The organism is Bifidobacterium pseudolongum subsp. globosum (genome assembly GCF_000741295.1).
GTDB lineage: Bacteria > Actinomycetota > Actinomycetes > Actinomycetales > Bifidobacteriaceae > Bifidobacterium > Bifidobacterium globosum.
Genome location: NZ_JGZG01000005.1, coordinates 173,015 through 288,357, shown reverse-complemented (window position 1 = coordinate 288,357; position 115,343 = coordinate 173,015). Strand labels below are relative to the sequence as shown.

Genomic DNA, 115,343 nt, shown 5'->3' with positions numbered 1-115,343 from the left:
ACCGGTCATCATGCCGGCCACATGCAGCGGCTGGTCAGGCAGGCCGGCGTCAAGCGCGGCAAGCTGTTCGGGCGTGGGGCGCACGCCGCCGGGCAGCGCCGGGATCGCAGGCGCGTCCGGCGAGGCGAGATACACGTGGCCGAGCTCGTAGCAGGCCACGTTGTCAAGACCGCGGCGGATGTTGCGCTGCACCGTCTGTGCCAGCGTAAGCAGGATCTGACGGCGCAGATACGGACGGTCGTCGGCGAGCGGGTTGACGATCTCCACGCTCACCGGCTCCACCGCATCGGGATCGATCATGAACGCCTTGTAGTCGGCAGGCCCCACAAACGGGTAGCTCAGTGTTTCCACCATGCCGTACTCGGCGAGCTCGTCGGCCACCTGGCGCTTGTGCAGCTGGTCGGAGGTGAGGCCCACATGGCCTTCCACCGGCGCGTGCGGCACATGCACGGGGATCTTGTCGTAGCCGTAGATGCGCGCGACCTCTTCGACCAGGTCGCATGGCTCGTTCAGGTCCGGGCGCCACGACGGCGGCACGACGGAGAATTCACCGTTGCCGCCACCAGCGGCGGTGCAGCCGATGTCGGTCAGGATCGCGCTGATGTCGTTGAGGTCCAAATCAAGGCCCGCGATGCGCTTGACCTCGCTCGCCTTGAACACGATCGGCTGGCGGCGCTTGGTGTTGTTCACGTCGCGCGGCGATTGCGAGGCGGTCGCCGACCCGTAGGCCTCGAGCAGGTCGCACGCCATCTGCGCGGCGGCCGGCTGGATCTGGTCGTCCACACCGCGTTCAAAACGGCGCGCGGCTTCCGAGGGGATCTTGTGGCGGCGCGAGGAGCGTGCCACGGAGATGGGGTCGAAGTGCGCGGCTTCGAGCAGGATGTTCGTCGTCTCGCTCGTGACCTCGCCGTATTCACCGCCCATGACGCCGGCGATGCCAAGGATGCGCGACCCCTGCTCGCCGTTGGGTGAATCGGTGATGAGCAGGTCCTCGGGGTCGAGGTCGTGGTCCTTGCCGTCGAGCGTGGTGAGCGTTTCGCCAGCGCGCGCACGGCGCACGACGATCGGCCCTTCGATCTTGTCGAGGTCGTAGGCGTGCATCGGCTGGCCCAGATCGAGCATGACGTAGTTCGTCACGTCGACCGGCAGCGTCAGCGAACGCATGCCGGCGCGCGTCAGGCGGCGGCGCATCCAGTTCGGCGTTTTGCTTGTGGCGTCGTAGCCATGTACGGCGCGCGTGTAGAACCGGTCGCAGCCGACGACGCCGTGGATCGGGTTCTCGTCGTCGATGATCACGTCGATGTCATGCGTCGTGTCCGCGGCCTGTTCTTCGATCTGTGGCACATGCGCATTGAGTTCGCCGACCGGGTCGGTGAACTCGGCGCCGGTGGAATTGTGGAATTCGCGCGCGATGCCGCGGTAGGAGAACGCATAACCACGGTCCGGCGTCACATTGATCTCGAGGATCGGCTGGTCGAGGTGCAGCAGGTGCATCGCGTCGTCGCCCGGTTTGAGCGCCTCGTATTCCTCGGGGGTGAAGCCGTAGTCACGCAGCAGGATGATGCCGTCGTGGCTGTCGCCGAGGCCGAGCTCACGCTCCGAGGCGCACATGCCGTCGGAGATGTGGCCGTAGGTCTTGCGCGGTTCGATGCGGAAGTCGCCGGGCAGCACGGCGCCGGGCAGGGTGACGACGACCTTCTCGCCGGCCTTCATGTTCGGCGCGCCGCAGATGATGCCGCGCGGCACCTTGTTACCTTGATCATCGACGCTGTTGTATTCGTCGCCCACGTCCACATGGCACCAGTTGATGACCTTGCCGTTCTTCTGCGGTTCGGGCGTGGCGTCAACGACATAGCCCACCACGATCGGGCCGGTGACCTGCGACTGGTGGATCTCCTCCTCTTCGAGGCCGACGCGCACGAGGTCCTTCGCGAGCTGCTCGTACGTGAGCCCCTTGGGCACCTCCACGTGGTCGCGCAGCCAATCAATATCTACCATGGGCATCTCGAATCACTCCCCCATCACAAACTGTTCGCTGAATCGCACGTCGCCTTCGACCAGGTCGTGCATGTCGTTGATATCGTGGCGCAGCAGCAGCGTGCGCTCGACGCCCACGCCGAACGCGAAGCCGGTGTACACATCCGGGTCGATGCCGGCGGAACGCAGCACATTCGGGTTGACCATGCCGCAGCCGCCCCATTCGATCCAACCGGGGCCGCCCTTCTTGTCGGGGAACCACAGGTCGAGTTCGGCGCTCGGCTCGGTGAACGGGAAGTAGCTGGGGCGCAGGCGGCTCTTGGCCTCGGGGCCGAACATGGCCACGGCGAGCTTGTCGAGCACGCCCTTAAGGTCGGCCATCGTCAGGCCCTTGTCCACGGCGAGCGCCTCGACCTGATGGAAGACCGGCGTGTGGGTCGCGTCGAGCTCGTCGGTGCGGAACACACGGCCGGGGCACGCGATGTACAGCGGCACACCATGGGCGATGAGCCCGCGGACCTGGTCCGATGAGGTCTGCGTGCGCAGCACCATGTTGGAGCCCACGAACCCGGCTGCGTCCTTGGCCTGGTTGCCCTTGACATAGAACGTGTCCTGCATCTGACGTGCCGGGTGGTCGGGGCCGAAGTTCAGCGCGTCGAAGTCGAACCATTCGGTTTCCACCTCGGGGCCGTCGGAGATCTGCCAGCCCATGCCGACGAAGAAGTCCTCGACGTCTTCCATGAGCTTGGGCAGCGGGTGGCGCGCGCCGAGCGGATTGCGGCGCACCGGCAGCGTCATGTCCACGGTTTCGGCGGCCAGTTCGCGGGCTTCCTCCTGGGCCTTCACCTCGGCTTCCTTCGTGCCGTAGGCGCGGCCGAAGTCGGCGCGCAGCTTGCCCATGAGCTTGCCGGCCTCTTTCTTCTGGTCCTTGTCGAGCGAGCCGATGGCCTTGCTGGCCATCGTCATTGCGGACTGGGCGCCGGCGTATTGCGTCTTGATCGCCTTGAGCTCCTCCATGCTGGAGGCCTGTGCTATTGCGGCGATGCCTTCGGCAACCGCTTTGGCCACCGCATCGGCATCAAATTGTGTGCCTTGTGCCACGAGATACCTTTCCGTCACATGCATCGGAGACGCGAAAACGCGTCATTCCAACGTTTTACCGACTTCACATTCTTTCAATACGACTCGACATAGCCAAGGTCATGAGCATCACCGCGGCGCTTGTGCCGAGGTTGAGCGATTCGGCCTTGCCATAGATCGGGATCGAGGTGATGATGTCCGCCCGTTCGAGCAGGCCGGGCTCAAGACCGCGCGCCTCGTTGCCGAACAGCACGGCGATCGAGCCGTCGAGCGCGTCGCCTTCGCGCACCACGTCGGGCAGGCTTTCCGGCGGCCGGCCTTCCGTGCCGTAGACGTCGGCGGCCATGACGGTGGTGGCATGGTTGGCGCAGAACGCGAAAAACCCATCCTCGTCCATCGTGAGCACCGGCAGGTGGAACAGCGATCCGGTCGTGGCGCGGATGACCTTCGGATTGAACACGTCCACGCATGAGCCGACCATGACCACGGCGTCGCAGCCTGCGGCGTCGGCGCTGCGGATGACGGTGCCCGCGTTGCCGGGGTCGCGCACCTGCCAGAACGCCGCGATGAACGGATGCGGTGTGGACGGCACCTGGGTGAGCTGCGCACGGCACGCCTCAAGGTCGCCCACGGCCGCCACGCCTTGCGCGTCACGGCTGATATGCGCCACCACATCGGCCGTGGCCTTGTGCACGTAGATGCCCTCCCCCATGGCCAATCCCGCGAGCGAGGCGACGGTGGGGTTGACGAATCCGGCGTCGGGTTCGGTGCCGTCCACGGCCACATAGAGGTCGCGCACCGCGCCAGGCTGCCAGGTGAGTACCTCGCGCACCGCCTGAGGGCCTTCGATCAGGAACCTTCCGCTGCGTTCACGGTGTTTGCGGGAGGCAAGGTCGGCGGTGCGGCGTACACGTTCCGCTTTCACATTGGTCATCACAGTTGCATCAATCGGCATACGCCCACCCTACCGCCAGCGCGAGGCAACCGCACATCACCCCGCCATCCACCCGTTTTCAGAGAACTCCCAGCAAGCGTTCAGCGTGCGGCCACTGAGTACCGAGCCGAATCGCAGCGGCGTCAAAGCGCAATCACACCAACGCTGATTACGCTGCGGACATATGCCCTGCGCCGCGCCATGCACCGGCCGGCCGCAGGCCCTTCCCTACCCATCGATTGATTCGCAAAGGAACCGACCATGTTCATAGTCAGGAACGCACTGCACAATGTGGTGTGCAACAAAGGCCGCAACGCGCTGATGATTATCATCGTCGCCATCATCACCGCGGCCGCGACCGTGGCGCTCGCGATCGTGCAGGCGGCGGAACGCGCACGCACATCGGCCTTGGACGACACCACGATCAGCGCGCAGATCTCGATCGACCGCGGCGTGATGATCGGCAAGACGCGCGACGCACAGTCCGGAGGCGCGGACATGCAGGCCATGCGCGAGTCGATGGCCAGCAAGCAGCTCACCCTCGACGACTATCAGAAATACGACAAATCGGAGTACGGCGTCGCATCGTCGTATTACACCGAGACGGCTTCGGCAGCAGCCGTGGACGGCGGCGTCGAACCGGTGGATTCCAACGGCACCATGACCGGCCAAGAGAGCCAGTCCACCACGGAGCAGAACCAGTCCGGAGAGCAGCCCCAGTCCCCCGGCGACGACCGCGCGGGCGGCATGCCGGACGCCGGCGGCGGCAAAGGCGGCATGATGATGACGACGGGGGACTTCTCGCTTGTCGGGTTTTCGTCGGACGAGGCGATCGCGAACGCCCCCAACGGATCGTTCACGATGGATTCGGGCCAGGTGTTCGGCTACGGCACCGACGATGACGGCGATGTGATCATCTCGAAGACACTCGCCGACGCCAACGACCTGGCCGTGGGAGACACGTTCAAGGTCGCCGACATCACCGACGATACCAAGACCTACACGTTCACCATCGTCGGCATCTACAGCAACACCACCGAGAACACGATGCCGATGGGAGGCCCCATGGCCTCCACCGCGAGCGACCCCGCGAACGCGATCTATACGTCGGTGTCCACGCTCGATGCGCTGGGCCTGACCAGTGGCAAGACGATCGAGATCACCGATGCACGCGGCAACACCCGCGAGACGCAGGCGGCGCAATTGAGCTACACCTATGTCTTCGACGGCAAGGCGCAATACGACCGGTTCGTCGCCGACGTCAAGGCGAATGGCCTGGGCGATGAATACACCGTCTCGTCCGCCGACGTGGAGCAGTACGAGGCGAGCCTCGTGCCGTTGAACAACCTGGCCAAATTCGCGAAGACGCTGCTCATCGTCGTGCTGTGCGTCGGCGCTATCGTGCTCGTCGTGCTCACTATCTTCAACATCCGCGAACGCAAATACGAGATCGGCGTGCTCACCGCGATCGGCGTGAAGAAGGCGAAGGTGGCCGCGCAGTTCGCCATCGAACTGCTCGCCGTGACCGCCATCGGCCTGGCGCTTGGCGTCGGCGTCGGCGCCGCCGTCTCGGTCCCCGTGTCGAACTCGCTGCTCACGTCGCAGGTCGAGGCGCAGGCCACGCAGCAGCAACAGCAGCGTGCGCAGTTTGGCCGTGACATGCAGCCGCCGAGCGGCGTCGGGCAGGATGGCGCAACCACAGGCGAAGGAAGCCTGTCGGAGGCGCCGAAGGACGACAACGGTGCCCCGCAGCAGTGGGGACATGCCACGCAGATGGTCTCCAAGGTCAACGCCACAGTGAACTGGGCCACAATCGGCTGGATGCTGCTCATCGGCATCGGCCTGACCCTGCTCGCCTCGCTTGTGGCCGCCGTGTTCGTGATGCGTTACGAACCCCTGCAGATTCTGGCCGACCGCTCCTGAGCGCACACCACCCACACCCACCATCACGAGTAAGGATTGTCACCATGGCACAACCATCTTCCGCACCATCATCGAACACATCCGCAACCGCCACCCCGATCCTCGCGTTGGACGACGTGAGCTACGCCTACGCCAAGGGCGGACCCGACGTCATCAGCCATATCAGCCACGACTTCGCCGCAGGGCAGGTCACCTCGATCGTCGGACCTTCGGGCGCGGGCAAGACCACCCTGCTCTCGCTCATCAGCGGTTTGACGACGCCGACCGGCGGCGCCGTGCTCTTCGAAGGACGCGACCTGGCGTCGATCGACCGCTACCGGTACCGCAGCCGTGACATCGGCGTGATCTTCCAAAGCTACAACCTGCTGCCCGGATTGACCGTGCTGGAGAACATCATGCTCACGATGGACGCCTCGGGCAAACGGTTCGACCGGCCCAAACGCGAGATCGCGCTCGACCTGCTCAAGCAGGTGCATCTGCCCGAGCGGTATGCGGACGAGCGCATCCTGCACCTGTCGGGCGGCGAACAGCAGCGCGTGGCGATCGCCCGCGCGCTGAGCGACGACCCGCGGGTGATCATCGCCGACGAGCCGACCGGCAACCTTGACCCGGCCACGCAGGACGATATCATGCGCATCTTCCTCGACCTTGCGCACCAGCAGGGCCGTTGCGTGATCATCGTGACGCACAGCCCGCAGATCGCCGAGATGTCCGACGCGGTGCTGCGGCTGGCCCCGGCGCAACGGTAGGTCAGTTGCCGAAGAACGAGAATGTGCCTGCGCATAGGGCGGCCGTGAGCGCGGCCACCGGAATAAGCAGGCAGACCACGAGGAACCAGCGGTCGCGCGCGCGTACGACACTGACGCGCGCGTGGCTGCGCGGTTCGTCGGAGCCGAACCCGCGCGCCTGCATGGCCACGGCGAGCGTGGTGGAACGGCGTATCGACAGCACGAGCAGCGCGAAGGCCTGCGGGAAGAACGACTTGAATTTGCTGTCGTCGCCCAGTCCGCGCGACCGGCGCGACGCGGTGAGTGCGGCCCAGTCGTCCTGCAGCACGGAGAACAGACGCATGCCGGCGAGCCCGCCGTACACGAACCGGTCGGGCAGGTGCAGCAGCTGGCTGAACCCGTCCGCCAGATCGGTCGCGTCGATGCCGAGCACGGCGATGATCGCAGGAATGCCGATCGCGAGGATGCGCAACGCCGTGGCGAGCGCCAGTTCGGCGGAACGGTCGGTGATGGTGATCCACCCCCAGTGCCACCATGTGCCGCCTCCTGATTTGCCGTACAGCAGCACCGCCAAGGCGGATCCGGGCGCGCCGATGAAGATCGGCCACGTGGAGCGCACGATGCGCCACGGCGTGAACCCGATGGCCATGAGGATGAGCACCTCGAGCCCGAGCGCCACGCTCGCGGAGACCCAGTCGAGGCTCAGCAGCAGCGGCAGCGACGCCAGGAACGCGCCGCCCAACCGGTAGACGGGGTTGATCGAGGCGAGCAGGGGTGACCTGCTCGCCGGTTTGATCGTGTCTTCGCGCTCGTTGACCGCGCTGACCTCGATGTCAGTGGAGTGCGCGGCGGGCGCGGACTGCGGAGCCGCAACCCATTCACCGTGTGCGTCGTGCGGCACGAGTTCGACGACGCGCGCGCCGAGCGCGGTGACGAGCTCGCGGTCGTGCGTGACGACGATGATGCTGACGCCGTCGGAGCGCAGGGAGTGGATGAGGCGCACGATCTGCATCCATGTGCGCCGGTCCTGCCCGAAGGTCGGCTCGTCGAGGATCAGCACGCGCGGTGCGGCGGCGAGCGCGGCGGCCACGGTCAGGCGCCGCTTCTCACCGCCGGACAGTGTGTAGGGGTTCATCTGCGCGTATTGGTCGAGGTGGAACCGGCGCAGCAGTGCCATGCCGTGCTCGCGGGCGGTGGACTCGTCCACGCCGGTGCGTGTGGGGCCGAGCATGACTTCGCCGAGCACGCTCGAGCAGGCGAACTGGTGTTCGGGGTTCTGGAAGACGTAGGAGATCCGTGAGGCGAGCTGGCGTGACGTCCAGTCGACCGGCCACAGGTGCTGTGCGTCGGGGGCGAGCGCCGCGCCGGCGACGACGCGTCCGGTGACGGGTTCGAGGAGCCCGGCGAGGGTGAGCGACAGCGTGGATTTGCCGGCACCGTTCGCACCGACGAGCGCGGTGATCTGCCCGGGGCGGAATGCGAGGTCGATGTGCTCGGCGATGGCGTTGCCGCCCCGGCCTATCGCCAGGTCGTCGGTCGTAAGCACGGGTTCGCCTGTGCCGTCGGCCGGTTCGTATGCGGGCTCGTCCTCGGTGCGGATGCGCGTGATCTCGTCTTCGGCGCGGCGGAAGCGTTCGGGCACCCAGATGCCGAGCTGCGCGAAGTCGAGTGTGGGGTCGGTGAACACCGCTTCGGGTGTGCCGTCGGCCACGACCACGGTGTTGCGGAACGTGCTGCGGTCGATCTCCTCTTCGAACCCGCGCTGCTCCACTTGGCGCGCGTCGTGTTCGGTTTCCAATCCGAGCACGACGACGCGGTCGATCATGTCGACCCACCGGTCGGCGCGGTGCTCGACGAGCATCATCGTCGCACCGGTTCGCGTCAGCACATCACCCACGGCGCCGACGATCTGCGCCACGCCGTCGGGGTCGAGGTTGGCGGTCGGCTCGTCGAGCAGCAGCACGCGCGGTTGCATCGCGAGCGCGCCGGCCAAGGCGAGCCGCTGCATCTGGCCGCCGCTCAGGTGCATGACCGAGCGGTCGAGCTGCAGGCCGCCCATGCCCACCGCGTCGAGTGCGGCGTCGACGCGCGGCCAGATCTGCTCGCGTGGCACGTCGAGGTTTTCCGGACCGAACGCCACATTGTCTCCGAGACGCTGGAAGATGGCCTGCGCCTCCGGATCCTGCAGCACGAGTCCCACGGCGCCGCGCGCGGCATGTGTTTCGACGCCGCCGATGAGGATCTCGCCTTCGGTGACGCCGCCGTCCGCGTCTTCGACCTGCACGCCGGTGTCTTGCGCCGCGGTCTGTGCGGCGGATTCGTCGCCGAGCAGGCCGGCCACGCCTTCGAGGATCGTGGATTTGCCGATGCCGGAAGCGCCCAGCAGCAGGACGCGCTCGCCGGCATTGATCGTGAGGTTGAGCTTGCGCACGGCGAAATGGTTGCGCGAGGCATGCCGGTAGCCCCAGTCGCGGAACTGTATCGAAGCGGCATGTGGCGTGGGTGCTGGAGTGGTCATGGGTGCTGCGTGTTCCTTTGCGGTGGTGGATATGCCGATGCCCCGGCGCGTTTGGCCGGGGCATCGGAGTTGGTTCAGCGGGTGCGGTTGCGCACCATGCGGCCGGAGGCGAAGTTGTCGAGCGCGCCGGTCTTGGCGATGCCGATGTAGAGGTACCACATGGCGATGCCAGCGAAGACGAGTCCCGAAAGCACGGTCGTGATCAGGTAGACGATGCCGTAGGAACCATTGAGGTCGATGGCCTGCAGATGGGTGAAGAACGAGTACGCCCAGCATCCCAAGCCGCTGAGTGCACCGGAGAACATCATGACCGGCAGGTTCCATTTGCGGTATGCGAACACGGCGAATGCGATTTCCGCGCACAGGCCCTGCACGAACGCGATCAGGAACGTTTCGACCCCACCCCACATGTTGCCCATGAGCGCCTCAAGCACGCCGGCGACGACTTCCGCATAGAGCGCAGCCCCCGGTTTGCGCACGATGACGGCGGCCAAAGGCCCGGCGAACAGCCACAGGCCGTTGAAGATGCCCGCGAGCCCGGGCACCACGGCTTCGAGCACGGACCACGGTGCGGCGCTGAAGAACGCCACGGCCCAGTAGATGAGGGCTGAGGCGACACCGATGACCGAAGCCACGGCGATGTCGACCACACGCCATTTCAAAACGGGTTTTGCTTCCACAACCGAAGCAGACATAATGAGTGCCTTTCTCTTTCCTGTCCATATGGACGCCGGTGGGCGCCCATGGCGATAAGGCACGGGAAATTCGACGTCCGTGCGCCGGCATTGTCCGGATTCACGTTCAATCGGTCGAGGCTGGGCCTCTCTCAGCCGATGCGCCATGCGCATCAGCCCCCGTGTCGAGTACCGAGTCTAAGGCAGGCCGGGGACCGGCGTCACAACCCGGGCCATATGTCCGGTTCACCGGCGTTTGAAGAGGCGGAACAATTGCGACTGCCGCACGCACAGGCCACTGGCGAGCGCTGCAAGCACCACGGCGCACAGCAACGCCAGTGGGGTACGGCATGCGGTCGCGATGACCAACGCGGTGTCCCCGACGGCCATGCGCACACCGTAGGCGGCGATGAGCGCGCATGAGCCCGCCGTGGCCAATCCGGCCCATACGAGCGTCTCCACGCATATGCCGAGCAATTGCGCCGGCTTTGACTCCCCCGAATGCAGCGCCGCGGCGTATTCGAGCCTGCGCATGCGCACGGCGATCACACCGATGGCAAGGCCCAGAAGCGCCGCGAGGAACGGGATCCAACGGGTGGTGCGCGCCATGTAGGTGGCGTAGGGGTCGTAGTGCGCGTCGAAACCCTTGTTGAGCGCGACCACACCGGCCTGGTTCTGCCCATTGCCCACACGCAGCGTGGAGTACAGCAGGTTGCTCGCCGGTTCCGAACGCGGCCATTGGCGTATCCAGCATTCGTTGTAGTCGCCTAGGACGGCGGCGCGTGGCACAAGGAACGCGTAGGCGAAACGGGTGTCACGCCCATCGTTGGGCCATGGGTAGACGCCCGCCACGGTGGCGTTGCCATGGTCCGTGGCCAACGTTGAGCCGACCGTAAGCCCGAAGTCACGCGCCACGTCGGTCGACACCCAGATCCCCGACGTGTCGATCGGCGAGGCGACGGCGCCGTTCGACGCGATGAGCGACAGCATGCCTTGTGTGACCTCGAATGATTGCAGGGCGTTGTTCGGTGTGGACAACGGCGTGATCTCCTCACCGGTGCGCACGGCGCCCGATTGCGCGATGGGAACGCCTGACGATTGGGCGAGCCGGTCGCATGCACCACCGTCCACGGTGCCGCCGACCACCGTATCCACGTCGGCCATGGCCTGCACACGTGCCATGGCCTCATGTTCCATCGCCACCACCGTATAGGCTTCGTATCCCCCGAGCAGCATGCCACCAAGCAGCACGGCGACGAACAACGCCAATGCGTGCGCGTTGCCGGCGCCCACATTGCGCATCGCCTCGGAGAGTATCGACCTGAGTCTCATGTTCCCTCCCCTTTCATCCATTGGGCGCGTAGTGTGCAAGATCGACCACATGGTCGCAGGCGTCCCTGGTGTCAGGATCATGGGTGGCCACCAGCACAATCATGCCTTGGTTGGCGAGGTTGCCCAGCACGTGGCTCACCGAATGCGCGGTCCGTGTGTCCAGTTGGGCCGTTGGCTCGTCCACAAGCAGCATGTCGGGTCGTGAGCACACGGCCCTCGCCAGCATGAGCCGTTGCGCCTCACCTCCGGACAGCTCACTGAACCGCCGGCCGGTCGCATGGTCAAGATCGAACAGCCCCATCGCCTCCAAGGCCTGTGGCTCCGCTTCCTCACGGCTGAACCCCTTGGCGAGCAGCGGGAACACCACGTGGTCCAACGCGCTCCGTTGCGCCACACCCACCGGGTTCTGGAACACCCAGCCGGTCCGGGCGATGCCAATGCGCTCCACACTGCCCGCATAGGGCTTTTCCCAACCGGCCAGGATCGACAGCAGTGTGGACTTCCCACATCCGGACGGCCCGCAGACCGCCACCGTCATCCCGGGGTCCACGGTCATGTCAAGATGTTCGAACAGCAGGTCGGTTCCGGGGAACCGGTGGGCCAGATCATGCACTACCAACCGCATGGCCGATCACCCGCACCGCAATGTGGCCAGCGTGGGGCCGATTAGCACATCATGCACGTCCTTGGCATCCAAATGTTCAGGCTGCACAAGCGACGCGCCCAATTCGCTCGTGATGATGCGCACCGGTACCGTCTTGGGCGATCGCGCCGTGCCCGTGGCAATGCATGCCGAGGTCCCATCGGTGCCGAACACGGCGCCGGCGGGCACCCGCAGTGTTTGTATGGCCTGGTTCAGCGTGAGCTGGGCGTCCATGCCCGCGGCCCGTTCCTCCGGCGTCTTGCCTTGGTAGCCTTCGGTGGCGGCGATCTGTGCGAGCAGACCGGCATCGGTGATCTCCGTGGAGCCTGCGGGCAGTGGCGCCGCAACGCCGAACACCGTCAGTGTGCGTTCCTTGTCGGAAGGGGAACCGTTGCGGATCGCGAGCTTCACCAATCCGCCCGGCACCATCCCCAATGCGGCTCCCGCCTGCACATTGCTGCCTTGGACCGCCGTCCAGTCCCGTACGTTCACCACATCCTCGGGAATCCACATGGTGTCCGAAAGACGCATGTCCATGTCTTCTGGCGCAACGCCGTCCGAGTTGCCCACATCCACCATGAGCTGCCGCCACCCGTTGCCGGTGTTCCAGTTGTATTCCGCGGATTGCGGCACGCTGTCATACCCCAATCTGCCGAGCTCGTCGTTCAACGAGCGGACGTCCTCTCCCCTGTCTCCCACCTTGAGGTCGCGGTACAGGGGCGTCGCCGTGTGCAGCGCCACGATGTTCCGGTCGTTGACCTGATAGGCGCGTGTGCCGGAACGCAGCTCGCCGTTCGCCCAGTTCTCGGTCACGGTGCCGCTGGCGTTGCCTAGCAAGTCGCGGTTGCCGGAGACCGTGGGCACCACGTTCACCTGTTGCGTGCCGGAGTACTCCTGCACGCTGGCCGGCGCGGATTCCACCACGCTTGGGGCGCTCAACACCGAGGGCGCGCGGTCCGGCAACCACAATGCGCACGCCCCACCGTGAGTGCGGCCACGGTGGCCGCCGTGAGTAACACCCACGTCAGTACAGGGGCGGCCCTGCGTGTGCCGTTCCGTTGCTGTTTCCCCGTCATGTCCCCTCCCGGCTTTGATGGTATGCCACAGTGCATATCCAGTCTCGCGTATGCCTCCCTCGGGCGCAACCGGCATGCGCGCCGTGTGTATGCCCAATACCATCCCAGCATAGGGAACCGCACGGGATTCCCCATGCCACGGGCGTTGTTGTCGTCTTTAGATGACAGTAAGGAATCACTCGCGTGCCTTGTATGCCAAGAAGCTCCACGCACAATCCGCGTACACGGTTCACGCATTGCGCATGGGACCTATATGACATCCACCCGATTGTGAGAGCTGATATGCCGTTGAAACCACCTTCTCCATTGGTATGATGGGGCATATTCAGAAGGGGGAATAATGCACTATCGGGGAAAACATATCAGAATCGGGATCGTGGACAACGATGCCCTCGTCTTGGGGGCCTTGCAGTATGTGATGCGTACCTGTCTGCCGCAGAGCGAGGTCATCTGGGAAGAGACCGACGGGAACAGGGCAGTCTCCCTCTGCTCGACGCCAGCCACCACACCGGACGCGCTCATCGTTGACGCCTCCTTGGAAGGCATGACCGGAAGCGAAGTCTGCCGGTGCATCCGTGCCAACGATGCCGAAATCGTACTCGTGGGAGTGACTTCGTTCATCCTCGCCCGCTTCCATGACGCAATGCTGGACGGTGGGGCGCAATGCCTGCTGCCCAAGGACAAACCGCAGACCATCTGCCAAGCCGCCATAGCGCTCTGTGAAGGCCGAATACCCCGCGACGCGCGTTTCTCCACGGAAAGCGCAGCCGAAGCCCACCGGCGCCTCAGCAAGGAACAGCAGGTGAATCCAATTCGTACGGTCATGCTGTCACCGCGCGAAGAGGAAGTCATGACATGGATCGATCTGGGCAAGACATCACTCTGGATCGTCAAACGGCTCAACACCTCCGAATCCACCATCAAAACCTATGCACAGCGCATCTATACAAAACTGGGCGTGCACACAAAGGTCGAGGCGATCATCGCATGGCGCAACAGACGGAGCGAATAAGGATGTGTAGTCTTTTGCCGACTACACCGCATGGTTTGCCACATGTCTTCCCAGAAACCACATGTCTTCCCAGAAACGGGTACAGTGAGATGTCCAGACTGTGTTCGACGAAGAAGTCACCATTTGAGGGGGCATCATGAGAAGCATTCACAAGGTACTGTCAATAATCACAATCATCGCTTCCGTTGTCAGTCTGTCGTCTTGTTCAAAGAGCGAAGCCGAATCCAACAATGCCATGACAGGAGTTGATACCGGAAAATTTGCAAGCGGAATGACCGACCTTATCGATTCGTTGCTTGATGATGACCAATACGATGAGTCACAGAAAGAAGTCCTACGTGCTGCGTTGCAGCACGATGGGGAGATTCCGTATGCTTCCTACAGCGCGGCATGGGAGTCCTATAGGCAATGCTTGGTAGATAAGGGGTACACCAAGCCACCGCAGAACCTCATCAACGGCATCTACTTCGCACCAGCATATGTTTCAAGCGAAGGTCTGACGGAAGAGCAAAACCGCAAACTGAATGATGACATCAACGCATGTCGAGACGCGCGGGTCGCCGCCATCGATTTAGTGTACCGGACGAAACTCGGTAACCCTGAGTTCTATGGTGATCCCGAGGTGGCTTTGGTCGATTGCCTGCACCGCAAGAACCTGGTGCCGCAGAACTACATGATCGACCAATACCGGAAGGAGTCCGACCTGTATATGAATGATACGAGCGAACACGCATTCGACCGGTTCAGCTTCGACATCAACGACAGCGACACGCTCACCTGCATGGCCACAACCGCACCGACACTTCTCCAACCCCGGTTGGAGATATGGAAACCACTAGGCTGACAGGGCGGCCTATTCAGCCTCCTGCAGCGGAATGAACGCCCGTGTACGCCATTGGACCCCATCCGCTGACCCAACCAGTGTGCCACCGAGTTCACGGATCACGGTGGTGAGGGACTGCAACCCACTGCCGCCATATTCCACCACTTGGCCCTCAGCGGCGATGGTGTTGCGCGCATCCATGCGGATGCCGTCTGCACTGATGGCGATGGCCACCTCATATGGCTGTGCGGAATCGGCGTGTTTGAAGATGTTCGTGTAGATTTCATGCACCACCATCAAGGCGACCGACGAGGTCTGGAGGACGCGCGTTGTGGCCGCGTGCTCATCGATGCGCACCTCAGTATGCCCTTGGACGCCGTTGTCGCGCAGGTATTGTTCGTCTTCGTCAATTTCCGCACGCAGGTCCCGTGTGAACGCATCGAACTGAAGTTCCTCGCTTTCGCCGCTGTCGTGCAATTGGCGGATCAGTGTGCGCATGTCCAGCTGGGCGGCGCTGCTGTATTCCAGGATCCGCCGCCAGGCATCCGCATCCTCGCCATCAGCAGTGTGTTGGCACTGGGCGATCATCGAGATGGCGGAGAGTTTCTGCGACAAGGTGTCGTGGATGTGCGCGGCGAGCATCTGGTCGCGGCGCAGGATGCGCAGTTCGGATTGCACACGCAACAACTGGCGATACTTGCGGTTGCGTTCGCTGTTCCACCGGAAGAAGCGTCCGAGAACGGCGATGAGCGTGTAACCGGCGCAAAATGCCAACACCGTTTGCGCAGGCATGAACTCAGGGCGCAGCACACCTTCGAGGATGGTGTAGCAGATCATGGCCACATACACGGCGATGGCGCCACGGTTGCTCAGTTTATAGCTCAGGATGAGCAACGCCATGAGCAGCATGTACGACGTGAACACCCCATACCCGGCAATGGCGTATTCACCTATGCCATTGAACACGAGGATGGCGAGCGCGGCCTGGACGGGGAACCAGTAGCATACGACCGCCAGGGCCTGCACGATGACGAGGGCGGTGATGATTGCGGCGCCGTTGGCTTTGTCAAAGCTCCATATCTCGAATTGCAGCATACACGAGAACATCGCGATGACCAGGAAAAGATAGGGATGCTGGATGTGGTTCAAAACATCGATGAGTTTCTGTTTCATGGTCTGCCACCTAGAATATATCGTTGCCTTCTCATGGTAGGGGGGGGGAAAGAATCCCTCCCAATCTACAGGAAGGGCTCTCCCCCTACCTCGGTCGAGCCAGAGGCGGCGCCTAGCACAACCCGAACTTATGAGCCCAATCGGGACAATATTCCACCATGGACGGATTGCCGCCCTCTCCCAGTTCCACTGAACGCATGTCGGCCGGAGCGGCCGGTGCGACGGCGGTGGTCGCCACAAGCGCGATGGTCACAATGAATGATGAGATGCCCATGATGCATGTCCTCCTGTACTCACATGGTTATTGGATGCATCATCCCATCTTAGCGGTGGTTGAGTTTGTCGAGCAGGAGCGCCTCCGCCACCACGTCGTTGCGCAGGCCGGACACACTCACGGACTCGTTGGGACTGTGCGCGTTGGACTGGGGGTCTTCGGGGCCCGTCACGAGCACTTGCGCATGGGGGAAGATGCGCTGCAGTTCGGGGATGAACGGGATGGAGCCACCTTCGCCCTTGTTCACCGGATCGACGCCAAAGGCCTCACGCAGCGCCTCCTCGGCGTCACGGGTGGCCTCGCACTGCGGGTCCATGGCCCAGCCCATGCCCTCGTCGAGCGGCGTGACATGGACCTCGGCGCCGAAAGGCGCATGCGATTCAAGGAACGTCACCATTGCCTGCATCGCGGCGTGCGGCTCCTGAGTGGGGGCCACGCGCAGGCTGATGCGGAACCGTGTTTCGGGGCTGATCACATTGAACGACCCGTCCACGGGGTGCGCGTCGAAGCCGATGACCGTGGCACTCGGCTTGGTCCACAGGCGTGAGGCGAGCGAGCCGGTGCCTGCGAGCCGGTACGAATCGACCACACCGCTGTCGGCGCGCATGTCCACTTCCTCGATATCGCGGTCCAGACCGCCGATTGGTTCCCCACCGTCCAGACCGGGGATGGCGAGTTCGCCATGCTTGTTGTACATCGAGGCGATGAGCATCGCGGCGAGCGTGTTGGCGTCGAGCACCGGGCCGCCGTACTGGCCCGAGTGCACCGGATGGTCCAGCACCTTCACGTGCACATCGCATGTGGCATTGCCGCGCAGGCTCGTGGTCAGCGACGGCACGTCCGGGGCCCAGTTGCCTGAATCGGCCACGATGATCACATCGGCTGCGAACTCGTCACGGTGCTCCTGGATGAACGGGATGAAGCTGGGGCTGCCCATCTCCTCCTCGCCTTCGATGAACACCTTGATGTTCACACCCAGATCGTCGCCCAGCGCTTTGAGGGCGCCGTAGTGGATGGCGATGCCACCGGCGTCATCGCACGCCCCGCGGCCGTAGAGGCGGTCACCCACCTGCGTGCCGGTGAAGGGGTCCGTGTCCCATTCGCCCGCATCGGGCACCGGCTGCACGTCATGATGCGCGTACAGCAGCACGGTCGGCGCCTCGGGATCGACGGCGAGCGCCCCGATGACCTCCCACGCGCCGGGCTGCCCATCCGCGCCCGTGGCCTGGACCGCCCGCGCGTCCACGCCCACCTCCTGCAGCAGCGACGCCACGTACTCGGCGGAACGCCGCATATGGTCACCGGCGATGCCCTGCGAGGAAATGGCCTTCAGTGCGATGCGGTGCTTCACCACGTCGAGGATGCCATTCCAATCGGCGTCCACACGGTTGCGTATTTCTTTTGCGGTCAGGATCATGCCTTGGTTCCTCCCTGTATCAGGACGGTCTCGAATCTGTGTCCGTGAGCCATTGTAATGACTTGGGGCGCGTCTACGGATTCCCGTACGCTTGCGAACCATGGCAGTGTTGAAGCAAGACAAGGATTCCGCTTCCGAACAGAAGGTTGAAGCGCAGAGCGAACAGGCGGGCAAGGGCCGCCCCACCCCTAAGCGCAAAGAGGCCCAGGCTCAGAAACTCCGCCCGCTCGTGCCCAAAGACAGCAAGGAGCAGCGCAAGCGCGCCAAGGCCCGCATCCGCGAGCGCGAGAACATCGAATACGAAGCCATGCGCACCGGCGACCTGCAGCACATGCCCAAGGCCGAGCGCCTGCCGTGGCGCGTCTATACGCGCGATTACATCGATGCGCGTTTCAACATCGGCGAGTTCTTCATTCCGGTCGCGCTCGTCATCCTGATCGCGTCGGTGATCCTCACCGCCGTCTACCCCAACCCGGTCGTCACACTGATCCTGATGACGGTTCTGTATGTGTACCTGTTCGCGATCGTCATCGACGTGGTGGTGATGTGGCGCAAACTCAAGAAGCTCCTGATCGCCAAGTACGGCGAACAGTCCGTAGCCAAAGGCATGCGCACCGGTTCCTATGCGTGGAGCCGCGCGATCCAGCTGCGCCGCTGGCGTCTTCCCAAACCGCGCTACAAGAAGCGCGGGCACTGGCCGAAGTAAAGCCTGTGCACCCATTCGCTTCAGGGCGGTCCGATCGTGTGCGATCGGACCGCCCTTTCTTGAACCCTGTACCGCGACTACAATCAGGGGCAGCCGGCCGTTTTTCGGGTCCGGGTCGACCCCACAAAGGAGCACGATGGCACAACAGTTCGATATCGCAATCATCGGCGCAGGCCCGGGCGGGTACGCCACTGCATTGAGGGCGGCGCAACTGGGCAAGAGCGTCGTCATGGTCGAGCGTGACGCCACGCTCGGCGGCACATGCCTCAACCGCGGCTGCATCCCCTCGAAGGCGCTCATCACCGCCACGCGCACATTGGACACGATGCGCCACGGCACGCAGATGGGCATCGTGACCTCGTTGGAGGAGATCGACTTCGGCCAGTTGCGCGACTACCGCGAACACACCGTGGCCACGATGACGCAGGGCCTGCGCGGCCTGGTCGCGTTCCGCAAGATCACCGTCTACCAAGGCGAGGCATCGCTCGACGCGGACCGCACCGTGCATGTCGACCCCTCGGACGACAACGCGCATGTGAGGCGGTATGCGGAGGACGGCGGTTTCGAAGACGTCGACGAGCACATGGAGATCCAGGCCACCGACGTCGTAATCGCCACCGGCTCCTCCCCCCGCCCCCTGCCCGGCACGCCGTTCAGCGCCGCGGTCATCGATTCGACGCACGCACTCGAACTCAACACGTTCCCGCACAGCGCCGCGATCATCGGATCGGGGGCCGTCGCGCTCGAATTCGCGTCGATGTGGCGTTCGGCGGGCTGCGACGTCACGCTGTTCATCCGCCACGGCAACGTGCTCTCGCACAGCGACCGCCGCGCCGCGCTCGCTCTGAACCGCGAACTCAAGCGGCTCGGCATCACGATCGTCGCGAACGCGCAGGTCACGCATGTGGACACCGGCGAGAACCTGGGCGCGGTCGTGCACTACACCACGGCCGACGGCGGCGAGCAGACGTTCGCCTCCGAGCTCGCGCTCGTCGCGATCGGCCGCACGCCGAACACGCAGGCGCCGTGGTTCGCGAGCAGCGGGCTGCAGGTGGACGACGACGGCATGATTCCCACCGACGCGTATGGGCGCACCAATCTCGACCATGTGTGGGCAGTGGGCGATGTGACGCGCGGGCAACTGCTCGCGCACCGCGCCTTTGCCCAAGGATTGGTGATTGCGGAATCGATCGGCGGCCTCGACCCGCAGCCGGTCGACGAGCATACGGTGCCGAGCGTGATCTTCTCCACGCCGGAATTCGCGACGGTCGGCCTGACGCTGCGTGAGGCGCAGGCGGACGAGCGGTACGCCGACGTACACGAGACGATATTCCCGGTCATGGCGAACGCGCGCATGGTCATGAGCGGCATGGGCAGCTCGTTCTCCATCGTCACCGGCGCATTGCGCGACGGCGACGGCACGCAGACCGTGCTGGGCGTGCACGTCGTGACGCCCGACGCGAGCGACCTGATCGCCGAGGCGCAGCAGATCGTGGCGAACCACATCCCGCTGCACGAGGCCGCCAACGCGATCCACCCGCACCCCACGTTCAGCGAGATGATCGGCGAGACGCTGCTCAAAGCGGACGGACGCCCCCTGCATACGCGCTGAACCGCACCACCGCACCTTGCGGCGGGCACGTCAACTGATACAGTATGTTCGTCGTGACATCACAGTAGAGCACATAGAGAGGCAGCCCATGGCATCGAAGGAAGCACAGCCGGCGCAGAAGAAGCGCGGCATGTTCAGCCAGTTGAAGCAGATCTTCGCGTTCACCTACAAAGAAGACAAGGCGTTGCCGTGGCTGTGCGGCGGCGCGTTCATCGCGCCGGTCATCCTGTGCGTGGTGCTGGGCCTTGTGTTCCATTGGGGTTGGTTCGCGTGGATCACATCCATCATCCTCGCGCTCATGATCGGCCTGCTGCTGTTCACGATCGTGCTGACGCGCCGCGCCGACGCGGTGGGATTCAAGCAACTCGAAGGACATCCTGGCGCCGCGATCAGCGTGCTTGGCAACATGAAGCGCGCCGGATTCGATTTTCCGCAGGAACCGGTGTGGGTCGATCCCCGTTCCAAGGACGCCGTGTGGCGCGGCACCGGCTACCAAGGCATCTATCTGGTCGGTGAAGGCGAGTACGGCCGTGTCATGCGTGCCATGGACCGTCTCGAGAAGCAGATCAAGGGCGTGACTGCCGGCTCGGACATCCCGGTCTACCGCATCTGCGTCGGCACCGGCCCCAAGCAGGTGCGCCTCAAGGACCTGCGCCAGACCATCATCAAGAAGCGCACGTACATCCCCAGCACGCACAAGAACGCGCTCATGCGCAAACTGCGCCCGCGCACACGGTTCATGATGAGCAAGGACCAGCTGACCACGCTCAACGAACGCCTGCACACCCTGCAGCGCAAGAACGGCATGGGCATCCCCAAGGGCATGGACCCGATGCGCACGCAGAAGGTCAGCCGCCGTGCCATGCGCGGCCGCTGACAGACGCGCCCCAAGCATCCACGAGGCCCCGATCCCCCACCGGATCGGGGCCTCGTCCATATTGCGCAACGGGCACGCACACCATCCAAACAGACGGACCAATACTGAAGAAACCTTGCAATACCAAGGTTTTGCGGCATTCATGCGACCATATCTAGGCAGACGAAACATATTCGTAACCCAACCTTCGAGTGGGCGAAACTCGCGGCCCTATGCTGAGTACTCGTAACCAACTTACGAAAGGAGCGGTCCCGTGACCACACTCGAAACCAAGGCAGACGCCGAGGCCCTCATCAACAAGGAAGGCATCGAATATGTCTCCGTTCGCTTCACTGATCTGATTGGTGTTCAGCAGCACTTCACGGTCCCTGCCAGCGAATTCCTCAAGGACGCGTTCGACGAGGGCATGCCGTTCGACGGCTCCTCCATCGAGGGCTTCCAGGCGATCAACGAATCCGACATGAAGCTCGTCCCGGATATCGAAACAGCGTTCGTGGACCCGTTCCGCAAGCACAAGACGCTCGACGTGGCGTTCTCCATCGTCGACCCGCTGACCGATGAGCCGTATTCGCGCGACCCGCGCCAGGTGGCGGCCAAGGCCGAATCCTACCTCAAGTCCACCGGCATCGCCGACACCGCGTCGTTCGCCCCTGAAGCCGAGTTCTTCATCTTCGACAAGGTGCGCTTCGGCAACGACATGCGCGGCTCCTTCTACGAGATCGATTCGATCGAGGCCCCGTGGAACTCCGGCCTGGACGTCGAAGCCGACGGCACCCCGAACATCGGCTTCAAGAACCGTGTCAAGCGCGGCTACTTCCCGGTCCCGCCGATGGACCACACGCAGGACCTGCGCGACGACATGGTCGCCAACCTGCAGAAGGTCGGCCTGATCCTCGAGCGCGCCCACCACGAGGTCGGCGGCGCAGGCCAGCAGGAGATCAACTACCGCTTCAACTCGCTGCAGCACGCCGGCGATGACCTGATGAAGTACAAGTACGTGATCCACGAGACCGCCGCGCTCGCCGGCAAGGCCGCAACGTTCATGCCCAAGCCGCTCGCGGGCGACAACGGCACCGGCATGCACTGCCACCAGTCGCTGTGGAAGGACGGCAAGCCGCTGTTCTACGATGAGAAGAACTACGGTGGCCTGTCCGATCTGGCCCGCTGGTACATCGGCGGCCTGATCAAGCACTCCTCCGCCGTGCTCGCGTTCACCAACCCGTCGCTCAACTCGTACCACCGTCTGGTCCCGGGCTTCGAAGCGCCGGTCAACCTCGTCTACTCGGCCCGCAACCGTTCCGCCGCGATCCGCATCCCGCTCGCCGGTACCTCGCCGGCCGCCAAGCGCATCGAGTTCCGCGCCCCCGATCCGTCGTGCAACCCGTTCCTGGCGTTCTCCGCACAGCTCATGGCGGGCCTCGACGGCATCCTCAACCACATCGAGCCGCCGGAGCCGGTCGACAAGGACCTCTATGAGCTTCCTCCGGAGGAGCATGCCGGCATCAAGCAGGTGCCGAGCTCGCTCGCCGAGGCAATGGACGCCCTCGAGGAGGACCACGACTTCCTGACCGCCGGCGACGTGTTCACCGACGACCTGATCGAGACGTGGGTCGACCTCAAGCGCGGTGAGATCGACCAGGCCCGCCTGCAGCCGACGCCGCTCGAGTACGAGCTCTACTTCCACATCTGACGGCCGCATAGGGCGGAACATAGCCGGCAGTAGGGCTTTCGCGGTATCCAGAATAGCCCACTGCACCTATGCTGCACCTATGGTGTTCTGAAGAACCCCACTTCGTCCACAATCGGGCGCGAGTGGGGTTTTCCTTTAGGCGCGCCACGCTGGCAACATGTCAAGCCATTCGTCCAAATCCCGCCGTCGGATGCGCATCGTCGTGCTGCCCGCCAGGCACGCCTTCAGCAGTCCGTTGCGCACGTTGGCCCGGATGATTTTGGCGGGAACGCCCGTAAGAGCCTCCACTTCATCCACACCCAGCAGCGGGCGGTTTTCGATGGGCACGTAGGGCTTTTCCTTCGGTCTGGCCGTAGTGCCCTCGGATTCAAGTGTCTTCTTCGATTCCGTCATAGCAGCGGCTATGCGTCGCGAGGATTCAACGGCGTTGCGGCTCCGGCGCATCCGGCTGGATCGCTGCGACCCCGCTCCGCCGGCCGGAAGTCCTTCAGGGAGTCCGACCGGCGACGGGAATCCCCGCCTTCAAGCGGGAGAGGATGTCAAGCTAGGAGATGGCCGTTCACCACGATGTTCTGACCGGCCAGAATGCCCGGTGCAGGCGATCGGCACCCCCGTGAACGTGCGAAGGCGCTGAGGGCTTCGATGACGGAGCTGGCCAAGGAAGTGCGGTTGGCTGCCTCCTACGGAGAACTGAGCGAGACCCTGCAGCAGAGGATCGAAGTCGTTATGAGATTCTTCCTGGCGCTTGGCGAGGGGGTTGATACGCCAGCGGAGGAAGAGCCGCGAATGAAGGTGCCCCCGGCTGTGCCAGAGGCACCTGAAGCCCGCGTCAACGACGACGTGAGCATTTCCGGGATGGGGCGCGGGAGAGGCTACGACCAGACGGTCAGGGCCTTGTCGGCAAGCCACTCCGCGCGCTCGTCGATGTCCTCTTCGCCCCATGATTCCTTCTCCAGGACGCCATCCATGGTGGCGAGGCCGGCGGCGCAGAGCGCCAGACCGTCCTTATATCCTTTCCCTTGCTTCTTGACGACCCACTCGGCATCGCGGATGGAGGCGTTGAGCGAATGAGTGATGATGGCGAGGTTGCCGAACGTGAGGAGCTTCCTGTCCCTTCGCGTAGCAGCCTCGTCATCAAGGGCTCCCCACTTGTTGCGCCACTTTTTAGGCATCATATGCTCGAGGGTGTACTGGTTGAATCCGAGAAGCGCGGTGCTGCTCATGCTCGGTCTGATGGCGCTTTCCAGCAGATAGAGGACGCCTTTGGACTGGAGGTTGTACAGGCACGACTCGCCGAACGCGGCGCGCACCTCGGGGTCGCTCGGCATATAGGTGGTCGCCTCCGCGTCGGCGGCAAGCGCGGTCCTCAGCGCGGCGGCGTCCTTTGCCTCGTTTAGGATCAGCGAGGTGAACAGCCTGTTGTAGTTCTTGGTGGTCGCCCTGACCAGCATTCGGCGGACGATGTAGCTCTCGAGCGTGGCGAAGATCTTCGCCTGCTCATCCGACGATTCCACGTTCTTGCGGACGTACAATACGTATGGGATGAGCGTCGAATTCTTAAGACCGAATATCAGCACGTTCATGCGCTCGGCGGACGGCGCGGAGGAGACGTTCCTGTCGCAACAGGTGGGGTCGAACGTGGACTCGAACACCTCGGCGTAGGCCTTCATGGCACCCAGCACCTCATCTTTGCTCCCATCGCAGTACCTGGCGATGAAGTCTTTGTAGGACTGGAAGAGGTTGGACGTGCGCGAATAGAAGAGCTTGTCCTCGGTCGTGACGCCGCGCTCCTTGTTCTGAACCAGGATCTGGAGGAACGCGTCGAAGAACAGATCGACGAGCGTGCGCTTGATGCGCCCGGTAACGACCTCCTGCTCCCAATATTCCCTCTTCTCCGCCGTGGGCTCGAAGACATCTTCCCAGCACTCCTTGAACGCCTGCTCGTTCTCGTGGTTGAAGAAGTAGTTCTTGAGGAGCTCCGCCGTCGTCAGGCGCACCCCGAGCGAGTTGATGGTGTCGAATATCTGCTGCTCGTCTTCGCCCTCGGTGAGATCGATGCAAACGAACTGAACGTTCGACTTGATCGCGTTCCTGTCGACCTGTTCCGAGTCGATGTTTTTGAGGAAGTAGTTGTAGGCGCCAATGATGGCCGACGAGCCGTCAATCGGCTCGCTGCCCTTGGCATCAACGACCTTCTTGAAATCGTCTCTATCGTATCTACCGTGGCTCAGAGCGACGTCGCCGGTCTCAAGGATGAAGTCCCGCTCGAACAGCTTGCCGGCGCCGATTTTCGCGCAAAGCGCCTTGAAGAAGATAATCATGGTGGTGAGGCGCTGCTGTCCGTCGATGACGGTGCGCACCTCGGATACCTCCGACCAGGTATTGCCGGAAGACTCCTGCTTCAGGATGATGGAGCCCAGGAAGTAGGGCCGCTTCGAGGCGGTGACGAACTCCATGTCGCCGAGGAAGCGCTCCCACTGCTCTTCTCCCCAGACGTACGCCCTTTGGTAGAAGGGTATTTCGAGCAGGCGCGATCCGTTGAACACGCCGCTTATCGTTGCTTTTCCTGCATCCATCCTTAAAGCCCTATCTATCCTTCGCAGTTATCACTTATGAGCCAATATCGTCAATGCGCCATTCGGCCTCTTAGTATTCCAGGCTCTTGGCATCTTCTCCCAGCAGGCGCTCGAAGATGATGCGCAGGTCCTCGTCATCGAGGTGGCCGCCCTCGAGGCAGCCGCGGTCGATGGCGTCGAGCATCGTCTGCTCCTTCTCCTTCAAGCGATTGTAGATCACCGCGTCGAGGGATAGCTCCCTGCCGTCGCGCATGAACTTCTCGCGCATGAAGTAGTAGCGCGTCTTCTGATTGTCGGGCAGGCCAAGGCGGTGTATGCGGTCTTTCGACTGCAGCAGGTGCACCAGGTTATAGCTGTACTCGAAATACACCGCGTCGTGGCAGACGCTGTGCAGGGAGACCGACTCGGCAAGCGTCTGCGGGTTGGTCACGAGCACCCTGAAGCGCCCCGCGCGGAAGTCGTTCAGAATCTCGCGCCTCTCTTCCTGTGGCGTGGCGCCGTAGATCGCCTCTGCCGGAATCCCCATGGCGGCGAGGTCGCGGCGGAGGTTGGCGATGCTGCGGACGAAGATGCACCATACTATGACGGGGCGGCCTTCGGCGACGATGCGCTCCACGAGCCGCTCGCACGCCACGAGCTTCGAGCTCGGGCGGCTTCGCTCGATGGCCTCGTAGAACGTCTGAGAGAAGTCGACGTAGTCGATATCCGAGTAGTCGTCGCCGACCTGGTCGAGCACGTACTCGAGGTCGCCTGGGTCCACGGCTGAGCAAAGCATCTCGGGATCGCTCTCGAGCTGCAGGGTGCGTATGATCCTCGCGAGCGCGTTGGGGCAAGACGCGTACAGGACGCGCAGCAGCGTGTCCTCGTCGGGCGTCGCTTCGATCTCTACAATCTCGTCGGGCTCCGGGCGCGGCACGCCGAGCTCGTCCTTGTTCGTTCGGCAGAAGAAGGGTGCCAGGCTGTCGTTGAGGCTTGCCTGGAGGTCTGCATCGGGCGCGCGGAGCTCGCCCGGTTCGTAGCCGAAGAACGTGTCATAGTCATCGGGGTACAGGATGTGCAGCAGGTTGTAGATGTCCTGGTAGGTGTTCGGGATGGGCGTTCCCGTAAGGGCGATCACGAACTTAGCGCCGTCGGCCGCCTCGAGCGCGGCTTCCGCGCGCCTGCCGCCGATGGCCTTCACCCGGTGCACCTCGTCGAAGACGAGCAGGGTCTGGTCGGGGATGATGGCGTGCAGCTCCCGCACGTAGCCCGAGAGCGACTCGTAGTTGAACGTGAACAGGTTGCATGCGCCGCTGTCGAGCGACAGCGCGTTTCGCCTGCGCTCGGTCGACATTGCCGCTATGGCGGGGTCTCCCAGCGAGAAGCAGCTCAAAGGCAGCTTCTCGCCGAAGGTGGCAACCCATTCCTTCTCCCACGATTCGAAGCCGTTCTTGGGGCAAATCACCACGATGCGGCGCGCGAACCCCAAGTGGCGCAGGTAGGCGAACACGCCGAGTACCGTCGCGGTCTTGCCGGCTCCGGGCACCGAGAAGTCCGCTGCGCGCCCAACCGTCGCCATGAAGAAGGCGTCGAGCATCTGCCGGTCGCGCAGGGGGCGCACCATCGATGCGTTCACCACGTCGCGGAACTCCCGGAAGCGCGGCCCCAGCTGGGGGTCGTCGGCGATGCCCTCGGCGGTCTGCGACTTGATGGCCAAGCCCACCTCGGAGCGCTCGCGGATGTAGGTCTCGCCAGCGTTCACGAAGGCGTCGAAGCTTGGGTCCACCGCGATCTCGACGCCGTGGCCGTCGGCCTCCATGATCGCCTCTAGCATGTCCTGGCACTCGCGCAAGCCCATGCCGCCATCGAGCAGGATGCGGTCGCGGTCGGTGCCGTCGACGGCGCTCGCCGGGTAGTACAGCCAGGCGCGCCATGCCGCCGAGGTCATGAACGTGGCGACGTCTTGCCCTTCGATGCGCAGGTACATGCCGGGGCGCGCCTCGTCGTAGCAGACGACGACCCTAGGCGCGCTCATCGATCTCACCGATCAGCTCTTCCACCTTGTCGGCGACGGCCACGAGGTTGCGGCGCACCCTCTCGAGCTCGTCGTGCCCCAGCACGTCGAGCATCTCGGGAAGGATCTTCTCGAGCTCGGAGAGGCAGTCGGCGGATTTCTTGGCGGGCGTGTCCATGAGCTTGACGCGTCGCACGGTTTCCCTTGCACGGTCACCGGCACGCTGGAAGCCGTTGACGAGATTGGCGTCCGAGCGCAGCTCGCTCACCTTCTCGCGCGTGAGGGCGTCGGGACCCATCTTCTCGAGGAGTTCGGACATGGCCTGCAGTTCGGCGGCCTTGAAGTCGGCCTCTGCGTTCGTGCCTGCCACGCTGCCGAAGTCTCTCACGTATCGGGTGATGTCGCCTTCGGGCTGCACCACCATGTTGGCGAACATAAGCTGTTTGACGAGCTGCTTGTCGCGCCTGCTGTCGTACTTCTTCAACACGCGGCTGAACTCGCCCAAGGGGCCGTCGACTTTGAGGGCGCGGGCGAGGTGGTATTGCTCGGGAGCCTGACAGAATTCGAGGAACTCCTCCATGTACTGGGCGCGGTCGACGAGCTTTCTCACCTCGGCTTCGGTCATGCCCGTCGCGTTGCCGTATTCCGCAGGGGTGATGAGGTGGTTCTTCACCACGTCGCGGTATACACCGACGAGTCGGTCGACGGGGTCGTACGCCACCTTCTCCTCTTCGCCGATCTGGATGGCGAGCTCGAGCAGCTTGATGCGCTTAGGGTCGCTGCCGGTGGCGTCGTCGAGAATGGCGGCCTCGAACCAGCCCGCTTCGTTGTTCGCCCTCGCAAGGCGGCGGACGCAGGTCAGGCGTCGATTGCCGTCAATGACGCGTCCGTCATTGAGCACGATGCCCGGCCTAAGTTGGCCGCGAAGCGCTATGCTCTTCTCGGTCTTCCTGAGCGCTCCGGGGTTGCTCTCGACGATGAAGTCCTCGATGACGCCGTTGTACTCGTCGCGTCCGAGGGCGAGCAGGTCCGCGCCCTGCGCGGAGTTGTACTCGCTCACCCAAGTGGCGATGCGGTCGTTCTGGTCGTTGTAGAACAGAAGGTCGCACTTGATACGGTAGATGTCGAAGTCGCGCGTCACGTTGTCGATGGAGTGCTTCTCCTTGCGACCCGTCGGCAGGACGTTGCCGGTCGCGATCCCTTCCTCAAGCAAGCTCATTTCGTGCCTCCTTCTTCCATGCCTCCATGGATGAGTAGTATGCGTCCCCGATGTCGTCGTAGTAGACGTCGGAGTTGTAAATGGTCGTCGTCAGGAGCGGTGCCGAGCACGTGATGCCCAGATCGTTCGCGAGCAGCCTCGGCAGGTCGTCGCGCTCGATCCCCTCGTTCTGGGAGACGATCCACTCGATGAGGTCGGCTGCGGAAAGCCGCCCTTCGCCTCCGGCGACGAACACCTTGGTTCCGGCGAGCGTACAGCTGCGCAGGAGCCCGCCCGCGTCGAGCAACCCCTCGTAGAAGTCGTCGGGCATGTCCAGCCCGTACAGCGGATGCGATACGGCACCGCCCGCGCGCAGGCTCGCCACAGTGAAGGGCTCGCCCTCGGGCGCGTCCACGCTCACCGCAGGCGCGTACGACTCGATGTCCGCCATGCGCGCGCCCAGCACGTCGTGCAGCCGCGCGAACGAGATATAGCTGTCGCCCTCGTAGAGAAGCACGCGGTGGTCCGAAAGCGCCTGGCGCAGCACGTGGCGGAAGGAGGGATGCTGCCACACGGCGTTCTCGAAGCCGGCGTCGCCCTTCGCGAAGGACGGATGCTCGGCCAGCAGCCGCGTGAAGTGGTCGCTCGGGATGCTCCCTTCTCGGAAGAGCAGGCCGTGGTCCATGTAGTAGCCCGCGCCCTCGATGCCGCGGTCGAGCATTTCAGGGCGCTCGTCGGGAAACTCGAAGGCAAAGCGCCTGCGAACGAGCTCCGCGTCGCAGATGCGGCCGGCAAGCTCCCGGGCGAGGAAGCTTTCGAGGGTGGGTGCCTCGCGCTCGGCGCCGCGCGTCTCGGGCGCGTCCGCACGGGAGGCCTGGGCGTCCGCCGGGCATTCAACGACCTCTACGCCGAGCCACTCCGAGAAGCTCACGTCCGCGGGCTCGGCGAATAGGTCGAGCCATATCGCGGCGATGCCCGCGCTGAAGCCGTATTCGCGCTCATATGCTTTCGCTACGACGTTCCTGGGCTCGTCCGCATGGCACTCGGCGAAGGCACGCACCTGGCGGCGGCGGTCGACCTTGCCGAACCCGACGGAGAGGTGGTCGCCCAGGGTGACGCCCTCGTCCGCGTTCCAGAAGACCTGCTTCAGCTCATCGTAGAGAGCGGCGGGTGTGGCGATTCCCGCGCGCCTCAGCTCGTTGCGCGAGGCGCGGAAGACTAGGCGGGCGCACAGCTCGGTGCCGTCGCTCCGCACAGCATCCGCCGCCTCGCGCGCCGCCTGCGCGCGCTCGTCCTGCCGGCTGTCGACTACTTCCGCCACGCGCTACGCCTCGCCCAGCTTGGGCCCGAAGACGCGCTCGACGTAGGCGTCCAGCGTATCCTCCTTGGCAAGCTCCGCGGAGTCCGCAAGCTCGAAGTTCGAGTCGCATCCCTGGCCGACCTCGTCGTGGAAACCCAGGATGAAGTGGGTGGCGATCTCGTAGATGATCTTGGTGGGCGCGATGCCGAACACCTGGCGCTCCAGGATGTGGTCCAGCCGCTCGCGGTCGTCCGGGAAGGCGGCCTTCATGCCCTCGCTTCGGTACAGGCGCTTGATGATCTCGGTGATGTAGAGACCCGACTTCATGTACAGGTCGGCGAAGGTGTGGCTCGGGTCGTCGAAGCAGCCCGGGTTCTCCTTCTCGAAGAGGTCCACCATCTCGACCACGACGTTGCGCGGCGTGAAAATCTGGTTGGTCTTCTGAGGCGGCACGTAGTCGAAGATGTCCTCCACCTGGGACTCGTCGAAGTAGTTGGCCAGGCGCTCGCGCAGCTTGACGAACTCGCTCACGGAGTCGTTGAACACCACCTCGTCGAAGAGGTGCCCGACGAAGTGCTTAACCTCGCCGGTCTCGGCGTCGATGTAGTCACCGCCATCGCGCAGGAAGCGGAACTCGTCCACGGTGATGCTCGTGACGTCCAGGAAGACGTCGGCGGGAATCACCGTGTCGAAGTTCGCGAGTGTCGTGCCCTCTTCGCCATATGCCATGAGGAACGACGGGATGGTGCGAGAGAAGCCACGCAGGTGGGCACGCACCTTGTCCTCGATGCCCTGCTTCTCTTCCTCCTTCTTGGCGGTCTCCACCTCGCGCACCACGGTCTCGCCGGCGCTCTGCACGAGCTCCTCGCGGGAGTCCTCGAGCTTCTGGGCGAGCGCCTGGAACGCCTCGGCCTTCTGCTCGTCATGCCGTTGGTTCACCTCGGCGCGCTCGGTCTCGCTTGTCGCCGCCTTGAGCTCGTCCTTGCGCGACTGCTCGATGCGGCGCGCCTGAATCTGGTAGTCGCCGACCTGGCGGTTGAGCTGGATGTCGGCGTCGGCCTGGACCTTGCGTTCGATCTGCTGCTGCTGGCGCGGCTTGAGCTCGCTGCCGTAGCTCTCCTTGGCGGCCTGCACCAAAGGAGCGGTCACGCTCTGCTTGAAGGCCTCCTTGAGGTTGTAGAGCATCGCCCGGTCGTCGTCATTGGCCTCGTGCGCCTTCGCGATGTCGTCCACATGGTTTGAGAATTCGACGGCGATGTCGCCGTAGACCTTCGGCCCGAAGATGTCCGCCGCCTTGCCGACGACTTGCTTGTCAGGAATCTCCACCTCGCCCTTGTCGTTGATGGAGAGCTCGTCGGCCGTGCCTTCGTCGATCGCGACCTTGTTCTTCTCGGCGTTTTGCGCCTTGCCCTGCTCGTAGGGGTCGAAGCGCTGGATGATCTCCACGACCTCTGTCGGCGCGTGGAAGACACTCGCGATGTTCTGGAACAGGAAGTTGCTCATGAAGCCGCGCTTGACCACCTCGCGGGCGTGGATGCGCCTCGGCACGCTGAGCACCTGCTCGGCATCGAGCTCGACCATCTGGCCCTCATCGTCCTCGCCATAGACGGGGAAGAAGTTCAGCAGCTGGCGGATGTGGCGCTCGCGCGTCTCCACGTCTCCGCCGCCGCGCGCGGTCTCTCCGTACAGGTCGTTGGCAAACTGCTCGAAGATGGTGAGCGTGCGCGCCGGGTCGAAGTCGAAGACGTAGGCGTTCTCCTTGCGCGCGTAGTTGCCGCCGCCCAAGTCGAACAGGCACGGGTTCTGGCTGCGGAAGGCCGCCTGCATGTACAGCGCGGGGCTCGCCATGTTCGAGAGCATGAGCACGGCGGTCCACTCCGGCACGGTCACGCCCGTGGTGAGCTGACCGACCGAAAGGGTGATGGTCCTGTCGTGGTCCTTGATCGCGCGGCGCACCTTGTCGAGCGACTTCTCGTTCTCGTCGTCGGCGTCGATCTTGCCGTCGCCAGCAGCGAGTACCACCTCGTAATCCTTAAAGACGGGGTGCGCCTGCAGCTTCTTGGCGAGGGCGCGGGCGGAGTCGACGCGGTTGAGCATCCAGAACGTGTGGCGCAGCTCGTCGCGCAGTTCGGGCGTCGAGAACGGGAACTTCTCCTGCGTGGTGAGCGCGTCGAGGAACTTGTCCACGTCGGCGTCATGCACGAAGCCGCCGTTCTGCTTGGTCGAGAAGAACTCGTTGAGGTCGAAGGCGAACTCGGTCTGCTCACCGTCGATCTCCATGCCGCCGCGGGCCTCCTGCTCGACGATGTCGCTCATCTGGTAGGTGAGCAGGTTGAGCTTGGGGAGGTTGGCGTAGGGGTTCGGCTGCTCGGAGTCGGCGGGCCAGTCGCGTTTGGCCTGCTGCTCGTCGGCGTAAGTCCAGTTGTAGATGGCGTCGTCGGCGAACTTCTCGTTTGCGATGGCCTTGAAGGGCGTGCCGGAGAGGTGCAACGTGAAGCGGCGCTTGATGTGGTCGAACGCCACGTCGGTCTTGAAGGTGTCCACGCCCTCGTGTGCCTCGTCGATGATGAGCACGTCCCAGGTGAGGTCGGCAACCTCGTCGAGCTTCCGGTACACGCCGCCGAAGTGGATGGAGCCTTTGAGGTCCTGAAGGCTCACGAACTCGATGAACCCCTTGGGGCCCTCCGGGTCGTTGTGGATGGCGCGAAGGTACTCCTCGCGGCTGAGGCAGTAGGGCTTGCCGGCCAGTGCGTCCACGCCGCTGATGAAGCGGTAGCCGCCCTCCACTCCGACGAACTTCACGTAGTCGTCGTACCAGGAGTTGGCGATGGCGGGGCGGTTGGTGACGATGAGCACCTTCTGCGCGCCGATGCTGCGGCACAGGTCGTAGGCGGTGAGCGTCTTGCCAAAGCGAGGCTTAGCGTTCCACAGGAATTCGCCGCCGCTCGCGCCGTCCTCGTCCCAATGGGCGCGGGCGAAGGCGCCCGTCTGTTCCACGGCGCGCTGCTGCTCGGCGCGCAGGGTGTAGGAGGCGGCGCCGGGCGCATCCAGCACGCCGTCGGTGTCGCGGAACCGGTAGAACTGCTGGTGCGACTCCTCGCCGCTGATCTTGAACCATTCCGTCTTTGGTTCGCGCTTGACGCCCTGCTTCTCGAGGTAGGCGTGGAAGTCCGTGTCGTGGAACGTGCCCGCGCGGTGCTCCCACGTGGCGTTGCCGCTCCACTCCAGGTGCCACTGAACGTCGGCGGTGTGCGTCTGCTGCTTGATGCGCTCGCGCACGTCCTGTTCGGTGTAGCCGATCTTGGTCCAACCGTTATGGCGGGCGATCTCGGGTGTGGTGTAGGCGTAGATCTGCGGAACCGCGGGAGCGGTGGACTTGATGATTTTGGAGATGTCGATGCCCGCCATGGCTAGTCCATCTCCTTCACATGGGATTCGATGAACGTGATTTCCTCATCGTTAAGACCGTATTTCGCATAGAGCTGACGGTCGATGTCGGCCACGGACTGCGACCAGTCAATGTCGGAGGCGGAAGTGAAGTCCTGTAGGGGGACATACTTCCATTTTGAAGCGGGATTATCTTGCGTAATCTTCAAGATTCCGAGCATAGCTCGAGCGAACTTCGATTTTATGTATTTGAGAAGAGCCGAGGCTTCCGCTTCGGAGTCGAAACTGCCAATGCTCATGAAGGACTGCGTATGCCCTATTAAGGGCTGCCCTATTAAGGGCGTGGAAAGCACTTCTCCAAGCGCTCCCGAGCCATTAGCCTTTGGAACGATTACTTTCCACTTGTCAAGGTTGGGATGCGGAGCGATATATCTGGCAGAAATGAACTTGTAAGCTCTTCCGCCGCGACCTCTGCCAAAGATTCTGATGTAACTATCTCCGTCGCCAGGCATCTCGTCAAAGAAAACTACATTGTTAAGGTTGTCGAGAACGTTTGTCTTAAGGTCATAGTCGTGGTTCTTGCTCAATAGACCATGGTCGTCGTCAACATAACGAATCTCGGGATGGTCTTCGTGCATGGCTTCAGTGAAGTGGTAGCTATCGGCCGCGAAGATGATATCGCCGAGGGGTTGGATGCCATGTTTTACAACCTTCTCTTTGATGGTGCGAAGCTCATCGAAATGCGTGAACACTTCTATTGCACCGAAATCCCGATCGGCATCTCGATAGGTAACGGCAACACCGCCCTTGATGTCGGTATTCGGAAAAACGCTTGATGCATCTGCTTTATAGCCCATCACTTTGAAATGGGAGTCGTTGAGCATCTTCCTGTTCCAGGCTTTTGGGGTTGAGCCAGCATCAAATAGGAATCTAGCGGGAGTAATAAGCTCAACTTTATTGGAAACCTTGAACGCTGAGTCCATGAACTCGTGGTAAATGGGCCGTGCGTAGGTCTTATTGCCGGAATCTGATTCAGGAACTGAAAGCTGGTAGGGTGGATTGCCGATTACCGCATAGAACTTCTTTCCCATATTCGCTGCCTTGCCTTTCAATGTGGCGAACTCGAAGGGCTCGCCGTTCTGCCAGTCGTATATCACGCAGAGGGGAACTGTTTCCCTTGGCTCCTCTTCCTTGGTTTCTTCGGTTGTCTTGTCGGGGAATACGTCGTCGAACAGGTCGAAAAGCGACGGTTGTATCGGTTCCGGCTCGGGCTCCTCGAACGTCCCCAGGGTCGACTCCACCTCTGCGCCCATCTTGTTGGTGGGCACGGCGTCGGTGAAGCCGTTCATCTGCCAGAAGTTCCAGGAGACGATCCACGCCGCCTGCTCGAGCTCTCCCTGCTCGGGGTCCGATCCCCAGCGGTCGCGGAGATGCTCGGCAAACGTCTCGAGCACGTTAATGCGCGCAATGAGGAGATTGTCGCCCTGATACTCAAAGCCATATGTCGCACGCAGCGCATCGAGGGCTCGACGTACCCACTCCTTGCGAGTTTTGGTCTTCTCGGTCACCACACGCAGTTTGCGATCGAGGAAACCAACGCGCTCGGAAACGGACAGTTCGTCTCCTGTAACAGCATCGTAGCGAGAGCACACGAAAGGTGCCTCGCCGCACGTGATTTCGAGCCGCGGTGCCTCAACATAGGCATGCCAACCGTGCCCCTTCGACCTAGGAAACGCAATCGGCTCGTTAGTGGATACCCACGTCTTGGCGCCACCATCCGCAACGATCTCGGTGTTGAAGACATCGCGCCGGCTGAACCATGCCTCGTCCAAGTCGTTGTTCATCTGGTTGCACAGCCATGACGGGGTGAACACCTCGGCGCGGCTCTTGGTGCGCTGGGATTGCTTCTCCTGCTCCTTGGCGATACGCGGCTTGATGACGCCGGAGTTCATGCCCGTGATCTTCTCGACGGTTATCTCGTCATCGCCCATGTAGCCGTCGCCCAGGGCCTCGTATTCGTTGTCGGCCCATATGATGTTGCGCCCCGTCGTGCGGTCGCGCAGCAACGTCTTGAGAATGAAAGTCGGGTATCGTCGGTCGAAGGATTCTATGAAGCCTTCGACCGAGATGTCGTGGATTGGCTCGGTCACGGGCTATCGTCCCTTCTTCGCGAGCTCTTCGATCATGCGCGTGCGCACGAAGGCGGAGAAGCTCATGCCCCGCAGGGCCGCCTCCTCCTTGGCCGCGTCACGCAGGGTGTCGGGAATGCGCAGGGTCACGGAGACTTGGTCGCCGTCCACCAGGAAGCTTCTGATCTCGGTCTCGTCGGGGTTGCCCTTGATGAGCTCCTTGTAGCTGTCAGGCATCTGCGCTCCCATCGCTCGAAATGCAATACAAATGCGTCTGCAGCATTATAACGCGGCGGCACGGAGCGCCCTGGGAATAGGGGGCATCGGCCGTTCGGGCTCAATGCGAAGATGTCCCTTTGGGTCCGCCGCAAGATGGCGATGCGGTTCCTGTACGCGATGAACTTCCTGCACAAGCGCGGCGTGTGCCACCGCGACCTCAGCTACGGGAACGTGCTCATACACACATATGATGATGGCGCGTTCGCAGTCAAGGTCTCCGACTTCGGGCTTGCCAAGGAGAGGGGCTCGGACCTCACGAGCACGGGCTCGTCGATGAAAGGCTCCATAATAGATCCGGCCCTGAAATCGTTCAGGGATTTCAAGCCGGTCAACGACATATATTCGATTGGTTTCATTCTCAACTACATCCTCACTGGCAAGGAGAACCTTGTCACCGATGGATCGCGGCTGGGTTCCATCATCCAGAAATGCTCGGCCACCAACTCCGCGGACCGGTATCAGACGGTGTGGGACATCATCGAGGATATGAGAAAGGCGGAATGTCCTGTCGGATGAAAACGGGCCCCGGCGGAAGGAAGTGATAAAAAATCCGCCGGGGTTTTTCGACTTGCCGGGCCGCGCATGCGGTCAGGGCCGTCGGCCCCGGCGGGAGGGTTATAGACCCCGCCAAGGGCTTGGGACCATTATCAGGCGCGACGGCGGATGAACAGGCGCTTGTAGAGGTTCTTGCCGCCAACGGTCGGTGCCATATCCGTATCCTCTGGCCATTCCTTGGGGCGTCCGTAGTTGTATGAGCAACCCACCAGCTCGAACTGTTCGGGATTGTATTTGTCCATGAACGTGATGGGCACACCCATGACGCCCCAATAGTCCTCGGGAATGTCCTTGACCTTCGATACCTCGATGGCGTCATAGTTGTCATAATGCGGGTACTTCGACGGGTCGTCGGCGTAGCGGCGGTAAAGGATGAGGTCCTCGTGGCGCTTGTCGATGTCCAGGTTGGTGTACCAGGCGATGGCGGGGACTTTGCTTATCTTCCGCCCGTACTTATCGCGTTCGCCGGTTTTCGATTCGTATTCCTCGGGCATGGCGAACTCCATGGCCTTGTTGAAGGAGAAACCTGGCCAGAGTCTGCCATCCCGGATCAGCGGGAAGATTTCCTTTTAGGTGATGGCATTGATGTTGCCCATGATGACGAATTTCTTGCCATGTTCCACGAGCGTCGCCACATACTCGCGGAACAGGCTGAACGGCGGATTGGTCACGACGATGTCGGCCTCGTCGAGCAGCTCCAGGCATTCCTTGGACCTGAAGTCGCCCGCGCCGTATGTTCCGTCGCCGTGCAGCTCCGTCAGTTCGTTCTCCCCGGAGTCCAGCAGGTTTCTGATGTCGTCCATGTCCAACCCGCCATCGCCGGTGGTGTCGCGGAACACGTTGACGACGGCCTTGTACGCCCTGCGGTGTCGTCCCGTATTCTCGTCCACGTCATCGTCGAACAGGGATGGCTGGTACTCGCCGCCGGCGATGGGGGAGCCCGAGTAGCAGGTGGCGATGAGCTTCTTCAGCCCGAGGGGGTTGAAGTTCAATGACGCCCTCCAATACGGCGTCCTCCAGAGCCTTGTGCAGGGTGCGCCACGCGCTGCCCGCGGTGCCGGAGCTTTTGCCCTGCTCCTCCATGACGTAGCGTTCCATGCGGCGGAAGTGCGCGGGCTTGAGCTCGTCGAGCCTGACGGCGCCGATGGCGGGCTTGACGTTGCGTTCGATGACGGACGCGTACGTGCCCCAGGTGCGGGGTTTGAGGTGGGGTTTGCAGATGTCGTTCAGCCAGTGGTCGCACCATTCGGCCACGGTGGGCGGCTTCGTGTAGCCGAGCCGTCCGACGCGCTGGAGCTCGGCTATCTTTTCGTTGAGCCTGCGCTCCGCCTCGGCCCTGGTGGCGCCGAACGCGGTGGCGCGCCGGCGGTTCCCGGTCGCGGGGTCGGGCGGGAGCTCGCGGAACGCCTTGACGCGTCCGCGCTCCATGGTGAATCCTCCGGAGCCCTGCACGCGCCTGCGTTCGGGCGTGGGGTCCAGCCGTTTCGTCAGCTGGCGTATGATGGTTCTGGTGGATTCGGCGGTGAGCACAATCGGCGGGGTCTGGTTGGTGGAGTCGATGAGCGTCAGCGTGTATCGCGGCATGTTCGTCTTCCGGTTCATGCCCCGTGGCTATGCGCGCACGCGCTGCACCTAATACTGCACCTAGTTGGCAGGTCCATGTCATCGCATGTCACGAAAAAGGGCGGCTGATAATTGCCGCGAAAGACCGCAAAAGCGTTGTCCCGCAACGCTTTTGCGGCTATATTACGCAGTTTCGGCGCGTCAAGCGGAAGACGGTATCCTCGGCTTCCACATCTGATCCGCATCCGATTCGTTCGGATACAGATGCACGGTTGACACAAAAAACAGTGGGGAGCCACCCGGTTCCCCACTGTTTTTTGTGCCCCAACACGTCAGTCGATGACTAGGTTGACCAGATGCAGGACCGACCCAGCGAACTCATGTTCCTCGCCATCACACAGCAGCACATGCCCGTTGCAGAATGCCCCGTCACCGGCTGCACAGCGACCCATCGCAACGCACGCGCCATTACTTTGGCAAGTGTACGCGCATCCGCTTCGCCTGATGCGAACTCGCAATCCGCGCAACCGCGCCCATCTGGCGCGTCATGCGTTTATGCAATACAGTGGGCTGTTGTTCCCCGCGGGGCACCGCTTCGACCACACAGAAAGGCATGGCATGGACGACCGGACAGCACTCATTGAAACCGCGGTGATGGACCGTCTGGGCCATGTCATCGACCCGGAGCTGGGCCGCTCGGTCACCGATCTGGGCATGATCGCCGGCGTGCGGGCGCAGCAGTCCGGTCCAGGCGCCTACGATGTGATGGTCGATGTGGAGCTCACCGTGCCCGGTTGTCCGCTGTCCGCGCAGATCAGCGCGCAGATCGAAGAAGCGGTCGCCTCCTACCCCGACACCGACCTGACCGCGCACATCACCGTCGGCTCAATGGACGAAGGCAAGTTGCAGGCGCTCGTCTCCGATCTCAAGGCGCAGCGCCGTGAAAACCCGTTCAACAAACCCGGCACGAAGACGCGCATTTTCGCGGTCGCCTCCGGCAAGGGTGGCGTGGGCAAATCGTCGATCAGCGCGAATCTTGCCGCCACATTCGCCGCGCTCGGTTACGACACGGCCGCGATCGACGCCGACATCTACGGCTTCTCACTGCCGCGCCTGTTCGGCACACACAGCCAGCCGACGAATCTCAACGGCATACTCATGCCGGTCACCGCGTGGGGGGTCAAGCTCATGTCGATCGGCATGTTCGCTGGCTCCGACCGCGCGATCCTGTGGCGCGGGCCCCGTCTGCAGCGCTCGCTCGAGCAGTTCCTCGCCGACGTGTGGTGGGGCGAGCCGGATGTGCTGATCCTCGATCTAGCCCCCGGCACCGGCGATATGGCGATTTCGGTGGCGCAGGCGCTGCCGAACGCCGAACTCGTCGTCGTCACGACCCCGCAGCCGTCCGCTTCCGACATCGCCGTGCGGTCCGGGCTCGTCGCCCTGCAGGTGCCGATGCATGTGCGCGGGGTGGTTGAGAACATGAGCTATTTCGACCACGCCGGCGAGCGCCTCGCATTGTTCGGCGTGGGCGGCGGTGAGCGCGTGAGCGCGCAGTTGACCCGCGCGCTCGGTTACGATGTGCCGCTGCTGGCGCAATTGCCGCTCGACCCGGAGGTGCGCGAGACCGGCGAGGGCGGCCGCCCCGCCGTGCTCAACGCCGATGGTTCGCTGCGTGACGACGCGTTCGGCCGCACCTTCGCCGATCTGGCGCGCACGCTCATGCGCCGTGGTCAGGCGGCCGCCACGAACGGTTCGACCATGCGCGCATAGTCGTCGTATCGTTCATCCGCGAAGCATAGGGCGATATCGCGCACCCGCGCTGGATTGCGGGCCGGGAGCCGGTCGAGGATGATGGAGAACGCGTCGGCGCGGTTGCGCCGGTGGTAGTGGTGCAGCGACGTGCGGTACGAGGGACTCACCTCGTCCACTTGGGAGTACAGTTCCTGCGTCTCGCCGACGATCCGCAGCGGCAGCTGGGCCAATCCTTCGTCGCGCACCACGCGCACATGGTCTTCCAGCAGGTCGAGGCTGACGGCGTGTTGGTTTTGGCAGTGCGTTTCGAAGAACCGTGCGGCACGGAAGCCCTCCGTGCAACCGAGCAGCGAACAGGCCATGTCGAACAGATACACCGGGTTCTCCCACAGGTCCATGCCCGTCGGCTCGTCGTACAGCAGCACCTGCGTCAGGAGCTCCGTGTGGGTGGGCATGTCGTCGTACTGCAGACGCTGGTAGGCGTCGATGAGCCGTTCGGCGTCGTACACGTACCGTACATCGGAGTCGGACGGTTGCATGCCACGGCTGGTGTGGAGTTCCTGCGCGATCTGCTGGCGGCGCGTCGACGCGCGGTATGCGGCGTCGGCCTGGCTGCGCAGACGCTGCAGGTAGTCGTCGATCGGCGATGTGCCTGGTGCCGCCGGGCCGGGACATGCGTCGGCGCCATCAATGCACACAGTCTCGCCGTGCGTGAAGCATTCGCCGTCGTCGATGAGCATCAGCGCGCTTTCGTGGCACATCATGAACTGGCGGGCGGCACGCACCGTCGTCTGCCCCGGCGTGCCCCAGCGCAGCAGTGTCGTGGCGCACAGCCATTGGTTCTGCCGGGCGTAGGCCATATGGTCCTCATAACATTTGCGCCCGTCGTTCGACCGGTAGGGACGGCGGGAGCGCAGCGTTTTGCGCAACGCCTTCCTGCGGCGCACACGCAACGCCATCGGTAGGCCGTCGAGTGTGCGGTTCGCGCACATGGCCATGATGCCGTCGACGACGATGCGCATGAGCCAGCATTGCCAGCCGCGGTCCTCGGTCTCACTGACGATGGCATCGAGGAATCCGCGGCATTGCTCCACGATCGCCGGCTCGCCGGTCACAATCGCCAAGTGCAGTGTGTCGGGCCATGCCGTGCCACCGAACAGGCGTTCGGCGAGCGGCGTCAGCTCGGCGTCGGTGTAGCCAAAATCGTCGGTCAGGGTGAACGGCGTATGGTGATGTTCGCTGACGAGCGTCTCGAACCGGCATTGCACTGCGCGCACGTCACGCAGAAAACCGTGGGTGTTGAACAGGATGGGTGGGTGTGTGGCGAATGCGCTGGGCATGGTGTTCCTTTCCACTGCGGGCCGGGCACGCCGGGTGGCGCCCCGTGAGCAGCTTGGCACACCACGCGCAGGTGGGCAATCGTTGGAGCGAACAATGTGGATAAGTGGATGACACGCCGCTATCCACATTGTTCCACACCGCAGGCGGACGGCAGTGTGTCCGGCTTGTGCTCAGTCCTTGGCCACGCCTTGCACCGTGCCGGTCTCCAGCAGTTCGTTGAACTGGCGTTCGTCGATCATCGGCACGCCGAGCGCCTCCGCCTTCGCGGCCTTGGACCCCGGATTGGCGCCCACGACGACCCAGTCGGTCTTGCCGCTCACCGTGCCCGATGCCTTGCCGCCGCGCTCCACGATCGCCTCTTTGGCGGAATCACGCGAATACCCTTCCAATGACCCGGTCACCACGACCGTGGTGCCGGCGAGCGTCTGCGGCAGGTCGCTGTGCTCGGCTTCCATGCGCACGCCCGCCTGACGCCACGCCTCAAGCACACGACCGCGGAAGTCCCCGGGCTCACGCGCCTTGGTGAACCAGTCGACGACCGATTCGGCGATCTCGACGCCGATGCCGCTGATCTGCGTGAGGTCCTCGACGCTCGCGTGCGCCACGGCGTCGAGCGTACCGAACCGTTGGGCGATCAGGCGCGCTGTGGGTGGCCCCAGCCGGCGGATCGACAACGCCACGAGTACACGGTCGAGGTCGGTGTGCTTCGCCTTGTCGATTTCGGCGAGCATCTTGCGTGTGTTCTCCGCCGGTCCCACATAGACGGCGCGCCCATTGCGCTCCTGCATGCCCACGACCACGGCGTCGCTCGGCACCGGCTTGTCCTTGCCCTGTTTGACCGGGTTCGTCCAGAACGCCGGCACCTGATGCCACAGGCCCGACCCGCCGATGCGCCGGCGTGTCCTATGCGTCTTGCCCTCCTCGTCCACATGCTCGCGCACCTCGATGATCGGCGCCTCGCGCCACACCTGCACGTCTTTGAGGTCGTGCGCCGTCAGCGCGAACACACCCGCTTCGCTCGACAGCACCGGCTGCTGCGGTTCAGGAAGCCCCAGCCCTTCGGGCGCCACATACGGCTCCGGCTCGTCGCCGGGCGCCACAACGAGTTCACGGATGCCGGGGGCGTATGCCTCGACGGAATCCGGCCGGTCCTCTTCCGGGTTCGTGAGCGCCACCGCGCTCGCCTCCCCCAGATGCTCGATGTCGAACGCCTTGCGTGAGGCGAGGTTGATGATGCGTTCGGTGAGCTGCGCCGGGCAGGATTCGGCGTTCGGGCAGCGCAGGTCCTTGTCGCCCTCCTTCATCGGGCGCAGCAGTGTGCCGCACGACGGGCAATGCGTGGGCATCACGAACTCACGCAGTTCGGCTTCGCGCCCCTTGCGCCGCGCCGTCACCGGCCCCACGAGCTCCGGGATCACATCGCCGGCCTTGCGCACCACCACCGTGTCACCGATGAGGATGCCTTTGCGCTTGACCTCGTAGGCGTTGTGCAATGTGGTGCGCGAGACGGTCGAACCGGCCACATACACCGGTTTCAGGATCGCCACAGGCGTCACACGGCCGGTGCGGCCCACCTGCACGATGATGTTGAGCAGTTCGGTGTTCACCTCCTCCGGCGGATATTTGTAGGCGATCGCCCACCGTGGCGCGCGCGATGTGGCGCCCAGACGGCGCTGCAACGCCAGATCGTCCACCTTCACCACAATGCCGTCGAGGGCGTGCTCGATGTCGTAGCGGTGCTGCTCGTAATACTCGATCATCTCGATGATCTCGTCGAAGTTCGTCACCTCGCGCGTATGCGGCGAGACGGGGATGCCCCACCGTTCATAGAGCGCATACGCCTCCGATTGGTCGTGCACCTCGTCGGCCACGTCCACCGGCCTGCCTTCGCCCCACTGCAATTCGCCGATGCCGTGCGCGTAGAAGCTCAGGTGCCGGCTCGCGGTGATGCGCGGGTCCTTCTGGCGCAACGATCCGGCGGCCGCGTTGCGCGGGTTGGCGAACGGCGGTTTGCCTTCGTCCTCGTTGCGCGCGTTGAGCGCCCTGAAGTCGTCCCAGCGCATGAACACCTCGCCGCGGATCTCCACGAGTTCGGGAATGTCGCCTTCCGGTCCGTGCAGCGTGGCGGGAATCGACTGGAACGTGCGCACGTTCATCGTGATGTCCTCGCCCGTCACGCCGTCGCCGCGCGTCAGGCCCTGCACGAGCACGCCGTTGCGGTAGATGAGGTTGAGCGCCAAGCCATCGATCTTGATCTCGCACGTCATCGGCAGCGGCTTGCCCTCCGGCCAATCCAGATCGCGCAACACGCTGTTGTACCATGCGCGCAGCTCGTCGTATGAGAACACGTCGTCGAGGCTCATCATGCGCGACGGGTGCCGCACCGACGCGAACTCGTTCGAGAACGTGCCGCCCACACGGTGCGTCGGCGACTGTGGTGTGTCGAGCTGCGGGAACGCGGATTCCAGCCGCTGCAGGCAGCGCAGGCGCGCGTCGTACGCCGCATCGGACGATACCGGGGCGTCGTCCACGTAATACGCCATCTGGTCGGTCTCGACCCATGCGGCGAGCCGCGCCCACAGGCGTGCCGCCTGCTCGGCGGTCAGCCGTTGCACGTCGAGATCGTCAAGGTCCATCGCGTCGTTGTCGTTGTACCGCAGCGCGTCGATCCACGCGTCGGAGCCGATGCCCGCGCGTGTGTCAACGGCATGGTCGCGCTCGCTCATGTCTTCACCTTTCGTCTGTGTGCGCCGAGGTCCGGCCACTCCCATTATGCATTGAGCGAGCGCAGGAATTGCAGCTGCACCGCGTCAATGCCCTGTTCGCCCATGCGCGCCGCCGCCACCGCGAGCGTGCGTGCGGGCACGAACATGCCCCGATCCACCCCCACACGCGCCGCGCGCAGCATGATCGGCGCGACTTCAGTGCCCGGCCATACGGGAATGTCGTGCTCGGCGAGCGTGCGCTGCGCCTGCGCCATGGCAGTGGGGATGGGAATGTTCTGCGATGTGGCGCGCCCGCGCACTTCGCTGAGTTCCTCGCCGAGCGAAGGCACCTGGTTGGGCGCGACCGCGTCGCTCATCATGTAAGCGGCCACGGCCACGGCGAACTCGTCGCGCATCCATGCGGCCTGGGCAAGGCGGTAGTATGCGTAGCCCGCGTCCGCGCGGTCGATTGAGACGCGCAATGCGTTCAGGCACGCGGCGCGCACTGAATCCCAATCCTCCTCGCGGGCGAGCTGTACGGCGAGCTTGAGGTGCGAAAGCGCGTATGACGGCGCGTATGCCACAAGCCGGTTCAGGTGGGGCAGCGCCTCCTTGGCCCCTTTGAGCTGCGCGAGCGCGTCGGCGAGTTCCATGTGCGCGTAGAAGAGGTTGTCGGGAATGAGCACCGTGCGTTCGTCACGGATCGCGAACAAGTGGTTGTAGATCACCCGGTCGGCATACGAGTTGAAGTAGCGCGGCACTCCGTCACCCGCAGCGAACTGCTCGTCGAGCGCCGCCACCACGGATTCGATGTGCTCGACGGCCTGGTCCACCTGCCCGGAGAACAACAGGTCACGCGCCTTGACGCGTGCGTCGTCGAGCCGGGCGACGGCTTCGAACACCGGGTCTGGGGTGTCGCGTCCGTCGATCAGCGCCGCGGTGATCTCGGGCGCCGCATCGGTCAGTTCCGGGTCACCGATGCGGTCGATGAGCCGCATCGCCTGCTGTGCCTTGTCCACCGACGGCATCGCGTCATCGGCGGCCAGTTCGTGGAAGCGCGCGACCGCGTATGCGAGCAGGTCGTCACGTTGGATCGCCAGCCCGAAGGTGTCGGTGGCGCCCATGGCGCGCGCTTCGGCCGGTGTGAGCGCATGGTCCTGCGATTCCGGCGCCATCTGGGCGTTGCGCGGTTCGAACCGCGCGTCGTGAATCGTCAGGTCGGTGGGCGTCGGCGCGAGCCCGTGCTCGGCGTCGATTGTCATGGCCGCATGGAACATGGCGAAGGTCTCGTCCGGGTGCTCCAACCCGTCGTTGCGCAGCCGCCGCAGGAACGCCTCACGCGTGAACGTGACGGTGGCCAGCGTGGTGAGGGTCGGGCCGGTGCGCAGCCGTTCGAGCTGCTCGTCGATCGCAGTGCCGGCGGCATGGCCGCCCTGCCCGCCGTCCTGGCCGTCGCGCTCGTCGAACGCGAACGTCACTTCGTCGATACCGCCGCCGCGCATCAGCTGTTCGAATTCGTCGTCGGCCGGCGCACCTTGCGGTTCAGGCCCGTTCGCCGTGCCGATCGCCATCGGGTTGCCGTGCTGGTCGCCGTCTTTGGGGCTCGCCTTGCCGCCGGCGAAGTCGAGCGGGCGGTCATGCCATTGTTCAAAGGTGCTCAACGCGTCGCTCATCATCGCCTTGATCGCGCTGTCCTGCTCCTTGATCGCCTCTTCGAGCCCAATCGAATCGATGATGACGCTCACTTCACGGATGCGCGGGCTCGCGCCAAACGCGAGCGCCGCCAGCATCAATCCCACGCGCAGGTTGTAGCGTGCGCTGAGCTGCGCCCGTGCGGCGTCATCGAGATCGATCCAGTCGTGGGTGGCCGCGATGTATTCGCTCGCCGGCATGAGCGCGGGACCGGCCGCGGTGAAGGCGATGGCCAGCCTGCCGGCTTCGAGGTCGTCGCGGAAGTCGGTGTCGAACCGGTAGGGCAGGCGCAGGCGGCGCAGCAGTGAGGCAAGCGTCTGGCGCAACACCCATTCGCCGTGCGGCTGGTCCGCCTGCGGCGCCGGGTTGGCCCGTGCAATGCGCTGTGCCGTGTCCGCGGCGATGGCGACGAGACGGTTGACTTCGCCGAACGCCGGCCTGTGCAGCACGTCGATTGGTTCGGTGCGCGGGAACGCGCTGAGCGCCGGATTGGTCAACAGGGCCTGGTCGATGAGGGCGGCCTGGGCTTGCGAGACGGTGTCTTCGGTGGGTTCGATGCCGTGGCTCGCGTTGGTTTCGAGCCACGAGCTGACTTGGGCGAAGCGGTTGAGGTTGCCTTCGATGCGCATCGAGGTGAGGGCCGCATCGAATGGCAGCGATGTGTCCCATGTCAGGAAGTAGTTGCCGGAGAGCTCGGAGGTGATCAGGTGCATCGGCTCGGCGCCGTGGTCCGGTTGCAAGGCGGGCAGGTCGCCCAATGCGCCTATTTCGCGCATGAGCATGACGGCGTGGTCCTCAAGCCCGGATGTGCGCAGGCCGTGGGCGCGCGCTTCGGCGGCGTCGCGCGCGCTGTCGCGGATTGCGCTCAACGGCGCCTGCTGTTCGAGCCTGCGGAAGATGTTGCCCGACCCGAAGCCGAGCAGCAGTCCGCGCATCTTGGGCAGCAGATAGGCCGCGAAGAACGCGACCGTCACCGCGTCGCGGTATTCGAGCCCCACACGCAGTTCGTCGGGCAGGGTCACGCGCAATTGTTCGAGCGTGTAGCGGCGGCCTGCCTCGATCCACGAGGCGAGCCACCGGTTGACCCCGTTCGCTTCGGCGCACACCACGCCGCCGTGGCCCACACGGATCGTGCGCCCGCCCGTTGCGGCGGTGTGCCCCACGCGCGGGCCGTCGGGAATCGTCCATTCGCCTTCCTTGAACAGGAAGAACTCCGGTTCGCGCCCGTGCAGGTCCGGGTTCGGCTCATCGGTCGCATAGACGCGCCCGCGGTCGTCGGCGAGCGCGATCTGCATGAACCGGCGTGATGACAGGAAGAATCCGATGGCGAAGACGCGCGCGCCGGGCAGCTGCACCCAGCCGGGGCGGATCGGCCCGGGCACGTCCGGGAATCCGGTGAACGCGTGGTGGCGCGTCCACGGGGCGAGCACAACCGGCTCCCCCACGCCCGACCCGGCCCAACCGTGCGCAAGCCACTGCCGCGCCGACGGGGTGACGCCGCGGGGGTGCGCGTGTGGGGTGTGCGGGGAGCGATCAGACGTGTGAACCATGCTCTCTAATGTACAACGCGCTGTTACATGTGTTGTATTTGTGTGTGTGCAGACACGACACATGAATCCTTTCTTGATGGATTTCCTGTTTCATCCTGTCCGCGTTCGCGTTCCGGCTTGTTTCATCCGTCCGCTACTGGCGTGGGTGTGACAGTCCGCAGGCGTTACTTCCCGACTAACCATCGGTAGATTGGGTTATATGAGTTGATATTCGGTCGCGTCGCGCAGATTCAGCGCGGCGTTGACGTCCCTGTCATGACGTGAGCCACACATGGGGCATCTCCATACGCGCATGTTCAACGTCAGACCAGTGTTCTTCCATCCGCATTCGTGGCAGAGCCGGCTGGACGGATACCAGCGGTCCACTTGTCGCAGTTCGATGTTGTGCCTGTGGCAGGTGTGTTCGACCAGCTCAAGGAACGTCGCCAGAGCCTGCTTGTGCAGGGCGGGCGCGAGGTGACGGTTCTTCATCATGCCTTTCACGTTCAGGTGTTCGATGGTCAGCGAGCTTGGCTGTCGCCTCGCCAACTCGTCGCACACCCGACGCATGCGTTCGGTTCTGATGTTCGCCAACCGTTGTTCGACGCAACGTTTGCGCAACAGAATCTTACGGTAATTATGCCATCCGTGCTCCTTGTCCTTGCCTTGGTTCGCGCGCCGTGAGCGTGCGAGTGAGCGTTCGAGGCGCCGTTTGCGCCGTTCCAGTTTGCGTATGCGTCCGCTCGTGTCGGCGTTGTCGAACACGGTGCCGTCCGACAGGATCGCGAGGTTCTTCAATCCCACGTCCATGCCCAACGGTTCTCCGGTAGCAGGCGCGGGCAGTGGGTTGTCCATGTCGTACAGGCAGCTGACGTAGCAGCGGCCGTTCACAATGCCCACGGTCGCGCTTTTCGGTGTCCGCCCCGTGGGGATATAGCCTTTTTCCTTGAGTCGCACCCAGCCAAGCTTAGGCAGACGAATGCGATGACGCTGCACATGGATGGAACCGATCACGTAATACGAATCCCGGTTGCCCCGCCGCTTGTACCTCGGATAGCCGCCCTGATGGTTGAAGAACCGTCTGAACGCTTTCTCGGCGTTCATGATGGCATGTTTGACGGCTTTGCTGGGCGCGGCGGTGAACCAGTCGGGCCGAGTGGAGTTGTTCAACGCCTTGGAGAACGAATACCCCGTCAGAAACAGTCCATTCTCCCTGTAATACGCTTGGGCGCAGTCGAGATACCAGTTGTACGCGAACCGGGCCACGCCGCAGTACTGTCGTATGAGGCTAGCCTGCGCTCGGGTCGGGTCGAGTTCCGTACGGTAGGCTTTCATCCTCCCTCACATCCTTCGCGTAACGTCGCAGACCGTGGATGCGACCGGAGAACACGTGGATGATGCTCACCAGATCCTGCACCAGTTCTTCCTGCGGGGACAATTGTTCGTTGTTGACGACCGTGACGGTCACGCCGCGACGGTTCAGGTAATGCTCGAACCAGTCGTAGCCGAACCGGGTGAGCCGGTCCTTGTGGGCGATGATGACATGTTCGAGGTCATCGGAGTACATGATGCGGTTGAAGTTCTTGCGTTTGAAGTTCATGCCCGAACCAATGTCGGACCACACCTCATCCACGATAAGACCGCGCGCGTTCGCCCATTGGCGCAGGAACCGTTCCTGATTGTCCAGATCGCCGCGCCGACCCCGGGAAGACACGCGCGTGTAGATGACGGTTCGTTTGCCTCTTGTCGTTTCAGGTTCGGGCGGCAATCCCATGACGGATAGGTATTGGTCGTGTGTGTAGTAGCGTCGGTTCGTTACCGTTCTATGCGCGGCGAGCACGCCCGTCCGGTCCCAGCGTTGCAGGGTGCTGGTGGCTTTCCCGTGAGACGGGCAAACTCGCCTAACGTGTATGTGCGCATGGAATCCATACCAAACGCGATACCACATTCACATATGAATGAGCACTAACAAGCATGTATCAGTTAGCCACAAAAAAGCTCCATGCCGATGGTGCCGATAGAATAATGCACGTGACTTCACCGCTGCCCCGCCGCGCGCGTCTGCTCCGCCTGACGCGCCGCGTACTCATCGCCGTATGCCTCGTCGTGTTCGTGGAATGTGCGTGGTTCAACCTGCCCTACGTGCTGTCGATCGGCGCGAGCGGCGATTCTGTCTCCGCGCATAATGAGCTCGGCCCTGGACTGCAGCGCACCGCCGAGGGGATGCTCAAGGTGACCGACCCGACCACGGCGTGGCTGCGCACGCAATCGGACGGCTCGTCGGAGTATTGGCGCGTGGACCCGACGCCTATGCGGGGGATCGACGCGGCGCTCGCCGGGCCGTGGTCCGATGACGTCGTCACGACCGTACACATGCGCCTCGAGGCGCATGGCGTGAGCGGTCCCGAACAATCAGTGAGCCCATACGCTCCACGCTCGCTGTATATCCGCGACGACGCGACGGGCACGACCACAATCTGGGTCGAAGAGACCCGGGGTGCGCTCGTACCGATTGAGAACGTGCGCGCCAACGTGCGCGTGCCGTTCGAATTCGATTGGGCGCGCGTGGGCACGATGGTCGCCGTGGCGCTTGTGGTGATAGCGTTCCTGCCCGGCTCATGGCTGTGGCGCACCCGGCTGGACACGGCGAGCAAGCGGCAGCGGTGGCTCTTCGCGCTTGCGCTCGCCCCCTTGGCCTTCTATACGGTCTGGCATGTGGTGTGGGGCATCCGGTTTGCCGCGCCGTTGCGGTTCCATACCGACGGCGGCTACACCTACGACTTTGACCAGTATGGGCATGTCGCCGATGCGCTGTTGCATGGCCGGCTGTGGCTCGACCTGCCGGTGCCGCAGGAGTTGGCACAGGCAGCTAACCCGTACGACGTGGCCCAACGCGACCGTTTGTTCGACAAGGGCGTCTCGCCGGTCTACTGGGATTACGCGTTCCGCGACGGCCACTGGTACTCGTATTTCGGTGTGCTGCCGTCGCTGCTGCTGTTCGCGCCGTTCCGTGTGGTTTCGTCGTGGTTCGTGCCCGGCGGCATGATGCTGCCCGCACGCTGCGCCGAACTGCTGCTCATGTTCGGCATGGCGGTGTGTTCGTGCCTGTTGGTGATTCGCGTGCTCAAGCACATCGTCGGCGCCGTGCCGCTCGCCACTGTGGTGCTTGCCTGTGTGGCGTATCTGATCGGCGCAACCGCACCGTACCTGTGGTTCCGCACCAATTTCTATTCGATTCCATTCGCGGCCTCGCTGCTGCTGGCGGCATGGGGATTGTGGTTGTGGCTGGGTGCCGAACGCAGCGACGGCACGCTCTCGTGGCCGCACGTGGCTGCGGGCGCCGCATGCATCGCCGCCACGCTGGGGTGCCGGCCCACATTCGCGCTCACCGCGGTGCTGGCGTTCCCGTTGTTCTGGCGTCATCTGTACGTATGGTTCCATGCCCGTGACTGGCGCGGATTGGGGGCTTGGTGCGCGTGGATGCTCGTACCGGCCGCCGTGGTGGTGGTTCCGGTCCTGGCATACAACCAGTTGCGGTTCGGCTCGCTGTTCGATTTCGGCAACGCCTACCAGATCACCGTGGCCGACATGACGAGCTTCCGCACGCCATGGCGCAATGTACCGGGCACCATCCTGTACTACCTGTTCCTGCCGTTGCGCCCGACCGGCACGTTCCCCTTCCTCGAGATATCCCCCACCCCGTTGCCCGCATGGTCGTTCACCGAACCGTCCATCGGCGGCCTGTGCGTGCTCATGCCGCTCGCCGCGCTTGCGTTCGCGGTGCCGTTCCTGCGGCGGCGTCTGGGAGCATTGTGGCCCACGTTGGTCACGATGCTCGCCTTGGCTGTTGTGCTGCTGGTGTTCGATTCCATTGTGGGTGGATTCGGATGGCGCTACATGGCCGATTTTGGGTGGTTGTTCATGCTGTGCGCGCTGCCGGTGGCGGCACGAGCCATGCAGGGCAGGCGGTGGGTGCGCGCGATCGTGGCGCTCGTGGTGGCCTATGCCGTGGTGGTGTGGGCGCTCTCGTGCTTTGTGGTGGGGCGCGACGACATGCTTGTGGTCAACGAGCCGGGGCTCTACCATGCAGTGCGCTCGTGGTTCACGCTGCTGCCGTAGGCATGCCTACAATGGGCACTTATGAACTTCCTTTCGACCCTGCTGCATCGCGATACGCCCCACGCGCCCAGCCATGTGGGCATCACGCTCGCCGATGCGTCATACCATTACGCGGACGGCACCGTGGGACTGGCACCCACGAGCTGCACATTCGCCCCCGGTGAAGGCAATGTGGCCATCATCGGACTCAACGGCGCCGGCAAAAGCACCCTCGTCAGGCTGTTGGGCGCCGCGGCCATTCCCACAGGCGGATCGATCACCTTCGATCTGGACGGCACGGACCGCGAACCCACGCACCGTGCGGGCCGCCGCAGGATCGAGGCGGCCGTGGGGCTTGTGGACCTTGCGCATGTCGAATCGCATTTCCGGCGTGCCTCAAGTGTGGAGGCCGCGCTGCTCGAATACCTCAAACGCCATGGCGTGTCGCTCGATGAGCGCATCGCACGCGTGGGCGCACTGCTCGAACGCTTCGACCTGCTTGAGGTCAGGCATGTGCCGTACGAGGAACTGGATGGCGAACGCCTGCACCTGCTCGCGATGGCTGTGGCGAGCGCCACATCCCCCGCACTCCTTGTGGCCGACGAGCCCACGCAGGGCTTGGATGAGATCAGTTCTGCGCATGTGGCGCGCCGACTGCTCAGCTGCGGCACACCGGTCATCTTCTCGACGCACGACGTGGGGTTGACCACGCACGAACCGTATGGCATCACCCGTACGATCGTCATGGACGAGACGCATCTCGTGTTCGACGGCGAACCGCAACGTGCCGCCTCGTTCTACACGCAGCTCATCCGCAGCAAATATCAGTCGCTCACGTCGAGCGCACGTGCCACCGCGCCGAGCACAAGCCGTACATTCGACGCGAACCGCTCCGGTTCGGCGAGCAGCGAGAGCGCGAGGTAGCCGTTCGACGGCATGTCGAAGAAATACCCGGGCTGCCCACTCGCGCCGGCATGCTCCATCAACGACAGCACGAGCTCGTTCTCATCAATCACGCTCGGGAACCGCAGCAGCACGTTCCAGCCGCCTTCGGCGCGCAGCACATCGACCACGCCGAGCGTGTCGGCGCGCAGGAGTTCATGCAGGCGGCGCAGATTGCCCTGCGTGCGTGCGCGCACCCGCTGCAGTTGGTCGGGCGCCGTGGCGAGCATCGGCGGCACAGCGCGTGCCACAAGTTCGCTCATCGGCAGGAAGTCGTCGGCGATCACGTCGAGCCGCCGCGTGGCCTCGCGCACATCGTCACCGGGGCCGGACACGCGAATCCACCCGACTTTGGCGTGCGGTGCGGCCAGAGTCTTGGAGAAGCCGTCGAGTGCGAAAGTCAGCACGCCGCGTTCGCCGGAGAACCTGCGGTTGCCCTCGAACGGTTCGAGGGCGTAGTCGAAGAAGACCTCGTCGGCGATGATCGCCACGTCGTACGCACGGCACAAGGTGACGAGCTGTTCGCGTTCGCCTGGCTTGACGTACGAACCGGTGGGGTTGTTCGGGTTGATCACAATGAGCGCGCGGATGCGGTGACCGGTGTCGTCACGCAGCAACTGCTCGATCTGCGCGGTGTCGATCGTCCATGATCCGTCGAACCGCAGCTGGTAGAACTGCGGCTCCACGCATTCGAGGCGCGCGATCGATTCGATGAGCGGATAGCCGGGCTTCGGCGCGAGTACGGCGTCGCCTGCGTCGCACAGCAGTTTCATGAGCCACGCGTAGGCCTGCGACGTCGAGCTGAGCAGATAGAGGTCGGCCGCGCTCACGCCGCCCAGATATGCGGCGAGCGCCTCGCGCGCATACCGCTGTCCGCGCGGTTCCGCCGCATACAGTTCGGGCAGCAGGTCGGGCGCCAACCCATGGTGGGTGGGGTTCGAATCATTGAGCGCGATGGGTGTGGCGCCACGCGCGCGCATCGCACGCTCCGCGAGGGCGATCGGATTGGGTTCGCTGATGTCGACTCGGTGGGAAAAACGCATGGGTGTGATTGTACGCCAGGCATGGCGAGGGGGCGTTGCGCGGCAATGCGCGCAACGCCCCCTCGTTCTTTCAGCTTCGATCCGGCCGGCCGCGATCAGTCGTGCCGCTGCACGCTCGCGTAATAGGCGGCGCCGATGATGCCCGCCTCATTGTGCAGTGTGGCCGCCACTATCGGGGTCTTGATGTCGATGTACGGCAGGAACTTTTCGGACACACGGCTCACGCCGCCGCCGACCACGAACAGCTCCGGGCTGAAGTAGAGCTCCATGAGGCTGTAGTACTTGGTCAGGCGCTTGGCCCACTTCTTGTAGCCCATGTCGAGCTTCTCACGCACCGACGAGGCCGCGTACTTCTCGGCGTCGCCCTTGCCCTTCGGCAGCTGGATGTGGCCGAGTTCGGTGTTCGGGATCAGCACGCCGTCGTAGATGAGCGCAGTGCCGATGCCGGTGCCGAGCGTGGTGGCGATGACAAGGCCCTCCTGGCCCTTGGCGGCACCGAACTGCTGTTCGGCGAGGCCTGCGGCGTCGGCGTCGTTCACCACGGTCACCGGGCGTCCGCACGCCTCGGAGAAGACCTCGGTCACGTCCACGCCGATCCACGACTGGTCAAGGTTGGCCATGAAGTCGAGCTTCTTGCCCGGGTGGATCGGGGCAGGGAACGCGATGCCGACCGGCACATCATCGGGCACTTCGAAATGCTCGAGCTGCTGGCGCACGATGTCTCCCACGGCCTTGGGGGTGGAATGCTCCGGGGTGAGGATCTTCAGGCGCGGCTGCGCGAACTCGCCCTTCTCCAGATTGACCGGGGCGGCCTTGATGCCGGATCCCCCGATGTCTACGCCGAATGCCTGTGCGGTCTCAATCATCGCAACCTCTCCTGTTGTTTGTGCGCGTCACAACGGCACGTCTTCAAGCCGTCATTCACATCATATATTAGTTCAATGGTTAAATATTGCACCTCAGTGCGAGTGTTCACATAATGGACGCATTTTTCTGGAAACGATTGTTCCCACTCGTACTGCCGTGTAGCACACTCCATGATAGCCCCGGATTGATGTCGTTTGCCACAGACGGCCACCATCGAAACGTCCGTTTATCGTGTGGATGGCGTATAGATGGTGCTGCTAAGTTTCAGGGAAGGTGCAATTCCTTACTGGCGGTAGCGCCATACGCCCCAGGGCGGATCAAGGCGGAGCCCGCAACCCGCATGCAGCGGTGGATCTGGTCGGAGTCCAGAGCCAACGGTCATAGTCCGGATGGAAGAAACAGGAGAACCCCTATGGGCAAGTCCACTATATCCTCATCCACCACTCGCGGCCGCCGTCCAGACGACGCGCACACGACCGGAGCCGGCGACCAAGGCCGCTGGTCCACCAAGCGCATCGCCATGTATGCGCTGTTCGTGGCGCTCGCGATGGCCGTCAGCTTCCTTGAGTTCCCGCTCATGCCGGCAGCCCCGTGGCTCAAATACGACCCGTCGGGCATTGTCTGCCTTGTGGCCGGCTTCGCGTACGGCCCCTCCGCGGCCGCGATCGTGAGCGTGCTCGGATTCCTGCCGCACATCTTCACCAATCCGTGGGGCTCGATCATGGCGATCGGCGTTGCGTTGGCGCTTTCGGTGCCAGCCGCGCTGATCTACCGGCGCCACACCTCGCGCAAGGGCGCCCTCGCGGGCATCGTGGTGGGCGCGCTGTGCGCGATCGTGGCCGCGGTCATCGGCAACCTGTTCATCACGCCGCTCTATGCGCACATGTCGATGGCCGCGGTGGCCAAGATGATCGTGCCGATCCTGCTGCCGTTCAACCTGATCAAGTTCATACTGCACGGCGTCATCACCTTCCTCATCTACAAGCCGATCTCGAATCTGCTCAACCGATGACGGACGATGTAGTCGCAGGCGCGCCGATCGAACTCGACGGCGTGCGGTTCAGCTACGACGACGGCGCCACCTGGGTACTCGACGGCGTGTATTTGCGCGTCGGGCCCGGTGAGCGCATCGCGCTCGTGGGCCCCAACGGCGCGGGCAAATCCACGCTCGCGCACCTGATCGCCGGGTTGGCCGCCCCCGACCACGGCACGGTGAGGCTGATGGGCCACACCGTGTTCGATGACGCGCATGGCGCCGACGCCGGCGCATACCGCAAGGCGCGCCGCTCGATCGGCGTCGTATTCCAGAACCCCGAAGACCAGATTGTGACCACGACCGTGGCCGCGGATGTGGCGTTCGGCCCGGAGAACCTCAACGTGGCGCCGGCGCTGATCGGCGACCGTGTGCACAATGCGCTCAGCGCGGTGGGCATGGACGGCCTGCGCGACGCCGACCCCACCGCCATGAGCGGCGGCCAACAGCAGCGTGTCGCGATCGCCGGCATGCTCGCCATGGACAGCCGCGTGCTCGTGCTCGACGAACCGACGGCGATGCTCGACCCGCAGGCGCGCGCCGACGTGCTCGCGATCATCGAACGCGTGCACCAACGCGGCACCGCGATCGTGATGGTCACGCACCACCCCGATGAAGTGGCCCACGCCGACCGTGTCCTCGCCGTCGAGCACGGCGTGGTGCGCGACGTGACCGCGCGGTATGCGCACGCGCACGGCGTACCAAGCCAAGTGCACAGCCCCGGCGCCGCGTTGCCCGACCTGCCGCGCGTGGGGCGCGCCGCGCACGACCCGGCGGTCGTGTTCGACCATGTCTCGTTCGCCTACGCCGACGGCGCGCCGGTGATCGACGACCTGACCGTGGGCATCGAACGCGGTTCCACTGTGGCGCTCGTCGGCCCCAACGGGTCGGGCAAAACGACGTTCGCGCGTCTGCTGTGCGCACTGATCGACCCCGACGAAGGCACCATATGCGTCGAGGCCTTGCGTTGGCACCATGCCAAACGGCGCCAACGCAAGGCGTTGCGCCGCTCGCTTGGCCTGATCATGCAACGCCCCGAACGGCAGCTGTTCGCCGCCACCGTGCGCGAGGACGTGGCCTATGGACCACACAACCAGGGGCTCGATGAGGCCGCCGTGCGCGAGCGCGTGCAGGAGGCGCTCGACCTCGTCGGCATCGCCGACCTCGCCGACAGGGACCCGTTCTCGCTCAGCGGGGGCCAGCAGCGGCTCGCCGCGATCGCTGGCGTACTCGCCTGCCGCCCGCGTGTGCTCGTCATGGACGAGCCAACGGCGTCGCTCGACGAGGCGGCCGTGGAGCGTGTGCACGCCATCATGCGCACCTTGCACAGCCAAGGCGTCACGATTCTGCTCATCACGCACGACATGCGCGCCGCGCAACAGCTCGCCGACGCGATGCTCGTGTTCGGCGAGCGCACGACGGTGCGCCAGAAGGCGCCCGAACCCCGCATTGCGCCGTCGAATGCGCGCTATTCTGCCATCTCCCGGCTCGACCCGCGCGCGAAGGTCATCGGATTCCTCGTACTGATGTTCTCCGCGTTCACCATGACGTCGTGGACGCAGTTGGCAGTGGGGTGCGCGGCGACCTTGGCGATCGCGGCCGCGAGCAGGCTCGGCGTGCATGTGCTGTGGCGCTCGACGCGCATGTTCGCGGTCGTGCTGTTGATCATGGGCCTGTTCAACATGCTCGTAGTGCGCAGCGGCACACCACTGCTGCATATCGGCGCTTGGGCGTTGACGACGGGGGGCCTCGCCGTCGCCGCGCTCTACACCATCCGCTTCATGCTCGTGATCGTGCTCGGCGCGGTCATCATGCTCACCACCACGCCCACCGCGCTCACCGACGCATTCGAATCGATGATGTCGGTGTTCCGCAAGGTCCTGCACGTGCAGGAGATCGCGCTTGTCATGTCGCTCGCCCTGCGGTTCCTGCCGACGATCGCCGACGAAACGGTGTCGATCCGCGACGCGCAAGCGGCCCGCGGCGGATCGATCGAGACAGGCTCGCCCACCCAACGGGTGCGTGCCATGTGCGCGATCATCGTGCCGATCTTCGCGGGGGTGATCCGCCACGCAGACAACCTCGCACTCGCACTCGACGCCCGTTGCTATCAGGAGGGCGAGCCGCGTTCCCATTGGCATGCGTTGCGCATGCATGCGCGCGACTGGTGGTTCCTCGCAGGGGTGGCCGTTGTGCTATGTGCGCTCGCACTCAGCGCAGTGTTCACAATATGAGCCGAAGTGGCGCCACATTGGCACAATACGACATATTGATATATAGCGACCATCGGATTGCGCGATGACACAATCACCGGGCGGTCCGTTGAGAGAAGACGGGTTCAACGTCAACGGTTTGTACCAAGCTCTCGCATGGGTCCCACAAGGACGCGACCATGGCAGGGCGCGAACCGCCGAGTCGTGACTGAATGTGCATCCGGCCAACTGCCGGGTGCACATTTCTTTGTTCCGCCACCGCCCCGCGCTTGTTCTCGCAGAGCACGACGCCCACGGCACGCGGCGGCGCTCGATTACGATGGAGGGCAGTGACGGCCTTCGCCGTCTTTCCCTGCATGAATCGAGGAATCATGGCACAAGAGAACCATTGCATCGCGCTCAACAACGACGTGATGATCCCGCAGATAGGCTTCGGCGTGTTCCAGGTCGAGGACGGCCCACAGACCGTGGACGCCGTACGCACCGCCCTCGAGGACGGGTATCGCCATATCGACACGGCGAGCGTATACGGCAACGAGGCTTCGGTGGGCAAGGCCATCGCCGAAAGCGATGTGGACCGTGCCGACCTGTTCGTCACCACGAAACTGTGGAACGACGACATTCGCAAGCGCCGCACCAAGGACGCGTTCCAGGAGAGCCTCGACCGGCTCGGGCTGGACTATGTGGACCTGTATCTGATCCACTGGCCGGCCGAAGGTTGGCAGGAGGCATGGGCCGCCATGCAGGAGCTCTATGCGCAAGGACGCATGCGCGCGATTGGCGTGAGCAACTTCGAGCGCAACCACCTGACCGAACTGCTCGAGCAAACCGACGTGTTGCCCGCGGTGGACCAGGTCGAGTCCTCCCCCACATTCCCCAATCAGGACCTCATCGACTTCTGCCATGGCAAGGACATCGCCGTCGAGGCATGGAGCCCGCTCGGCGGCACCGGCGGCAACCTGCTTACCGACCAGCGCCTGCTCGACATCGGCGAGAAATACGGCAAGTCGTCCGCACAGGTCGTGCTGCGCTGGGACCTGCAGCGCGACGTCATCCCGCTGCCGAAATCAGTGCACAGCACCCGCATCATGCAGAACATTCACGTGTTCGACTTCGAGCTCGACGAATCGGAGATGCAGCTCATCAGCTCGCTCGACACCGGCAAACGCAACGGCGCCGACCCGAACAATTTCGACTTCTGACCGTTGCCGTGTTGCCGCTCCATCGTGCCGTTCCGTTACGATGGAGCGGCAACACGCATGTGCATATGCAGGACTTAAGGAACGAACACATGGCATTGACGAAGAAGCAGATCAAGCAGCTGCGCGCCGCGGCGAACCAGATTAAGCCGCTCGTATACATCGGCAAGAACGACTTGAGCGAGACCGCGGTCAACCAGGCCGACGAGACGATCGAGAAGCGCGAACTGATCAAGGTGCAGGTGCAGGACGGCTCCGGGCTCGACTCCCACGAGGCGGCCGACGTGCTCGCCGAACGCCTCGGCGCCGAGGTCGTGCAGGTGATTGGCAACCGTTGTGTGCTCTACCGCCGATCCAAGCGCGACGACGTGGAGCACATCCACCTTGTGCGCGAGTAAAGCGACACAGAGCATATGGGAAGAGGCCCCTGATGCGACAACGCATCCGGGGCCTCTTCCCATACGGCGAGAAGTGTGTGGCTCAGCCGGCGAGCCCGTTCCACTCCGGGCGCCAGCTCATCTGATGGTCGTAGGCGCTCGCCCAGAACATGTATTCGTACTCCACGCCACGCACGAAGTGCTCGACGAGCCTGCGCTTGCGCGGTTCATCGAGCGTGCCGGCGATGGATTCGATGTGTTCGATGAGCCACACGGAGGACTGCCAGAATTCGTCTGTGCGGTATGTGTCGATCCAGCTGCGGTACGGGTTGGAGTCCAAGGTACCGGTGAACTCGCGGGCGAGGCGCTGCCCATAGTCGGCGTACACCCATGCGCACGGCAGCACGGCCACAAGGATGTCGATCAGATCCTCGCCATAGGCGGTGGCAAGCATGTTCGCGGTATAGGCCCGGGCGAACGCGGATTGGCGCGCATCGCGCATATCCTGTGCCGTGATGCCGAACGAGGCGAGGTATTCGTTGTGCAGCGTCTTTTCCACATGGAAGATCGCATGCTGCACCTGCGCCATGAACGCCATGACCTCGTTGTCGTCGGTTTTGGTGACGGCGAGTGCATGCACCTTCGCATAGTCGTTGAGGTAGAGCTCGTCCTGGATCAAATAGAACGCGAAGGTGTCGCGGGGCAGTGTGCCCGCGCCCAGTTCGCGGATGAACGGCTGCCGATAGCCTTCCTCCCACACTACGTCCGCCGCGTCGCGCATGCGCTGCGCGAATGGTGGAAGATTGGTCAGGGTGATGGGTTCTTGTGGCTCGAATGCCATGGTTGTTCGTCTCCCTACGCTGGTCTTAACCAACAGGTTCAAAGGGTCGGGCCAATGGCCCTCTCAACTCGCGTGCGAGTCCCCCTGCGTACTGCGGGCGCCGGTTGGCGCCACAAGCCAGTATGGCATGGCGCCCGGCCAACGCCGCTTCCCGCCCACGAACCATGCGTGACAACCGCACGCACGGCCACTACACTAAAGGGGCATGAGACTTATTGGAAACATTCTGTGGCTTGTGCTCGGTGGCCTTGCGATCGCGTTTGGCTGGGCCGTGGTAGGCGTCATCCTGTGCATCACGATCATCGGCATCCCGGTGGGCAGGCAGGCATTCAAGATGGCCAAGCTCACCCTGACCCCTTTTGGCACACAGGTGGTATACGGCGGGGGCGCCGGCTCGGCGATCCTCAACTTCATCTGGGTCATCTTCGTGGGCCTGTGGTTCGCCATCGGCTATATTGTGGCGGGCGTCGCCAACTGCATCACGATCATCGGCATCCCGTTCGGCCTGCAGTCGTTCAAGATGGCCAAGCTGGCGCTGTTCCCCTTCGGCACGCAGATCGTGTGACGCACGGCGCCCGTCAGTAGCCGTGCGAGTGCAGGTAGGCGTCGTCGAACCCGAAATAATGCCCGATCTCGTGCAGCACGGTCTTCTGGATCTGCACCACGAGCTCACGGTGGGTGGAGCATACGCGCTCATGCGGCCCACGGAAGATCGTGATGACGTCGGGCATCACCCCGGCATACCCAGTGCCGCGCTGGGTGATCGGAATGCCTTGGTACAGGCCGAGCAGTTCGCCATGCCCATGCGTCATCGTACGCAGCTGTTCGGGCGTGGGTTCGTCATCCACGGTGATCGCGATGTTGTGCAGCACATCCTTGAACCGCTGCGGCACCGAGGCAAGCGCTTCAGTGACCGCCTGCTCGAATTCATGTTCACTGATCTTCATCATCGCCGGATTGCTCCAATCGTGTGATGGCCTGTTCGATTTCACGCAGGCGGTTGCGCAAATCGGCTTCGATGTCCACGCCGGCGGCCTGCGCCTGCCGCACGATGCGCACAATCTGATCGGCATAGTCGTCCTCAAGCGCGCTCGGTGCGTCAAACGCCTGTTCAAGCCGCTCGTGATGTGCGGATTTGCCCACCCGCGAGACCACTTTTGCGGTGCGCGGCAGGGCGCCCTGCGCGCGTGAGATGCCGTCGAGCACGGACTGGCGCCCTTTTTCGCGCTGCTTCATCCGCTCCCATACGGCGAGCGTGTCTTCGGCGTCCAGTTCATCGCCTGCGGCCCCATCCGGCGGGAATACGAGCGGATGGCGTGTGATCAGTTTGGTGACGAGCCGGTCGCATACCTCGTCGATGTCGAAAGGGTCGTGGGTGTCCTGCGCGCAGATCTGCGCCTGGAACACCGATTGGAGCAGCATGTCGCCGAGTTCTTCGCGCATGTTGTCGCGGTCGCCGCATTCCACGGCGTCGATGTATTCGTAGGTCTCCTCGAGCAGCGGTTTGAGGAGCGACCTGTTGGTCTGGGCGCCGTCCCACGGGCAGCCGTCGGGCCCCTGCAGGATTGCCACAAGCGCGCGTACGCGGTCCAAGGATGTCGGGGCCTCGAACACGGGACGTAGTTTCGAGCAGTGCGCAAACCCCGCGGGCGGCTCGTATGCGCCGCCCGCGCTGGTGGTCTCAGGTTGTGCCATGCCGCCCCGGTTCAGTCGCGGCCGAGCGGGTTGACGCCTTCGTTCGCCGGCGCCACCTCGTTGTCGTACAGGAACGCATGCAGGTGCTCGTCGAGGTCGGAGGACTCCTGCTGCACCGCGGCGTCTTCCTGCACGGTGTGGGGCTCCATATCGAGCACCTTGCGGCGAGTCAGGCCTGCACGGTCGTAGAAGTGGTAGTCGCAGCCGGTGTCAGTGTACAGGAAGTAGCGGGTCACACCATTGGCCTTGAACTGGCCGAGCAGCCAATCGAACAGATGCTTGCCCACGCCTTGGCCGCGCACTGAGGGATCGACGAGCAGCAGCACGACTTCGGCGTCATACGCGTGCCCTTCCTTCTTCGCTTCGGCGAGCATGCTCCGGTTCGCTTCCTCGTTCTTCTTGAGTTGCTGCAGCGCGGCGCGTCCCTGCGCGTTGAACAGCAGCGAGGCGAGGATCTTCATGCTCGCACGGTGGTGCCTGTTCACGCCTTTGCGCGTCTCCGCGGCGTCGATGCGGCCCAGCACCACACCGACCACGGTCCCGCCTTGCACCGCCACCTGCGCGGTGGTCGTCCTGGCCAGACTGTATTCCAGATCGGCTTCGGCGAGTTTCATCGCGAGATCATGGTCGGTGCCGGGCTTGGCATGCCATGTGTCGCATAGCAGTGCAGTGAGCGCCGGGTAATCCTCGCGGCGCAGCGTCCTATAGGTGATTGTTTCGCTCATACACCCCATGGTACGCGGCCTGTTTTGCCCGCCGCGCACTTTTCACCGATTGGCGTGCCCGACCATTCATTCGCCGCTTGGCGATGCTTCCTCATCCAACGCACGCAGACGCCTGAGCATGCGCACAAGCTGGCCGTTCTCCAAGCATTCCGCGAGGAACCCCTCATTGCGGCGCTCCCGGTACACCGCCATCGTGATCAGCGCACACAACAGGCGCGCATCCATCGAATCGACGTTGAGGATGTCAAGACGTACGTCTTTGTCAAGTCCATAGTCGCGCATGGTGTCCAGATAATCCTCGTCGTCTCGGTTGATGACGATGTCGATGAACCCGAGCACCGTCTTGCTGTAGACGCAATAGCCCACACTCGGCAGGCCCATCACGGTGGAGTCCATGAACTCCACATGGTAGAGCGGTTCGCCGCCCATCGTGAACGGCTCGATGAACGACGACAACCAGCGGTAGTCCGCTTGCGCCTTGCGCTCTTCGCGCACCATCGCCACCACGTCCACGTAATGGTTGTAGCTGTCACCCTGATCCTCCACCGTGATCACATCGGCCGAACGGTGCGTGCGCTCAGGCAGGCGGTCCTGCGGAATGAGGATGCGGAAACTGTAGTACCGCGCCATTTCGAGCACGGCGGCCACGATATGCGGGCAGATGCGTTTGGCCTGGGCGTCGGCGCAGGTGCACACGGTTTTGGCGAGCACATCGTGGCGCATCAGGATGTCAACCTGCTCGGTACGCTCGCCGTCGTGCACTTCGATATGCCGGATGCCGAACGCCGTTTCGATCAGGCTGTCCACATGACCGTCGCGGATCAGGGCGGCCCCGCGTTCGAACGACTCAGACGATGCCCATTGCGGCAGGTCGCGCAATTCACGGCCCACATGGATCGCACCGTCGAGCATGCGTGTGCGCGCGGCGTTGCCGAGCGCGAGCGCGCGCCGGCGTTCGTCGGGAATGTCGAGCGCCTGCTCGGATATCGTCATTTCGACGGTGTCGAGCGCATGGACTCGCAGTGGGTCGGTGTTCAATTCGTTGATGCGCACGATGTGCGCGTTCTTGATCTCCGTACCGGGGATGCGGTGCCATGCGCTCAACGGCAACAACACCTTCGAATTTTCATACAGCACAATGAAATTGCGGCCGATTGACGCGTACCACCATTCGTCCAAGGTGCTGTGCATCGGGTCGCGCACCGCGTCCTTGACGACCTTCCAGCTGGGCAGCCTGTCTTCGGTCGTGCCGAACAGCTCGGCGAGGTTGGTGCGGAACGCCCCCGAATACATGATGCCGCCAGTCACACCGGACGACATCAGCGCGCGGAACGACCGGTAGGTCACCGGCACGGCGTCGATGTCGCACTGCTCGTATACGGTGCCGGGGCCGTAGGTGATGAGCGGGTCGTCCCCGCGCAGCGAACCGTCACGGGTCGGATATTCGCACAGCACCATCGCGCCGCAGTTCTGGCATTGCTCAAGCACGCGCCCCCCCGGCAGCGTGACTCCCACTTCAAAGCCGCAGTCGTAGTTATAATGCGCCAATGACGACGATGGAATGAAACCGAACATCTCGGGACCAGTGTGATGCAGCCCTTTGAGTGGGCCACCGCATACGCATTGCCTTCTGACCACCGGGCGCCTCCTTGTCAGACTGTTCGGCCATGGCGAAGATGCCATTATCCCTGCCAAACCCGAATTCTGCACAGTCGCAGTTCCCTGTGTTCACTGCGAGCGAACCTTACATATATATCCAGTCACACGAGTGCTCCCGTGACTAATTTCAGTATACGCCTTTTTTCGTCCTGAGCAAAACACTCAATACGCCTACGTAGCGTAACCGGAACGAACAGCGGTATGCCTTCCATACCCGGCGCGCGACATGAACCGGCGTGTTGTAGCGTCAATCGTGTAGTTCCTATAGGTATGAGTGAAGACCGTTCCACACAGGGCACGCCGGCACGCACCGAAGACGGCACGTGCAACGCCGGCATCGTCAAGCAGTATGAGACCCCACTGCACAAGCCGATCAATCCGGACATCAACCTGTTCGACTTCGTTCAAAGCCGCGCCGAGCGCAACCCCGACGGTTCGATGGTCGGGTACAAGGACGCCGACGGTGTCTGGCAGTCGTTCACGGCGGTGGAGTTCCGCGACAAAGTCATCGCGATCGCCAAGGGCCTAATCGGCTGGGGCGCCCGCCCTGGCGAGTCCATTGCGATCATCGCCCACACCCGGTGGGAATGGGTGGCCCTCGACATGGCGATCATGGCGATCGGCTGTGTGACGATTCCCGTGTATGAGACGAATTCCGCCGCACAGATGCGTACCGTGTTCAACGACGCCGAAGTGGTGCTCGTGTTCGCGGAAGACGACACACAGCGCGACAAGGTGGAATCGGTGTCGAATGAATCGCCATCCGTGCGCGCGTCGTTCGTCATCAACTCCGACGCGGTGGACGCGATCATCGCGTTTGGCGCGCATGTGAGCGATGAAGAGTTCACCAGGCGCAAGAACGCCGCGCATGGCGACACGCTCGCCACGATCATCTACACGTCCGGTTCGACCGGCACGCCAAAAGGCGTCGAGATCAGCCACCGCAACATGGCCGCCGAATGCATGCACGCGTTGCAGTACATGCCGCGCGCGATCGACATTCCGGACCGCCGCCTGCTGCTGTTCCTGCCGTTGAGCCACGTCTTCGCGCGCTTCATGGCCACCGTGGCGTTCGCCGGCACCCTCACACTCGGCCTGTCGAGCGACATGAAGACGATCATCAAGGACTTCGAGGAGTTCGGGCCCACCCTGCTGCTCGCCGTGCCGCGCGTGTTTGAAAAAGTGTACAATGCGGCGTCGCAACGCGCGGGCAGCGGCTTCGCCGGCAAGATGTTCCTGCGTGGCGTGGCCGCGGCGCAGGAATGGTCGAAATACGAGCAGTCCGGCGAGAAGATGCCGCTGTCGGTGAAGATGCGCCACGCGTTCTACGACAAGGTCGTGTACAGCAAGATCCGCACCGTATTCGGCCCGAACGCCGACTTCGCCATCACCGGCGGCGCGCCGATGGACCCCGACCTCGCGCATTTCTACAACGGCATCGGCATGCCGCTGCTCGAGGGCTATGGCATGACCGAAACGAGTGGCCCGGTGTGCGTGAGCCTGCCGGAGAACAACCACATCGGCACGATCGGCCAGCCGCTGTGCGGCACGACGGTCGGCATCGCGGAAGACGGCGAACTGTGCTTCAAGGGCGACTGCGTGTGCATGGGCTACCACAACCAGCCGGAAGTCACCAACCAGCAGATCGCGGACGGCTGGCTGCACACCGGCGACCTGGGTGACGTGGACGACGAGGGCTTCATCACCCTCACCGGCCGCAAAAAGGACCTCATCATCACCGCCGGCGGCAAGAACGTCTCCCCCGGCCAGCTCGAGACGACCGTCATGACGTCGCCCGTCGTGGCGCAGTGCCTCGTGATCGGCGACCGCAAGCCGTTCATCGCGGCACTCATCACGCTCGACCTGGACGACGCCAATGCGTGGCTCGCCTCGCAGGGCGCGGCGACCGCGGACTCGCTCGAGGAGCTGTCCAAGAACCCGATCGTGCACGCCGAGGTCGAACGCATCGTCAACAAGGCAAACGAAGGCGTCTCGCGCGCGGAGTCGATCCGCAAGTTCGAGATCCTGCCCGACGAGTTCACGCAGGTGAACGGCATGCTCACGGCGAGCCTCAAGTCACGCCGTGCGCAGATCGTGGACCACTACCGCAAGCTCATCGACACCGTGATCTACGTGCCTCGCAAGAAGTGATGCGCGTATAACAAAGCCGCTGCATATGGTTCGGGGCCACACCATCATGATGGTGTGGCCCCGAACCATATGCAGCCCGTGTTTCAGGCGCGCGCGGCCCGGCGCGCGGACATACGGAACGCCGCGAAGAGGCAGACCCATGCCACGCAGACAATGGCGAGCATGACCGCGAACGTCCATGCGCCACCGACCGCGGTCGCGTGCGCGAACGCCGGACTGTGCTCGACGCCGGCGCCGGCCTGCGCGATGGCGAACACGGTTGAGAACAGCGTGGTGCCCGCGGCGCCGCCGAACTGGAGCGCCGTGTTGAACACGGCATTGCCGTCCGGTGTGAACTCGCGGTGGATGCCGTTGATCGCGTCCGTCATGATGTTCGAGAAGCCAAGCGCATACCCTACACCGAACACGAAGTAGAACAGCGCGAGCAGCACCGGCGTCAGATGCATCGAGAACACGAGCATGAGCGCGACCGCCGCGATGCAGCATGCGAACGCGATGAGGATCGGCCGCGTGGGGCCATGCTTGTCGTACAGCATGCCGCCCACCGGGGCGAAGAACGCGCCGAGGAGGGCGCCGGGCAAGACGAGCATACCCGCCACAAGCGCGGTGGTGTGCAGCGAAAGCTGGGCGAGGTTCGTGATCACGTAGCCGAATCCGATGCCCACCATCGGCAGCATCGTATACGGCAGCAGGTGCAGCAGCACAACCGGGTCACGCAGCCAGCCCAAGCGGATGAGCGGGGAGAAGGACCGGCGCGACGACCAGGCGAAGAACACGAGCGCGCCCACGCCGGCCACGAGGCTCACCGCCGCGATGACGGCCGCAGATGCCCACGCACCGCCCGCGACCGCCGTGCTGACGGCGACACCGGTTTGGTTGAGTGCGAGGATGAGGCCTGACAGCCCAATCACGATCGCAACGAATTGGAGCGGATTGAGCTTCGTGGGCTGCGTGGGGCGTGTCTGATGGATGCAGATCAGTCCGATGGGCAGCGACACGAGCAGCACGATGGGGATGACGATCACGAAGATGCTGCGCCACGGCAGCACGCTCGCCACGGCACCGCCGACGGTAGGTCCGATTGCGGGGGCCACGGTGATGACGAGCGAGCCGACGCCCATCAGGCGACCGACCTTCGAGTGCGGGGACTGCTCGAGGATGATGTTGATCATCAACGGTGTGGCAATGCCGGAACCAACGCCTTGGACCACGCGGGCGCACAGGATCACCGGGAACGAATGCCCCACGATCATGAGGCATGATCCGAGCACGGCGAGGATGACCGCCGCGATGAAGGTGGACTTCATGGTGAACCGGCGGTTGAGGTACGACGAAATCGGCATCGTCACACCCACCACGAGCAGGTAGATGGTGGTGATCCACTGCACGGTGGCCGTGTCCACGTGGAATTCAGCCATGAGCTCAGGGAACAGCACCGTCATGACCGTTTCGGTGAGGATGCCGATGAAGGCGAGCGACCCCACCGATACGATCGATCCGATGAGGCGTTTGGGGATGCGCTCAGGGGCGGTGGCCGACGCTTCCCCGTTCCGATGCACATGTGTCCCTTGAGGCTGTTGCCCGTTCACGCATGAACTCCTTTCTTCGCCGCCTATGGTGCGGCCATTACGGTTCGTGTCCGGCTGGCGGGTCCGCTTCATGCAGGATGCGGCGGATGCCTTCCAGCCGCTGCCCCACTTCGCGTTCGTACCCGCGCCCATTGGGATGGTAGTATTCCCGCCCAACCAATTCGTCGGGCATGTATTGCTGCGGCGCCACCGCACCGGGGGCGTCATGGGCGTACTGGTACCCTTCGTGGTTGCCCCAGCTCTTCATCAACGCCGTGGGCGCATTGCGCAGATGCAACGGCACCTGGCTGATCCTGCCGGCATCGACGTCCGCGAGCGCCTCGTTGATCGCCATGTAGCTCGCGTTGGACTTGGGCGCGGTGGCCACGGCGATCGCCGCTTCCGAAAGGATGATGCGCGCTTCGGGCATGCCGATCATCGCCACCGCCTGGGCTGCGGCGACCGTGACCTGCAGCACCTGCGGCGCCGCCATGCCCACTTCCTCGGATGCGGCGATCATGATGCGCCGGGCGATGAAGCGGGGGTCCTCGCCCGCCCTCAGCATGCGGGCGAGATAGTGGAGCGTGGCGTCCACGTCGGATCCCCGCATCGATTTGATGAAGGCCGAGATCACGTCATAGTGGTCGTCGCCGTCTTTGTCGTACCGCACAGTGGCCACGTCCATGACCTGGGCCACGGTCTGGGCGGTGACCACACGCCCGTCGCCGTCACTGAGCGCGCCGGCGGCCGCTTCGAGGATCGTCAACGACTTGCGCGCGTCGCCACCGGCCATGCGCACGATGGCATCGAGCGCATCCCCGTCAAGCCGCACGGTACCGTTGAGTCCTCGGGGGTCGCGCACGGCCCGGGTGATGACTTCACGCAGTTCGGCGTCGGTGAGCGATTCGAGCTTGACGACGACCGACCGGCTCAGCAGCGGTTTGATCACCGAGAAACTCGGGTTCTCCGTGGTGGCGGCGATGAAGGTGACGTCACGGTTCTCCACGCTCGGCAGCAATGCGTCCTGCTGCGATTTCGAGAACCGGTGCACCTCGTCGATGAACAGCACCGTCTCGCGGCCCTGTGAGACAAGGCGTTCATGGGCGCGCGCAAGTACCTCGCGCACGTTTTTGACACCCGACGTGACGGCGGACAGCTCCTCGAACGCACGCCCGGATTGGTGGGCCACGATGTACGCGAGCGTCGTCTTGCCCACCCCAGGGGGTCCGAAGAGGATGACCGAGCTGGGGGCGGTGAGCGAGCCGGTCGACGCCGGGTCCGCCAACCGGCGCAGCGGGGAGCCCGGGCGCAGCACGCGGGACTGCCCGATCACGTCGTCGAGCGTGTCGGGGCGCATGCGCACGGCCAGCGGGCGCACCACGTCGCCGCCGGCCTCTGTCGCGGAAAACAAATCTTCGGTCATGGGGCCAAGTGTAGCGCCGGGCACCCAATCGAACAAATGTTCGACACGCGGTGGGCGTATGCGCGCACGCCTCTGATTACACTGGAGACCATGGCAGATGACGAGACGATGTACGGTTCGCTGGGGCGCCTGGCCCCGGCATGGGGCAGCGATGAGGTGCTGGGCGGAGACGCGATCTATGAGCGCTTCTTCGCATGGGTGCGTGACGCGAAAGGCATAGACCCGTGGCCGCATCAGGAAGAGGCGATCATGGACCTGCTCGCCGGCGACCATGTGATCCTCAACACCCCCACCGGCTCAGGCAAATCGCTCGTGGCCCTCGGCATGCATTTCGCCGCGCTGTGCACATCACGGCGCTCCTATTACACCGCGCCGATCAAGGCCCTCGTCTCCGAGAAGTTCTTCGACCTCGTCGAGGTGTTCGGCCGCGACAATGTGGGCATGATCACCGGCGACTCGCATATCAACCCGGACGCGCCGATCATCTGCTGCACCGCCGAGATCCTGGCGAACCAGGCCCTGCGTGAAGGGACGCACGCGGACATCGGCTGTGTGGCGATGGACGAATTCCATTTCTACGGCGACCCCGAGCGCGGCTGGGCATGGCAGGTGCCGCTGCTCACCCTGCCCCAGACCCAGTTTTTGCTCATGAGTGCCACGCTCGGCGATGTGGACGCGATCGCGCGCAAACTCGAGCGCATGACGGACGCCGACGTCGATATCATCGCCGACGCGCCGCGCCCGGTGCCACTGACCTACGAATACACACTCCAGCCGCTCGAACGCACGGTGGAACACGCGTTCGCCAACGGCGAGACGCCGATCTATGTGGTCCATTTCTCGCAGGACGCCGCGCTCGACACCGCGCAGTCGCTCGCGAGCGCGGGCGTGTCGAGCAAGGAGCAACGCAAGGCGATCGCCGACGTGATCGCCGGCACACGGTTCACCACCGCATTCGGCAAGATCCTGCAACGCCTGCTGCGCAACGGCGTGGGAATCCATCACGCCGGCATGCTGCCGCGCTACCGCCGTCTCGTCGAACAACTCGCGCAACAGGGCCTGCTGCCGGTGATCTGCGGCACCGACACCCTTGGTGTCGGCATCAATGTGCCGATCCATTCGGTCGTGCTCACCCAGCTCACCAAATTCGACGGCACGCGCATGCGCAAGCTGCGCGCCCGCGAATTCCACCAGATCGCCGGGCGTGCCGGGCGCATGGGATTCGACACCGAGGGCCTTGTGATCGCCGAAGCGCCCGAATACGAGATCGAGAACGCGAAGGCGGTGGCCAAGGCTGGCGACGACCCGAAGAAGCTGCGCAAGATCAAGCGCAAGAAGGCGCCCGAAGGGTTTGTGACTTGGAACGAGGCGACGTTCGACAAACTCATCGACGCCGCCCCCGAGACCTTGGTGCCGCATATGAAGGTGACGCATTCGATGGTGCTCAACGAGGTGGCGCAGGGCGGTGACGCGCGGGCGCGCGTGGCGCGGCTCATCGACGACTCCCAACAGACCGAGGAGCAGAAAGACAAGCTGCACACCCGCGCCGATGAGATCTTCCAGACGCTGTTCGACACCGACGTGATTGAGGCCGTGGAGAACCCGGACGGCTCCAAGGACTACATGACCACTGTGGACCTGCCGAGCGATTTCGCGCTCGACCAGCCGTTGAGCCCGTTCCTGCTCGCGGCGTTGGAACTGCTCGACCCGGAAAGCGAGACCTATGCGCTCGACGTCATCTCGATGGTCGAAAGCACGCTCGAAGACCCCAAACAGGTGCTGCGCGCGCAGGAGCGCCAGGCGCGTGACGCCGCCATGGCGGAGATGAAGGCCGATGGCGTGGACTATGACGAGCGCATGGAACGGCTGCAGGAGATCACCTACCCCAAGCCGTTGGCCGACATGCTCGACGCCGCGTTCGACGAATACCGCCACGATGTGCCGTGGGCCAACGACTACTGGCTGAGCCCCAAATCCGTGGTGCGCGACATGGTCGAGACCGCCTCGGACTTCACGAGCTACATCGCCCGCTACAACATCGCCCGCTCCGAGGGCACATTGCTGCGCTATCTTTCGGACGCCTACCGGGTGCTCGCCCGTACGGTGCCGCCGGAAAAACGCGACGACCGGCTCGACGACATCATCGCATGGCTGCGCGTGGTCGTGCGCTCGATCGATTCGAGCCTCGTCGACGAATGGGAGAACGCCGGTGCGCTCGAGGCGAGCGCCGAGGCGGCCACGCTCGCGGCGCCGTCGGGCGCCGAAGCCGTGATCGAGGACCGACGTGGGTTCACCGTGCTCGTACGCAACGCGCTGTTCCGCCGTGTGCAGCTCATCGACCTCGACAAGCCCGACGAGCTTGGCGAGCTCGACAAGGAATGGCATTACGGCGTGCACGAATGGGAGGACACGCTCGATGCCTTCTACGACGACCACGAGTACGTCAACACCGACATGAAGGCGCGCAGCGGCGCGTTTGTGACAATCGACGACCGACATGAGAAAGACGAGCACACGTGGACCGTGCGTCAGGTGCTCGACGATTCCGATGGCGACCACAATTGGGCCATCACTGGCGTCATCGATCTGGATGCCTCGCAGGAGCGCGGCGAAGTGGTCTTTCTGGACTACGCGGTGCGCAACATGCTCGAATCGGTGTGAGGTCAGGCCGCGTCGAGTCGCCGTAGCGTCTCGGCACGGTCCACATCGAGCGCGGGCCATGTCATGTTCATGTTCTTCATCGTGGTGCGCAGCAGTTCGGAAACGACGATGCGCGAATACCATCGTTTGTCGGCCGGCACAAGGAACCATGGCGCGTACGGTGTGCTCGTGCGTTCGAACACGTCCTGCCACGCCTGCATGTAGTCGCCCCACCGGTCGCGCGCGTCAAGGTCGCTCGCATCGAACTTCCAGTATTTGCGCGGGTCGTCAAGCCGGTCGATGAAATGCCGGCGCTGCGCCTCTTTGCTCGAGACGAGGAAGATCTTGATGATCGAGCAGCCGCTCGCCACGAGGTTGCGTTCGAATTCGTTGACCTCCGCGTAGCGGGCCTGCCACACCTCTTCGGGGAATGTGCCGTAGACGTGCGGCATCACGATGTCTTCGTACTGCGAGCGGTCGAATATCGAGATCCACCCGCGCGATGGCAGTTCACGGCGGATGCGCCACAGGTAATGGTGCTTCTGCTCCTCGGCGTCCGGGGCGCCGAACCCGTGGTAATGGATGCCCATCGGATCCACCTGGCTGAACACATGGCGTACAATGCCGCCTTTGCCTGAGGCGTCCATGCCCTGCAGGATGATCAGCAGCCGCCGGTGGTCGCCGTGCACCCCATTGGCGTACATCAACCGCTGGTAGCGTGCGATTTCGCCGGCGCTGAGCTGGTTGAAGCGTTCGCCGTCGTCCTGGTCCCCCTCGAACCCCGGCGTGGCCCCGGCGTCAAGCTCCGTCAGGAGCATGCCACTGTGGAAGCGCAGCAACTGCGCGGGCGGCAGCGTCCACACCGAACTGAGCATCTCGCTGGATTTGGCCGCCAAGGCCAGACGCTCGGCGATCTGCGTGCTGCGGTTGGCCGCGCTCGTGCTGTCCTGAGCCTTGCGGATCGTCTTTCTGATCGCCTTGCTTCGTTTGTCTTTCGCCATGGCACCAGTGTAGTCCTTCATGGCTCGCACGCGGCCAGCCCCAATGGTCGAGGCCGTCTCCCCCGACACAGGAGACGGCCTCGACCAATATATGCCATGCGGGCGTATGGTCTACTTGCGCTTGCCCTTCCCCTTGCGCGGGTATGGGAAGCGGGAGTGCCCGGAATCCTGGTCGGTGTGGCCCATTCCCCTGTGGTGCACTTGGATCTGGCTTTCCGGCTGGGTCTCGTCGAATCCCTGCGCATAGCGGGTGCGGCGCCAGTTGTGGATCGAGGCGTTCGAGCCACGGTGATGCACGTGGTAGGTGCGCTGCGCGCCACCGAGCGGGCGTTCCTCGCGCGCCACGGCGATCTGGTTGGCGTTCGACGGGTCCATGATCGCGATCGGTGCTACCGGCTCCGCCTCGGTGGGGGCGAGCGTGCGCTTCTGCATGTGCGACGGCAGCCATTCGGCCAGGCGCGAGAGCAGCCAACAGACGATGAAGTAGATCACCGCGGCCACCACGAGCGTCTGCAGGATGTCGAAATACATCGAGCCGAGTCGGCGTGATTCCTGCAGCAGGTCGGTGTACATGATGATCGAGCCGAGCGCCGTGTCCTTGAGCACCACGACGAGCTGCGTCACGGCGGCCGGCAGCATAGCGTAGATCGCCTGCGGCACTTCGACGCTCATGAGCGACTGCGTGCGCGTCAGACCGAGCGCCACGGCCGCCTCGTGCTGGCCGTTGGGCAGGTTGCCGACGCCGGAGCGCACGAGCTCGGCCACTACGGAACCGTTGTAGAGCACAAGCGAGATCACCACGGACCAATACGCCGGGCTCGGCAGGTCGAGGAACGCGAATGCACGCCAGAAGAAGATCATCATGATCAGCACCGGCACGGCACGGCAGAATTCGATGACGACCGCGCACACATTGCGCACAACCACATTGGGGATGAGCCGGCCGATGCCGAACAGCAGGCCGAACACCACTGCGCCGATGACCGCGAGGAACGTGGCGCGCAGAGTGGCCCACAGGCCGGGCAGATAGAAATCGCTCCATGCCTCGCCGTCGAGCGCCGGCTTCCACAGCTCCCAGCTGAGCTGGTTCTCGCCGTCCGGCGGATTGTACAGACGGACCAGGATGAGCACGAGTACCGCGAGGAACACGATCGCGGCGATCCAGTTGATGACGCGGATGCGTTTGCGCATGCGCGGGCCGGGCTGGTCGAAGAGCAGCGCGCTTTCATTGGATGCAGCCATGGGTCACCTCCGTACCGCGAGCTTGTTGGACAGGTATGTGGTCAGCACGCCGATCGGGATGATCAGAATCACGTAGCCGAATGCGAAGATGAGGAAGATCTGCACGATCACGTCGGGGCGGAACTCGATCATCTCGCTCATCAGCGACGACGTTTCGGTGGCCACCGAGGCCGCCGCGGCGACGGTCGAGTTCTTGAGCAACGCGATGAGCGTGTTGCCCAACGGGGCGACCGAGCCGCGCAACGCCTGCGGCATGATGATCAACGTGGCGGACTGCATGAAGTTGAGTCCCATCGCACGGGCCGCCTCGGCTTGGCCGAGCGGCACGGTGTTGATGCCCGAACGCAGCGATTCGCACACGAACGCCGCCGTGTACAGGCTCAGGCCCACCACGGCAAGCCAGAAGAAGTTCGTGTCGAAATTGTCCGAGAAGCTGATCTTGAGCTGGGCGAACACGCCGAGCACCATGAACACCATGATGATCGTCAGCGGCATGTTCTTGAACAGTTCCACGTAGCCGGCGGCCACGCGGCGCATCGACGAGATCGGCGAGATGCGCATCACCACGAGGATGATGCCCAGGATGGCCGAGAAAATCGCCGACCAGAACGTCAGTTCGAGGTTGACGAGGAACGCGGCCGGCACATTGTACGACTGGAACAGTGACAGGAATCCGTCCATGTGATCACTCCCCTTCGTCCGGTGTCGGCGGGTTGTACTTCGGGTCCGGCCTGTATCCGGTGCCCTTCGTGTTCGTCTCGATCGCGCGTTCCCATTCGCCCGTCTTGATCATCTCTTCGATCGCGTCGTTGATCTTCGTGGCGAATTCCTTGCTGTCGGCGTCCTTCTTGATGCCGACGCCGTAGTATTCCTGCGTGAACGGCTTGCCGACCACCTTGAGCTTGCCGCGCGAGGCCGCGGCCAGACCGGCGAGGATGATGTCGTCGGTCGTCACGGCGTCCACGATGCCCGAAAGCAACGCGGTGGCACATTCGGCATAGCCCGGCTGCTCCATCAACTGCACTTCCTTGGCGAACTTCTCCTTGACCACTTTGGCCGAAGTGGAGCCGGTCACCGAGCACAGGCGCTTGCCGTTGAGGTCCTGCGGTCCGGTGATGCCCTTTTCGTTGGACCGGATGAGCAGGTCCTGGCCAGCCACGAAATACGGGCCCGCGAAGTCCACGGCCTTCTTGCGTTCGTCGGTGATCGAGTACGATGCGAGGATCATGTCGACGTCACCGTTCTGCAGCATGGCCTCACGCTGCTTGCTCGGCGCCTCCTTGAACTCGATCTCGGCGTCGGTGTAGCCGAGCTGGTTCGCGATGTAGCGCGCCACATCCACATCGAAGCCCTCATAGGTGCCGGATTTCTTGAATCCAAGGCCCGGCTGGTCGAATTTGATGCCGACCTTGATCGTGTGGTCACTGCTGCCCGACGCCGAGCCGCAGGCGGCTACGGACACCACACAGGCCGTTGCGCACAGCGCCGCGACCACCCCGCGGCATACGCGGCGCAATGTTGTTGTTCTTACCATGTGTCTTCCATCTTCCTTCAGGCTGACCGGCTCCGCGGTCAGTGCGTGAGAATCTTCGACAGGAACTCCTGGGCTCGTGCCGTCTGCGGATGCTCGAAGAACTCGTCGGGTGTGCCGCGTTCCAGGATCTGGCCGTCGGCCATAAAGATGATCTTGTCGGCGGCCTTGCGCGCAAAGCCCATCTCGTGCGTCACGCACAGCATGGTCATGCCCTCGTGCGCGAGCTCCACCATCACGTCGAGCACCTCGTTGACCATTTCAGGGTCGAGCGCCGACGTGGGCTCGTCGAACAGCATGACCTTGGGGTGCATGGCGAGCGCACGCGCGATCGCGACGCGCTGCTGCTGGCCGCCCGAAAGCTGCGACGGCATCTTGTTGGCCTGCGAATCGACGCCCACACGGGCCAGCAGGTCCATCGCTTCGCGCTCGGCCTGGGTCTTGTCCATATGGCGCACCTTGATCGGCGCGAGCGTCACGTTCTCGAGGATCGTCTTGTTGGCGAAGAGGTTGAAGGACTGGAAGACCATGCCCACTTCGGCGCGCAGCTGCGCCAGGGCCTTGCCTTCCTGCGGCAACGGCTGGCCGTCGATGCGGATGACGCCCGAATCGATCGTCTCGAGGCGGTTGATGGTGCGGCACATCGTGGATTTGCCGGACCCCGAGGGGCCGACGATCACGAGGACCTCGCCCTTCTTGACTTTGAGGTTGATGTCGCGCAGCACATGCAGGTTGCCATAGTGCTTTTCGACGTGCTCGAGTTCGACGAGGTACTTGCCGTCGTCTTCCCGGGCAGCGTCCTGTTGTGTTTCATTGAGTATTGTCATAGAGGCATAGTGTATGGCGCGCATGTAACAGGTGGCACATAAATCCGCTTTGTTCGCTCACCACTAATTTTTGTCGCGCCCTGTCCCCCGGCGTGCGCTCAGACCGCCTCTTCTTCGTTCACCAGGAACTGCGCGGCCTCGGTGAGCGCCGTCACGCGATCCTCGCCGGTGAATGCGTGGCCCAAATCGGTGTAGAGGCTCGCCTCGCAGTTCGGCATAGCCGCACCGTAGTTGGCTGCGACATGTGGTCCGATCACGGCGTCGTCCTTGCCTTGGATCACGAGCGCCGGGCCGTGGAACATCGCGGTCGTCTCGTAGATCGGCAGCATCTGGGCGATGCGCACGGATTTGCTGGCGATTGTCTGGCCTCCGGCGAGCGTGATCCGCCGTGGCACGCGGTTCACGTCGAACGGTGTGCCGAGCAGTTCGCCGCGCAGCGCGTCGTCCTTGAGCGACGCGGCCGGCGCGAGCATGACGAGCGTGTGGATGACGTCGGAGAACATGCCGGCGGTCATGCCGGCCACCACACCGCCCTGCGAATGGCCGAGCAGCGATATCTCCAGCGGGTCGTAGGCGTCACGCACATGGTTCAGGACCGCGATGGCGTCTTCAATCTGGTTGAATACGTCGGAGTCCTCGAACGCGCCTTCGCTGCGGCCGCGGCCGTTGAAGTCGAACCGCACGCATGTCATGCCATGCGCGGTGAGGGCATCGCTGATGTCCTGATAGAGGTCGCCTGGTTTGACACCCATGTCGCGCAGGAACCCGTGCATGCAGATCACCACGCGGTCGTGCGTGGAGCCCTGCGGATACTCCACATGACCTTGCAACGTGAGTCCATCACGCGCCACGGTGAAATCTTCGCTGACGACCTGTGCCATACTGCCTCCTCGACTGCCTGCAAAACCAGTCCCATCGTAACGACGCCCCTCGGGGCCACGCACGGATTCAAGCTCTCAGCTCACAGCGGCCCTGAACATTGTGGGAGGGCCCCATCACGCATCTGCGTGATGGGGCCCTCCCACAATGTTCAGTCAGCGGCGATCAGTCCTCGTCGTCCGGATCGTAATCCACGCCGGTCTCGGCGCGCTGTTCGTCGCTGATCGGCGCCGGCGCCCCGGTGAGCGGGTCGCGGCCGCCACCGGCCTTCGGAAAGGCGATCACGTCGCGGATCGAATCGGCGCCGGCGAGCAGCGCCACCGTGCGGTCCCAGCCCAGCGCGATGCCCGCGTGCGGCGGCGCACCGTACTTGAACGCCTCGAGCAGGAAGCCGAACTTGTCATTGGCCTCTTCAGGCGTGATGCCGAGCACCTTGAGCACACGGTCCTGGATGTCGTCGCGGTGGATACGCACCGAGCCGCCGCCCATCTCGTTGCCGTTGCACACGATGTCATAGGAATCGCTCATCGCGTGCTCGGGATCCTCGTCGAACGTGTCGATCCAATCCTTCGACGGCATCGTGAATGGATGGTGCATCGACGTCCACTTGGAGTGACCGACGGCCACGTCGTCGTCATCCGGGTCGTCGGTGCGCTTGAACAGCGGGAAGTCCACGACCCACGTGAACGCGAAGTCGTCCGGCTTGAGCAGGCCGGCGCGCTCGGCGAGCTCGACACGCACGGCGCCGAGCAGCAGCTGCGACGATTCACGGGCGCCCGCCGCGAAGAATACGGCGTCGCCTTCCTCGGCGCCCACAGCCTCCATGAGGCCGGCGCGCTCCGCTTCCGAAAGGTTCTTGGCCACAGGGCCCTTGAGCTCCCCGCCCTCGGCGAAGACCACATACGCAAGGCCCTTGGCGCCGCGCTGCTTGGCCCAATCCTGCCATGCGTCGAACTGGCGGCGAGGCGTGTCGGCACCGCCCTTGAACAGCACCGCGCCCACGTACGGCGCCTGGAACACGCGGAACGGTGTGTCCTTGAAGTAGTCGGTGAGTTCCACAAGCTCGTTGCCGAACCGCAGGTCGGGCTTGTCGGAACCGTACTTGTCCATGGCGTCCTGCCAGGTGATGCGCTGGATTGGCAGCGAGACCTCGTAGCCGTCGGCCTTCCAGATCGCGGCGATGACCTGCTCGGCCATGGCCATCACGTCTTCCTGGTCCACGAACGCCATCTCCATGTCGAGCTGCGTGAACTCAGGCTGGCGGTCAGCGCGAAAGTCCTCGTCACGGTAGCAGCGCGCGAACTGGTAGTAGCGCTCCACGCCGGCCACCATGAGCAGCTGCTTGAGCAGCTGCGGCGACTGCGGCAGGGCATACCACGAACCCGGAACGAGACGTGCAGGCACCACGAAGTCACGCGCGCCTTCCGGCGTGGACTTGATCATCGTGGGGGTTTCGACCTCGGTGAACCCGAGCTTGTCGAGTTCGGTGCGCGCGGCGCGCATCATGTCGGAACGCAGCGTGATGTTGCGGCTCATCGCCGGGCGGCGCAGGTCGAGGTAACGGTACTTGAGGCGCACATCCTCACCCGGCAGCTTCGTCTCGGACTCGTTCTCGAGGGCCGTGGACACCTGGAACGGCAGTGCATCGGACTTGGCGAGCACTTCGATACGCTCCGCCACGACCTCGACCTTGCCGGTGGCCAGATGCGTGTTCTCGTTGCCTTCCGGGCGCAGGCGGACCGTGCCCTCCACCTGGATCACATACTCGCTGCGCAGCGGACGGGCCATCTCCTCATCATTGATGACCACCTGCACCAAACCGGTGTTGTCTCGCAGGTCGATGAACGCCACGCCACCGTGGTCACGGCGACGGTCCACCCATCCGGCGAGGGTGACGTGCTCGCCGACAAGGGCTTCCGTCACGTCGGTGGCATGGTGTGTGCGATAAGCCGTCTGGCTCATACTTCCTCTATTCCTATTCCGTATTGGATTGGTCGTATTGGTTGGGAACGCGGCGAACCAGTCACCGGCGCCCTGCTGTCAGGATTGCGCCGAACCGGCCACGGCCACCGTTTGCTGGGCATACACAGTATCGGGCTCCCACGACTGCGCGTCGGCGCCCACCTGCTCGCCTGTGACGATGTTCTTGACCTCGTCCGGGCCGTCGTTCGTGGGGTCCTCGTTCGGGAACCACACATACGGGATGCCGAGCTTGTCGGCATACTTGATCTGCTTGCCCAGTTTGGCGGCGGTCGGCGCCACGTCGGCGGCGATGCCACGCGCACGCAGCGCACGGGCGATCGCGTTCGAATCCCCACGGTTCTCTTCGTTCCACACGGCCACGAGCACGCAGGCCGGCGAAACGCGGCTCGCGGTGGCGCCTGCGCTATGCAGCATGTACGACACGAGGCGCGACAGACCGATGGACAGGCCCACGCCCGGGTATGTGCGGTTGCCCTGCGACGCGAGGTTGTCGTAGCGGCCGCCCGAGCAGATCGAGCCGAGCGAATCCGCGCCGTCAAGGAACGTCTCATACACGGAACCCGTGTAGTAATCGAGGCCGCGCGCGATCTTGAGGTCGGCAATGACCGAGCCGGGGCGGATATGCGCCGCCTCGTCGACGATCATCGTCAAGGTGTCGAGGCCTTCCTTGGCCATCGCGTAGTCCTCGCCGCCCATGTCGATGTGGTGGATCTCGCACAGGCCGTTGAACCGGTCGATGAGCTCGCCGCCGTCGGCCGCCGTGATGCCGGCGAGCTCGAGGCACGCACGCGCCTGATCCTCGCTCGCGCCGCACGTGGTGACGAGCAGACGCACGACCTCGTCGGCACCCACCTTGTCGAGCTTGTCGATCTCGCGCAGCACGCCTTCGATGTCGGTCAGGCCCAGGCCACGGTAGAAGCCTTCGGAAAGCTTGCGGTTGTTGGCGTGCACAGTGGCCTTGGGAAGCCCGTACTGGCGCAGTTCCTCGAGCGCGCCCACCATGACGAGCGGCAGTTCGACCTCGTAGTGCTCAGGCAGCGTGCCTTCGCCCACCACGTCGATATCGGCCTGCACGAATTCACGGAAACGGCCTTCCTGCGGCCGTTCGCCACGCCACACCTTCTGGATCTGCCAGCGCTTGAACGGGAACGGCAGTTCGCCGGAATGCTCCACCACATAGCGGCTCAGCGGCACGGTCAGGTCGAAATGCAGGCCGAGCCTACGCTCGACCGGCGTCTCGGACTCATGCCCCACCTCCTGCAACCGCGACAGCAGATAGATCTCCTTGCTCGTCTCGCCTTTCTTCAGCAAGCTCGAGCCGGGCTCGATGGCGCGGGTCTCTATGCCCACAAATCCATTGAGTTCGAAGACCGAACGAAGCGTGTCGATGACACGCTGCTCCACCACGCGTTCCGCGGGGAGCCACTCTGGAAAACCTGAAATTGATGCACCTTTTGCCACGTCTCACCATAATAAGCGGTGTCGCGGAAAAAACTATCGACGGGATTGCCTACACTGGTCTAGGGAGAGCGCCGTCCCGTGCCGGCAGCCCGCCGCACCACCAAGCCTTAAGGAGCTGACTATGGCCGACAACAATGTGACCGAATCCCAGACCACCGATACCACGACCCAGCAGCCGGACCAGCCTGTCGCGCAGACGACTGCCCAGGCCGCGCCAACGCCTGCAGCGGTCCATGCACATGCTCCTTCACCGGCTGCATTGGCCAAGACCGCAACACATACGCCGGTCGCGAAGTCGAGCGGATTCGCCCAGGCGGACATCGCCAAGGCCGAAAGCTTCGGCCGTGTGGACGACAACGGCGTGGTGTATGTCAAGGAAGGCGACACCGAGCGTGAAGTGGGCCAGTACCCGGACGCCTCGCACGATGAGGCGCTCGCACTGTATGCTCGCCGTTACCTCGACCTCAAGGCGAAGCTGGACCTGTTCGCCACGCGCCTGAAGTCGAACTCGATTAAGCCGCGCGAGATCGATGAGACGCTGAAGACGCTCACCGCGGAAACCGAGAACCCGGATGTGGTGGGCGACATCGCCGCGCTGCACACCCAGCTCGACGAACTCAAGACCGAAGCCCAGGCCAAGAAGGAAAGCATCGCGCAGGCCCGCAAGGAAGCGATGGCCAAAGCCGTGGCCGAGCGCACGAAGATCGTGGAGAAGGCCGAGCAGCTCGCCGCCAATCTGGGCGACAACACGAACTGGCGTTCGACCGCCGACAAGTTCCGTTCGCTGTTCGAACAGTGGCAGAACCACCAGCGCACCACGATCCGCATCGACAAGGCCGACGCCGATGCGCTGTGGAAGCGTTTCTCCGCAGCGCGCACCACGTTCAACCAGGCACGCCGCAAGTGGGCCCAGGCGCGTGACAACGAGCGCAGCCAGGCCAAGAAGGTCAAGGAAGAAATCATCGCCGAAGCCAACGAGCTCAAGGAGTCGACGGCATGGGCGCAGACCTCGCGCCGCTTCAACGAGCTGATGGACCGCTGGAAGCAGGCGGGCCGCGCAGGCCGCAGCGAGGATGACACGCTGTGGGCGCAGTTCCGCGAGGCAGCTGACACGTTCTTCAACGCACGCCAGGCAGACCGCGACCAGATGAACACCGCCGAAAAGGAGAACCTGGCCAAGAAGGAGGAGCTGCTCGTCAAGGCCGAGGCGCTCGTGCCGGTCAAGGACGCCGCGCAGGCCAAGAAGGCCCGCCAGCAGCTCGCCGAGATCCAGGAGGAATGGGACCAGATCGGCTATGTGCCACGCGAGGACATGCGCCGCATCGAAGGCCGCCTCGACGACGTGGACAAGCAGATCAAGGCCGTCGAAGACGCCGCGTGGAAGCAGGCCGATCCTGAGGCCGACGCCCGCAAGTCCAGCTTCGAAGGCCAGCTCAAGGCCCAGCTCGACGAGCTCGACGAGCGCATCGCCAAGGAGAGCGACCCGAAGAAGAAGGCCAGCCTCGAAGCCGAGAAGGCGACGAAGGAGCAGTGGCTCAACGCCATCATGTAAGTCCTGGGACGCCTGTTGCACAATGGCCCTCATGGCAGCACCGCTGCCATGAGGGCCATTGTGCAGAAAGAAAAAGCGAGGGCCTCGGCGGCTGTTGTCGCCGAGGCCCTCAGGCATCATATCCACTTACCGCATCACTGCACGGGCTGCGGTATGGCGTTCTCTTCCACGACGTCCTTGCTTGGATTGCCCTCACCCGCGGCGGGAAGCTCGAATGGCTCGCTGCGGAACGTGAACTCGCCGAGGATGCCCTCGCCGTCCGCGTCCACGATCACGCGCTCATTGTCGTTGAGCTCGCCCATGAGGATTTTCTCCGACACGGCGTCTTCGATGTCGCGCTGGATCACGCGACGCAGCGGACGTGCGCCGAGCAGCGGGTCGAAGCCCTTCTGCGCGAGCAGGTCCTTCGCCTTGTCGGTCAGGTCGAGCTCCATGTGGCGCTCGAACAGGCGGTCGTTGAGCTGCTGCACATCCAAGTCCACGATCTGGCGCACCTGCGGCTCCGTGAGCTGGCGGAACACGATGATGTCGTCCAAGCGGTTGAGGAACTCGGGGCGGAACTGCTGCTTGAGCTCGTTCGAGACCTGGTCCTTCATGCGCTGGTAACTCGTCTCCGTGTTGTTGCCCAGGTTGAAGCCGGTGTTGGCGGCCTTGGCGATGTCACGCGTGCCGAGGTTGGTCGTGAGGATGATGATCGTGTTCTTGAAATCGACCTTGCGTCCCTGACCGTCGGTCAAGTGGCCATCGTCAAGCACCTGAAGCAGCGTGTTGAAGATGTCGGGGTGCGCCTTTTCGATCTCGTCGAACAGCACGACCGAGAACGGCTTACGGCGCACCTTCTCGGTGAGCTCGCCGCCCTCTTCGTACCCCACGTATCCCGGAGGCGCTCCGAACAGGCGCGAAGCCGCGTACTTCTCGGAGAACTCCGACATGTCGACGCGGATCAGCGCGTCTTCGTCGTCGAACAGGAACTGCGCGAGCGTCTTGGCGAGCTCGGTCTTGCCCACACCGGTCGGGCCGGCGAAGATGAACGAGCCGGCCGGGCGCTTGGGGTCCTTAAGGCCCACACGCGTACGGCGGATCGAGCGCGACAGCGCGGACACGGCCTCGTCCTGACCGATGATGCGCTTGTGCAGCTCCGCTTCCATGCCCAGCAGCTTCTTCGACTCCGCCTGGGTCAGCTTGAACACCGGGATGCCGGTGCTCTGCGAGATGACCTGGGCGATGACGTCCTCATCCACCACCATGCGCACGTCGGATTCGCCTTCGCGCCACGCCTTTTCCTTCTCTTTGCGCTCGGCCTCGAGTTTCTCCTGGCTGTCGCGCAATTCGGCGGCCTTTTCGAACTCTTGGTCCTTGATCGCCTGGTCCTTTTCCTTGGCGATGCGTTCCACGCGCGCGTCGAGCTCCTTGAGCTCCGGCGGCGCGGTGAGACGCTTGATGCGCAGGCGCGCACCGGCCTCGTCGATCAGGTCGATCGCCTTGTCGGGCAGGTTGCGGTCCTGGATGTAGCGCGACGAGAGCTCGGCGGCGGACTGGAGCGCGCCATCGGTGATCGTCACGTGATGGTGGTTCTCGTAGCGGGCACGCAGGCCCTTGAGGATCTCGATCGTCTCCGCGATCGACGGCTCCGCGACCTGAATCGGCTGGAAACGGCGTTCGAGCGCCGCGTCCTTTTCGATGTATTTGCGGTATTCGTCGGTCGTCGTGGCGCCGATCGTCTGCAGTTCGCCACGCGCGAGCATCGGCTTGAGCATATCGGACGCGCCCAGCGCGCCGTCCGCGGATCCCGCGCCGACAATGGTGTGGATCTCGTCGATGAAGAGCACGATGTCGCCACGCGTCTTGATCTCCTTGAGCACCTTCTTGAGGCGTTCCTCGAAGTCGCCGCGGTAGCGCGAACCCGCCACCATCGAACCCAAGTCAAGCGAGTACACCTGCTTGCCACGCAGCGTCTCGGGCACATCGCCGGCCACAATCTTCTGGGCCAGGCCTTCGACGACGGCCGTCTTGCCCACGCCGGGCTCGCCGATCAGCACCGGGTTGTTCTTGGTGCGCCGCGACAGCACGACCATGACGCGTTCGATCTCGGCGCTGCGCCCGATGACCGGGTCAAGCTTGCCATCCGCCGCTTCGGCGGTCAGGTTGCGGCCGAACTGGTCGAGGATGGCCGACCCGCTCTGCGCATGCTTGTCCTGCACGCCGCCGGCGTTCGCCAGATCGCCCTTGTCGTCGGTGCCGCCAGCATTGCCACGGATCATGTCGATCGTGGTGCTGCGCAATTCGCCCAGATCCACATCCATCTTGATGAGGACCTGTGTGCCCACGCCTTCGCCTTCGCGAATCAGGCCGAGCAGAATGTGTTCGGTGCCGATGTAGCTGTGCCCCAACTGCAGCGCCTCGCGCAGCGAAAGCTCCAACACCTGCTTGGCGTGCGGAGTAAATGGGATATGCCCATTCGGAGCGGCGTTGCCTTTGCCGATCATTTCCTCGACCTGCTTGCGGGTGTCTTCGAGGGTCACGCCCTTGGCTTCCAAAGCCTTGGCCGCTACGCCTTCTCCCTCACGAATCAGGCCGAGCAACAGATGCTCCGTGCCAATGTAATTGTGCTGGAGGGCACGAGCCTCTTCCTGCGCCAGCACGATCACGCGCCGCGCACGGTCGGTAAACCGTTCGAACATGCTAGTCCTTCCATGGTTGGTAATTCCACATCACTCTACAGATTTACAGTGACGTTTATTTCCGTTCCGCCTGTTTTTCTCAAGAACCGTTACGTTATGCTTGAACGAGGAGTATCGCATGGAAATGTTAGGAGTATGCCATGAGCGAGCAGAACAATGCGCTCAATCCGCAAGGTGACCTTGTCGTAGGCGTCGATGGAACCGTCGAATCGTTCGCCGCGCTGCGCTGGGCGCTCAATCAGGCCGTGCTCTCGGGGCAGTCGGTGAACGCCGTGTACGGATGGTCGTATTCGTGGGACATGGGTCCCGAACCGCAGACCGAGCAGGAGGTGGCCGAGCTGCGCCAGAAACTGGCCGACAAACTGCGCACCTGGGTCGATGCCGCCACGCAGGACATCGACATCGACAACGAGCACATCAAGCTCACGTCGTTCCGCGCTTCGGGCACTTCCGCCCTGCTCGAAATCGGCGCCAACGCGCAGCAGATCGTGGTGGGGCGCCGGTCGATGGGACGTGTGGCGCGCTGGTTCGCCGGCTCGCTTTCCGCTTCGCTCGCCGAGGAGTCGACGGTGCCGGTCACGGTGATCCGCACGGCGAGCGATGAGGACATCGACGTGCAGGACCAGATCGCGAACGCGCTGAGCCCGGGCGACGACCAGGTGCATTTCGTGACGCCTGTCGTGCCGACGCCGCGCGTCGTGCGCCCAATCGTGGTGGGCGTGGACGGCTCGCCCACGTCGCAGCGCGCGCTGGAGTTCGCGGCGCGCCTCGCCAAGCTCAACAGCGCGCCGCTGCACGTGATGTTCTGCTGGCAGCTGCGCGACTTGGGCACCGTTCCCGGCTATGAGTCGAGTGTGGCGCCGATGGAGGTGGCCCAGCGCTACGCCGAGTCGATCGTGACGAAGATGGCGGGCGACTCCCCCATGCCTGCCGGTCTTTCGGTGACGCCGAACGCGTTCCACATCAGCGCGGGCAAAGGCCTTGTCAGCGCGTCACGCTATGCGCGCCACATCGTGGTCGGCTCGCGTGGCCTGAGTGGATTGGACGCGCATCTCCTCGGGTCGGTCTCCAAGCAGCTGCTCAATTCCGCCGAGTGCAACCTGTCGATCGTGCACTGACCGCGCTTCGCCTGAGCTGGGCGCACGCCGGTTCACTGTCAGCTCAGTTCAGGCGCCGGTTCACAGGCAGTCCGCATATGATGTGCGTGGACACAGGGACATAAGGACTTATGACAGCAGACGAACAGCACAGCAACAACGCACGCACAGACGACAAGACCACCACGGTGGCCGGTCAGGACGACACGACCCAACACACGGGCGCAGAGGGGAACACCAGCCAGACCCGCGCGGAGCATGCGTCCGAACAGGACGGCAACCCGCCGTCGTTCACCCCCAAGGACAGCACGCGCACACGTCCGCCCGCACAAGGCGCACACACGACGGCGTCCCGCACGGGCACGGTCAAGCGTCACCGCCCGTGGTGGCAAATCACCGTGCTTGTGGTGTTCGTGGTGTGCGCGGTGGTGGCCGCCCTGTATGCGAACGGCACCATCTGGGGCACGCCGCGCGCGCAGGCGATGAGCGCGTGCCGCACTGCCACCGCACAGGCGCAGGATGCGCACAGGCTCGCACAGACCGCGATCGACGATGCGAAGAAATACCGCGACGACACAAGCAAGACGATCGACGCCGACGCACTGCGCCGTATGACCGTGCTGATTGACGACGCCGAGAAAGAGCCCGCCGTGCCGTCATGCTCGATCACGATGGACAATGCGCGGCTCAACGACCACACCGAGACGGCGAAACAACTCAAGGACGTCTATACGACGATCACCAAGGAACTGGTGCGCATCACCTCGGGAGTGACCGGCGATGACGCCGACGCCACACCAGACGCAACAAGCAGCGGCCTGCCCACGCAGTCCGCCTCGCCGCAGCCCGAGCAGACCGCCACGGCCACACCGAGCGCATCCGCGACGGCAAGCGCACAGCCATCCAGCTCGCCATCCAGCTCGCCGAAGGATCCGGCGCCTTCCACTGCACACCCGACAACGAAGCCTTCCGGCAGCGCCTCACCGAGTGCGTCGGCGAGCCCGTCGCCCAGTGCAACGGCCACAGCCTCGCCGTCGGCGAAGCAAAACGACGACAAGCAGTAAGGCGACGCGCCTTACTCTGCGGATTCGGTTGTTTCTGCGGATTCCGGGGACGTGGAGGCTTCCTGCGCGTCGGCCTCACCGGAATCGTTGGCATTGTTGGCCTCTTCGAGCAGCTCGACTTCCCCGCGTTCCTCACGGGTGCTCTGCGCCACGATGTCGATGTGCATATCGTCGTACGCAGGTTTCGTCTGGATCCACAGGTTGCTCGGCTCCGGCGGTTCGATCTGCGAATGTTCGCCGCACCCGTGGTCGAGTGAGACGACGCGCCCATCATCCGGGCTCCAACGGTTCGCGCACACGCCAAACATCGTGCCCAAATCGCCGCGCAATGGGATGAGGAACCCACACGTCGAGCACAGGTTGCCATCCGCGGTCTTCGTGGACAGCGACTTGGGCCCGTGCGGACCGTCATACCACCGTTTGGCCGTCTGCGAGCGCCCGAGTTCGGACATGACCCGCCGGCGGGACAGGTCGAATTCCTCGACCGCGTCATGCACGTCTTCGGCGCTGTTCGTGGCGCCGTCTTCGGCCACGGCGGTCTCGACCTGCGCCATGCCCTCCTCGGTGATGCCCCGCTCGAGGCGCGGGTCGTCCTGTTCGGTGCCGATGGAGTCGGTGACAGTCAGGTCGGACGGCTCAAGCCGGTCCTTCCACGGCACCCACGGCGGCGGCAGCAATGCCTGGTCCGAGGGGATCAGCGTGGACTCGTCGACGGTCCAGTGGCCCAGTTCCTCGTCATGGTACAGCGTGACCGACCACTGCCAGCCCTCATAGCCCACCATCACCGCGGCGAAGCGGAAATCAGTGACCCCACCTTCCATGGCCTGTTGCGTCACATAGTCGCCGACGGCGTCCGGGTTCTCGGCGGCGTCGATCGCCACGGCACGGGCGAGCGCCACCGGGTCCAAAGCATTGTCTGTCATCAATCATTCCTGTACATCGAAATTGTCCGCCACGGCGCGCAGCAGCGTGGCGAGTTTCTTGCTGTCCGAGGCCGAGGGGTACCGGTGGCGGCGCAGCTGGTTGCCCGCGGAATCGAGCAGTTTGATCAGGTCCTCCACAATGGCCGCCATGTCGTCCGGCTTCGGCCGTGTGGCCTTGACGAGCGACGGCGCGGATTTGACGAATGTTACGTCCATGGCCACGGGCCCCTTGATGCCGTCGATCACCGAATATTCCACCTTCGCGCCCTTGCGTACATCACGCGTGTCCTTCGGCAGGGCGGTCTGGGGCAGAAACACATCATGGCCGTCATCGCTCTCGATGAATCCAAAACCCTTCTTCGCATCGAACCAACGTACACGTCCGCTCGGCATGGTCACCTCTCACCCAGTCAACAAATCGTTCATACCAATGCGCGGGCTCCGGGCCCGCGCGATAATCCAACGTCCTATCTTACCGCAGCCCCCGCATACAGCACAAACCGGCCGCGGTGAGCATAATGCCCGCCACGGCCGGTCCGCGCGCCCGTTCAGGCCTCCGCTTCGTCGGGGGCAAGCGGCATGACGATTGTGAAGGTGAGGCCGCCGCCGGGGCTTTCGGTGGCGCAGATGAACCCGCGGTGCGCGTTGATCACCGATTGCGCGATTGCCATGCCGAGTCCCGTGCCGCCCTTCTGGCGCGCGCGGGACGGGTCGGCGGTGTAGAACCGTTCGAAGATCCGCGCCAGACCGTCCGGCGGCACGCCCGGCCCGTGGTCGGTGAAGCGCGCCACGGCGACCATCATGCCGTGCTGCGTCACGGTGAAGCGCGCGGCCGCGCCCACAATGGCCTGCAACGACTCCTCCCCCGAGGCAAGCGCCGTCAGTTCGTCGAGCGGCATGTCGAGCCCGAGCACGCCGAGCGAGAGTTCGACCGGCGAATCCGCGGGCGTGTAGCGGTGGATGTTGCCGACGATGTTCGTGACCACCTGGTGCAGTCGTGTGCCGTCGGCCACCATCATGACGCTCGGCAGCTCACCGGGCGTCATGCTCAGCCGCAGATGGTCCGGTTCGCTGACGTCGAGGCCGAGCACGCCGGTCGTGATGTCGCGTTCCGGGTCGAGCGCATGCAGGTCGTCCACCGAATCGCGGATGACCGAGCCCAAATCGATGTGGTCGGTGATCGAGATGCCATGGCCTTCGTCGAGGCGCGCCAGCGACAGCAGGTCCTCGACGAGCAGCGTCATGCGCGCGCTCGATGCCTCGATGTGCGCGATCGAATCGTCGGCGCGCTCGATCTGGCCCGGCGCGTTGCGCTGCATGCGGTAGAGCTCGGCGTATCCGTGGATGGCGGCAAGCGGGGTGCGCAGCTCATGGCTTGCGTCGGAGACGAACCGCTTCATCTTCTCGGTCGTGGTCTGTTGCTGGCGGAAACTGCGTTCGATCTGTGCGAGCATCGTGTTGAGCGATTTCGCAAGCGTGCCCACCTCGGTGCCTTCCGGCGCGTCCGGCACGCGTTGCGACAGGTCGCCCGCCGCGATCTTCGCCGCCGTCTTCTCGATGCGCTTGAGCGGGCTCAACGTACGCTGCACGGTGATCGCGCTGAGCACTCCGCCGAGCAGCACGACCGCGGCGCCGACGATGACGCAGAACCGGGTCAGGTTGTCGATCATGTCGATCTGGTTGCCCAGCGACAGGCCGATGTAGATCACGCCGCGCGGTTCGATCGTGCCGTTCGCGGAGTCGCTGACCCAGCGCAATGCCACGACGCGCCACGGGGCCTGCGCCATGACCATCGTCTCGTGGTCCGGCTGGCCTTTCACATTCTCGAGGTCCACCACGGCCGGCGTCGTGTACGGCACGGCGATCTCATGGCCGTCAAGGCCGCCGTCATGGGGCAACATGGGCCGAGAGACGACACCGTCGCGGTACATCGGCTGCAGCAGCTGATAGGTGTGCCCTGTCTGGCTGTCGTAGGCCTGCACATAGTAGCTGACGAACGAGTTGCTGTCGGCGGTGGATTTGGTGTCGTTGAGCAGCGTCGTGTTCTTGAACACGAGTTCGGCCTGCTGCAGCAGCTGGCTGTCGGTGCGTTGCAGCATGTAGCTGTTGACGAGTTGGCGGATCGACAGCGAGATGCTGACCGTGCCCACGCTGAGCAGCACGATGATCGAGATGACGAGCTTGGCGCCCAACGGGATTTTCTGGATGCTGCTGAAGCGCGCGGCGTATGGCGTCCCGCCGTCCTTGGCCCGTGGCGCGCCCCCCTTGCGGGGTGTGGTTCTGGGCGCGCCGCCGACATCGGCCCGCTTCGTTGGTTTCGGGTCGGCTGGAGACTTCATCTGGCGTCGACCTTCAGTTCTTCGGCACCCTGATCATGTAGCCGATGCCACGTTTCGTCTCGATCAACGGCTGCACCTTGTGCGTCGCGCCGTCCTCGTCCTCCACCTCGAGGTCGTCGACCTTCTTGCGCAGATACGAGATATACGATTCGACGATGGCGGCGTCGCCTCCCCAGTCGTATTGCCACACATGGTCGAGGATCTGCGCCTTCGACAGCACGCGGCCCTTGTTGTCCATGAGGTAGCGCAACAGCTTGTATTCGGTGGGGCTCAGGTCGATCGGCTTGCCGGCGCGCGTCACGTCGTGCGAATCCTCGTTGATCTCGAGGTCGCCGACGCGGATGATTGGGTCGTCCTGCTCCTGTTCGCGCGTGCGGCGCAGAATCGCGCGGATGCGCGCGACCACTTCCTCGAGGCTGAACGGCTTGGTCACATAGTCGTCGCCGCCGACGGTCAGGCCCATGACCTTGTCTTGGGTGTCGTCGCGCGCCGTGAGGAAGAGTACCGGCGCGTCGATGCCTTCCTGGCGGATGCGGCGTGTGACGGTGAATCCGTCGATGTCCGGCAGCATGACGTCGAGGATGATCAGGTCGGGCTGGGTCTTCTCGATGACCTCGATCGCCTCGGATCCGGACGCGGCGGTCTCCACTTCGTATCCTGCGAAGTGGAGCGAGGCCACAAGCAGTTCACGGATGGACGGTTCGTCGTCGACGACGACGATGGATGTTTCGTTGCTCATACTGCATATGATGACGACGAACTCTGGACGTTTCCTGAACGTCAGCTGAAAACTAATGCTCGTCCGCGACGGCGGAAGCGCCCCCGGAGGCCGGATCGGCGTCCAAGGCCGGGGCGGTCTTTGCGGTGCCCTTGCGGGCGTCATCATCCTGCGCGTCCTCGTCCTCGACGGCGCGTTCGGCGTCACGCTCGGTCTCACGACGGCGACGCACCACGATCACCGCCACGGCGCCGATCAGCAGCACGGCCACGGCGCCGATCATGACGATGGTGCCGACCGAGGCCGCGGTCGATGAGGTGGACGTGCTTTTCGCGGTCTGGATGGCCTGCATCATGTCGATCGCCGACTTCGCCCAATTCGGCCCGTTGGCGTCCGCATCATCCGTGAGCGGCGCCGAGGCCGCCTCGGAAAGCTTGTCCACCGTTTTGTGGTTGCACAGCCATTCGGCGGAATCCGGCGAAACCACAACCGCCAGGTTGCCGTCGTTCGATGCGACGGCCAAAAGCACGGTGTTCGGCGGCGGGTCGAGCGACTTGAGGGTCTGCGCCGCCCATGCGTCGGGCTGCTTGTCGGTGTTGAACGAATTGACGTAGATCAGGCGCACCGTCACACCGGTGCGTTCATAGGTCTCTTTGATGGCGTCCGTGACCGCGCCAAGGTTGTCCCCCAGCAGGTTCTGGGTGTCGACGATGTTGGCCGCCACGTCCTCGGTGCTTGGCGTCGTGGCCGTGGCGGTCTGCGAGGGCGCGGCCTCGTCCGCATAGGACGGCGTGGCGATGACGCCGGTCAACGCCATGGCGATGACGAGCATGAGCATGCCGACGGCACGAGCAACCGGTCGGGACGATTGTGGATAACCCGGGCATCCGACCACAGGGGCGGAACCGGCTTTGCTTGCACATTGAGATGTCATAGATTCCACAGTACCGGCCGTCATGCCCGGCCGGCAGGTATTAGCAGACAACTGAATACACCACCCAAGGAGGAACCATCATGCCACAGTACCAAGTGGATTCGGAACGTATCCAAGCCTCGAGCGCCGCGGTGTGCACGTCGATCACGGCGATCCGCCAATCGGTCGACCAGATGTACGGCAACCTCAATGCGCTGCAGGACGCGTGGCGTGGCGGCGCCGCCACGCAGTTCAACGCGCTCGCCGCGCAATGGCGGGCGGCGCAGCAGCAGATGGAGCAATCCCTTGAATCCATCCAGCAGGCCCTCACCCAGGCCTCGAGCGTCTACGCCGATGCGGAATCGCAGGCGGCGCGCCTGTTCAGCGCAGGGTGAGCCCACATATGGCGAGGGCCCCACCCGCGGTATGCGGATGGGGCCCTCGGCTGCTGATTCACCGCAGCGCGACGGCAATGCCGTTGGCGCCGCTATGACATAGTTCTATCAGTAGCCCATGTCAGGCGCGGCCGAAGCGGCCGGAGCCGGTTCCGGCTTGTTGGCCACAACAGCCTCAGTCGTCAGGAACAGGCCGGCGATGGACGCGGCGTTCTGCAGGGCGGAACGGGTCACCTTCACCGGGTCGGTCACACCGGCGGCCATGAGGTTCTCGTAAGTGTCGGTGGCTGCGTTGAAGCCTTCGCCCTCAGGCAGCGAGAGCACCTTGTCGAGTACCACATCGCCCGAGAGACCGGCGTTGTTGGCGATCTGCTTGAGCGGGGCTTCGATGCCACCGAAGACGATCGCGGCACCAGTGGCCTCGTCGCCCTCGAGGTTGACGTCCTTCTCCGCCTTGGCGGCGGCCTGCACGAGCGCCACACCACCGCCAGGCACAAGGCCTTCTTCGATGGCAGCCTTGGCGTTGCGCACCGCGTCTTCGATGCGGTGCTTGCGCTCCTTGGCCTCGACCTCGGTCGCGGCGCCCACCTTGATGACGGCCACACCACCGGCGAGCTTGGCGAGACGCTCCTGCAGCTTCTCGCGGTCGTAATCGGAGTCGGTGTTCTCGATCTCGGCGCGAATCTGGGCCACGCGGGCCTCGACGTCTTCCTTCGAGCCGCCACCGGAGACGATCGTCGTCTCATCCTTGGAGACGATGACCTTCTTGGCGGTGCCGAACACGGACAGGTCGATCGAGTCGAGCTTGAGGCCGATCTCCTCGGAGACCACCTGACCGCCGGTCAGGATCGCCATGTCCTGCAGCATCGCCTTGCGGCGGTCGCCGAAGCCCGGGGCCTTGACGGCGCAGGACTTGAACGTGCCACGGATGTTGTTGAGGATCAGGGTCGGCAGCGCTTCGCCATCCACGTCCTCGGCGATGATCAGCAGCGGCTTGCCGGTCTTCATCACGAGCTCGGCGATGTGGACCACGTCCTGCTGCGAAGAGACCTTGCCGCTCGTGAGCAGGATGTACGGGTCGTCGAGCACGGCGGTCTGGTCGTCGACGTTGGTCACGAAGTACGGGGAGATGTAGCCCTTGTCGAAGCGCATGCCCTCGGTGAACTCAAGGTCCAGACCGAAGCGGTTGTTGTCCTCGACGGTCACCACACCATCCTGGCCGACCTTGTCGAGCGCCTCGGCGATCTTCTCGCCGACCTCGGGATCGGCTGCGGAGATCGTCGCGGTCGCGGCGATCTGCTCCTTGGTCTCCACCGGCTTGGCAGAGGCCACGAGTTCCTTGACGATCGCGTCGGAGGCCTTCTCGATGCCACGGCGCAGCGCGATCGGGTTCGAACCGGCCACAACATTCTTGAGGCCTTCGTGCACAAGGGACTGGGCCAGCACGGTCGCGGTGGTGGTGCCATCGCCGGCCACATCGTCGGTCTTCTTGGCGACTTCCTTGACGAGCTCAGCGCCGATGCGCTCGAACGGGTCTTCAAGATCGATTTCCTTGGCGATCGACACACCATCGTTGGTGATGGTCGGCGCACCATAGGTCTTGTCGAGCACCACGTTGCGGCCCTTCGGTCCCAGCGTCACCTTGACGGTATCGGCGAGCTTGTCGAGACCCGCCAGCATGCCCTGACGTGCTTCCTCATCATATTCAATGATCTTTGCCATTGTTCCTCCACTATGGGATTGATGTTGTACGACACCACTCGGGACGCGGCGTGCTATCCGACCGTCAGCTTTCGGGTATCACTCCCACGGTCCGAGTGCTACTACGGCAGAGTAGCACTCTCGATGCTCGAGTGCCAACTCGACATGCAGGAATTTGCGCTCTCGGCAAGAGACGTAAATGCCCGGAATACCGCAAAGCGGCTTCCGGGCATTTACGTTCGGCGCGCGATGCGCGCACCCACCGTCAGTTCAGCACAACAACGTCTTTCGCCTGATACCCCTTGGGCGTCTCGACGACGCTGTACTCCACACGGTCACCCTCCTTCAACGTCCTGAATCCATCGGCCTGAATCACCGAATAATGGACGAAGACATCCTCACCACCCTGTGCAGGGTTGATGAAACCATACCCCCTGCCGGCGCTGAAGAACTTGACTGTTCCTTGTGCCATCTGCCTGTTTTCCTTCTTATGTATTGCAATCATGTCGTCCCCCGGATCACCATGATCTCAAAACTTCCCCAATCACAGGCGTCCATATTGGGCGGCCGCAGGTCATTCTACCGCGTGTATGCCCGTGAAACGCTCGAAATCTGTCATTTGAGATGGTTCAGTGCGGATTCGCGCCTCCTCGCTAGTCATTTTAACCTGAAATATACAAAAACCGCCCGGTGAACAACCGGGCGGCGACATATGGGTAGCTGTGGCGCGCTCACTGCATCAGTACAACCTGGATCGGTGTGCCGATCGACGTGGATTGTTCCACGGTGGCGATACCCAAGGCGTTGGCCACCTGCTGCGCGGTCGCCAGATCGGCCTCGTTCTGGTAATACACCACGGTCTGCGCGGGCAGCACGGTCGTCGCGTCAGGGTTGGCCGCGCTCACATTGGTGAATCCCTGGTTCTGCAGCACGCCCGCACGGTCGTTCGCGTAGCCGGACACGCCCGTGCCGTTAATCACCGTGATCTGCGCGTTCGTGTTGACCTGCTGCGACTCCTCTGGAGTGCTCTGCGCGGATTCGCTTTCGGAAGGCGTCTGGCTCGGCGTCCCCTCAGCCGACGTCGACTCGCCCGCCGTGGCGCTTTGCGACGACTGCGAGGCGGTGCCCGACGCGCTCTCGTCCGCCGACGAGGAGGATGAGCCCTGCGAGGCGGTGCCCGACGCGCTCTCGTCCGCCGACGAGGAGGATGAGCCCTGCGAGGTCTGCGCCGTCGTCTGCGTCTGTTCGGAGCGGCGGTTGAACATGTTCGCCGCCTCACCCGAGAAGATGCTCCAGAACAGCACGCCCGCGGCCACGGCGGCCACAAGCACGATGATGAACGGGGTGACGCGCACGATCATCGGCCGATTGCCGCGGTGCACGCCAACGGGGCCCTCGGGGGGATTGTCAAAGGCGTCCTTCTCATAGGACTGGTACTGTTCAGTGTCCTTACGAGCCATGGAAAATCCTTCCGCTATACATGCAACCAGTACACGCCCGCACAACCATTCCTAACCGAACAGACGATGGGCTCCCACCACTATACCAACGGGCACGAAACGGCGGGCCATCTGCGGGCCGCCCGCTACAGTGGAACCATGAGCACTGCACATACCAAACCCCTCAGCGAGCTGATCGACCCGGGCTGGGCGCATGCACTGGCAGGTGTCGAGCCCCAGATTCACGCGATGGGCGATTTCATCCGACAACAGCAGGCGCAGGGCAAGCGCATCCTGCCGGCGAGCGGCAACATCCTGCGCGCCTTCACCATCCCATTCGACTCCGTCAAGGTGCTGATCGTGGGGCAGGACCCCTACCCCACGCCCGGGCACCCGGTCGGATTGAGCTTCTCGGTGGCGCCGGGCGTCAAGCCGTTGCCCAAGAGCCTCATCAACATATACAAGGAGCTGCAAAGCGACCTGCATGTGCCGCCGCCGACGAGCGGCGACCTGACCCCATGGACGAGGCAAGGGGTGATGCTGCTCAACAGGTGCCTGACCGTGGAGGCCGGACGGCCCAACAGCCATGAGAACAAAGGATGGGAGCAGATCACCGACGCGGCGATCCGCGCGTTGAACGACCGCAAGGACGCACAAGGCCGCCCGCTGCCGCTCGTGGCCATTCTCTGGGGGCGTAAAGCCCAATCGCTCGCCCCACTGCTGACGAACGCCACGATCATCACCTCACCTCATCCCAGCCCGCTTTCCGCCTCGCGCGGGTTCTTCGGGTCCCGCCCGTTCTCGCGGGCCAACGAGGCCCTCGAGCGCATGGGCGCCACCCCGATCGACTGGAGCCTATAAACCCCCGTGGCGGCCTCACGCTCAACCATTGCCGCTACAATGACGACACGATATAACATCCGACCTACCGATGGAGCGCATTCCATGGCCCTATTCCATCAACCACCAGCACCGCAGCCCATGGCCCCGCCGCCCACGGCAACCACTCCCGCCACCGCGTTGGGCGCCGACGACACGGCCCGCGCCCAGCAGCTCGTGGCCCGGATCCGCAACCGCTTCTCCCAGACGCTCGTGGGCCAGGAGAACCTGCGCGAATCCCTCATCACCACGATGGTGGCCGGCGGCCACATCCTCATCGAATCCGTGCCGGGCCTCGCCAAGACGACCGCGGCCCAGACCTTGGCCACCGCCGTCTCCGGGTCGTTCAAGCGTGTGCAGTGCACACCGGACCTCATGCCGTCCGACCTGGTGGGCACACAGGTCTTCGACTTCTCCACGCAGCGCTTCACCACGCAGATCGGCCCGATCCACGCCAACTTCGTGCTGCTCGACGAGATCAACCGTTCCAACGCCAAGACCCAATCGGCGATGCTCGAGGCCATGGCCGAAGGCGCCACCACAATCGGCGGCCAGCGCATCCCGCTGCCGAAGCCGTTCATGGTGATCGCCACCCAGAACCCCATCGAGGAAGAGGGCACGTTCAACCTGCCCGAAGCGCAGATGGACCGTTTCATGATGAAAGCCGTCATGACCTACCCCACGGCCGAGCAGGAAGTCGCCATGCTCGCGCTGCTCACCCGCCGCGGATCGGACACAATCGATCCCACGGCGCTGACCCACGACGTCATCGGCATCCAGGACATGGACTTCCTGTGCCGTGCCGCACGCCAGGTGCATGTGTCCGACGCGATCATGAAGTACGCGGTGGACCTGTCCGAAACCTCGCGCGGCGCCGGCAGCAAGCCCGTGCAGGGCCTGTCGTCGCTCGTGCGCCTCGGCGCCTCTCCGCGCGCGTCGATCGCGCTTGTGCGCATCGGGCAGACCGCCGCGCTCATGGCCGGCCGCAACTACGTGGTGCCCGAAGACATCAAACAATATGTGCACGAAGTGCTGCGCCACCGCATCCTGCTCACGTTCGAGGCGCTCGCCGACGGCGTCACGTGCGACCAGGTGATCGACTCGATCGTCAAGGCGGTCCCCGTCCCATGATCGACCGCGCGCACACGGCAGACCACGTCCGGCGCAAGATCGAGGCGCTCGGCACCTCCATGTCGCTGCCCACCGTGGCCAAGGCGTTGGGTGTGCTGGAAGGCGAGCACCGGTCGAACCGGCGCGGCGGCAACGACGACCTGCTCGACATCCGGCCGTATGAGCCCGGTGACGAGGCGCGCGCAATCGACTGGAAGATCAGCGCGCGCTCCGGCCGCGCCATGGTAGTGCAGCGCGAGCGTCTCGCCTCGGGCCGCGTGTATCTGCTCATGGACGCCGGCCGCGAGATGACGGCAAGCTGCCCCTCGGGCGAGACGGCCTATGCGGTCGCGGCCAACGCGCTGTGCATGTTCGCCGCGCTCAGCCTGCGCCGCAGCGACGACGTCTCGCTTGTGCTCGGCGACGCCGCGAGCATCACCCGCGTGCCGTTCCATGGCGGCCTCGCGCAGTTCGAGCGCACGCTCGACGGAGCGCTCGACCGCGCATGGGACCACACGCGCAATCTCGACGCGCTGCTCGATTACGCCGTGCATCTGCGCGACCGTGACGCGCTCGTGGTCATCGCGAGCTGCGAGCAGGCGCTCACCCGCGTCCATCTGCCGCTCATCCGGCGCATCGCGCGCACGCATCCGCTCGTCGTGATCGATGTGGGCACGGTCAATCCGTTCGCCGCGCAACCGCTCGACGGAGTGCCGCGCGCGCACGTCGTGGACGGCACGAGTGGCAGGCGCGTGCCGGCGCTGTTGCGCAACGCGGCGCTCGCCCAGGAGACCGAACGCCACCGCGCGTTCGAGGTCACGAGCCTCACGCAGGAGCTCGCCCGATGCGGCGCGCGGCTCATGCACGCGTCGTCGAGCGCGCGCATGTTCGCGGGTTTCGTGCGTCTGGTCTCACTCAGTCGTTTCGGCGCGCCGGGCGCCCCCACCATGTTGCGCACGCCGGCGCGCCAAGGAAAGGAGCGCGCGTGAACGCGATTGCGCTTGATGTCTCCGACCTGCACCCGTCCGCCGCGCTCGGCGATATGCCCATGCTGTGGACAGTGCTCGCCGTGGCCGTGGCCGCGGCGGCCGCGTGTGCCATGGCGATGACGTTGTATGGCCGGCGCCGCGCCCGCCGTGCGCCCGCCGTTTCGGCGGGCGCACACGCGCAGGCCGGATCCACGCAACAGTGGCTCGCGCGCGTGGACGATGTGGTGCGTCAATACGACGCCGGTGCGGTCACAGCCGATGAGGCCTACGCGCACCTTGCCGCGTTGACACGCGAGTTCGCCGCCGTGCACAGCGGTCGCGCGCTTTCGACGAGCACACTGCGCGAACTCGAACGGCGCCCTACGGGTGGCACGGCGGCGAACTGGGACGCCTTGCGTCTGACGATCGCGGCGCTGTACCCGCCTGAGTTCGCCGACGCCGCGACGAACGCCGAAGCGCGCGACGCCAGCGTGCACACCGCGGCCGGCTGGGTCGGGGATTTCATGGAAAGGTGGCGCTGACATGCTGCATTGGCGATGGCCATGGGCCATTCTGATCGCGGTGGCGGCCTGCGCGCTCATCGGGCTCGTGGTGCGCGCGCTCGACGCACACCGACAGGGCGCGCTGCCCCAGGCCACCGTCTTCGACATCGATGATGACCTCAGGACCGACGAAGGCGCGCGCATGCTGCGGCTATGGCGGCGGTGGAACCGTGCGGCCGCAGTGCTCGCCGTGCTTGCACTGATCACGATGGCGGCGCTTGTGGGCCGCCCGGCGCGCGTGGCGGCCGAAGACGAGCACAGCGCGAACCGCGACATCGTGCTGTGCCTCGACGTCTCAGGGTCCACCCTGCCCTACGACCAACAGGTGATCGCCACCTACCGCACGCTGATCTCGCATTTCAAGGGCGAGCGCATCGGCCTGAGCATCTTCAACTCGACGTCGCGCACCGTGTTCCCACTGACCGACGATTACACGATGGCCGCACGGCAGCTTGAGCACGCCGATGACCTGTTGCGGGGCGTGGAGACGCAGGACGACATCGACAAGATGAGCGCCCAGCAGTACCAGCAGGTCTCCGACTGGCTCGCCGGCACGCAGAACCGCAAGAACGCCACGTCGCTCATCGGCGATGGACTTGTCAGCTGCGCCGCCATGCTGCCGGGGTTCACCTACGGCGGCACGCAGGCCGACCAGTTGCGCGACGCGTCGATTGTGCTGGCCACCGACAACGTGGTTTCAGGCACGCAGACCTATACGCTCGCGCAGGCGCTCGACCTGACGAGCAAGGCCGGCATCACCGTGGACGGCCTGTTTTCAGGCCCCTCGCAGAGCGACCATGATGAGGCCACCGAACAGATGCGCACCCTCATCGAACAGCATCACGGCACGTTCCTGCTGCAGTCCGACGGCGACTCCGTGGCGGATCTGGTGCGCGCGATCGACCGGCGGCAGATCAGCGCGGTCGATGAGGCGAGCCAAGCCGATTGGACGGATGCACCGGGCTGGTGGACGCTCGCCATCGCCGTGCTGCTCGCCGGTTGGCTGATTGTTGCTTGGAGGTTGAGGCGATGAGCGGATTCACCTTGGCGCCCGCCTTGGGATGGGTCGCCGGTTCGGCGCTGGCCGCGGCGATGCTCGTGTGTGCGGCGCTCGTCGTCGTGTGCCATGTGCGCCGGCGCGCGCAAGGCACCGACGAGACCGTGGCCGCATGCGTGCGCCGCTGTGTCATGTGTGTGCTTGTCGCGGTGCTCGCGCTCACGCCGAGCATCGCGACGACGACCACGAGCCGCGCGGTGAGCACGACCGACGTCGTGATCGCGGCCGACGTGACCGGTTCGATGGGCGTGGCCGATGCCACGTATGGCGACCGCACGCAGATCAGCCGTCTGGACGCGGCGAAGGCGGCGATCGACGACATCACGGCCGCTTATGCGCATTCGAGCTTCGCCGCGGTCTCGTTCGGCGCCTCGGGCACGCAGGATGTGCCGTTGACACCGGACGCGCGTGCGATCGACAACTGGGCGGATTCGCTGCGTGTGGAGCCCACCGACACGTCTGCCGGCTCGTCGCCGGACGCCGCGATCGACACACTGCTGCTGACACTCAAATCAGTGCGCGACGCCCACCCCGACGACACGATTGTGCTGTACCTGATCACCGACGGCGAGCAGACCACACCGAAGGCACGCCGCACGTTCTCGTCATTGCGCCGCTACATCAACGACGCATGCGTGATCGGCGTGGGGTCCACGGCCGGCGGACGGGTGCCGCAGGTGCATGCGGACGGCATGACTGAGGCCGGCGTCTGGGTCACCGACCCGTCGACCGGCCAGCCGGGCGTGTCGATCATGGACGAAGCGCAGATCACGTCGCTCGCCGACGAACTCAGCGGCACCGCATTACTCACCGCATCCGGTGGCACCGTGGTCCAGCAGCAGATCACCGGCGAAGCGAACTCGTGGCGGCAAAACACCACGGAAAAGCAACGCACGCGCATCTCGCCCATCACGTGGCCGTTCGCCATCGTGCTGCTCGCCGTGGCGGCATGGGAGTTCGCGGCCTGGCACATGCAATCGAGGAGGCTGCTGCAATGACATCGCAACCACAACCACGGCGCACGCGCGCTGTGCGCATCGTGCTCGGCGTGTGCGCGGTGGCGTTGCTGGCCTGCGCCGGGCTCGCCGGATGGAACCTGCGGGCGGCCGGCCTGTACAACCAGGCGACCGCGACGCTGACGGCCACGCTGCGCGACGCCGCAGCCGCGGACAGCGACATCAAACAGCTGCTCGCCCAACAACAGCAGACCGACGCGCAGCTGGCCGAAGCGCAGCAGGCCCCCATGCTGCTGCTGCCGTCGGTCCGCACCGCGATCGCACACAACAGCCAGGTGAGCGGCGCATTGACCGAACGCCTGCAACAGCAGGTGGACGCCACAACCCAAAGCACGCCACAGGCCACGACCGGCGATTCGACCACGAACAGCCAAGGCGGCGAGCCTGCGCTGACCGACGAGCAACGCGAACAGATCGAGCAGATGCTGCGCAACAACGAGCAGACACAGGAATCCCAGGACCAGGCCGTGCAACACGACGGCGAGCGCCACAGCGGCACCGACACGAGCGGTGGCGACGCCAAACCGTGGTGAGCCCGCCGCACGCGGCATGTGGACCGGCGACTGCCGGATGGGCGCCTGTGTGGATGCATCATGCATGCATCCACACAGGCGCCCATCCACATGACGGGGACGCCTCGGCCGTCCGACCACATCGGCCCGTCCGACTGGCGCCACGGCGACGGCACGCGTTCAATGGACGCATGATTCACACAACGGTTCCCTGGCGGGCGTACGGCGCCCATCCCCACGCCACACGCCCCCTATGCACATTCACATCATTCCCCCTCGGTGGCGGCCTGCAGCCGCAGGCCCCCTTCGCCCGCCAATCCTGCATCTGCACCGGCATCGTGGCCGAATGCGCGCAAACCATGCACACGGCGGCCACCGCCACGACGGGCGCACTGGACGACCTTGCCCGCGTGAGTGCATCGAGCCGGCGGCTCACATGGAGCGGCAAGGCCGCCGACATGTTCCATGCGCGCATGCGGCAGTTCGACACCACAATCGCGGGCCATCTGGATTGCTGCGCCACGACGGGCGCCATGCTGAAAGCAGGGTTGCCATGACCCGTCAGGTTCGCTCCTCGATATACGGCGGCGCCGTCACCGTGGCCGATCAGGCGGAATACCAGCGCCTGCACAGCGCCCTCAACGCGCAAAGCGCAGCGATGGCGTCGTCGGCAAGCCGCTGGACGCAGGCCGCCTGCACGCTTGCGGCACAACGAGAACGCCTCGTCTGGTGCCCCGCCGCCATGCAGACCGCCGAACCGTCCGTGCCCGTGCACACCGATCAGCGTGCACGCATCGACGCGGCGCGCGACGCGAGCGATGTGATGGCTCGGCGGTGCCGTGTCCTCGCTGACGAATGCACGCAGCTCGCCGATCTGGTGGCGCGCGCCCACAGCCTCTACGCCGAAGCGGAAATGCGCAACACACGCATCGTCAACCGGGCGGTGCGCGCGTTCGCGGTGCACCACCCCGTGGCCACCGGCATCGCTGTCGGCACGCTTGCGGTGGCCGGAGGCATCTATGGCTGGGCCACCGAGGGATCGTTCAATTGGGCCTATTCGTCCAAAGCCACCGCGTGGGCGCATGAGGGCGTCGTCTCCGGCATCGGCGCCGCATGCAGCGGGCCGGGTGGACGCCTGGCGTCCCTCACCGACCTTCCGGGGCAGTCGATCAACGACACGGCGGCCGTGGCCTCACCGTTCCTGAGCCATGTGGGCGGCATGGTGCAAGGCACGTCGTTGCGCATGCGGCAAGTGGACAGCGCCGACATGGCCGTGGGCGGGGCAAGCGGCATCCAGGATGCGCTGCACGACCTGCGCAGACTCGGACAGGCCAACGGCGCCGGCGACGACGGGCTCGCCTACGGCACGATCGCCATCTCGCAATACCGCAGGCAAGACGGTTCGCAGGCGTGGCTCGTGACGATCCCCGGCACCGACGGCCAGAAGGATTCGCCGTTCGGTTGGATCCAGAACGCCGAACTGATGAGCGCCAGCGCCGCCCAGCGGCGCGATGCCGACAGCGCGCGCCTTGTGGTGCAGGCCATGCAACAGGCGGGGGTGCAGCCCGAGGATTCCGTGGCGTTGATCGGACATTCACAAGGCGGCATCGTGGCCGCCGCGCTCGCCTCGGATTACGCCGACACCTACCGCATCGAGCATGTGGTCACGGCCGGTTCCCCGATCGCCAACCATCCGATCAGCTCAAACACCTGGGTCACGAGCGTGGAGATGGATGACGAACTGGTGGCGGCGCTCGACGGCGCCTCCAATCCGGCGAACGACCACTGGGTCACGATCCGCGGCACCGTGACCGACGGCGACAGTGACGGCCTGTGCACCGGCAGGGTCATCGACGACAGCGACGGGCCGTACCGGCTGACCCATGACCTGAAATACCACGAGGCCGCCTTGGGGCATGCGCTGGATCTGGGGTCACCGGCCGTCCAACAGCACAACGACCACTTCCGCGGGACGATAGCGGGCGACTACGTGGGCACCACCTATTGGCAGGGCCGCATGGCGCACCACACGCCGGGCGAGGATTGAGGCGTGCGCCGTTTCCGACTGTGAGACGGCGCACGCGCGGCGTTTACGGTGTTTAGTAGGGTGAGGAGCTATGAATCTAACCGATATCTCCCCCGCCATCGCCCTCACCCCGCTCGATGGCCGATACCGCAGCCAGACCGCCCCGCTCGTCGAATACCTGAGCGAGCCCGCGCTCAACCGCGAGCGCATGCGCGTCGAAGTCGAATGGATGATCATGCTCGCCAACGGCTACGCCGGCAATGACTGGCAGCCGATCGTGCCGGGCGTCAAGCCGCTCACCGAGCAGGAGCAGGCGTTCCTGCGCTCCATCCCCGAGGAGTTCGGCGCCGAAGGCATCGCACGCCACGCGGCGCATGAAGCGGTGACGCACCACGACGTGAAGGCCGTGGAATACTACATCGACGACCAGCTCGACGCCGCCGCCGACGTGCTCGGGAGCCCCACGCAGCTGACCGACCTCAAGACCCTCGTGCACTTCGCCTGCACGAGCGAGGACATCAACAACCTGTCGACCGCGCGCTGCGTCAAGAACGCCATCGAGCACGTGTGGCTACCCGGCATCGACGCGATCGTGGACCTGCTCGCCGCCCGCGCCGACGAATACCGCGACATGCCGCTGCTGTCGCTGACGCACGGCCAGCCGGCCACCCCCACCACGCTCGGCAAGGAGCTCGCCGTGTACGTGTACCGCCTGCGCCGCCAGATCGCGCATGTACGCACCCAGCAGTACTTGGGCAAGATCAACGGCGCCACCGGCACGTTCGGCGCGCATCTGGCCGCCGTCGACGGCGTGGATTGGGTCGAGGTCTCGCGCGTCTTCGTCGAGGACCGCATGGGCCTCACGTGGAATCCGCTGACGACGCAGATCGAATCGCATGACTGGCAGGCCGAGCTCTACGGCACGATCAGCCATGCGAACCGCATTATGCACAACCTGTGCGTGGACACGTGGATGTACATCTCGCGCGGCGTGTTCGCGCAGGTGCCGGTCAAGGGCGCCACCGGCTCGTCGACGATGCCGCACAAGGTCAACCCAATCCGCTTCGAGAACGCCGAGGCGAACCTCGAGATCTCCTGCTCGCTGCTCGACACGCTCGCGGCCACGCTCGTCGAATCCCGTTGGCAGCGCGATCTGACCGATTCCACAACGCAGCGCAACATCGGTTCCGCGCTCGGCTATTCGGTGCTCGCCCTGAACAACCTGCTCGGCGGCCTCAAGTCGATCCATCCGAACACGCAAGTCATGGAGCGCGAGCTCGATGAGAACTGGGAGGTGCTTGGCGAGCCCATCCAGACCGCAATGCGCGCGAGCGAGCTCGCCGGACGCCCCGGCATGGAGCGCCCGTACGAGAAGGTCAAGGAGCTCATGCGCGGCCACCAGATCGCGCAAGAGGACGTGGAGCGGTTCATCGACTCCCTCGACTTCGACAGCGAGACCGCGGCACGGCTCAAGACGCTGACCCCCGCCACCTATGTGGGTGTCGCGGCACAGCTCGTGGACTTCGACCGCTGACGCACACCGGCCTGAACGCGGGCCGGCCCTACTCCCCCTCACCGACGTGTGGGGAGGGCGGGGCCGGCCCGCGTTCTTTGTTGGCGGTTCGTCACTTAGAATGAAGAGGCACGGCCGGCGACCACCGCCAGCCACCGATTGGACGTATATCAAAGGAACCAGATGAGTAGACCCGTGGCGAATCCAGATGCCACACAGCCCACAGCCCAAGGCGCGGCGCCCGGCACGGCATCCGATGTCCTGATCGCAGACAACGCCCCGAAACGCACGCATGTGACCGCCGACCTGCTCCATGCCGCGTTCGCGCTGCTCGCCGGTGCGCTCGTGCTCGTGTTCGCCCTGTATCTGCGAGGCATCACAACCGGCGTGGAATCGGATGCGCACACAGCCGCGAAGGCCGTGGAATGGCTGCTTGACCTTCCAGCGTCGTTGCTGCAGCAACTCGTCGTGCTCATCGTGGTCGGCATGGTGCTCATTCAGCTCATTGTGAACCGTGAATGGCTGCAATCAGCCTGTTCCGTGGGTTCCCTCCTCCTTGGCTTCGCGGCGGTGTGGGGCGCCTCGGCGTTGATCAGCCAATACGGCAGCCCCATGCTCATCAGTTCCGTGCAATCCGCCGGCACCGAATCAGGCCCGTGGCTCCTGCCGGATTTCTATGCGGCCATAGCCGCGTTCCTCACGACGGCCGGCCCGCGCCGCACACGCTCCTCGATCAAATGGGGCTGGAACATCTTGATCATCGGCGCCGTGCTTCTCATCATCAGCTCGTGGAACTCCGTGACCGGCGTCATCGTCTCGATCTGCATCGGCCGTGTTGTCGGCCTGTGCGCGCGCTTCGCGATTGGCACGCAAAGCACCGGCATCTGGGGCATGCAGGTCGTGCACGCACTGCAGTCGATTGGGTTGCACCCGCGCGAACTGCGCCGCCGCCACCTTGACGAAGCCACCGACCATGTGCTGTACGCCACACTCGAAGACGACATGGTGGAGAATTCCCGCATCTACGAACTGCGTGACGAAGACGGCACCCCATACGTGGTCTCGGTGCTCGACAACCAACGGCATTTCGCCGGCTATCTCAACCAGATCTGGCAGCTCATCCGCCTGAGCGGCGTGGCGGTGCGCCACGACCGTTCCGCGATCAGCGCGAACCACCACCATTACGCGATGATGCTGGGCGTGCACGATCTGGGGCTCACCACCCTGCGCCCCTACGGTGTCGCCGACTCCAGCGAATCCTCGGTGCTCGTGCTGCATGAGTCCCCGAAGGCCACGCCGTGCGACGTGCAGGGGATGACCGACGCCGACATGCGCCATCTGATGCGCTACATCAATACCGCGCACCGCCGTGGCTTCACCCACCGCAACATCACGCAGAACGCCCTGGCACGCCTCGACGACGGGACATTGTTCCTGTGCGGCTGGCAGAACGGCGATTACGCAAGCGGATCCACGAACGTGGCGCTCGACAAAGTGGAGTTGCTCTCGCTGTTCGCCACGGTGTTCGGCGTCGAACGCACGGTGGCCGCGGCGCGCGAGGCGTGGGGCGACGCCACGCTCATCAACCTCATCCCGTTCGTGCAGAAGGCCGCGGTGCCGGCCGCCACGCGCGCACTGCCCGGGTGGGACAAGACACTGCTCGAACAGCTGCGCAAGACGATGAGCGCCCTCGCCCCAGAAGAGGTCTCGGAATCGCTTGAGCAGGTCACGCTCTCGCGCTTCAACGCGCGCTCGTTCTTCGCGATCACCCTGCTCGTGATCGCCGTCGGCGTGGTGCTCACGCAGATGAAGCCGAACGAGATGATCAAGGCGGCCCGCGACGCGAACATCTGGATGATGCTGCTGGTCATGGGCTTCAGCTTCCTGGCCTGGGTGGGGTCCGCGGTCTCGCTCGGCGGCTTCATGAACGCGGACCGACGCAATTCGCTCGGACTGCTGTGTTCACAGATGGCCGCCGGATTCACGGCCGTGTCGATGCCCGCCGGCATCGGCCCCGCGTTCGTGAACCTCCAGTTCCTGCGCAAAAGCGGCTACCGCAGCACCGTGGCGACGGCGATCATGAGCGCCGTATGGGCGGTGCAGGCGGCGGTGACCGTCGTGCTGCTGCTCGTGATCGGCATCGTCAACGGGCGCAGCACGCTTTCGGGCATGATCCCCACGAACATGCTCATCTTCGTGGTAGCCGGCGTGGCGCTGATCGTCTCGGTGGCCATGGCGATCCCGCCGGTGCGCAAAAAGGTGACCGACAAATACCTGCCAATCGCCAAGGCATATGCCCGCAGCCTGCTCGAGACGCTCACGCAGCCCAAGGAAGTGGCCATCTGCGCCGCCGGCGGTCTGCTACTCAACCTGGCCACGGGCTTCGGATTCTGGGCGGCGCTGCTTGCGTTCGGCTACCACACCAACCCAATCGAGACGACCTTCATCTTCCTGCTGGCCAACACGCTCGGTTCGGCGGTGCCGACCCCCGGCGGCCTGGGCGCGGTGGAGGCGGCGCTTTCGGTGGCGTTCACCGCCGTCGGCGTGCCGTCCACGATCGCGATCTCGGCCACGCTCGTCTACCGCATCGCGTTCTACTGGCTGCGCATACCCATTGGTGCGCTTGCCATGAAGTGGCTCGACCGGCATAATCTGATCTGATTTGGCTCCGATTGGCCCGCAAAAAGAGGCCAAACGCGAAAAAAGTTCGTAAAACCCTAGGAAACTGCGGGTTTCACCACATTTATGCGCTAAGATTCATAACTGAACCTGTGGCCGACCGAGCAATAGGGCGGCCCCTGAACCAAGAAGGATGCTCACATGGCATACAACAAGTCTGATCTCGTCACCAAGATCGCTCAGAAGTCCCACCTGACCAAGGCTCAGGCTGAGGCCGCCGTCAACGCATTCCAGGATGTGTTCGTCGAGGCCATGAAGTCCGGCGAAGGCCTGAAGCTGACCGGCCTGTTCTCCGCTGAGCGTGTCAAGCGCGCCGCCCGCACCGGCCGCAACCCGCGCACCGGCGAGACCATCGAGATTCCGGCCACCTACGGCGTGCGTATCTCCGCTGGCTCCCTGCTCAAGAAGGCCGTCACCGAGTGACGATGTTCGCCTAGGCGAACCCACGCATCTTGCGTACGGACCCTGACCACCGACGGTCAGGGTCTTTTTTGTGCCATGATGGCGCCGCGTTACGCAAGCGACGCCATCAGAGCGTGGTATTCCGGCGTGCCTTCGCTGTCGAAGGGGTCGAGCATCTGTGCAGTGCGTTTCTCCGGCTCCAGCACCTGCACCTGCGTCCAATCGCACACATGCCGCACGCCGGCCTGCTGCGCGCGCTGCACGAAGCGCCCGCGCAGCACCGCGCGCGTGCGCTCGGGCGGCGTGTGCACCGCGTGCGCCACCTGTTGCGGGTCCGCATACACGCGCATGAGCCCATGGCGCACCATCGCCTCGTACAGCGTGCCATTGGCCACGTCATGGTAGTCTAGGTCGAGCTGCGCAATGCGCATCGGGCCGACCGGCCCACGCTCCTCCAGCCGTGCAAAGAACCGGCGTTTGCATGCCCAATCCACGACCTGCGCGAGCGCGTCGATGTCGTGCGCCTCCAGCCGGTCAAGCACCCACCGCCATGCGTCGAGCACACTGTGCGGCGTCCACACCGGATCGCCTTGCAGCGACGCGTCGAGCTCGTGCGCATGGCTGTGCGCGAACCGCTCGATGACGCGCCATGCGAGGCGTTGCATTTCGAGCGCGCTCATGCGCGTGCCGTCCGCCAGATCGATCATGGCGTCCGGCCCGTGTTCGTTGACCTCGAGATTCGCCTGCACGGGGTCGGCCATCTCGAGGCATTCCAGGCCGCTGGGCACGCCGGTGCGCGCGGCGTGCTCCATGGAGCCGAGCACCAAGTGCGTCGTCGCGCATTTGACCATGGTGGCCCACTGCGACCGGTTCGAGTCGCCGATGATCACATGCAGGCGCCGGAATGATTCGGGGTCGGCGTGGGGTTCGTCGCGCGTGTTGATCATCGGGCGCGAACGCGTCGTCGCCGAAGACACGGTCTCGTCCACGAACCGCGCGCGCTGCGTGTACGTCCAGTGGTCGCCGTCGAACCTGCCGGCGCCGGTGTAGATCTGCCGTGTGATGAGAAACGGCAACAACTGGGTCTGGATCGCGCGCAGGTCGACGTATCGGCGCACCAGATAGTTCTCATGGCAGCCGTAGGAGTGGCCGGCGCTGTCGGCGTTGTTCTTGAACAGGTGAATCGTGGCGCGCTCCCCCGCCTGCGCGCGTAGACGGGCCTGCGTCTCGAGCGCCATCGTGCGCATGAGCGATTCGCCGGCGGCGTCGGCGAGCATCGCATCGAACGGCGTGCGTGCCTCCGCGGTGGCGTACTCGGGGTGCGAACCGACGTCGAGGTAGAGGCGCGATCCGTTGTCGAGGTACGTGTTGGTGGAGCGTTCGCGTTGCACGACCGGCTGGAACATCGTCATGGCCACCTGGCTGATGTCCAAAGGGCGGCTGGCGCCGCTCACGCTCAACCCATATTCGGTTTCGAGCCCGAAAATACGGTCGCAGCCACCGGTTGTGGCCGATGGCTGCGTTGGCGTGGAGTGGCGGCTGCGGCTGTCATGCAGCTGGGGCATCACTCGCCGCCTTTCTGCACGAACCCGTTCACATACGCTTCGGCGTTGCTTTCCAGCACCGATTCGATGTCGTCGAGCACCGCGTCCAGACTGTCCATGTTGGTGTCCGGGGCCACCCGCTGGGTGGTTTCATCGTGCTCGTGGTGCTGGGCGGATTCCTGTGCACTGGTGTGTTCCTGAGGCATTGCTGTTCGCTTTCGTGATGGTCGCGTGCCGACGCTCACGCGTTCGTCCCGCTGGTTTCCTGTTCCAATTCACGCATCAGATATGGACGCAGGTCGTCGATGATCAGGCCGTTCGATGCGACCACATCGTTTTCGCTGCGCCAATGCACCAGATTGCCAGACCACGTGCTCAACTGCCCCTGGGCCTCCCACAGCACCACGGCGCCCGCGGATACCGCGGGGACATCCCATTGGTGCAAGAACGGCTCGAAGTAGGCGTCATAGGTGCCGTCGGCCACCTTGCACAGGTCGAGCGAGACCGGGCCGATGCGTTTGATGTCGGCTGGCTTGCCCGCGATGTCGGCCACCACGTCAAGCGCGTATTTGGATTCGTTGGATTTGAACGACATGCCGAAACTGACGACCGATCCTTCGAGGTGCGGCGTGGTCGAGGGCATGATCTTCTCGCGCTTGTCGCCCAACGGCGTGCGCCGGATGCGGATGGCGCCCTCGCCGCGCGCCGCGATGTAGGTGAGGTTCAGGGCGGGCGCATGCACAATGCCCAGAATCGGTTGCGCCACATCGTGCTCGTTGAATTCGAAAAGCGATATCGTGATCGCCCATTCGGCCATGTTGCGCGTGTAGTTGATCACGCCGTCGATGCCGCCGATGCACCAGTAGCGGTCACCGGCCGCGCCGTGTTCCGGCCGGTCGCTCCATCTGCCTTGGAAGGCGTCGATGTAGGTGAGTCGGTTGTATATGAACTGCGCCAATTGGGTGTCAACGGTCAGCCCACGCGAATAGTCGCGTGTCACCGAATACAACGACGACAGGTCCTTCGGCGTCACCTGGTCGGTGAGCGCATGTTCGCCGGCGTCCTGCGCAATGGCAGCGGCTTGCATGGCGAGATCGCGTAATCCCTGCGTCATCGCAGCCTCCCGTTTTCTGATCTGGTATGCGCACACGCGCAGCGATGCATCGCGGTCACTGGGGACATCGCCACATCGGGCACCACTATACCGGTTTGCACACGGAACCGAGACCCGGCTCCCATTATTGAGACAACGTTTGCAATCATGCCGCACCCTGTTGACACAGCGCGGCGATGAGCTGCCACGCGTTGGGTGCCTGTGCCACGGCATCGGCGCATTGCGTTCGGGTATAGTCGCGCGGATCGCTCATATCGAGCGTCCACTGCCGCCCTTCGGGGTCGTCGGTTGTGGTGATGCGCGTCCACGACACGGCACGGACCTGCTCCGGATAGCGGTCCACCACCATGCCGCGCAGCCACGCGCGCGTGTCCGCCGGCGGCTCATTGCACGCCTCACGCACATCGTCGTCGGTGCACGTGCGCTCGGTGCGCCCGCGCAGCCGGTCGAAGATCGAGGTCTGCGGGTCCAAGCTCGCCCACCGCAGGTCGACTGAGGCGAGCCGCGCGTCATGCAGGCTCTCGTCGAACGATTCGTTGGGGTGCAGCCGCAGGCGCAGGCGTTCGATGATCTGCCATTTGCATAGCCATTCGATGCGCGAACCCTCAGCCTCAAGCTGCAAACGTTCGCTTCCATCGGCATGCCTGATCCGCGCCACATCGAGCAGCGCCTGCTTCCACATGGCCATCACCGACCGTGTGGAGCGATCGGGCCACACCGGCTCGCCACGTGTGTCGGTGCCGTACACGGCCGCGGCCGTCTCATAGGCGAGCGTCTGCAGCGCCACCTGCACCTGCCACGCGGTCATCGCGCCGCCGCCGGCCATCGGCAGCGGCTGCGCCAAGGTCAGGTCGTGCGAGACGCGGTGCATCGCATCCACCGGGTCCACGAACGTCAGCGCCTCCAGTTCGCCCGTCAAGTCAATGCCCGCCTCCTCGGCGTGCTCGCACACCCACAGCAGCATGCTCGTCGTGCCGAGTTTGAGCACGCGCGGCACATCCATGCGGTTCGCGTCGCCGACGATCACATGCAGACGCCGGAACCGGCCCGCATCGGCGTGCGGTTCGTCGCGCGTGTTGATGATGGGCCTGTCGAATGTGGTCTGCAACGCCACCTTCATATGCACATAATCGGCGCGTTGGCTCAACTGGTAGCCGGCCGTCTCACTGCGCTCGCCGATGCCCACGCGCCCCGAACCGGTGTAGATCTGCCGCGTCACCAGATGCGCGGTCATCAGCGCGGCCATCTGCCCGAACGGCACTGACCGACTCAGCATGTAGTTTTCGTGCGTGCCCCAGCTCGCGCCCTTGCCGTCCACGTTGTTGCGGTGCAGCTGCAGGCCGCCCGCCTGCCGCGCGGCTTGCTCCATCAGCACATCGCCCGCCGTGTCGTAAATGACCGCTGTGAACGGGTCGTCCGTTTCGGGCGCCGAATATTCGGGGTGCGCGTGGTCGACGTAGATGCGGCCGCCGTTCGGCGCGATCACATTCGTCACATGCGGCTGCGGTTCGTCCGTGAGCATGTCGGCGCGCGCGCTCGCACGGTCGAGGCGCATGCCGCGCATGTCATTGACCGGATCCTCCTGCCGGTAGTCCCAGCGGATGTGCCGTGTGCGCGGGCTGGATGCCCCGGCCACCACGTCGAACGACCACTGCACCGGGTTGCCGCCCTGCGCGCCGCTGACCGCGTACTCGGTCTCCGTGCCCATGATGCGCCGTACACTCATGCCTGCTCCATTCCGTAGGTGCCTTCTGCCTCATCCACCGCCTGCGCCGGCAGCGCGCGCAGGTCGGTGATGCGCCGCGCGTCGAAGCCGTTGGTGCGCACCCACTGCTCGAGATTGACCTCGGCAAGCGTGGCACGCGCCGAATCGCATTCCTCGTCGACCGCTTCGCGCACGAGCGCCGCATCGATCGGCACATCGTGCCCTTGGCGCACCGACTCCTTGACCGCCTTCGTCTTGGCGCGGTCGACGATGTTCTTGAGCATCGCGCCCGACATCACATCGGCGAGCAGCAGCGTGCTCCAGTCGCCATGCTCGTCGCGCACACGGGCGAGCGCACGGCGCGGCGAGGCGACATCATCGACGAGCGCGTCGACGAGCCGCGCGGCGCTCGTGGAGGGGGCGAGCGGCAGCGCATCAGTGATGTAATGGGCCACGATCCGGCGTGCCTGTTCGGGGCCAGGACGGTCGACCTTGATCTTCACGTCGAGCCGGCCCGGGCGCAGCACCGCCGGGTCGATCATGTCGATGCGGTTCGAGGCGCCGATCACGATCACGTTGTCAAGCTGCTCCACGCCGTCGAGTTCCGCGAGGAACTGCGGCACAATCGTCGTCTCCACGTCCGAGGAGACACCGGAACCGCGGGTGCGCAGCAACGCGTCCATCTCGTCGATGAACACGATCACCGGGCGTCCATCGCGCGCCCGCTCGCGCGCGCGGTCGAAGATGAGGCGGATCAGCCGTTCGGATTCGCCCACGTATTTGTTGAGCAGTTCGGGGCCTTTGACCGAAAGGAACACACCACTGCCGCCGGCGCCCTGAGCCAGCGAGTGCGCCACGGCCTTCGCGATCAATGTCTTGCCGTTGCCGGGCGGACCGTACAACAGCACACCTTTCGGCGGTTTCAACGCGAAACGCGCGAACAGGTCGCGGTGCGTGAACGGCAGTTCCACCGCGTCTTTGATCGTGGCGATCTGCTCGTCGAGCCCGCCGATGTCGTGAAAGGTGACGTCAGGCGTCTCTTCAAGCACGAGGCTGTCGGTGTGTTCGCGTGGCAGCACCTGCACCGCGAATCGCGCTGACGTGTCAAGCATCACGCGGTCGGCGCCGCTGATGCGCGCGTGTCGCAGGTCCTGCGCGCGCTCAACGACCGTGCGGGCGCCCGAAGCGTCAGAGACGATGAGGCGGCCGTCGTCGAGCAGTTCGTCAACTTGGCGCACCACGCCGCAGCGGTCGGCCGCCGCCGTGCCGGTGATGACCATGTTCTCGTTGACGAGCAGCGTCATGCCGGGCGCAAGCCGGGTGGCGTTGACGGTGGGGGCCACCGGCAGCACCACGCGGCGGTTGCCGTGGAGCACTTCGGCACATGCGTGCTGCACGCCATGCGAATCGGTCGAACAGCGGTCCAACCGCAGCATCGCTGCGAAGGTGAGCGGTGGCTGGACGAACTGTTCGAGTTGCGCCTTGGCTTTGGCGAGCTCTTCACCCGCGCGCGTCAACGCCTGCGCCAACGCGTGGTTCTTCGCCTGCAGGCGGTCGTTCAACTGCGCCAGGTTCTCCTGTTCGTCCATCGCACCCCGATTTCCATGAAAAAGCCGGATGGGTCTCGTCTCCATAGTACTGGGGACGGGCCCATCCGGCCATGACTTCAACGCTGTACGCGTAGGCTCATACTACGCACGGTCGCCTCGGATGCGCCGCTCGCGTATCAGATTGCGAATCCAACGCACGCCGAAGAACGCGAGCACCGCCACGAAGACCACGATGATCACGTCTTCGAAGACATTGAGCACACCAAGGATCGAGCACCATTGGTCGCCGAGCATGTAGCCGGCGGTCACGAGGATCGTGTTCCAGATTGCCGAACCCACAAAGGTCCACAGCGAGAACTGCATGAAGTTCATGCGGTTGAATCCCGCAGGAATCGAGATGAGCGAACGGACCACCGGGATCACACGCCCCAGCAGCACCGACCATGTACCGTATTTGGTGAACCAGCGATTCGCCTTGTCCACGTCGACGCGCTGCACCCCGGGGATGCGGTCGGCCGCCGCATGGATGCGGTGCAGGCCGAACCAGCGCGCGATGCCGTAAAGGGTCCATGCGCCGAGCAGCGAGCCCATCGTGGCCCAGATGATCGCGGCGATGAGTCCCATGCTTCCACGCGCCGCCGTGAACCCGGCCAGTGGCAGGATGATTTCGCTGGGGATCGGCGGGAATATCGATTCGAGGGCGATGGCGAGCGCCACCCCCACGCCGCCGACGCTTTCCATCAGTGAGACGAGCCATGCGGTCATCGAGCCGATCAGGCCGTCCGAACCAGTCGCGCACACGAGCTGTTGGTCAACGGGTGTCTGTGCAAGGATAATGGAAAAGTTCATGGTTCGATTGTCCCAACGTTTTTCGACAATCGAACGCATGAGCGTACAACCTTTGCAAGTCCTTGACGATATGCCCACACTTTGCACACCCGGACTGCTCGTGATGGATGTGGATTCCACGCTCATCGATGAGGAAGTCATCGACGAGCTCGGCGACGCGGCCGGCGTTGGTGAGCGCATCGCCGACGTGACTGCACGCGCAATGAACGGCGAACTCGATTTCGCCGAGGCGCTCCATGCGCGCGTGGCCCTCCTGAAAGGACTTCCCGCTTCGAGGCTCAATGACGTGTATGCACGCCTGCATTTCACCAATGGCGCGCTGACGCTCATCGAACGCCTGCATGCGCACGGTTGGAAGGTGGGCGTCGTCTCGGGCGGCTTTCACGAAATCGTGGACCGGCTCGCCCGCGAGGCTGGCCTGGATTATTGGATCGCCAACCGGCTCGGCCTGGATGACGCGACCGGCACGCTCGACGGCACCGTCACCGGACCAATCGTCACGAAAGACGTCAAACTGCAGGCGCTGCACGATTGGGCGCAGCGCAACGCGATTGACATGCGACAGACCGTTGCGGTGGGTGACGGTGCCAATGATCTGCCGATGATCGCCGCCGCCGGCCTCGGCATCGCGTTCTGTGCCAAGCCGAAGGTGCAGGCGGCCGCACCGCACACAATCGACACTCGCGACCTGACGCGCGTGCTTGATTTCCTCGCGCGCTGACCGAACGCGGAAAGGCCCGCCTCAGTCGCAGAACGCGCCCTCGGTCAGATGCGCGCCACGCGCCCATTCGGCGGCGCCCATCTGCTTCTTGCCCTGCGCCTTGACCACAAGCAGCTCGAGCGCGTCGGTGGCGGTGCCGACCCACACATGGTGCTTGGTCACCTTGAGTTCGCCGGGCTTGAGCCCATGCGGCGCCGACTCGTCGTCGGCGCCTGCCACAACAGCCTTCGACACGTGCAGTTGGATCGGTTCCAGCGCGTCGGCCGCCTCGTGCAGCTGGCACCATGCGCCGGGGTTCGGCGTGCATGCGCGGATCTGGCGGTCGAGCGCGAAGGCCGGCACATTGAAATGCATGCGCGCATCGTCGTGCGTGATCTTCGCCGCCACTTCGTAGGCGCCCTGCGGCTGAGCGACCGGCTGGATCTGGCCTTCGGCCATGCCTTGCAG

91 protein-coding genes, 4 pseudogenes and 3 riboswitches (2 of these 98 running past the window's edge) are annotated in these 115,343 nt (G+C 64.3%); of the genes and pseudogenes, 37 read left to right on the top strand and 58 right to left on the bottom strand.

The window, feature by feature from the left end:
* The 3 genes in view from pheT to BPSG_RS03375 are tightly spaced (at most 40 nt apart) and all read right to left on the bottom strand, a layout consistent with a single transcriptional unit that may run on beyond the window.
* On the bottom strand, positions 1 to 2,004 hold the 5' portion of the coding sequence (gene pheT, locus BPSG_RS03385) for a phenylalanine--tRNA ligase subunit beta (protein WP_026643292.1). It extends 606 nt beyond the left edge of the window; only the first 2,004 of its 2,610 coding nucleotides appear in the window; it begins with the start codon at positions 2,002 to 2,004; the stop codon falls past the left edge of the window.
* A 6-nt stretch (positions 2,005 to 2,010) separates the two neighbouring features.
* Positions 2,011 to 3,102 carry a phenylalanine--tRNA ligase subunit alpha gene (gene pheS, locus BPSG_RS03380; RefSeq protein ID WP_022857676.1) on the bottom strand — a complete coding sequence of 364 codons (1,092 nt, stop codon included), beginning with the start codon at positions 3,100 to 3,102 and terminating at the stop codon, positions 2,011 to 2,013.
* 40 nt (positions 3,103 to 3,142) lie between these two features.
* Entirely contained in the window at positions 3,143 to 4,012 is an 870-nt protein-coding gene (locus tag BPSG_RS03375; RefSeq protein ID WP_026643295.1) for a TrmH family RNA methyltransferase, read from the bottom strand.
* A 240-nt stretch (positions 4,013 to 4,252) separates the two neighbouring features.
* On the opposite strand from BPSG_RS03375, the gene BPSG_RS03370 reads away from it, so the two are divergent.
* Entirely contained in the window at positions 4,253 to 5,914 is a 1,662-nt protein-coding gene (locus tag BPSG_RS03370; protein WP_033502084.1) for an ABC transporter permease, read from the top strand.
* A gap of 44 nt (positions 5,915 to 5,958) precedes the next feature.
* The gene (locus BPSG_RS03365; RefSeq protein WP_026643297.1) at positions 5,959 to 6,663 is read left to right on the top strand and encodes an ABC transporter ATP-binding protein; all 705 of its coding nucleotides are present in this window, start codon (positions 5,959 to 5,961) and stop codon (positions 6,661 to 6,663) included.
* Position 6,664: 1 nt separating this feature from the next.
* Here the strand turns inward: BPSG_RS03365 and BPSG_RS03360 are convergent, their stop codons facing one another.
* The 5 genes from BPSG_RS03360 to BPSG_RS03340 all read right to left on the bottom strand — a co-directional run bounded on the left by BPSG_RS03360 (position 6,665) and on the right by BPSG_RS03340 (position 12,733).
* Positions 6,665 to 9,160: an ATP-binding cassette domain-containing protein gene (locus tag BPSG_RS03360; protein ID WP_026643298.1), complete on the bottom strand. Its 2,496-nt coding sequence runs from the start codon at positions 9,158 to 9,160 to the stop codon at positions 6,665 to 6,667.
* 74 nt (positions 9,161 to 9,234) lie between these two features.
* Positions 9,235 to 9,855, bottom strand: a complete 621-nt coding sequence (locus tag BPSG_RS03355) for an ECF transporter S component (RefSeq protein ID WP_026643299.1) — start codon at positions 9,853 to 9,855, stop codon at positions 9,235 to 9,237.
* Between the two features lie 58 nt (positions 9,856 to 9,913).
* Positions 9,914 to 10,028: riboswitch (TPP riboswitch) on the bottom strand.
* Positions 10,029 to 10,080: 52 nt separating this feature from the next.
* Positions 10,081 to 11,166 carry a hypothetical protein gene (locus tag BPSG_RS03350; protein ID WP_026643300.1) on the bottom strand — a complete coding sequence of 362 codons (1,086 nt, stop codon included), beginning with the start codon at positions 11,164 to 11,166 and terminating at the stop codon, positions 10,081 to 10,083.
* Positions 11,167 to 11,179: 13 nt separating this feature from the next.
* The gene (locus BPSG_RS03345) at positions 11,180 to 11,791 is read right to left on the bottom strand and encodes an ABC transporter ATP-binding protein (RefSeq protein ID WP_033502085.1); all 612 of its coding nucleotides are present in this window, start codon (positions 11,789 to 11,791) and stop codon (positions 11,180 to 11,182) included.
* Positions 11,792 to 11,797: 6 nt separating this feature from the next.
* Positions 11,798 to 12,733, bottom strand: coding sequence for a hypothetical protein (locus BPSG_RS03340; protein ID WP_236822928.1), 936 nt, complete (start codon positions 12,731 to 12,733; stop codon positions 11,798 to 11,800).
* Positions 12,734 to 13,261: 528 nt separating this feature from the next.
* Between BPSG_RS03340 and BPSG_RS03335 the strand changes: the two genes are divergently transcribed.
* Both BPSG_RS03335 and BPSG_RS08820 read left to right on the top strand, forming a co-directional pair.
* Positions 13,262 to 13,897, top strand: a complete 636-nt coding sequence (locus tag BPSG_RS03335) for a LuxR C-terminal-related transcriptional regulator (protein ID WP_160268207.1) — start codon at positions 13,262 to 13,264, stop codon at positions 13,895 to 13,897.
* A 136-nt stretch (positions 13,898 to 14,033) separates the two neighbouring features.
* Positions 14,034 to 14,741: a hypothetical protein gene (locus tag BPSG_RS08820; protein WP_236822929.1), complete on the top strand. Its 708-nt coding sequence runs from the start codon at positions 14,034 to 14,036 to the stop codon at positions 14,739 to 14,741.
* Positions 14,742 to 14,750: 9 nt separating this feature from the next.
* Here BPSG_RS08820 and BPSG_RS03325 read toward each other — a convergent pair whose 3' ends face one another.
* Positions 14,751 to 15,893 carry a sensor histidine kinase gene (locus BPSG_RS03325; protein WP_026643303.1) on the bottom strand — a complete coding sequence of 381 codons (1,143 nt, stop codon included), beginning with the start codon at positions 15,891 to 15,893 and terminating at the stop codon, positions 14,751 to 14,753.
* A 323-nt stretch (positions 15,894 to 16,216) separates the two neighbouring features.
* Positions 16,217 to 17,584, bottom strand: coding sequence for a dipeptidase (locus tag BPSG_RS03320; RefSeq protein WP_026643304.1), 1,368 nt, complete (start codon positions 17,582 to 17,584; stop codon positions 16,217 to 16,219).
* Between the two features lie 100 nt (positions 17,585 to 17,684).
* On the opposite strand from BPSG_RS03320, the gene BPSG_RS03315 reads away from it, so the two are divergent.
* The 4 genes from BPSG_RS03315 to glnA all read left to right on the top strand — a co-directional run bounded on the left by BPSG_RS03315 (position 17,685) and on the right by glnA (position 22,469).
* Positions 17,685 to 18,290: a DUF3043 domain-containing protein gene (locus BPSG_RS03315; protein ID WP_026643305.1), complete on the top strand. Its 606-nt coding sequence runs from the start codon at positions 17,685 to 17,687 to the stop codon at positions 18,288 to 18,290.
* Positions 18,291 to 18,426: 136 nt separating this feature from the next.
* A complete protein-coding gene (gene lpdA, locus BPSG_RS03310) occupies positions 18,427 to 19,902 on the top strand; it encodes a dihydrolipoyl dehydrogenase (protein ID WP_026643306.1) in 1,476 nt (491 codons plus the stop codon).
* 88 nt (positions 19,903 to 19,990) lie between these two features.
* Positions 19,991 to 20,779 (top strand): DUF4191 domain-containing protein, encoded by a 789-nt coding sequence (locus BPSG_RS03305; protein ID WP_026643308.1) that lies wholly within the window; start codon positions 19,991 to 19,993, stop codon positions 20,777 to 20,779.
* A 253-nt stretch (positions 20,780 to 21,032) separates the two neighbouring features.
* On the top strand, positions 21,033 to 22,469 hold the full coding sequence (gene glnA, locus BPSG_RS03300) for a type I glutamate--ammonia ligase (RefSeq protein ID WP_026643309.1): 1,437 nt from the start codon (positions 21,033 to 21,035) through the stop codon (positions 22,467 to 22,469).
* A gap of 135 nt (positions 22,470 to 22,604) precedes the next feature.
* On the opposite strand, the gene BPSG_RS03295 is transcribed toward glnA, so the two are convergent.
* The 8 genes from BPSG_RS03295 to BPSG_RS03260 all read right to left on the bottom strand — a co-directional run bounded on the left by BPSG_RS03295 (position 22,605) and on the right by BPSG_RS03260 (position 35,301).
* Positions 22,605 to 22,862, bottom strand: coding sequence for a MerR family transcriptional regulator (locus BPSG_RS03295; RefSeq protein WP_024540850.1), 258 nt, complete (start codon positions 22,860 to 22,862; stop codon positions 22,605 to 22,607).
* Between the two features lie 479 nt (positions 22,863 to 23,341).
* On the bottom strand, positions 23,342 to 25,015 hold the full coding sequence (locus tag BPSG_RS03290) for a DUF262 domain-containing protein (protein WP_051591948.1): 1,674 nt from the start codon (positions 25,013 to 25,015) through the stop codon (positions 23,342 to 23,344).
* Between the two features lie 100 nt (positions 25,016 to 25,115).
* Positions 25,116 to 27,059 carry a DEAD/DEAH box helicase gene (locus BPSG_RS03285; RefSeq protein WP_051591949.1) on the bottom strand — a complete coding sequence of 648 codons (1,944 nt, stop codon included), beginning with the start codon at positions 27,057 to 27,059 and terminating at the stop codon, positions 25,116 to 25,118.
* Positions 27,046 to 28,257, bottom strand: coding sequence for a hypothetical protein (locus BPSG_RS03280; protein ID WP_026643312.1), 1,212 nt, complete (start codon positions 28,255 to 28,257; stop codon positions 27,046 to 27,048). Before BPSG_RS03280 ends, BPSG_RS03285 begins: the two co-directional genes overlap by 14 nt.
* Positions 28,244 to 29,557, bottom strand: a complete 1,314-nt coding sequence (locus tag BPSG_RS03275) for a hypothetical protein (protein WP_033502087.1) — start codon at positions 29,555 to 29,557, stop codon at positions 28,244 to 28,246. Before BPSG_RS03275 ends, BPSG_RS03280 begins: the two co-directional genes overlap by 14 nt.
* Before the next feature lie 3 nt (positions 29,558 to 29,560).
* Positions 29,561 to 32,944: a DEAD/DEAH box helicase gene (locus tag BPSG_RS03270; RefSeq protein ID WP_026643313.1), complete on the bottom strand. Its 3,384-nt coding sequence runs from the start codon at positions 32,942 to 32,944 to the stop codon at positions 29,561 to 29,563.
* 2 nt (positions 32,945 to 32,946) lie between these two features.
* The gene (locus BPSG_RS03265) at positions 32,947 to 35,073 is read right to left on the bottom strand and encodes an Eco57I restriction-modification methylase domain-containing protein (RefSeq protein ID WP_026643314.1); all 2,127 of its coding nucleotides are present in this window, start codon (positions 35,071 to 35,073) and stop codon (positions 32,947 to 32,949) included.
* 3 nt (positions 35,074 to 35,076) lie between these two features.
* On the bottom strand, positions 35,077 to 35,301 hold the full coding sequence (locus BPSG_RS03260; protein ID WP_033491188.1) for a YlcI/YnfO family protein: 225 nt from the start codon (positions 35,299 to 35,301) through the stop codon (positions 35,077 to 35,079).
* A 99-nt stretch (positions 35,302 to 35,400) separates the two neighbouring features.
* Between BPSG_RS03260 and BPSG_RS03255 the strand changes: the two genes are divergently transcribed.
* Positions 35,401 to 35,847: a protein kinase domain-containing protein gene (locus tag BPSG_RS03255; RefSeq protein WP_026643315.1), complete on the top strand. Its 447-nt coding sequence runs from the start codon at positions 35,401 to 35,403 to the stop codon at positions 35,845 to 35,847.
* Positions 35,848 to 35,978: 131 nt separating this feature from the next.
* Here the strand turns inward: BPSG_RS03255 and BPSG_RS03250 are convergent.
* Together BPSG_RS03250 and BPSG_RS03245 are read right to left on the bottom strand one after the other, a co-directional pair.
* Positions 35,979 to 36,878 (bottom strand): annotated as a pseudogene (locus BPSG_RS03250) (adenine-specific methyltransferase EcoRI family protein).
* Positions 36,778 to 37,488, bottom strand: coding sequence for an N-terminal phage integrase SAM-like domain-containing protein (locus BPSG_RS03245; protein ID WP_024540840.1), 711 nt, complete (start codon positions 37,486 to 37,488; stop codon positions 36,778 to 36,780). Before BPSG_RS03245 ends, BPSG_RS03250 begins: the two are co-directional and overlap by 101 nt.
* Positions 37,489 to 38,067: 579 nt before the next feature.
* On the opposite strand from BPSG_RS03245, the gene BPSG_RS03240 reads away from it, so the two are divergent.
* Entirely contained in the window at positions 38,068 to 39,219 is a 1,152-nt protein-coding gene (locus tag BPSG_RS03240; protein WP_051591950.1) for an Mrp/NBP35 family ATP-binding protein, read from the top strand.
* Here BPSG_RS03240 and BPSG_RS03235 read toward each other — a convergent pair.
* The 5 genes and pseudogenes from BPSG_RS03235 to BPSG_RS03215 form a co-directional block, all read right to left on the bottom strand.
* A complete protein-coding gene (locus tag BPSG_RS03235; protein WP_026643316.1) occupies positions 39,180 to 40,541 on the bottom strand; it encodes a hypothetical protein in 1,362 nt (453 codons plus the stop codon). The two genes, BPSG_RS03240 and BPSG_RS03235, sit on opposite strands and share 40 nt — an antisense overlap.
* A 171-nt stretch (positions 40,542 to 40,712) precedes the next feature.
* Entirely contained in the window at positions 40,713 to 43,268 is a 2,556-nt protein-coding gene (ligA, locus tag BPSG_RS03230) for an NAD-dependent DNA ligase LigA (RefSeq protein ID WP_026643317.1), read from the bottom strand.
* Between the two features lie 44 nt (positions 43,269 to 43,312).
* Entirely contained in the window at positions 43,313 to 46,489 is a 3,177-nt protein-coding gene (locus BPSG_RS03225; RefSeq protein ID WP_152595139.1) for a tetratricopeptide repeat protein, read from the bottom strand.
* Between the two features lie 195 nt (positions 46,490 to 46,684).
* Positions 46,685 to 47,803, bottom strand: coding sequence for an RNA-guided endonuclease InsQ/TnpB family protein (locus tag BPSG_RS03220; RefSeq protein WP_026643318.1), 1,119 nt, complete (start codon positions 47,801 to 47,803; stop codon positions 46,685 to 46,687).
* Positions 47,757 to 48,388: pseudogene (locus BPSG_RS03215) on the bottom strand (IS607 family transposase). Before BPSG_RS03215 ends, BPSG_RS03220 begins: the two are co-directional and overlap by 47 nt.
* Before the next feature lie 105 nt (positions 48,389 to 48,493).
* Between BPSG_RS03215 and BPSG_RS03210 the strand changes: the two are divergent.
* Both BPSG_RS03210 and BPSG_RS03205 read left to right on the top strand, forming a co-directional pair.
* Positions 48,494 to 50,587 (top strand): hypothetical protein, encoded by a 2,094-nt coding sequence (locus tag BPSG_RS03210; RefSeq protein WP_051591954.1) that lies wholly within the window; start codon positions 48,494 to 48,496, stop codon positions 50,585 to 50,587.
* A 21-nt stretch (positions 50,588 to 50,608) separates the two neighbouring features.
* Positions 50,609 to 51,490 carry an ATP-binding cassette domain-containing protein gene (locus BPSG_RS03205; RefSeq protein WP_051591955.1) on the top strand — a complete coding sequence of 294 codons (882 nt, stop codon included), beginning with the start codon at positions 50,609 to 50,611 and terminating at the stop codon, positions 51,488 to 51,490.
* Here the strand turns inward: BPSG_RS03205 and BPSG_RS03200 are convergent.
* Together BPSG_RS03200 and ppgK are read right to left on the bottom strand one after the other, a co-directional pair.
* Entirely contained in the window at positions 51,391 to 52,551 is a 1,161-nt protein-coding gene (locus BPSG_RS03200) for a pyridoxal phosphate-dependent aminotransferase (RefSeq protein WP_026643321.1), read from the bottom strand. The two genes, BPSG_RS03205 and BPSG_RS03200, sit on opposite strands and share 100 nt — an antisense overlap.
* 95 nt (positions 52,552 to 52,646) lie before the next feature.
* Entirely contained in the window at positions 52,647 to 53,417 is a 771-nt protein-coding gene (gene ppgK / locus BPSG_RS03195; protein ID WP_026643322.1) for a polyphosphate--glucose phosphotransferase, read from the bottom strand.
* 257 nt (positions 53,418 to 53,674) lie between these two features.
* Positions 53,675 to 53,823: riboswitch (FMN riboswitch) on the top strand.
* A 7-nt stretch (positions 53,824 to 53,830) separates the two neighbouring features.
* Between ppgK and BPSG_RS03190 the strand changes: the two genes are divergently transcribed.
* The 5 genes and pseudogenes from BPSG_RS03190 (at position 53,831) to BPSG_RS03175 (ending at position 58,261) form a co-directional block, all read left to right on the top strand.
* A complete protein-coding gene (locus tag BPSG_RS03190; RefSeq protein ID WP_033502089.1) occupies positions 53,831 to 54,430 on the top strand; it encodes an ECF transporter S component in 600 nt (199 codons plus the stop codon).
* Positions 54,427 to 55,104 (top strand): annotated as a pseudogene (locus BPSG_RS08935) (energy-coupling factor ABC transporter ATP-binding protein); the annotation flags it as partial. The gene BPSG_RS03190 and the pseudogene BPSG_RS08935, both read left to right, overlap by 4 nt.
* A 3-nt stretch (positions 55,105 to 55,107) precedes the next feature.
* Complete coding sequence (locus BPSG_RS03185) at positions 55,108 to 56,685, top strand: CbiQ family ECF transporter T component (protein ID WP_414133096.1); 1,578 nt, start codon at positions 55,108 to 55,110, stop codon at positions 56,683 to 56,685.
* Between the two features lie 350 nt (positions 56,686 to 57,035).
* Positions 57,036 to 57,866: an aldo/keto reductase gene (locus tag BPSG_RS03180; protein ID WP_026643325.1), complete on the top strand. Its 831-nt coding sequence runs from the start codon at positions 57,036 to 57,038 to the stop codon at positions 57,864 to 57,866.
* Between the two features lie 89 nt (positions 57,867 to 57,955).
* Complete coding sequence (locus tag BPSG_RS03175; protein ID WP_026643326.1) at positions 57,956 to 58,261, top strand: YhbY family RNA-binding protein; 306 nt, start codon at positions 57,956 to 57,958, stop codon at positions 58,259 to 58,261.
* Between the two features lie 82 nt (positions 58,262 to 58,343).
* Here BPSG_RS03175 and tenA read toward each other — a convergent pair whose 3' ends face one another.
* Positions 58,344 to 59,081: a thiaminase II gene (tenA, locus tag BPSG_RS03170; RefSeq protein ID WP_026643327.1), complete on the bottom strand. Its 738-nt coding sequence runs from the start codon at positions 59,079 to 59,081 to the stop codon at positions 58,344 to 58,346.
* Positions 59,075 to 59,177, bottom strand: a riboswitch (TPP riboswitch). It overlaps the preceding gene by 7 nt.
* A 109-nt stretch (positions 59,178 to 59,286) precedes the next feature.
* Between tenA and BPSG_RS03165 the strand changes: the two genes are divergently transcribed.
* The gene (locus BPSG_RS03165) at positions 59,287 to 59,646 is read left to right on the top strand and encodes a YccF domain-containing protein (protein ID WP_026643328.1); all 360 of its coding nucleotides are present in this window, start codon (positions 59,287 to 59,289) and stop codon (positions 59,644 to 59,646) included.
* A 13-nt stretch (positions 59,647 to 59,659) separates the two neighbouring features.
* Here BPSG_RS03165 and BPSG_RS03160 read toward each other — a convergent pair whose 3' ends face one another.
* From BPSG_RS03160 to BPSG_RS03145, 4 genes are all read right to left on the bottom strand, one after another.
* The gene (locus BPSG_RS03160) at positions 59,660 to 60,028 is read right to left on the bottom strand and encodes a metallopeptidase family protein (RefSeq protein WP_026643329.1); all 369 of its coding nucleotides are present in this window, start codon (positions 60,026 to 60,028) and stop codon (positions 59,660 to 59,662) included.
* The gene (locus BPSG_RS03155; protein ID WP_026643330.1) at positions 60,015 to 60,776 is read right to left on the bottom strand and encodes a MazG nucleotide pyrophosphohydrolase domain-containing protein; all 762 of its coding nucleotides are present in this window, start codon (positions 60,774 to 60,776) and stop codon (positions 60,015 to 60,017) included. Before BPSG_RS03155 ends, BPSG_RS03160 begins: the two co-directional genes overlap by 14 nt.
* 11 nt (positions 60,777 to 60,787) lie before the next feature.
* Complete coding sequence (locus tag BPSG_RS03150; protein ID WP_051591956.1) at positions 60,788 to 61,501, bottom strand: GNAT family N-acetyltransferase; 714 nt, start codon at positions 61,499 to 61,501, stop codon at positions 60,788 to 60,790.
* Between the two features lie 66 nt (positions 61,502 to 61,567).
* Complete coding sequence (locus BPSG_RS03145; RefSeq protein WP_236822931.1) at positions 61,568 to 63,076, bottom strand: DUF6508 domain-containing protein; 1,509 nt, start codon at positions 63,074 to 63,076, stop codon at positions 61,568 to 61,570.
* 354 nt (positions 63,077 to 63,430) lie between these two features.
* Between BPSG_RS03145 and BPSG_RS03140 the strand changes: the two genes are divergently transcribed.
* The gene (locus tag BPSG_RS03140) at positions 63,431 to 65,311 is read left to right on the top strand and encodes an AMP-dependent synthetase/ligase (protein WP_051591957.1); all 1,881 of its coding nucleotides are present in this window, start codon (positions 63,431 to 63,433) and stop codon (positions 65,309 to 65,311) included.
* 83 nt (positions 65,312 to 65,394) lie between these two features.
* Here the strand turns inward: BPSG_RS03140 and BPSG_RS03135 are convergent, their stop codons facing one another.
* Positions 65,395 to 66,870 (bottom strand): MFS transporter, encoded by a 1,476-nt coding sequence (locus tag BPSG_RS03135; RefSeq protein WP_033502090.1) that lies wholly within the window; start codon positions 66,868 to 66,870, stop codon positions 65,395 to 65,397.
* Between the two features lie 67 nt (positions 66,871 to 66,937).
* A complete protein-coding gene (locus BPSG_RS03130; protein WP_026643336.1) occupies positions 66,938 to 68,302 on the bottom strand; it encodes a replication-associated recombination protein A in 1,365 nt (454 codons plus the stop codon).
* Positions 68,303 to 68,392: 90 nt separating this feature from the next.
* Between BPSG_RS03130 and BPSG_RS03125 the strand changes: the two genes are divergently transcribed.
* Complete coding sequence (locus BPSG_RS03125) at positions 68,393 to 70,963, top strand: DEAD/DEAH box helicase (protein ID WP_026643337.1); 2,571 nt, start codon at positions 68,393 to 68,395, stop codon at positions 70,961 to 70,963.
* A gap of 2 nt (positions 70,964 to 70,965) precedes the next feature.
* Here BPSG_RS03125 and BPSG_RS03120 read toward each other — a convergent pair whose 3' ends face one another.
* From BPSG_RS03120 to hisS, 8 genes are all read right to left on the bottom strand, one after another.
* Positions 70,966 to 71,943 carry a PPK2 family polyphosphate kinase gene (locus tag BPSG_RS03120; RefSeq protein WP_026643338.1) on the bottom strand — a complete coding sequence of 326 codons (978 nt, stop codon included), beginning with the start codon at positions 71,941 to 71,943 and terminating at the stop codon, positions 70,966 to 70,968.
* A 111-nt stretch (positions 71,944 to 72,054) separates the two neighbouring features.
* Positions 72,055 to 73,185, bottom strand: coding sequence for an amino acid ABC transporter permease (locus tag BPSG_RS03115; protein WP_026643339.1), 1,131 nt, complete (start codon positions 73,183 to 73,185; stop codon positions 72,055 to 72,057).
* 3 nt (positions 73,186 to 73,188) lie between these two features.
* Positions 73,189 to 73,866, bottom strand: coding sequence for an amino acid ABC transporter permease (locus BPSG_RS03110; protein ID WP_022857720.1), 678 nt, complete (start codon positions 73,864 to 73,866; stop codon positions 73,189 to 73,191).
* Between the two features lie 4 nt (positions 73,867 to 73,870).
* Positions 73,871 to 74,719, bottom strand: a complete 849-nt coding sequence (locus tag BPSG_RS03105) for a glutamate ABC transporter substrate-binding protein (protein ID WP_033502091.1) — start codon at positions 74,717 to 74,719, stop codon at positions 73,871 to 73,873.
* 38 nt (positions 74,720 to 74,757) lie between these two features.
* Complete coding sequence (locus BPSG_RS03100) at positions 74,758 to 75,543, bottom strand: amino acid ABC transporter ATP-binding protein (RefSeq protein ID WP_026643341.1); 786 nt, start codon at positions 75,541 to 75,543, stop codon at positions 74,758 to 74,760.
* 98 nt (positions 75,544 to 75,641) lie between these two features.
* Positions 75,642 to 76,424 carry an alpha/beta hydrolase family protein gene (locus BPSG_RS03095; protein ID WP_026643342.1) on the bottom strand — a complete coding sequence of 261 codons (783 nt, stop codon included), beginning with the start codon at positions 76,422 to 76,424 and terminating at the stop codon, positions 75,642 to 75,644.
* A 163-nt stretch (positions 76,425 to 76,587) separates the two neighbouring features.
* Positions 76,588 to 78,384: an aspartate--tRNA ligase gene (aspS, locus tag BPSG_RS03090; RefSeq protein ID WP_022857724.1), complete on the bottom strand. Its 1,797-nt coding sequence runs from the start codon at positions 78,382 to 78,384 to the stop codon at positions 76,588 to 76,590.
* Between the two features lie 78 nt (positions 78,385 to 78,462).
* Complete coding sequence (gene hisS, locus BPSG_RS03085; protein WP_033502092.1) at positions 78,463 to 79,866, bottom strand: histidine--tRNA ligase; 1,404 nt, start codon at positions 79,864 to 79,866, stop codon at positions 78,463 to 78,465.
* Between the two features lie 121 nt (positions 79,867 to 79,987).
* On the opposite strand from hisS, the gene BPSG_RS03080 reads away from it, so the two are divergent.
* Positions 79,988 to 81,418: a DUF349 domain-containing protein gene (locus BPSG_RS03080; RefSeq protein WP_026643344.1), complete on the top strand. Its 1,431-nt coding sequence runs from the start codon at positions 79,988 to 79,990 to the stop codon at positions 81,416 to 81,418.
* 134 nt (positions 81,419 to 81,552) lie between these two features.
* Here the strand turns inward: BPSG_RS03080 and BPSG_RS03075 are convergent, their stop codons facing one another.
* Entirely contained in the window at positions 81,553 to 84,099 is a 2,547-nt protein-coding gene (locus tag BPSG_RS03075; protein ID WP_026643345.1) for an ATP-dependent Clp protease ATP-binding subunit, read from the bottom strand.
* Between the two features lie 140 nt (positions 84,100 to 84,239).
* Between BPSG_RS03075 and BPSG_RS03070 the strand changes: the two genes are divergently transcribed.
* On the top strand, positions 84,240 to 85,217 hold the full coding sequence (locus BPSG_RS03070; protein ID WP_026643346.1) for a universal stress protein: 978 nt from the start codon (positions 84,240 to 84,242) through the stop codon (positions 85,215 to 85,217).
* Between the two features lie 110 nt (positions 85,218 to 85,327).
* Complete coding sequence (locus BPSG_RS03065; protein ID WP_026643347.1) at positions 85,328 to 86,260, top strand: hypothetical protein; 933 nt, start codon at positions 85,328 to 85,330, stop codon at positions 86,258 to 86,260.
* 86 nt (positions 86,261 to 86,346) lie between these two features.
* Here the strand turns inward: BPSG_RS03065 and BPSG_RS03060 are convergent.
* The 5 genes and pseudogenes from BPSG_RS03060 to BPSG_RS03040 all read right to left on the bottom strand — a co-directional run.
* Positions 86,347 to 87,183, bottom strand: a pseudogene (locus BPSG_RS03060) (DUF3027 domain-containing protein); the annotation flags it as partial.
* A 3-nt stretch (positions 87,184 to 87,186) separates the two neighbouring features.
* On the bottom strand, positions 87,187 to 87,576 hold the full coding sequence (locus BPSG_RS03055; protein WP_026643348.1) for a cold-shock protein: 390 nt from the start codon (positions 87,574 to 87,576) through the stop codon (positions 87,187 to 87,189).
* A gap of 155 nt (positions 87,577 to 87,731) precedes the next feature.
* Positions 87,732 to 89,522 carry a sensor histidine kinase gene (locus BPSG_RS03050; RefSeq protein WP_080699194.1) on the bottom strand — a complete coding sequence of 597 codons (1,791 nt, stop codon included), beginning with the start codon at positions 89,520 to 89,522 and terminating at the stop codon, positions 87,732 to 87,734.
* A 13-nt stretch (positions 89,523 to 89,535) separates the two neighbouring features.
* On the bottom strand, positions 89,536 to 90,261 hold the full coding sequence (locus BPSG_RS03045) for a response regulator transcription factor (RefSeq protein WP_033502093.1): 726 nt from the start codon (positions 90,259 to 90,261) through the stop codon (positions 89,536 to 89,538).
* Positions 90,262 to 90,313: 52 nt separating this feature from the next.
* Positions 90,314 to 91,174, bottom strand: a complete 861-nt coding sequence (locus tag BPSG_RS03040) for a TPM domain-containing protein (RefSeq protein ID WP_155266371.1) — start codon at positions 91,172 to 91,174, stop codon at positions 90,314 to 90,316.
* 80 nt (positions 91,175 to 91,254) lie between these two features.
* Here BPSG_RS03040 and BPSG_RS03035 point away from each other — a divergent pair, with 80 nt between their 5' ends.
* A complete protein-coding gene (locus tag BPSG_RS03035; RefSeq protein ID WP_026643350.1) occupies positions 91,255 to 91,548 on the top strand; it encodes a WXG100 family type VII secretion target in 294 nt (97 codons plus the stop codon).
* Between the two features lie 108 nt (positions 91,549 to 91,656).
* On the opposite strand, the gene groL is transcribed toward BPSG_RS03035, so the two are convergent.
* From groL to BPSG_RS03020, 3 genes are all read right to left on the bottom strand, one after another.
* Positions 91,657 to 93,270, bottom strand: coding sequence for a chaperonin GroEL (gene groL, locus BPSG_RS03030; protein ID WP_026643351.1), 1,614 nt, complete (start codon positions 93,268 to 93,270; stop codon positions 91,657 to 91,659).
* 244 nt (positions 93,271 to 93,514) lie between these two features.
* Positions 93,515 to 93,721: a cold-shock protein gene (locus tag BPSG_RS03025; RefSeq protein WP_026643352.1), complete on the bottom strand. Its 207-nt coding sequence runs from the start codon at positions 93,719 to 93,721 to the stop codon at positions 93,515 to 93,517.
* A gap of 259 nt (positions 93,722 to 93,980) precedes the next feature.
* Entirely contained in the window at positions 93,981 to 94,709 is a 729-nt protein-coding gene (locus BPSG_RS03020) for a LytR C-terminal domain-containing protein (RefSeq protein WP_026643353.1), read from the bottom strand.
* Between the two features lie 138 nt (positions 94,710 to 94,847).
* Here BPSG_RS03020 and BPSG_RS03015 point away from each other — a divergent pair, with 138 nt between their 5' ends.
* From BPSG_RS03015 to BPSG_RS02960, 12 genes are all read left to right on the top strand, one after another.
* Complete coding sequence (locus BPSG_RS03015) at positions 94,848 to 95,549, top strand: uracil-DNA glycosylase (protein ID WP_026643354.1); 702 nt, start codon at positions 94,848 to 94,850, stop codon at positions 95,547 to 95,549.
* Between the two features lie 84 nt (positions 95,550 to 95,633).
* A complete protein-coding gene (locus BPSG_RS03010; protein WP_026643355.1) occupies positions 95,634 to 96,698 on the top strand; it encodes an AAA family ATPase in 1,065 nt (354 codons plus the stop codon).
* Positions 96,695 to 97,666 (top strand): DUF58 domain-containing protein, encoded by a 972-nt coding sequence (locus BPSG_RS03005; RefSeq protein WP_026643357.1) that lies wholly within the window; start codon positions 96,695 to 96,697, stop codon positions 97,664 to 97,666. Before BPSG_RS03010 ends, BPSG_RS03005 begins: the two co-directional genes overlap by 4 nt.
* Positions 97,663 to 98,187 carry a hypothetical protein gene (locus BPSG_RS03000; protein ID WP_026643358.1) on the top strand — a complete coding sequence of 175 codons (525 nt, stop codon included), beginning with the start codon at positions 97,663 to 97,665 and terminating at the stop codon, positions 98,185 to 98,187. The genes BPSG_RS03005 and BPSG_RS03000 overlap by 4 nt, the downstream gene beginning before the upstream one ends.
* A gap of 1 nt (position 98,188) precedes the next feature.
* Complete coding sequence (locus tag BPSG_RS02995; protein WP_026643359.1) at positions 98,189 to 99,241, top strand: VWA domain-containing protein; 1,053 nt, start codon at positions 98,189 to 98,191, stop codon at positions 99,239 to 99,241.
* Complete coding sequence (locus tag BPSG_RS02990; protein WP_026643360.1) at positions 99,238 to 100,263, top strand: vWA domain-containing protein; 1,026 nt, start codon at positions 99,238 to 99,240, stop codon at positions 100,261 to 100,263. The genes BPSG_RS02995 and BPSG_RS02990 overlap by 4 nt, the downstream gene beginning before the upstream one ends.
* Positions 100,260 to 100,814, top strand: a complete 555-nt coding sequence (locus BPSG_RS02985) for a DUF6466 family protein (protein ID WP_051591960.1) — start codon at positions 100,260 to 100,262, stop codon at positions 100,812 to 100,814. The genes BPSG_RS02990 and BPSG_RS02985 overlap by 4 nt, the downstream gene beginning before the upstream one ends.
* A gap of 170 nt (positions 100,815 to 100,984) precedes the next feature.
* Positions 100,985 to 101,350, top strand: coding sequence for a hypothetical protein (locus tag BPSG_RS08630; RefSeq protein ID WP_026643361.1), 366 nt, complete (start codon positions 100,985 to 100,987; stop codon positions 101,348 to 101,350).
* Positions 101,347 to 102,840 (top strand): PGAP1-like alpha/beta domain-containing protein, encoded by a 1,494-nt coding sequence (locus BPSG_RS02975; protein WP_026643362.1) that lies wholly within the window; start codon positions 101,347 to 101,349, stop codon positions 102,838 to 102,840. The genes BPSG_RS08630 and BPSG_RS02975 overlap by 4 nt, the downstream gene beginning before the upstream one ends.
* A gap of 70 nt (positions 102,841 to 102,910) precedes the next feature.
* Positions 102,911 to 104,353, top strand: a complete 1,443-nt coding sequence (gene purB, locus BPSG_RS02970; RefSeq protein ID WP_026643363.1) for an adenylosuccinate lyase — start codon at positions 102,911 to 102,913, stop codon at positions 104,351 to 104,353.
* A gap of 162 nt (positions 104,354 to 104,515) precedes the next feature.
* The gene (locus tag BPSG_RS02965; RefSeq protein ID WP_051591961.1) at positions 104,516 to 106,993 is read left to right on the top strand and encodes a lysylphosphatidylglycerol synthase transmembrane domain-containing protein; all 2,478 of its coding nucleotides are present in this window, start codon (positions 104,516 to 104,518) and stop codon (positions 106,991 to 106,993) included.
* Between the two features lie 159 nt (positions 106,994 to 107,152).
* On the top strand, positions 107,153 to 107,434 hold the full coding sequence (locus BPSG_RS02960) for an HU family DNA-binding protein (protein WP_022857750.1): 282 nt from the start codon (positions 107,153 to 107,155) through the stop codon (positions 107,432 to 107,434).
* Positions 107,435 to 107,523: 89 nt separating this feature from the next.
* Here the strand turns inward: BPSG_RS02960 and BPSG_RS02955 are convergent, their stop codons facing one another.
* From BPSG_RS02955 to BPSG_RS02930, 6 genes are all read right to left on the bottom strand, one after another.
* Positions 107,524 to 108,978 carry a proteasome accessory factor PafA2 family protein gene (locus BPSG_RS02955; protein WP_026643365.1) on the bottom strand — a complete coding sequence of 485 codons (1,455 nt, stop codon included), beginning with the start codon at positions 108,976 to 108,978 and terminating at the stop codon, positions 107,524 to 107,526.
* Entirely contained in the window at positions 108,978 to 109,163 is a 186-nt protein-coding gene (locus tag BPSG_RS02950; RefSeq protein ID WP_026643366.1) for a ubiquitin-like protein Pup, read from the bottom strand. The genes BPSG_RS02955 and BPSG_RS02950 overlap by 1 nt, the downstream gene beginning before the upstream one ends.
* Positions 109,164 to 109,198: 35 nt before the next feature.
* Positions 109,199 to 110,071: an inositol monophosphatase family protein gene (locus BPSG_RS02945; RefSeq protein WP_051591962.1), complete on the bottom strand. Its 873-nt coding sequence runs from the start codon at positions 110,069 to 110,071 to the stop codon at positions 109,199 to 109,201.
* Between the two features lie 145 nt (positions 110,072 to 110,216).
* Positions 110,217 to 111,797 carry a depupylase/deamidase Dop gene (gene dop, locus BPSG_RS02940; protein WP_026643367.1) on the bottom strand — a complete coding sequence of 527 codons (1,581 nt, stop codon included), beginning with the start codon at positions 111,795 to 111,797 and terminating at the stop codon, positions 110,217 to 110,219.
* Positions 111,794 to 113,365: a proteasome ATPase gene (gene arc, locus BPSG_RS02935; protein ID WP_051591963.1), complete on the bottom strand. Its 1,572-nt coding sequence runs from the start codon at positions 113,363 to 113,365 to the stop codon at positions 111,794 to 111,796. The genes dop and arc overlap by 4 nt, the downstream gene beginning before the upstream one ends.
* A 102-nt stretch (positions 113,366 to 113,467) precedes the next feature.
* Complete coding sequence (locus BPSG_RS02930; RefSeq protein ID WP_026643369.1) at positions 113,468 to 114,175, bottom strand: DedA family protein; 708 nt, start codon at positions 114,173 to 114,175, stop codon at positions 113,468 to 113,470.
* 37 nt (positions 114,176 to 114,212) lie between these two features.
* Here BPSG_RS02930 and serB point away from each other — a divergent pair, with 37 nt between their 5' ends.
* Entirely contained in the window at positions 114,213 to 114,896 is a 684-nt protein-coding gene (gene serB / locus BPSG_RS02925; protein ID WP_026643370.1) for a phosphoserine phosphatase SerB, read from the top strand.
* Between the two features lie 21 nt (positions 114,897 to 114,917).
* Here serB and fmt read toward each other — a convergent pair whose 3' ends face one another.
* Positions 114,918 to 115,343, bottom strand: partial view of a methionyl-tRNA formyltransferase gene (fmt, locus tag BPSG_RS02920; RefSeq protein WP_026643371.1) — the 3' portion only. Its footprint extends 543 nt past the window's final position; only the last 426 of its 969 coding nucleotides appear in the window; its start codon lies beyond the right edge, outside the window; its stop codon occupies positions 114,918 to 114,920.

Excerpts from the sequence above, each read along its gene's own strand:
- pheS (WP_022857676.1), bottom strand. The coding sequence starts at position 3,102 with ATGCATGTGACGGAAAGGTATCTCGTGGCACAAGGCACACAATTTGAT.
- BPSG_RS03375 (WP_026643295.1), bottom strand. The coding sequence starts at position 4,012 with ATGCCGATTGATGCAACTGTGATGACCAATGTGAAAGCGGAACGTGTA.
- BPSG_RS03370 (WP_033502084.1), top strand. The coding sequence starts at position 4,253 with ATGTTCATAGTCAGGAACGCACTGCACAATGTGGTGTGCAACAAAGGC.
- BPSG_RS03365 (WP_026643297.1), top strand. The coding sequence starts at position 5,959 with ATGGCACAACCATCTTCCGCACCATCATCGAACACATCCGCAACCGCC.
- BPSG_RS03360 (WP_026643298.1), bottom strand. The coding sequence starts at position 9,160 with ATGACCACTCCAGCACCCACGCCACATGCCGCTTCGATACAGTTCCGC.
- BPSG_RS03355 (WP_026643299.1), bottom strand. The coding sequence starts at position 9,855 with ATGTCTGCTTCGGTTGTGGAAGCAAAACCCGTTTTGAAATGGCGTGTG.
- BPSG_RS03350 (WP_026643300.1), bottom strand. The coding sequence starts at position 11,166 with ATGAGACTCAGGTCGATACTCTCCGAGGCGATGCGCAATGTGGGCGCC.
- BPSG_RS03345 (WP_033502085.1), bottom strand. The coding sequence starts at position 11,791 with ATGCGGTTGGTAGTGCATGATCTGGCCCACCGGTTCCCCGGAACCGAC.
- BPSG_RS08820 (WP_236822929.1), top strand. The coding sequence starts at position 14,034 with ATGAGAAGCATTCACAAGGTACTGTCAATAATCACAATCATCGCTTCC.
- BPSG_RS03325 (WP_026643303.1), bottom strand. The coding sequence starts at position 15,893 with ATGAAACAGAAACTCATCGATGTTTTGAACCACATCCAGCATCCCTAT.
- BPSG_RS03320 (WP_026643304.1), bottom strand. The coding sequence starts at position 17,584 with ATGATCCTGACCGCAAAAGAAATACGCAACCGTGTGGACGCCGATTGG.
- BPSG_RS03315 (WP_026643305.1), top strand. The coding sequence starts at position 17,685 with ATGGCAGTGTTGAAGCAAGACAAGGATTCCGCTTCCGAACAGAAGGTT.
- lpdA (WP_026643306.1), top strand. The coding sequence starts at position 18,427 with ATGGCACAACAGTTCGATATCGCAATCATCGGCGCAGGCCCGGGCGGG.
- BPSG_RS03305 (WP_026643308.1), top strand. The coding sequence starts at position 19,991 with ATGGCATCGAAGGAAGCACAGCCGGCGCAGAAGAAGCGCGGCATGTTC.
- BPSG_RS03295 (WP_024540850.1), bottom strand. The coding sequence starts at position 22,862 with ATGACGGAATCGAAGAAGACACTTGAATCCGAGGGCACTACGGCCAGA.
- BPSG_RS03285 (WP_051591949.1), bottom strand. The coding sequence starts at position 27,059 with ATGAGCGCGCCTAGGGTCGTCGTCTGCTACGACGAGGCGCGCCCCGGC.
- BPSG_RS03280 (WP_026643312.1), bottom strand. The coding sequence starts at position 28,257 with ATGAGCTTGCTTGAGGAAGGGATCGCGACCGGCAACGTCCTGCCGACG.
- BPSG_RS03270 (WP_026643313.1), bottom strand. The coding sequence starts at position 32,944 with ATGGCGGGCATCGACATCTCCAAAATCATCAAGTCCACCGCTCCCGCG.
- BPSG_RS03260 (WP_033491188.1), bottom strand. The coding sequence starts at position 35,301 with ATGGGAGCGCAGATGCCTGACAGCTACAAGGAGCTCATCAAGGGCAAC.
- BPSG_RS03255 (WP_026643315.1), top strand. The coding sequence starts at position 35,401 with ATGTCCCTTTGGGTCCGCCGCAAGATGGCGATGCGGTTCCTGTACGCG.
- BPSG_RS03245 (WP_024540840.1), bottom strand. The coding sequence starts at position 37,488 with ATGAACCGGAAGACGAACATGCCGCGATACACGCTGACGCTCATCGAC.
- BPSG_RS03240 (WP_051591950.1), top strand. The coding sequence starts at position 38,068 with ATGGACGACCGGACAGCACTCATTGAAACCGCGGTGATGGACCGTCTG.
- BPSG_RS03235 (WP_026643316.1), bottom strand. The coding sequence starts at position 40,541 with ATGCCCAGCGCATTCGCCACACACCCACCCATCCTGTTCAACACCCAC.
- ligA (WP_026643317.1), bottom strand. The coding sequence starts at position 43,268 with ATGAGCGAGCGCGACCATGCCGTTGACACACGCGCGGGCATCGGCTCC.
- BPSG_RS03225 (WP_152595139.1), bottom strand. The coding sequence starts at position 46,489 with ATGGTTCACACGTCTGATCGCTCCCCGCACACCCCACACGCGCACCCC.
- BPSG_RS03220 (WP_026643318.1), bottom strand. The coding sequence starts at position 47,803 with ATGAAAGCCTACCGTACGGAACTCGACCCGACCCGAGCGCAGGCTAGC.
- BPSG_RS03210 (WP_051591954.1), top strand. The coding sequence starts at position 48,494 with ATGCACGTGACTTCACCGCTGCCCCGCCGCGCGCGTCTGCTCCGCCTG.
- BPSG_RS03205 (WP_051591955.1), top strand. The coding sequence starts at position 50,609 with ATGAACTTCCTTTCGACCCTGCTGCATCGCGATACGCCCCACGCGCCC.
- BPSG_RS03200 (WP_026643321.1), bottom strand. The coding sequence starts at position 52,551 with ATGCGTTTTTCCCACCGAGTCGACATCAGCGAACCCAATCCGATCGCC.
- ppgK (WP_026643322.1), bottom strand. The coding sequence starts at position 53,417 with ATGATTGAGACCGCACAGGCATTCGGCGTAGACATCGGGGGATCCGGC.
- BPSG_RS03190 (WP_033502089.1), top strand. The coding sequence starts at position 53,831 with ATGGGCAAGTCCACTATATCCTCATCCACCACTCGCGGCCGCCGTCCA.
- BPSG_RS03180 (WP_026643325.1), top strand. The coding sequence starts at position 57,036 with ATGGCACAAGAGAACCATTGCATCGCGCTCAACAACGACGTGATGATC.
- BPSG_RS03175 (WP_026643326.1), top strand. The coding sequence starts at position 57,956 with ATGGCATTGACGAAGAAGCAGATCAAGCAGCTGCGCGCCGCGGCGAAC.
- tenA (WP_026643327.1), bottom strand. The coding sequence starts at position 59,081 with ATGGCATTCGAGCCACAAGAACCCATCACCCTGACCAATCTTCCACCA.
- BPSG_RS03165 (WP_026643328.1), top strand. The coding sequence starts at position 59,287 with ATGAGACTTATTGGAAACATTCTGTGGCTTGTGCTCGGTGGCCTTGCG.
- BPSG_RS03160 (WP_026643329.1), bottom strand. The coding sequence starts at position 60,028 with ATGAAGATCAGTGAACATGAATTCGAGCAGGCGGTCACTGAAGCGCTT.
- BPSG_RS03155 (WP_026643330.1), bottom strand. The coding sequence starts at position 60,776 with ATGGCACAACCTGAGACCACCAGCGCGGGCGGCGCATACGAGCCGCCC.
- BPSG_RS03150 (WP_051591956.1), bottom strand. The coding sequence starts at position 61,501 with ATGAGCGAAACAATCACCTATAGGACGCTGCGCCGCGAGGATTACCCG.
- BPSG_RS03145 (WP_236822931.1), bottom strand. The coding sequence starts at position 63,076 with ATGTTCGGTTTCATTCCATCGTCGTCATTGGCGCATTATAACTACGAC.
- BPSG_RS03140 (WP_051591957.1), top strand. The coding sequence starts at position 63,431 with ATGAGTGAAGACCGTTCCACACAGGGCACGCCGGCACGCACCGAAGAC.
- BPSG_RS03130 (WP_026643336.1), bottom strand. The coding sequence starts at position 68,302 with ATGACCGAAGATTTGTTTTCCGCGACAGAGGCCGGCGGCGACGTGGTG.
- BPSG_RS03125 (WP_026643337.1), top strand. The coding sequence starts at position 68,393 with ATGGCAGATGACGAGACGATGTACGGTTCGCTGGGGCGCCTGGCCCCG.
- BPSG_RS03120 (WP_026643338.1), bottom strand. The coding sequence starts at position 71,943 with ATGGCGAAAGACAAACGAAGCAAGGCGATCAGAAAGACGATCCGCAAG.
- BPSG_RS03115 (WP_026643339.1), bottom strand. The coding sequence starts at position 73,185 with ATGGCTGCATCCAATGAAAGCGCGCTGCTCTTCGACCAGCCCGGCCCG.
- BPSG_RS03110 (WP_022857720.1), bottom strand. The coding sequence starts at position 73,866 with ATGGACGGATTCCTGTCACTGTTCCAGTCGTACAATGTGCCGGCCGCG.
- BPSG_RS03105 (WP_033502091.1), bottom strand. The coding sequence starts at position 74,719 with ATGGTAAGAACAACAACATTGCGCCGCGTATGCCGCGGGGTGGTCGCG.
- BPSG_RS03100 (WP_026643341.1), bottom strand. The coding sequence starts at position 75,543 with ATGACAATACTCAATGAAACACAACAGGACGCTGCCCGGGAAGACGAC.
- BPSG_RS03095 (WP_026643342.1), bottom strand. The coding sequence starts at position 76,424 with ATGGCACAGGTCGTCAGCGAAGATTTCACCGTGGCGCGTGATGGACTC.
- aspS (WP_022857724.1), bottom strand. The coding sequence starts at position 78,384 with ATGAGCCAGACGGCTTATCGCACACACCATGCCACCGACGTGACGGAA.
- BPSG_RS03080 (WP_026643344.1), top strand. The coding sequence starts at position 79,988 with ATGGCCGACAACAATGTGACCGAATCCCAGACCACCGATACCACGACC.
- BPSG_RS03075 (WP_026643345.1), bottom strand. The coding sequence starts at position 84,099 with ATGTTCGAACGGTTTACCGACCGTGCGCGGCGCGTGATCGTGCTGGCG.
- BPSG_RS03070 (WP_026643346.1), top strand. The coding sequence starts at position 84,240 with ATGAGCGAGCAGAACAATGCGCTCAATCCGCAAGGTGACCTTGTCGTA.
- BPSG_RS03065 (WP_026643347.1), top strand. The coding sequence starts at position 85,328 with ATGACAGCAGACGAACAGCACAGCAACAACGCACGCACAGACGACAAG.
- BPSG_RS03055 (WP_026643348.1), bottom strand. The coding sequence starts at position 87,576 with ATGCCGAGCGGACGTGTACGTTGGTTCGATGCGAAGAAGGGTTTTGGA.
- BPSG_RS03050 (WP_080699194.1), bottom strand. The coding sequence starts at position 89,522 with ATGAAGTCTCCAGCCGACCCGAAACCAACGAAGCGGGCCGATGTCGGC.
- BPSG_RS03045 (WP_033502093.1), bottom strand. The coding sequence starts at position 90,261 with ATGAGCAACGAAACATCCATCGTCGTCGTCGACGACGAACCGTCCATC.
- BPSG_RS03040 (WP_155266371.1), bottom strand. The coding sequence starts at position 91,174 with ATGACATCTCAATGTGCAAGCAAAGCCGGTTCCGCCCCTGTGGTCGGA.
- BPSG_RS03035 (WP_026643350.1), top strand. The coding sequence starts at position 91,255 with ATGCCACAGTACCAAGTGGATTCGGAACGTATCCAAGCCTCGAGCGCC.
- groL (WP_026643351.1), bottom strand. The coding sequence starts at position 93,270 with ATGGCAAAGATCATTGAATATGATGAGGAAGCACGTCAGGGCATGCTG.
- BPSG_RS03025 (WP_026643352.1), bottom strand. The coding sequence starts at position 93,721 with ATGGCACAAGGAACAGTCAAGTTCTTCAGCGCCGGCAGGGGGTATGGT.
- BPSG_RS03020 (WP_026643353.1), bottom strand. The coding sequence starts at position 94,709 with ATGGCTCGTAAGGACACTGAACAGTACCAGTCCTATGAGAAGGACGCC.
- BPSG_RS03015 (WP_026643354.1), top strand. The coding sequence starts at position 94,848 with ATGAGCACTGCACATACCAAACCCCTCAGCGAGCTGATCGACCCGGGC.
- BPSG_RS03010 (WP_026643355.1), top strand. The coding sequence starts at position 95,634 with ATGGCCCTATTCCATCAACCACCAGCACCGCAGCCCATGGCCCCGCCG.
- BPSG_RS03005 (WP_026643357.1), top strand. The coding sequence starts at position 96,695 with ATGATCGACCGCGCGCACACGGCAGACCACGTCCGGCGCAAGATCGAG.
- BPSG_RS02995 (WP_026643359.1), top strand. The coding sequence starts at position 98,189 with ATGCTGCATTGGCGATGGCCATGGGCCATTCTGATCGCGGTGGCGGCC.
- BPSG_RS02990 (WP_026643360.1), top strand. The coding sequence starts at position 99,238 with ATGAGCGGATTCACCTTGGCGCCCGCCTTGGGATGGGTCGCCGGTTCG.
- BPSG_RS02985 (WP_051591960.1), top strand. The coding sequence starts at position 100,260 with ATGACATCGCAACCACAACCACGGCGCACGCGCGCTGTGCGCATCGTG.
- BPSG_RS08630 (WP_026643361.1), top strand. The coding sequence starts at position 100,985 with ATGATTCACACAACGGTTCCCTGGCGGGCGTACGGCGCCCATCCCCAC.
- BPSG_RS02975 (WP_026643362.1), top strand. The coding sequence starts at position 101,347 with ATGACCCGTCAGGTTCGCTCCTCGATATACGGCGGCGCCGTCACCGTG.
- purB (WP_026643363.1), top strand. The coding sequence starts at position 102,911 with ATGAATCTAACCGATATCTCCCCCGCCATCGCCCTCACCCCGCTCGAT.
- BPSG_RS02965 (WP_051591961.1), top strand. The coding sequence starts at position 104,516 with ATGAGTAGACCCGTGGCGAATCCAGATGCCACACAGCCCACAGCCCAA.
- BPSG_RS02960 (WP_022857750.1), top strand. The coding sequence starts at position 107,153 with ATGGCATACAACAAGTCTGATCTCGTCACCAAGATCGCTCAGAAGTCC.
- BPSG_RS02955 (WP_026643365.1), bottom strand. The coding sequence starts at position 108,978 with ATGCCCCAGCTGCATGACAGCCGCAGCCGCCACTCCACGCCAACGCAG.
- BPSG_RS02950 (WP_026643366.1), bottom strand. The coding sequence starts at position 109,163 with ATGCCTCAGGAACACACCAGTGCACAGGAATCCGCCCAGCACCACGAG.
- BPSG_RS02945 (WP_051591962.1), bottom strand. The coding sequence starts at position 110,071 with ATGACGCAGGGATTACGCGATCTCGCCATGCAAGCCGCTGCCATTGCG.
- dop (WP_026643367.1), bottom strand. The coding sequence starts at position 111,797 with ATGAGTGTACGGCGCATCATGGGCACGGAGACCGAGTACGCGGTCAGC.
- arc (WP_051591963.1), bottom strand. The coding sequence starts at position 113,365 with ATGGACGAACAGGAGAACCTGGCGCAGTTGAACGACCGCCTGCAGGCG.
- BPSG_RS02930 (WP_026643369.1), bottom strand. The coding sequence starts at position 114,175 with ATGAACTTTTCCATTATCCTTGCACAGACACCCGTTGACCAACAGCTC.
- serB (WP_026643370.1), top strand. The coding sequence starts at position 114,213 with ATGAGCGTACAACCTTTGCAAGTCCTTGACGATATGCCCACACTTTGC.